The sequence below is a fragment of the Pseudodesulfovibrio hydrargyri genome (assembly GCF_001874525.1).
In the GTDB taxonomy this organism is placed as follows: domain Bacteria; phylum Desulfobacterota; class Desulfovibrionia; order Desulfovibrionales; family Desulfovibrionaceae; genus Pseudodesulfovibrio; species Pseudodesulfovibrio hydrargyri.
Genome location: NZ_LKAQ01000004.1, coordinates 1,088,448 through 1,202,538, shown reverse-complemented (window position 1 = coordinate 1,202,538; position 114,091 = coordinate 1,088,448). Strand labels below are relative to the sequence as shown.

106 protein-coding genes and 1 tRNA gene (2 of these 107 only partly in view) are annotated in these 114,091 nt (G+C 65.2%); 73 read left to right on the top strand and 34 right to left on the bottom strand.

Features of this window, described 5'->3' with window-relative positions; genetic code table 11:
* The 5 genes from BerOc1_RS10015 to folD all read left to right on the top strand — a co-directional run.
* Positions 1–1,275, top strand: the 3' portion of a protein-coding gene (locus BerOc1_RS10015; protein ID WP_071545564.1) for a methyl-accepting chemotaxis protein. The gene continues 933 nt to the left of window position 1, outside the view; only the last 1,275 of its 2,208 coding nucleotides appear in the window; its start codon lies off the left edge, out of view; the stop codon is at positions 1,273–1,275.
* Between the two features lie 100 nt (positions 1,276–1,375).
* On the top strand, positions 1,376–2,146 hold the full coding sequence (locus BerOc1_RS10010) for a type III pantothenate kinase (protein ID WP_071545563.1): 771 nt from the start codon (positions 1,376–1,378) through the stop codon (positions 2,144–2,146).
* A gap of 39 nt (positions 2,147–2,185) precedes the next feature.
* Positions 2,186–2,779, top strand: coding sequence for a hypothetical protein (locus tag BerOc1_RS10005; protein WP_071545562.1), 594 nt, complete (start codon positions 2,186–2,188; stop codon positions 2,777–2,779).
* 117 nt (positions 2,780–2,896) lie between these two features.
* Complete coding sequence (eno, locus tag BerOc1_RS10000; protein WP_071545561.1) at positions 2,897–4,183, top strand: phosphopyruvate hydratase; 1,287 nt, start codon at positions 2,897–2,899, stop codon at positions 4,181–4,183.
* 179 nt (positions 4,184–4,362) lie between these two features.
* Complete coding sequence (folD, locus tag BerOc1_RS09995; protein WP_071545560.1) at positions 4,363–5,220, top strand: bifunctional methylenetetrahydrofolate dehydrogenase/methenyltetrahydrofolate cyclohydrolase FolD; 858 nt, start codon at positions 4,363–4,365, stop codon at positions 5,218–5,220.
* A gap of 135 nt (positions 5,221–5,355) precedes the next feature.
* Here folD and BerOc1_RS09990 read toward each other — a convergent pair whose 3' ends face one another.
* Positions 5,356–6,633, bottom strand: coding sequence for an APC family permease (locus BerOc1_RS09990; protein ID WP_084641351.1), 1,278 nt, complete (start codon positions 6,631–6,633; stop codon positions 5,356–5,358).
* 117 nt (positions 6,634–6,750) lie between these two features.
* Here BerOc1_RS09990 and BerOc1_RS09985 point away from each other — a divergent pair, with 117 nt between their 5' ends.
* Entirely contained in the window at positions 6,751–7,644 is an 894-nt protein-coding gene (locus tag BerOc1_RS09985; RefSeq protein ID WP_071545559.1) for a LysR family transcriptional regulator, read from the top strand.
* Between the two features lie 86 nt (positions 7,645–7,730).
* Here BerOc1_RS09985 and BerOc1_RS09980 read toward each other — a convergent pair whose 3' ends face one another.
* The 10 genes from BerOc1_RS09980 to gmd all read right to left on the bottom strand — a co-directional run bounded on the left by BerOc1_RS09980 (position 7,731) and on the right by gmd (position 19,099).
* Positions 7,731–8,576: a hypothetical protein gene (locus BerOc1_RS09980; protein WP_071545558.1), complete on the bottom strand. Its 846-nt coding sequence runs from the start codon at positions 8,574–8,576 to the stop codon at positions 7,731–7,733.
* A gap of 273 nt (positions 8,577–8,849) precedes the next feature.
* The gene (locus BerOc1_RS09975; protein WP_071545557.1) at positions 8,850–10,184 is read right to left on the bottom strand and encodes an HD domain-containing protein; all 1,335 of its coding nucleotides are present in this window, start codon (positions 10,182–10,184) and stop codon (positions 8,850–8,852) included.
* Between the two features lie 135 nt (positions 10,185–10,319).
* A complete protein-coding gene (locus BerOc1_RS09970; protein WP_071545556.1) occupies positions 10,320–11,603 on the bottom strand; it encodes a dihydroorotase in 1,284 nt (427 codons plus the stop codon).
* Positions 11,604–11,851: 248 nt separating this feature from the next.
* Positions 11,852–12,781, bottom strand: a complete 930-nt coding sequence (locus BerOc1_RS09965; RefSeq protein WP_071547073.1) for an aspartate carbamoyltransferase catalytic subunit — start codon at positions 12,779–12,781, stop codon at positions 11,852–11,854.
* A 22-nt stretch (positions 12,782–12,803) separates the two neighbouring features.
* The gene (locus BerOc1_RS09960) at positions 12,804–13,934 is read right to left on the bottom strand and encodes an amidohydrolase family protein (RefSeq protein ID WP_071545555.1); all 1,131 of its coding nucleotides are present in this window, start codon (positions 13,932–13,934) and stop codon (positions 12,804–12,806) included.
* Between the two features lie 213 nt (positions 13,935–14,147).
* Positions 14,148–15,164, bottom strand: a complete 1,017-nt coding sequence (locus tag BerOc1_RS09955) for an elongator complex protein 3 (RefSeq protein WP_071545554.1) — start codon at positions 15,162–15,164, stop codon at positions 14,148–14,150.
* A gap of 61 nt (positions 15,165–15,225) precedes the next feature.
* The gene (locus BerOc1_RS09950; protein WP_071545553.1) at positions 15,226–16,170 is read right to left on the bottom strand and encodes a class I SAM-dependent methyltransferase; all 945 of its coding nucleotides are present in this window, start codon (positions 16,168–16,170) and stop codon (positions 15,226–15,228) included.
* Positions 16,158–16,994 (bottom strand): glycosyltransferase family 2 protein, encoded by an 837-nt coding sequence (locus BerOc1_RS09945; RefSeq protein WP_071545552.1) that lies wholly within the window; start codon positions 16,992–16,994, stop codon positions 16,158–16,160. The genes BerOc1_RS09950 and BerOc1_RS09945 overlap by 13 nt, the downstream gene beginning before the upstream one ends.
* A gap of 75 nt (positions 16,995–17,069) precedes the next feature.
* A complete protein-coding gene (locus BerOc1_RS09940; RefSeq protein ID WP_071545551.1) occupies positions 17,070–18,005 on the bottom strand; it encodes an NAD-dependent epimerase/dehydratase family protein in 936 nt (311 codons plus the stop codon).
* Positions 18,005–19,099: a GDP-mannose 4,6-dehydratase gene (gene gmd / locus BerOc1_RS09935; protein ID WP_071545550.1), complete on the bottom strand. Its 1,095-nt coding sequence runs from the start codon at positions 19,097–19,099 to the stop codon at positions 18,005–18,007. The genes BerOc1_RS09940 and gmd overlap by 1 nt, the downstream gene beginning before the upstream one ends.
* 306 nt (positions 19,100–19,405) lie before the next feature.
* On the opposite strand from gmd, the gene BerOc1_RS09930 reads away from it, so the two are divergent.
* Positions 19,406–21,064 carry an NAD+ synthase gene (locus tag BerOc1_RS09930; RefSeq protein WP_071545549.1) on the top strand — a complete coding sequence of 553 codons (1,659 nt, stop codon included), beginning with the start codon at positions 19,406–19,408 and terminating at the stop codon, positions 21,062–21,064.
* Here BerOc1_RS09930 and BerOc1_RS09925 read toward each other — a convergent pair.
* The gene (locus BerOc1_RS09925; RefSeq protein WP_071545548.1) at positions 21,061–22,830 is read right to left on the bottom strand and encodes a 6-hydroxymethylpterin diphosphokinase MptE-like protein; all 1,770 of its coding nucleotides are present in this window, start codon (positions 22,828–22,830) and stop codon (positions 21,061–21,063) included. The genes BerOc1_RS09930 and BerOc1_RS09925 overlap by 4 nt on opposite strands.
* 172 nt (positions 22,831–23,002) lie before the next feature.
* Here BerOc1_RS09925 and BerOc1_RS09920 point away from each other — a divergent pair, with 172 nt between their 5' ends.
* From BerOc1_RS09920 to BerOc1_RS09890, 7 genes are all read left to right on the top strand, one after another.
* Entirely contained in the window at positions 23,003–23,488 is a 486-nt protein-coding gene (locus BerOc1_RS09920) for a hypothetical protein (RefSeq protein WP_071545547.1), read from the top strand.
* Positions 23,489–23,510: 22 nt separating this feature from the next.
* Positions 23,511–24,659 (top strand): NAD(P)/FAD-dependent oxidoreductase, encoded by a 1,149-nt coding sequence (locus tag BerOc1_RS09915; RefSeq protein ID WP_071545546.1) that lies wholly within the window; start codon positions 23,511–23,513, stop codon positions 24,657–24,659.
* Positions 24,660–24,759: 100 nt separating this feature from the next.
* On the top strand, positions 24,760–26,160 hold the full coding sequence (locus BerOc1_RS09910) for a sigma-54-dependent transcriptional regulator (protein ID WP_071545545.1): 1,401 nt from the start codon (positions 24,760–24,762) through the stop codon (positions 26,158–26,160).
* Positions 26,161–26,463: 303 nt separating this feature from the next.
* Positions 26,464–26,910, top strand: a complete 447-nt coding sequence (locus BerOc1_RS09905) for a hypothetical protein (protein WP_071545544.1) — start codon at positions 26,464–26,466, stop codon at positions 26,908–26,910.
* A 3-nt stretch (positions 26,911–26,913) separates the two neighbouring features.
* Positions 26,914–27,447: a MarR family winged helix-turn-helix transcriptional regulator gene (locus BerOc1_RS09900; protein WP_071545543.1), complete on the top strand. Its 534-nt coding sequence runs from the start codon at positions 26,914–26,916 to the stop codon at positions 27,445–27,447.
* Between the two features lie 123 nt (positions 27,448–27,570).
* Positions 27,571–28,287: a class I SAM-dependent methyltransferase gene (locus BerOc1_RS09895; RefSeq protein ID WP_071545542.1), complete on the top strand. Its 717-nt coding sequence runs from the start codon at positions 27,571–27,573 to the stop codon at positions 28,285–28,287.
* A gap of 5 nt (positions 28,288–28,292) precedes the next feature.
* Positions 28,293–29,528: a glycosyltransferase family 2 protein gene (locus BerOc1_RS09890; RefSeq protein ID WP_071545541.1), complete on the top strand. Its 1,236-nt coding sequence runs from the start codon at positions 28,293–28,295 to the stop codon at positions 29,526–29,528.
* Positions 29,529–29,947: 419 nt separating this feature from the next.
* Here the strand turns inward: BerOc1_RS09890 and BerOc1_RS09885 are convergent, their stop codons facing one another.
* Positions 29,948–32,854 (bottom strand): insulinase family protein, encoded by a 2,907-nt coding sequence (locus tag BerOc1_RS09885; RefSeq protein WP_071545540.1) that lies wholly within the window; start codon positions 32,852–32,854, stop codon positions 29,948–29,950.
* A 217-nt stretch (positions 32,855–33,071) separates the two neighbouring features.
* On the opposite strand from BerOc1_RS09885, the gene BerOc1_RS09880 reads away from it, so the two are divergent.
* The 31 genes from BerOc1_RS09880 to BerOc1_RS09730 all read left to right on the top strand — a co-directional run bounded on the left by BerOc1_RS09880 (position 33,072) and on the right by BerOc1_RS09730 (position 65,926).
* Entirely contained in the window at positions 33,072–33,704 is a 633-nt protein-coding gene (locus tag BerOc1_RS09880; RefSeq protein WP_071545539.1) for a peroxiredoxin, read from the top strand.
* A 634-nt stretch (positions 33,705–34,338) separates the two neighbouring features.
* Complete coding sequence (locus BerOc1_RS09875) at positions 34,339–35,052, top strand: cytidylyltransferase domain-containing protein (protein WP_071545538.1); 714 nt, start codon at positions 34,339–34,341, stop codon at positions 35,050–35,052.
* A complete protein-coding gene (locus BerOc1_RS19105) occupies positions 35,049–35,792 on the top strand; it encodes a hypothetical protein (protein ID WP_071545537.1) in 744 nt (247 codons plus the stop codon). The genes BerOc1_RS09875 and BerOc1_RS19105 overlap by 4 nt, the downstream gene beginning before the upstream one ends.
* Positions 35,789–36,484 (top strand): cytidylyltransferase domain-containing protein, encoded by a 696-nt coding sequence (locus tag BerOc1_RS09865; RefSeq protein WP_071545536.1) that lies wholly within the window; start codon positions 35,789–35,791, stop codon positions 36,482–36,484. Before BerOc1_RS19105 ends, BerOc1_RS09865 begins: the two co-directional genes overlap by 4 nt.
* Positions 36,481–37,473, top strand: coding sequence for a Gfo/Idh/MocA family protein (locus BerOc1_RS09860; RefSeq protein WP_071545535.1), 993 nt, complete (start codon positions 36,481–36,483; stop codon positions 37,471–37,473). Before BerOc1_RS09865 ends, BerOc1_RS09860 begins: the two co-directional genes overlap by 4 nt.
* Before the next feature lie 11 nt (positions 37,474–37,484).
* The gene (locus BerOc1_RS09855) at positions 37,485–38,633 is read left to right on the top strand and encodes a DegT/DnrJ/EryC1/StrS family aminotransferase (RefSeq protein WP_207503304.1); all 1,149 of its coding nucleotides are present in this window, start codon (positions 37,485–37,487) and stop codon (positions 38,631–38,633) included.
* A 1-nt stretch (position 38,634) separates the two neighbouring features.
* Positions 38,635–39,666: an NAD-dependent epimerase/dehydratase family protein gene (locus BerOc1_RS09850; protein WP_071545534.1), complete on the top strand. Its 1,032-nt coding sequence runs from the start codon at positions 38,635–38,637 to the stop codon at positions 39,664–39,666.
* 70 nt (positions 39,667–39,736) lie between these two features.
* The gene (locus BerOc1_RS09845; RefSeq protein WP_071545533.1) at positions 39,737–40,489 is read left to right on the top strand and encodes a GNAT family N-acetyltransferase; all 753 of its coding nucleotides are present in this window, start codon (positions 39,737–39,739) and stop codon (positions 40,487–40,489) included.
* Between the two features lie 2 nt (positions 40,490–40,491).
* Positions 40,492–41,505 (top strand): N-acetylneuraminate synthase family protein, encoded by a 1,014-nt coding sequence (locus BerOc1_RS09840; protein WP_084641343.1) that lies wholly within the window; start codon positions 40,492–40,494, stop codon positions 41,503–41,505.
* Positions 41,506–41,519: 14 nt separating this feature from the next.
* The gene (locus tag BerOc1_RS09835) at positions 41,520–42,212 is read left to right on the top strand and encodes a class I SAM-dependent methyltransferase (protein WP_071545532.1); all 693 of its coding nucleotides are present in this window, start codon (positions 41,520–41,522) and stop codon (positions 42,210–42,212) included.
* A 15-nt stretch (positions 42,213–42,227) separates the two neighbouring features.
* Positions 42,228–43,313, top strand: coding sequence for a radical SAM/SPASM domain-containing protein (locus tag BerOc1_RS09830; RefSeq protein WP_084641341.1), 1,086 nt, complete (start codon positions 42,228–42,230; stop codon positions 43,311–43,313).
* A gap of 38 nt (positions 43,314–43,351) precedes the next feature.
* Entirely contained in the window at positions 43,352–44,929 is a 1,578-nt protein-coding gene (locus BerOc1_RS09825) for a capsular polysaccharide export protein, LipB/KpsS family (RefSeq protein WP_071545530.1), read from the top strand.
* 3 nt (positions 44,930–44,932) lie between these two features.
* Entirely contained in the window at positions 44,933–46,777 is a 1,845-nt protein-coding gene (locus BerOc1_RS09820; protein WP_071545529.1) for a hydroxymethylglutaryl-CoA lyase-like TIM-barrel protein, read from the top strand.
* A complete protein-coding gene (locus BerOc1_RS09815) occupies positions 46,774–48,999 on the top strand; it encodes an AMP-binding protein (protein ID WP_071545528.1) in 2,226 nt (741 codons plus the stop codon). Before BerOc1_RS09820 ends, BerOc1_RS09815 begins: the two co-directional genes overlap by 4 nt.
* Positions 49,000–49,008: 9 nt before the next feature.
* Positions 49,009–49,278, top strand: a complete 270-nt coding sequence (locus tag BerOc1_RS09810) for an acyl carrier protein (RefSeq protein WP_071545527.1) — start codon at positions 49,009–49,011, stop codon at positions 49,276–49,278.
* On the top strand, positions 49,265–50,047 hold the full coding sequence (locus BerOc1_RS09805) for an AAC(3) family N-acetyltransferase (RefSeq protein WP_084641338.1): 783 nt from the start codon (positions 49,265–49,267) through the stop codon (positions 50,045–50,047). The genes BerOc1_RS09810 and BerOc1_RS09805 overlap by 14 nt, the downstream gene beginning before the upstream one ends.
* Positions 50,047–51,360 carry a DUF4910 domain-containing protein gene (locus BerOc1_RS09800; protein ID WP_071545525.1) on the top strand — a complete coding sequence of 438 codons (1,314 nt, stop codon included), beginning with the start codon at positions 50,047–50,049 and terminating at the stop codon, positions 51,358–51,360. The genes BerOc1_RS09805 and BerOc1_RS09800 overlap by 1 nt, the downstream gene beginning before the upstream one ends.
* Positions 51,360–53,240, top strand: coding sequence for an asparagine synthase (glutamine-hydrolyzing) (gene asnB / locus BerOc1_RS09795; RefSeq protein ID WP_071545524.1), 1,881 nt, complete (start codon positions 51,360–51,362; stop codon positions 53,238–53,240). Before BerOc1_RS09800 ends, asnB begins: the two co-directional genes overlap by 1 nt.
* 3 nt (positions 53,241–53,243) lie before the next feature.
* Entirely contained in the window at positions 53,244–53,864 is a 621-nt protein-coding gene (hisH, locus tag BerOc1_RS09790; protein WP_071545523.1) for an imidazole glycerol phosphate synthase subunit HisH, read from the top strand.
* Positions 53,864–54,607 (top strand): imidazole glycerol phosphate synthase subunit HisF, encoded by a 744-nt coding sequence (hisF, locus tag BerOc1_RS09785; protein ID WP_071545522.1) that lies wholly within the window; start codon positions 53,864–53,866, stop codon positions 54,605–54,607. The genes hisH and hisF overlap by 1 nt, the downstream gene beginning before the upstream one ends.
* Before the next feature lie 14 nt (positions 54,608–54,621).
* Positions 54,622–55,806, top strand: coding sequence for an N-acetyl sugar amidotransferase (locus BerOc1_RS09780; protein ID WP_071545521.1), 1,185 nt, complete (start codon positions 54,622–54,624; stop codon positions 55,804–55,806).
* A complete protein-coding gene (locus tag BerOc1_RS09775; RefSeq protein WP_071545520.1) occupies positions 55,799–56,641 on the top strand; it encodes a methyltransferase domain-containing protein in 843 nt (280 codons plus the stop codon). The genes BerOc1_RS09780 and BerOc1_RS09775 overlap by 8 nt, the downstream gene beginning before the upstream one ends.
* A gap of 24 nt (positions 56,642–56,665) precedes the next feature.
* The gene (locus tag BerOc1_RS09770) at positions 56,666–57,790 is read left to right on the top strand and encodes a sulfotransferase domain-containing protein (protein ID WP_071545519.1); all 1,125 of its coding nucleotides are present in this window, start codon (positions 56,666–56,668) and stop codon (positions 57,788–57,790) included.
* A gap of 44 nt (positions 57,791–57,834) precedes the next feature.
* Complete coding sequence (locus BerOc1_RS09765) at positions 57,835–58,500, top strand: acyltransferase (protein ID WP_165610807.1); 666 nt, start codon at positions 57,835–57,837, stop codon at positions 58,498–58,500.
* A 19-nt stretch (positions 58,501–58,519) separates the two neighbouring features.
* Positions 58,520–59,380 (top strand): radical SAM/SPASM domain-containing protein, encoded by an 861-nt coding sequence (locus BerOc1_RS09760; protein ID WP_071545517.1) that lies wholly within the window; start codon positions 58,520–58,522, stop codon positions 59,378–59,380.
* Entirely contained in the window at positions 59,380–60,285 is a 906-nt protein-coding gene (locus BerOc1_RS09755) for a class I SAM-dependent methyltransferase (protein WP_071545516.1), read from the top strand. Before BerOc1_RS09760 ends, BerOc1_RS09755 begins: the two co-directional genes overlap by 1 nt.
* 16 nt (positions 60,286–60,301) lie before the next feature.
* A complete protein-coding gene (locus BerOc1_RS09750) occupies positions 60,302–61,084 on the top strand; it encodes a TylF/MycF/NovP-related O-methyltransferase (RefSeq protein WP_165610806.1) in 783 nt (260 codons plus the stop codon).
* 8 nt (positions 61,085–61,092) lie between these two features.
* A complete protein-coding gene (locus tag BerOc1_RS09745; protein ID WP_071545514.1) occupies positions 61,093–61,917 on the top strand; it encodes a glycosyltransferase family 9 protein in 825 nt (274 codons plus the stop codon).
* Between the two features lie 7 nt (positions 61,918–61,924).
* On the top strand, positions 61,925–62,959 hold the full coding sequence (locus BerOc1_RS09740) for a glycosyltransferase family 4 protein (protein WP_071545513.1): 1,035 nt from the start codon (positions 61,925–61,927) through the stop codon (positions 62,957–62,959).
* 3 nt (positions 62,960–62,962) lie between these two features.
* Positions 62,963–64,192 carry a glycosyltransferase gene (locus BerOc1_RS09735; RefSeq protein WP_071545512.1) on the top strand — a complete coding sequence of 410 codons (1,230 nt, stop codon included), beginning with the start codon at positions 62,963–62,965 and terminating at the stop codon, positions 64,190–64,192.
* Positions 64,193–64,210: 18 nt separating this feature from the next.
* A complete protein-coding gene (locus BerOc1_RS09730; RefSeq protein WP_071545511.1) occupies positions 64,211–65,926 on the top strand; it encodes a class I SAM-dependent methyltransferase in 1,716 nt (571 codons plus the stop codon).
* Between the two features lie 26 nt (positions 65,927–65,952).
* Here the strand turns inward: BerOc1_RS09730 and BerOc1_RS09725 are convergent, their stop codons facing one another.
* On the bottom strand, positions 65,953–66,837 hold the full coding sequence (locus BerOc1_RS09725) for a universal stress protein (protein WP_071545510.1): 885 nt from the start codon (positions 66,835–66,837) through the stop codon (positions 65,953–65,955).
* 116 nt (positions 66,838–66,953) lie between these two features.
* Here BerOc1_RS09725 and BerOc1_RS09720 point away from each other — a divergent pair, with 116 nt between their 5' ends.
* The 3 genes from BerOc1_RS09720 to BerOc1_RS09710 all read left to right on the top strand — a co-directional run bounded on the left by BerOc1_RS09720 (position 66,954) and on the right by BerOc1_RS09710 (position 70,816).
* Positions 66,954–67,541, top strand: coding sequence for a DUF4390 domain-containing protein (locus tag BerOc1_RS09720; RefSeq protein WP_071545509.1), 588 nt, complete (start codon positions 66,954–66,956; stop codon positions 67,539–67,541).
* Positions 67,542–67,555: 14 nt separating this feature from the next.
* Positions 67,556–69,748, top strand: a complete 2,193-nt coding sequence (locus tag BerOc1_RS09715; RefSeq protein WP_071545508.1) for a sensor histidine kinase — start codon at positions 67,556–67,558, stop codon at positions 69,746–69,748.
* 165 nt (positions 69,749–69,913) lie between these two features.
* A complete protein-coding gene (locus BerOc1_RS09710) occupies positions 69,914–70,816 on the top strand; it encodes a TIGR01777 family oxidoreductase (RefSeq protein WP_071545507.1) in 903 nt (300 codons plus the stop codon).
* Between the two features lie 420 nt (positions 70,817–71,236).
* Here the strand turns inward: BerOc1_RS09710 and BerOc1_RS09705 are convergent, their stop codons facing one another.
* The 3 genes from BerOc1_RS09705 to BerOc1_RS09695 all read right to left on the bottom strand — a co-directional run bounded on the left by BerOc1_RS09705 (position 71,237) and on the right by BerOc1_RS09695 (position 73,222).
* Complete coding sequence (locus BerOc1_RS09705; protein ID WP_071545506.1) at positions 71,237–71,902, bottom strand: HAD family hydrolase; 666 nt, start codon at positions 71,900–71,902, stop codon at positions 71,237–71,239.
* Positions 71,903–72,078: 176 nt separating this feature from the next.
* Positions 72,079–72,924: a deoxyribonuclease IV gene (locus BerOc1_RS09700; protein WP_071545505.1), complete on the bottom strand. Its 846-nt coding sequence runs from the start codon at positions 72,922–72,924 to the stop codon at positions 72,079–72,081.
* 16 nt (positions 72,925–72,940) lie between these two features.
* Entirely contained in the window at positions 72,941–73,222 is a 282-nt protein-coding gene (locus tag BerOc1_RS09695; RefSeq protein ID WP_071545504.1) for a hypothetical protein, read from the bottom strand.
* Positions 73,223–73,444: 222 nt separating this feature from the next.
* On the opposite strand from BerOc1_RS09695, the gene BerOc1_RS09690 reads away from it, so the two are divergent.
* Positions 73,445–74,251 carry a transporter substrate-binding domain-containing protein gene (locus tag BerOc1_RS09690; RefSeq protein ID WP_084641326.1) on the top strand — a complete coding sequence of 269 codons (807 nt, stop codon included), beginning with the start codon at positions 73,445–73,447 and terminating at the stop codon, positions 74,249–74,251.
* A 2-nt stretch (positions 74,252–74,253) separates the two neighbouring features.
* Here BerOc1_RS09690 and rlmN read toward each other — a convergent pair whose 3' ends face one another.
* Positions 74,254–75,294, bottom strand: a complete 1,041-nt coding sequence (rlmN, locus tag BerOc1_RS09685) for a dual-specificity RNA methyltransferase RlmN (RefSeq protein ID WP_071545503.1) — start codon at positions 75,292–75,294, stop codon at positions 74,254–74,256.
* 152 nt (positions 75,295–75,446) lie between these two features.
* Between rlmN and BerOc1_RS09680 the strand changes: the two genes are divergently transcribed.
* From BerOc1_RS09680 to BerOc1_RS09650, 7 genes are all read left to right on the top strand, one after another.
* Entirely contained in the window at positions 75,447–75,848 is a 402-nt protein-coding gene (locus tag BerOc1_RS09680) for a PA2779 family protein (protein WP_071545502.1), read from the top strand.
* A 10-nt stretch (positions 75,849–75,858) separates the two neighbouring features.
* Entirely contained in the window at positions 75,859–76,797 is a 939-nt protein-coding gene (locus BerOc1_RS09675; protein WP_071545501.1) for a PA2778 family cysteine peptidase, read from the top strand.
* Between the two features lie 212 nt (positions 76,798–77,009).
* On the top strand, positions 77,010–78,095 hold the full coding sequence (gene yedE, locus BerOc1_RS09670; RefSeq protein WP_071545500.1) for a YedE family putative selenium transporter: 1,086 nt from the start codon (positions 77,010–77,012) through the stop codon (positions 78,093–78,095).
* 9 nt (positions 78,096–78,104) lie between these two features.
* Positions 78,105–78,323 (top strand): sulfurtransferase TusA family protein, encoded by a 219-nt coding sequence (locus BerOc1_RS09665; RefSeq protein WP_071545499.1) that lies wholly within the window; start codon positions 78,105–78,107, stop codon positions 78,321–78,323.
* Positions 78,324–78,325: 2 nt separating this feature from the next.
* Positions 78,326–78,877, top strand: coding sequence for a putative Se/S carrier protein (locus BerOc1_RS09660; RefSeq protein WP_071545498.1), 552 nt, complete (start codon positions 78,326–78,328; stop codon positions 78,875–78,877).
* The gene (locus tag BerOc1_RS09655; protein ID WP_071545497.1) at positions 78,865–79,728 is read left to right on the top strand and encodes an NAD(P)H-hydrate dehydratase; all 864 of its coding nucleotides are present in this window, start codon (positions 78,865–78,867) and stop codon (positions 79,726–79,728) included. Before BerOc1_RS09660 ends, BerOc1_RS09655 begins: the two co-directional genes overlap by 13 nt.
* A complete protein-coding gene (locus BerOc1_RS09650; RefSeq protein ID WP_071545496.1) occupies positions 79,725–79,940 on the top strand; it encodes a hypothetical protein in 216 nt (71 codons plus the stop codon). The genes BerOc1_RS09655 and BerOc1_RS09650 overlap by 4 nt, the downstream gene beginning before the upstream one ends.
* Positions 79,941–79,964: 24 nt before the next feature.
* On the opposite strand, the gene BerOc1_RS09645 is transcribed toward BerOc1_RS09650, so the two are convergent.
* Positions 79,965–81,038, bottom strand: coding sequence for a hypothetical protein (locus tag BerOc1_RS09645; RefSeq protein WP_071545495.1), 1,074 nt, complete (start codon positions 81,036–81,038; stop codon positions 79,965–79,967).
* Positions 81,038–82,525: an MBOAT family O-acyltransferase gene (locus tag BerOc1_RS09640; protein WP_071545494.1), complete on the bottom strand. Its 1,488-nt coding sequence runs from the start codon at positions 82,523–82,525 to the stop codon at positions 81,038–81,040. The genes BerOc1_RS09645 and BerOc1_RS09640 overlap by 1 nt, the downstream gene beginning before the upstream one ends.
* On the opposite strand from BerOc1_RS09640, the gene BerOc1_RS18870 reads away from it, so the two are divergent.
* Entirely contained in the window at positions 82,515–83,318 is an 804-nt protein-coding gene (locus tag BerOc1_RS18870) for a hypothetical protein (RefSeq protein ID WP_129586521.1), read from the top strand. The two genes, BerOc1_RS09640 and BerOc1_RS18870, sit on opposite strands and share 11 nt — an antisense overlap.
* Before the next feature lie 930 nt (positions 83,319–84,248).
* On the opposite strand, the gene BerOc1_RS09630 is transcribed toward BerOc1_RS18870, so the two are convergent.
* The 5 genes from BerOc1_RS09630 to BerOc1_RS09610 form a co-directional block, all read right to left on the bottom strand.
* On the bottom strand, positions 84,249–85,091 hold the full coding sequence (locus BerOc1_RS09630; protein ID WP_071545492.1) for a hypothetical protein: 843 nt from the start codon (positions 85,089–85,091) through the stop codon (positions 84,249–84,251).
* On the bottom strand, positions 85,088–85,318 hold the full coding sequence (locus BerOc1_RS09625; RefSeq protein ID WP_071545491.1) for a Bbp19 family protein: 231 nt from the start codon (positions 85,316–85,318) through the stop codon (positions 85,088–85,090). The genes BerOc1_RS09630 and BerOc1_RS09625 overlap by 4 nt, the downstream gene beginning before the upstream one ends.
* Positions 85,311–87,065 carry a portal protein gene (locus BerOc1_RS09620; protein ID WP_071545490.1) on the bottom strand — a complete coding sequence of 585 codons (1,755 nt, stop codon included), beginning with the start codon at positions 87,063–87,065 and terminating at the stop codon, positions 85,311–85,313. Before BerOc1_RS09620 ends, BerOc1_RS09625 begins: the two co-directional genes overlap by 8 nt.
* A gap of 1 nt (position 87,066) precedes the next feature.
* Positions 87,067–87,336 carry a hypothetical protein gene (locus BerOc1_RS09615; RefSeq protein WP_071545489.1) on the bottom strand — a complete coding sequence of 90 codons (270 nt, stop codon included), beginning with the start codon at positions 87,334–87,336 and terminating at the stop codon, positions 87,067–87,069.
* A 511-nt stretch (positions 87,337–87,847) separates the two neighbouring features.
* Complete coding sequence (locus BerOc1_RS09610) at positions 87,848–89,329, bottom strand: sensor domain-containing diguanylate cyclase (RefSeq protein WP_071545488.1); 1,482 nt, start codon at positions 89,327–89,329, stop codon at positions 87,848–87,850.
* Between the two features lie 264 nt (positions 89,330–89,593).
* Between BerOc1_RS09610 and BerOc1_RS09605 the strand changes: the two genes are divergently transcribed.
* The 4 genes from BerOc1_RS09605 (at position 89,594) to BerOc1_RS09590 (ending at position 93,601) form a co-directional block, all read left to right on the top strand.
* Complete coding sequence (locus BerOc1_RS09605) at positions 89,594–91,216, top strand: glycosyltransferase family 4 protein (RefSeq protein WP_071545487.1); 1,623 nt, start codon at positions 89,594–89,596, stop codon at positions 91,214–91,216.
* A 34-nt stretch (positions 91,217–91,250) separates the two neighbouring features.
* On the top strand, positions 91,251–91,682 hold the full coding sequence (locus BerOc1_RS09600) for a 4Fe-4S binding protein (protein ID WP_071545486.1): 432 nt from the start codon (positions 91,251–91,253) through the stop codon (positions 91,680–91,682).
* The gene (locus BerOc1_RS09595; protein ID WP_071545485.1) at positions 91,675–93,468 is read left to right on the top strand and encodes an aldehyde ferredoxin oxidoreductase N-terminal domain-containing protein; all 1,794 of its coding nucleotides are present in this window, start codon (positions 91,675–91,677) and stop codon (positions 93,466–93,468) included. Before BerOc1_RS09600 ends, BerOc1_RS09595 begins: the two co-directional genes overlap by 8 nt.
* Positions 93,469–93,525: 57 nt before the next feature.
* Positions 93,526–93,601, top strand: a tRNA-Phe gene (locus BerOc1_RS09590).
* 73 nt (positions 93,602–93,674) lie between these two features.
* Here BerOc1_RS09590 and BerOc1_RS09585 read toward each other — a convergent pair.
* The gene (locus BerOc1_RS09585; protein WP_071545484.1) at positions 93,675–94,049 is read right to left on the bottom strand and encodes a winged helix-turn-helix transcriptional regulator; all 375 of its coding nucleotides are present in this window, start codon (positions 94,047–94,049) and stop codon (positions 93,675–93,677) included.
* A gap of 137 nt (positions 94,050–94,186) precedes the next feature.
* Between BerOc1_RS09585 and BerOc1_RS09580 the strand changes: the two genes are divergently transcribed.
* The gene (locus BerOc1_RS09580; RefSeq protein WP_071545483.1) at positions 94,187–94,798 is read left to right on the top strand and encodes an NAD(P)-dependent oxidoreductase; all 612 of its coding nucleotides are present in this window, start codon (positions 94,187–94,189) and stop codon (positions 94,796–94,798) included.
* Positions 94,799–94,962: 164 nt separating this feature from the next.
* Here BerOc1_RS09580 and BerOc1_RS09575 read toward each other — a convergent pair whose 3' ends face one another.
* The 7 genes from BerOc1_RS09575 to BerOc1_RS09550 form a co-directional block, all read right to left on the bottom strand.
* Complete coding sequence (locus tag BerOc1_RS09575; protein WP_084641320.1) at positions 94,963–95,466, bottom strand: AbrB family transcriptional regulator; 504 nt, start codon at positions 95,464–95,466, stop codon at positions 94,963–94,965.
* 66 nt (positions 95,467–95,532) lie between these two features.
* Positions 95,533–95,781 carry a hypothetical protein gene (locus tag BerOc1_RS18865; RefSeq protein ID WP_129586520.1) on the bottom strand — a complete coding sequence of 83 codons (249 nt, stop codon included), beginning with the start codon at positions 95,779–95,781 and terminating at the stop codon, positions 95,533–95,535.
* On the bottom strand, positions 95,778–97,079 hold the full coding sequence (locus tag BerOc1_RS09570) for an inorganic phosphate transporter (RefSeq protein WP_071545481.1): 1,302 nt from the start codon (positions 97,077–97,079) through the stop codon (positions 95,778–95,780). The genes BerOc1_RS18865 and BerOc1_RS09570 overlap by 4 nt, the downstream gene beginning before the upstream one ends.
* A 12-nt stretch (positions 97,080–97,091) precedes the next feature.
* Positions 97,092–97,742: a DUF47 domain-containing protein gene (locus tag BerOc1_RS09565; protein ID WP_071545480.1), complete on the bottom strand. Its 651-nt coding sequence runs from the start codon at positions 97,740–97,742 to the stop codon at positions 97,092–97,094.
* Between the two features lie 161 nt (positions 97,743–97,903).
* Positions 97,904–99,481, bottom strand: a complete 1,578-nt coding sequence (locus BerOc1_RS09560; RefSeq protein ID WP_071545479.1) for an SLC13 family permease — start codon at positions 99,479–99,481, stop codon at positions 97,904–97,906.
* A gap of 88 nt (positions 99,482–99,569) precedes the next feature.
* Positions 99,570–100,205, bottom strand: a complete 636-nt coding sequence (locus BerOc1_RS09555) for a hypothetical protein (RefSeq protein WP_071545478.1) — start codon at positions 100,203–100,205, stop codon at positions 99,570–99,572.
* A gap of 20 nt (positions 100,206–100,225) precedes the next feature.
* Positions 100,226–100,690 (bottom strand): CYTH domain-containing protein, encoded by a 465-nt coding sequence (locus BerOc1_RS09550; protein ID WP_071545477.1) that lies wholly within the window; start codon positions 100,688–100,690, stop codon positions 100,226–100,228.
* A gap of 119 nt (positions 100,691–100,809) precedes the next feature.
* On the opposite strand from BerOc1_RS09550, the gene BerOc1_RS09545 reads away from it, so the two are divergent.
* From BerOc1_RS09545 to BerOc1_RS09500, 10 genes are all read left to right on the top strand, one after another.
* Entirely contained in the window at positions 100,810–101,739 is a 930-nt protein-coding gene (locus BerOc1_RS09545; protein WP_084641318.1) for a LysR substrate-binding domain-containing protein, read from the top strand.
* 286 nt (positions 101,740–102,025) lie between these two features.
* Positions 102,026–103,018: a BMP family lipoprotein gene (locus BerOc1_RS09540; RefSeq protein ID WP_129586519.1), complete on the top strand. Its 993-nt coding sequence runs from the start codon at positions 102,026–102,028 to the stop codon at positions 103,016–103,018.
* Positions 103,019–103,188: 170 nt separating this feature from the next.
* A complete protein-coding gene (locus tag BerOc1_RS09535) occupies positions 103,189–104,178 on the top strand; it encodes a BMP family lipoprotein (RefSeq protein ID WP_071545475.1) in 990 nt (329 codons plus the stop codon).
* A 1-nt stretch (position 104,179) separates the two neighbouring features.
* Positions 104,180–105,748, top strand: a complete 1,569-nt coding sequence (locus tag BerOc1_RS09530) for an ABC transporter ATP-binding protein (protein ID WP_071545474.1) — start codon at positions 104,180–104,182, stop codon at positions 105,746–105,748.
* The gene (locus tag BerOc1_RS09525; protein WP_071545473.1) at positions 105,749–106,846 is read left to right on the top strand and encodes an ABC transporter permease; all 1,098 of its coding nucleotides are present in this window, start codon (positions 105,749–105,751) and stop codon (positions 106,844–106,846) included.
* Complete coding sequence (locus BerOc1_RS09520; RefSeq protein ID WP_071545472.1) at positions 106,843–107,817, top strand: ABC transporter permease; 975 nt, start codon at positions 106,843–106,845, stop codon at positions 107,815–107,817. Before BerOc1_RS09525 ends, BerOc1_RS09520 begins: the two co-directional genes overlap by 4 nt.
* On the top strand, positions 107,818–108,222 hold the full coding sequence (locus tag BerOc1_RS09515; protein ID WP_071545471.1) for a cytidine deaminase: 405 nt from the start codon (positions 107,818–107,820) through the stop codon (positions 108,220–108,222).
* 2 nt (positions 108,223–108,224) lie between these two features.
* Positions 108,225–109,010: a deoxyribose-phosphate aldolase gene (deoC, locus tag BerOc1_RS09510; RefSeq protein ID WP_071545470.1), complete on the top strand. Its 786-nt coding sequence runs from the start codon at positions 108,225–108,227 to the stop codon at positions 109,008–109,010.
* A gap of 154 nt (positions 109,011–109,164) precedes the next feature.
* Positions 109,165–110,511 carry a thymidine phosphorylase gene (gene deoA, locus BerOc1_RS09505; RefSeq protein WP_071545469.1) on the top strand — a complete coding sequence of 449 codons (1,347 nt, stop codon included), beginning with the start codon at positions 109,165–109,167 and terminating at the stop codon, positions 110,509–110,511.
* A complete protein-coding gene (locus BerOc1_RS09500) occupies positions 110,511–111,731 on the top strand; it encodes a phosphopentomutase (protein ID WP_071545468.1) in 1,221 nt (406 codons plus the stop codon). Before deoA ends, BerOc1_RS09500 begins: the two co-directional genes overlap by 1 nt.
* 168 nt (positions 111,732–111,899) lie before the next feature.
* Here the strand turns inward: BerOc1_RS09500 and BerOc1_RS09495 are convergent, their stop codons facing one another.
* The gene (locus tag BerOc1_RS09495; protein ID WP_071545467.1) at positions 111,900–112,526 is read right to left on the bottom strand and encodes a chloramphenicol acetyltransferase; all 627 of its coding nucleotides are present in this window, start codon (positions 112,524–112,526) and stop codon (positions 111,900–111,902) included.
* Between the two features lie 303 nt (positions 112,527–112,829).
* Here BerOc1_RS09495 and BerOc1_RS09490 point away from each other — a divergent pair, with 303 nt between their 5' ends.
* Positions 112,830–114,091, top strand: partial view of a hypothetical protein gene (locus BerOc1_RS09490; protein WP_071545466.1) — the 5' portion only. 565 nt of this gene lie beyond the right edge of the window; 1,262 of the gene's 1,827 nt are visible here — the first part of the coding sequence; its start codon is at positions 112,830–112,832; its stop codon lies beyond the right edge, outside the window.

Sequence of the window (114,091 nt, the reverse complement as noted above, 5' to 3'; positions counted from 1 at the left end):
GCCGATGGCGCGCGCCCGGCCATCCTGAGCGCCGTGTATTTCAAGCCCTGGGACTGGGTCATCCTCGGCACGGGCTATCTCGACGAGTTCATGGAGGGCCAGCGGGCCACCGAGAGCGCGCTCGAGTCCACCAACTGGTGGACCGTGGGCATCGGCGCGGTCATGCTCCTGCTGGGCGTGCTCGTCTTCATCCTGTTCGCCCGCAAGATGAGCGGGACCATCGGGGCCACGGTCACGGTCATGGCCGACATCAACCGGGGCGAACTGGACGTGCCCCGGCTGGCCGCGCGCACCGGGCGCATGCGCGACGAGATGGACGACCTGGGCTCGGCGGTCAACGCCATGGGCGACAAGCTGCGCAAGGTGGTCGCCGACGTCCAGGCCGCGGCGCAAAACGTGACCATGGGCAGCGGCGAGCTGACCGACACCTCCCAGGCCCTGGCCGAGGGGGCGTCCAACCAGGCCAGCGCCGTGGAGGAGGTCTCCGCCTCCATGGAGGAGATGACCGCCAGCATCGAGCAGAACACGGACAACGCCCGCGAGACCGAGAAGATCGCCCGCCAGGCCGCGAGCGACGCCGGGGAAGGCGGCCAGTCCGTGAACCGGACCGTGGAGGCCATGCGCCAGATCGCGGACAAGATCGCCATCATCGAGGAGATCGCCCGCCAGACCAACCTGCTGGCGCTCAACGCGGCCATCGAGGCGGCCCGCGCGGGCGAGCACGGCAAGGGATTCGCCGTGGTCGCAGCCGAGGTGCGCAAGCTGGCCGAACGCAGCGGCGTGGCCGCGGCCGAGATCAGCGAGCTGTCCGCCAGCTCCGTGGCCATCGCGGAACAGGCCGGGACCATGCTCGACAAGATGGTCCCGGACATCACCCGCACGGCCGAGCTCATCCAGGAGATCTCCGCGAGCTCGGACGAGCAGAACACGGGCGCGACCCAGATCAAGGACGCGGTCCTGGAGCTGGACAAGGTGGTCCAGCAGAACGCGGCCGAGTCCGAGCACGTGGCCGCCGCCTCCGAAACCCTGTCCGGGTACGCCGTGCAGTTGCAGCAGATCATCGGCTACTTCCGGCTGGGCGGCCCGGCCGCAGCGCAGCCCAGGGCCAGGGTCTCGGTCAAGCCGGCCCGGTCCGGGGCCAAGTCCCTGCCCGCCCGGCCCGGCCCGGCACCGGCGTCCAGGCCGTCGCCCAAGGCCGTGCCCCGGGGCGAGCCCGCCGACACGGGCGGCCTGGACCTCGATATGGACGGGGACACCGAATTCGAAAAGTTCTGACGGCCCCGCACAGGCCGAAGGCCCGCGCCGCCTCCCTCCAGGGCGCGGGCCTTGTTTTTTGCCTGAAAAAGGATAGAAACACCTCGAAAGGAGACATGCTATGGGCAAGACGCTGCTGTTCGACGCGGGCAACACCAACACCAAGCTCTGCCTGGCCGACGACCAGGGACTGAACGAGTGCTACACCCTCCCCACCCGCCCGGCCAACACCGACGACGACTGGGGCCTCAAGATCGAATCCATCCTCCTGCGCGAGGGCGTGGAGCCGACCGACATCGAGGCGTGCGTCATCTCCTCGGTGGTCCCGCCCCTGGACCCGCTGATACAGAGCATGGCCGCCCGCTTCCTGGAGTGCGAATGCCTGTTCGCGGGCCGCGACCTGACACTCGACATCGACAACGAATACGTCCACCCCGAACAGGTGGGCGCGGACGTGCTGGTGGGCTGCTACTCCGCGCGCATGACCTACGACGAGAAGAACCTCATCGTCGTGGACTTCGGCACGGCCACCACCTGCGCCTGCATCCAGGGCAACGCCTTCAAGGGCGGCCTGATCTGCCCCGGCCTGCTCTCCTCGGCCTCGGCCCTGGCATCGGGCACGGCCAAGCTCCCCAAGGTCGATCTCACGGTCGCCAGCCCGACCCTGCACTGGGGCCAGAGCACGGCCGAGTGCCTCAACCAGGGCTTCGTCTTCGGGTTCGCGTCCATGATCGACGGCCTGGTCGAAAAGCTCTCCGCCCAACTCAAGAACCCCTTCGTGGTCGCCACCGGCGGCCTGGCCCCGACCATCGCCCAGCTCTCCGAGCGCATCAACGAACTGCGCCCCGACCTGGTCATGGAAGGCCTGTGGATGGCTTACTACAACAGGTAGAAAAACAGACGCTACGGCATTTCCAATCCCGGAGACCCCATGCTCAAACGACTGCTCCCTCTGCTCGCCCTGCTCCTTCTCGTCCTGCCCGGTTGCGCCGGAAAGAAAACCGCCACCGCCGAACTGCCGCCCGAAGACTACACCCTGACCCAGCCCGCCAACTGGCGGTTCATCCCGGTCGGCAAGCTCCCAACGCAACTGCACGAAATGGAAAAGACTGGCATGACCCTGCTCGGCGGCTACACGGCCTCTCCGGATGGGGAGCCCCGGTTTCCCATGATCGTCATCACCCGATGGGACCTGATGAAATTCCCCCTTTCCGGAATGCTCGTTATGTCGGATAACTTCGAGCGGTTTCTCGGCTTGCGCCGCGCCAAGAGCAACCCCCTTCTCGTCAACAGTAAATTTTTCGACGAGATGAATCAGCGGCTATTCGTGGACACCACCTTTCTCGACGAGGACGGAGACGCCACCCGTGTCTTCCTCAACATGCTGTTCACCGAAAAGGGGATGTTGATCGCCTACGGCTACACCGCCGACAGCGATATCCAGTCGCAAGCGGAGATGCGCGGGATCATGGACAGCATCACTCTCTCCCCCGAACTGCGATACCAGCCGATCGTCACGAAATAATAACTGCCCATTCCCGCGCATTCGTAGTAAGGAATTGAGCATCGGGCGAAAATCCTCTAGAATTCGCCCGCTTTCGCTGTTTGCAACGTGTACAACCCTGAGTTCAAGGAGTTCGATATGAGCATCATCACCGGCGTCTGGGCGCGAGAGATTCTCGACTCGCGCGGCAATCCCACCGTGGAGTGCGAAGTGGTTCTGGAATCCGGCGACATCGGCCGGGCGGCCGTGCCCTCGGGCGCATCCACCGGTTCGCGCGAGGCGCTCGAGCTGCGCGACAAGGAAGAGCGCTACGGCGGCAAAGGCGTGCTCCAGGCCGTGGAGAACGTGCGCGGCGAGATCGCCGGCGCGGTCATCGGCATGGACGCCGTGCGCCAGCTGACCCTGGACAACGCGCTCATCGACCTCGACGGCACCGAGAACAAGGACCGGCTGGGCGCCAACGCCATCCTCGGCGTGTCCATGGCCGCGGCCCGCGCCGCCGCCAGCTTCATGGGCATGCCGCTGTACCAGTACCTGGGCGGAACCAACGCAAAGCTCCTGCCCGTGCCGCTGATGAACATCATCAACGGCGGCGAGCACGCGCCCAACAACCTGGACATCCAGGAATTCATGATCATGCCCGTGGGCGCGGAGACCTTTGCCGAGGCCCTGCGCATGGGCGCGGAGATCTTCCACAACCTGAAATCCATCCTGGCCAAGGACAAGCACGTCACCTCCGTGGGCGACGAAGGCGGCTTCGCCCCGAACCTGGCCTCCCACGCCGAAGCGTTCGAATACATCATCCGCGCCTGCGAGGCCGCGGGCTACGAGCCCGGCCGCGACGTGGGGTTGGCCATCGACGCGGCGGCCAGCGAATTCTACAAGGACGGCAAGTACGTGCTGGCGGGCGAGGACAAGATCCTGACCGCCTCCGAACTCATCGACTTCTACGACGACCTGGTCTCCCGCTTCCCGCTGATCTCCATCGAGGACGGCCTGGCCGAGGGCGACTGGGACGGCTTCTCCCTGCTGACCGACAAGCTGGGCGACCGCATCCAGCTGGTGGGCGACGACATCTTCGTCACCAATCCGGACATCCTGGCCGAGGGCATCGACCGGGGCATCTGCAACTCCATCCTGATCAAGCTCAACCAGATCGGCACGGTCACCGAGACGCTCGACACCATCGAGCTGGCCAAGACCGCCGGGTACACCAACGTGGTCTCCCACCGCTCGGGCGAGACCGGCGATACCTTCATCGCGGACCTGGCCGTGGCCGTGAACGCGGGCCAGATCAAGACCGGCTCCCTGTGCCGCTCCGACCGGCTCGAAAAATACAACCAGCTCCTGCGCATCGAGGAGGAGCTCGACGAGGACGGCGTCTACTACGGCCCCATCCTGGCGGGCAGCTTCTTCGACGAATAGAAGATCACAAGGGGGAGGGCCGCACGGTCCTCCCCTTTCTCCTTACGCCGCCCAAGCACGGCCCGCTGCGGGAAAGCCCCGAACACGCCCATCATCGGCTTGCCTTCCGTTCCCTTTTTCTCTACGTAGCGACCAGCACTTGTACGGCACCCCAATATTTCAAACGCGGAGAGAGAGACATGATCCTGCTTGACGGAAAGGAAACGGCCGCGACCATTCGCGCCGAAATTCGGGAAGAGGTGGACAAGCTCACGGCCAAGTACGGCCGCAAGCCCGGACTGGCCGTGGTGCTGGTGGGCGGCGACCCGGCCAGCCAGGTCTATGTGCGCAACAAGGAGCGCGCCTGCGAGGACTGCGGCATCCGCTCCATCCCCCACCGCCTGGAGACCGCCAGCCAGCTCGAGCTGGAAGGCCTCATCCACGAACTCAACAACGACGTGAACGTGGACGGCATCCTGGTCCAGCTGCCCCTGCCCGAAGGGCTGAACTCCCAGAAGATCCTCGACATGATCGACCCGAACAAGGACGTGGACGGCTTCCACCCGGTCAACGTGGGCAAGATGTCGCTGGGCCTGCCCGGCTTCAAGCCGTGCACCCCGGCGGGCGTCATCAACCTGCTCAAGCGCTACGGCCTGGACCCCGCCTGCAAGCGGGCCGTGGTCATCGGCCGGTCCAACATCGTGGGCAAACCGCTGGCCATGATGCTCTCCCAGAGCGGCCCCTGCGCCAACGCCACCGTGACCCTGTGCCACTCGCGCACCGCCGACCTCAAGGCCGAATGCCTTGAGGCGGACTACATTTTCGCGGCCATCGGCAAGCCGAACTTCGTGACCGCCGACATGGTCAAGGAAGGCGCGGTCGTGGTCGACGTGGGCATCAACCGGACCGACGAGGGACTGGCCGGAGACTGCGATTTCGAAGGGCTCAAGGACAAGGTCCACGCCATCACCCCGGTCCCGGGCGGCGTCGGCCCCATGACCATCGCCCAGCTCATGGTCAACACCCTCGAGGCCTTCAAGCTCCACGTCGGCGCGTAGGCGCGCGGCTCGCCGAAGCCGGATTTCCCTAAAAATGAAAAGGGCCGGAATTTTCCGGCCCTTTTTTATTGGGCAAAAACCGTTTGGGCCCCGACGGGAAGCATCGGAGGCTGAACGTCCCTCGCGGCGGCAGGCCTACGGCCGCTCCACAACGGCGCTCTCCCCTGCGGAACGCCGCTGGCGGGCCGTGCGCACGGCAAGGGCAAGGGCCATGAGCGAGATGACGGCCAAGACCGGCCAGTGGGAGCTGAGCAGGACCGCGAACAGGCACAGGGCCAGGACCAGGGCCACGGCGCGCGGCAGGGGCTGGACCAGGAGCCTGGCGGCGGCCAGGGCCCCGAGCAGGGCGTTGACCAGGAAAAAGCCGTCGGCGATGGCCAGGATGCCCGCCATGTCGAGCACGCCGAGGGAGACCAGGGCGAGCTGGCCCAGGTGGACCAGGGTGTAGACGGCCAGGACCGCCACCGGCACGCCGCGCCCGTTGCGCCGGTCGAGCAAGGCGGGCAGGCCGCCCTGCCGGGCCAGGTGGGCCACCAGACGGATGACCGCGCCCACGAACATGAGATAGGTGGTCACGCACAGGGCCGCCACCAGGGCGGACATGATCCACGGGGCGGCCGGGCCGAACAGCGGGTGGAGCAGTCCGGCCACGCCGTGCCCCGCCCCCTGCGGAAAGGAGCCGAGCTGAAGCCCGGCGGCCACGGCCAGGCTGACCAGGCCGACGACCAGCCCGGCCAGGACGGCGGCCCGAACCATGGTCCGGCTCGGATCGCGCACCTCGGCCCCGTAATTGCCGACCACCTCCCAGCCGACCACGGCGAAGAAGAGCAGAAGCAGGGTATAGCCCAGGGTCGGCACGGACAGCGGCGGCAAGGCGGACAGTGCGTCCACGCCCTCGGGCGAACGGTGGAAGGCCAGGGTGACGGCGGCCCCGGCCAGAAGCAGGCAGGTGGCCGTCACGGCCAGGACCGTGGTCACGCGGCTCATGGTCCTGAGCCCTCCGGCCAGGAGCAGGGCGCTGGCCACCTGGACCACGGCTGCCGCCGCGCCGTGCGCGGCCGGGGTATCCGGCAGCATCCCCGGAGGCAGGTAGTTGGCCACGGTCAGCATGACCGCGGCCGGACCGAACAGGGCCGCTCCAGCCAGGGCGTAGGCCCCCAGGTCCCTGGCCCACGGCCCGAAGGCCCGGGCCACGGCGTCGGCCGCGCCGCCCTCGCCCGGGAAAAGGGTCCCCACCCTGGCGAAAATGTAGGCGAAGGCCACGCCGAAGAGCATGGTCGCGCCCCAGGCGGGCAAGGCCCACGGCCCGGCCACCTCGATGGCCAGGGGCGGCAGGATGATGATGCCCGAGCCGAGCACCGCCCCGGTCATCAGGCAACACAAAGGCACCGTTCCGATTTTCCGTTGGCTCATAAAGCCTCTCCTCCTTGATTCGCCACTGCTATCATGCGAAAGAATGAAAAAGCCAATTCGAATTTTTCGTGTATCCATTCGGAAAACCGAAACGCTGAAAGATAGGAGGAAGATACCGTGGACATCCGCAAATTGCAGTGCTTCGTGGCCGTGGCCTTTGCCGGGAACCTGACCAGGGCGGCCGAGACGGTCTTTCTCAGCCAGTCGGCCATGAGCGGACAGATCAAGCAGCTCGAGGACTCGCTGGGCTATCCCCTGTTCGAGCGCCAGGCCCGGGGCATGCTCATGACCCCCGAGGGCGAGGCGCTGCTGCCCTATGCCCGGGCGGCCATCCAGGCCATGGAGGACTTCCGCGCCCGGGGCGAGGGACTCAAGCGGACCGCGTCCTCGCGCCTGGTGGTCGGGCTGAACTCGGACCCGGCCTTCCTGCGCATGGCCGAGCTGGCCCGGGCCATGCGCGCCGGATCGCCCGGCGTGCAGCTGTCGTTCGTGGTCTCGCAGAGCCGCTACACGGCGGCCGCCCTGCGTTCCGGCGAGATGCACGTGGGCTTCCGCTTCGGCATGTGGAACGAGGAAGGGGTGCACGACGAATACGTGGCCTCGGTGCCGCTGGCCATCGCCGTGCCCACGCCCCTGGCCGAGGGGCTGGCCCCCGGCGACTGGCGCGCCCTGGCCGCCCTGCCGTGGATCTACACCTTCCGGGGCTGCCCTTTCCACGTGGCCCTGCGCGAGCGCATGTCGGCCTTCGGGGTGGAGCCCAACCCGGTGGAGCAGACCGTGGACGAGGCGATCATGCGCGAACTGGTGGCCGAAGGCATGGGCGTGGCCGTGCTCCGCGAGGACGACGGCCGACGGTTGGAAGCGGCCGGTCTGGCGGTGCTCTGGCCTGAGCGGATGCAGGTTCCGCTCTGCCTGTCCTTCCTCGAGGCGCAGGGAGCCCGCTCGCCGCTGCGCGAGTTCCGCGACGCGGTGCGCACGGTCTGGGGCGCGGAACAGCGGATGGTGGCCTGACCCGTTTGCCACCGCGCCCCGGATTCCGCGCACGAAAAAGCCGACTCACGGTGAGTCGGCTCGCAAAAAGTCCGGCAGGGTGGAGCCTAGACTGTTACGCTGGTCAGTTGGGGCGAGGTGTCGCCCGGCACCTTCCGGTAGGCCGCCACGGCCTGATCCATGGACGCCTTGGCCGGGTTGAACTGATCCTCCAGCCGGGAGGTCAGGTCCTGAAGCTGGGCGGTGTTGTCCAGTTCGCCCTTGAGTTGCTCCAGGAGCTGGTTGAGCTGGTCCAGGGCATCGGAGGAATCCGTGTCCTGGGCGACCTGAGAGAAGATGCGCGCGCCGGCGACCTGGGTTGCCGAAGGGGTGCCCGTGGCCTCGGCCACGTGGAAAATTTCGTTCTGCCCGTTGTCGAAGAAGTCGTTCAGGGCGGTGTTGATGCCCGCGTTGAACTGGGCTATGGCCGTGTCGCCCGCGTTGGTGCCGAAGTTGCGGTCGATGAACTTGAGGGTGTTGAGCAGCCCGTTGCCCAGGGTGTCCTCGTTGACGCCGGACGAGGTGGCCTTGATGAGCATGCCCGAGGCGGCAGCGGCGGTTTCGTCGCCGAACCGCTCGCGCACCCAGTCCAGGGTCGAGGCCAGCTGGCTACGCAGATCCTCGCTGTCCTTGACCTCGCCGTTCTCGTCCTTGACCTCGCCCATGCGGCGGACGATCTCGTTGGCCAGGGTCTCGCCCAAGGTGCCGGGGGCATCGCCGGACCGCTTGGCCGCCTGGCCCGGCGCGTTGACCAGGGCCATGGCCGCCGGGGTCAGCCCGTCCTTGGCCGGGTTGATCTCCGCCATCTTCCCGAGGCGCATGCCCGGGGAGTTGTCCAGCAGCGAGGCCGCGGCCCCCAGGTCTTCGCCCTGGTCCTTCCGCGTCTTGAGCTGGTGCATGAACCCGTAGTTCATATGTGCGCCGGAGATTTGCATACACCTCTTATCGGCCCTCTCTCCCCTTTCTTTACCCCCCTTAACAAAAATCTTCCCTCCACCTCATATCCCCTGCCGAAGGCACACAAAAAGTTTAGAAAGGGAGAGGGGATGGGGGCCCGGGGGAAGGGGAGAGGGGAACCCTTTTCTCAAAGGGTTCCCCTCTCCCCTTCCCCCGGCCGCCGGAGGCATAACAAAAGCCCCGGTACGGCGGGGCCGGACCGGGGCTTTTCAGTGCGCTGTCGCCTTTGTCTAGTACAGGCGGTGTTCCTCTACGTAATCGAGTACGAAGTCCTCGGCCTCTTCGATGGTGGAGACGTCGTCGCGGACCTGGGCCTCGAGCAGCTGGTCGCGGATCTTGCCGATGGCCGGGCCGGGCTTGAGCTTGGCCAGTTCCATGATCCGGTTGCCGTCGAGCAGCGGTTCCAGCTCGAGGTCCGGGATATCGGCGCGTTCGGCCATCTTGAGGTTGTGGTTGAACTCGCGCCAGGAGCCGTTGCGCGCCTTGATGTCGGCGCGGACCATCTCCATGATGCGCGGGTACTCGTCCAGGGAGCGCAGCCTGCGGATGCCCTTGTCGGTAAGCATGAAGTGCGGACGCATGTGGTTCTGGACCAGATCGCAGATCAGGTCGATGTCCTGCTCCTCGAAATGGAGCCGTTTCAAGACCTTGCGGGTGACCTTGGCACCTACGCGGTGGTGCTGCAGAAAATTCCAGCGGCCGCCGTAGTATTCGGCGGTGTAGAGCTTGCCGATGTCGTGGAACAGGCAGGCCACGGTGCCGAACCAGTCGTAGGGCAACTCCTCGGGGTAGGTCTTCATGACGTCCAGGGTGTGCGCCAGGACGGTCTCCTCGCTGCCCTCGTCGGGGTTCTTGATCTGGGAGACGCGGGACAGGGCCGCGATCTCGGGGATGAGCCCGTGCAGGAGCATGGAGTCGAAGAGCAGGCCGAAGAACTTGTGCATGGCCTCGGCCTCGACCTTGCGCCACTCGTCCAGGAAGTCGGACATGGGCACGTAGTCGAGCACGCGGCGGGAGCAGCGCACGATGGCGGCCCAGGAGTTGGCCTCGATCTCCTTGTCGAAGTTGGCGGCGAAGCGCATGGCGCGGTAGGCCAGGGAGTAGTCCTTTTTCAGGGCCTGGTCCGGGATGCCCTTGAAGCGGATCTGGCCCTCGGCGAAGTCGGCAAAGTCGGCGTAGGTCTCCTTGGCCTTGGGAATGAACGGGCAGACCGCGGACAGCGGGATGTCGCCGCGCTGTTCCAGCCGCTTCAGCAGGCGCGGGGTCATGGTCGAGATCGTCTCGTCGGTGTAGGCGGCCTCTTCGGTGGAGGCGGGGTAGAAGAAGTAGGTCACCCCGCCTTCGAGCAGGGTGCCGACGATGCTCTGGTCGCCGGACGCCTCCATGCTGGGGAAATATTTCTTCAACTCATCGAACGGGGCCTCGGTGCAGATGTCCAGTTCCTGCTCGCTGCCCGTCTCGTCCAGGGTCAGCGCCTGGAGCCGGACGTTGATGATATAGGCGTCAAACCCGTTGCGCATTATGGTTTTGCAAAAGCCGACAGCGTCTTTGAAAGGCTGGCTCATATCTCTCCTCTCTCGGCCGCCCGCGCCGCTTTCGGGCGAACGGCCTCACATTGATTCGTTGCAAGGTGGCGCCCTGCGGGCTGGTTTCGCCCCGGCGCGTTCCCCGGGCTCGTGGTCGGCCGACGGGAATCCCTGCTATACAATCTTTTTCCCCGCAATGAAATGGGTTTTTACCCGCCCTTTCAGCACGGAACCGAGCAGAGGCGTGTTTTTCCCCTTGGAATGCAGGGTGGAGGCAGAAACGGTCCATTCCTCGTCCTCGTCGAACAGGAAAAAGTCCGCCGGATCGCCGGGCGCGAAGGTGTTCACCGGCAGGTTGAAGACCGCGCACGGGGCCGTGGTCCAGGCGCGCAGGAAGGTCTCGCGGGTCAGCACGCCGTCCCTGACCAGCCCCCAGGTCACGGACAGGGCCGTGTCCAGACCGGAGATGCCGCACGGGGCCACGTCGAACTCGGTCTCCTTCTCGTGGCCCGCGTGGGGCGCGTGGTCCGTGGCCAGGCAGTCGATGGTCCCGTCGCTCAACGCCTCGATCATGGCCAGCCGGTCGTCCTCGGGGCGCAGGGGCGGGTTGACCTTGGCCGCCGTGTCGTACTCGGTGCCTTCGGCTTCGAGCACGGCCTCGGTCATGGTCAGATAGTGCGGCGTGGTCTCGGCCGTGACCTTGACCCCGCGCGCCTTGGCAAAGCGGATCAGGTCGGCGGACTTGCGGCAGGATATGTGCGCCAGGTGTATGGGCAGGTCCAGGTACTCGGCCAGCAGGATATCGCGGGCCACCTGCAGCGCCTCGGCCACGTCCGGCTGGCCGGGCAGCCCGAGGCGGCTCGAGACCTCGCCCTCGTTCACGCCCACGCCCACGCCCAGGTACGGATCCTCGCAATGATCGATGACCACGCGGTCCCAGTCGGACGCGTACTCCACGGCCAGGCGGAAAATCTTGGTCGACTCCACGGGCACGCCGTCGTTGGAAAAGGCCGCGCAGCCCGCCTGGGCCAGTTCGGCCATGGGTGCCAGTTCCTCTCCCTTGAGCCCCTTGGTCAGCGCGCCGATGGGGAACAATCGCGGGCCCTTGGGCCAGTGCTTGCGGGCCTTGTCGAGCATCAGTTCGGTCACCGAACCGTTGTCGTTCACCGGCTTGGTGTTGGCCATGCACATGATGTTGGAGAACCCGCCCCAGGCCGCCGCCCGCAGACCGGACTCCACGTCCTCCTTGTACTCGAACCCCGGCTCGCGCAGATGCACGTGCACGTCGGTCAGCGACGGCAGCAGCGTCAGCCCGTAGGCCTCCTCCACCTTGGCGTCGCCCGCGTCCAGCGACTCGGCCGAGGGCTTGACCTCGACGATCTTGCCCTTGGAGACGAAAACGTCCACGTCCTTGCCATTGAGGTTGGCGCGCCTGACTATCAAATCGATCTTGGCCATATTGAGCCTCCTGTGTGTGCCTCCGGCGGCCCTGCCGGGGGCCCCTCCGGGGGCTTAAGAACCTTTTGAAAAAGGTTCTTAAGAATCTCCAAAACTTTTTATTGCCGCTTCGCGGGGTGCGTTATCCGCGAACATCCTGTTTTCCAATGAACCCTTTCGCCGAAGGCGACACAGGGTTTCCAAAGGGGGCCCGCCCCTTTGGCCGCCGGAGGCGAAGTCACCCGACCCCGCCGCCGCAGGCGGCATCCCTACTCTTCGCCTTTCCTGGTCATGTACAGGAACAGCAAAGCCATGCGCACGACCACGCCGCTGGCGACCTGGTCGAGGACCAGGGAGCCCGCCGAGTCGGCCAGTTCCGAGCTGATTTCCACACCCCGGTTCATGGGGCCGGGGTGCATGATGCGCACGTCCGGGTTGGCCAGTTCCAGGTGCCGCGCGCCCAGGCCGAAGGTCCGGGAGTATTCGCGCAGGTCGGGCAGCAGTCCGTCCTTCTGGCGCTCCAGCTGCAGCCGCAGGCACATGACCGCGTCCACGCCTTTGACCGCCTCGTTCAGGTCGGAGTAGACCTTGACCGGCCAGGTCTTCAGCGCCGGGGGCAGCAGGGTGCGCGGCCCGCACAACCGGACCTTGGCACCGAGCCGGGTCAGCAGGATGACGTTGGACCGGGCCACGCGGCTGTGGGCGATGTCGCCGAGAATGAGGATGGTCTTGCCCGCCACGTCGCCCCACTCCTGGTGCAGGGTGAAGGAGTCGAGCAGGGCCTGGGTGGGGTGCGCGTGCCGGCCGTCGCCCGCGTTGATGACCGAGCAGTCCAGCCGGTCGGCCATGAACCGGGCCGCGCCCGAGCACCAGTGCCGGATGACGATGGCGTCCGGGGCCATGGCCTGGAGCGTCAGGGCGGTGTCCTTGAGGGACTCGCCCTTGGTCAGGCTGCTTGAGCTCTTGGCCAGGGAAAAGGTGTCGGCGGACAGCCGCTTTCCGGCCACGTCAAAGCTCGTCTTGGTGCGCGTGCTCGGCTCGGCGAAAAAGAGCACCACGCTGCGGCCCTTGAGGGTGGGCACTTTTTTGACCGGCCTCTCCTGCAGTTCCTGGAACCGTCCCGCCGTCTCGAAGATCGCCATGACCTCCGGTTTGGAGAGCTGGGACACGTCCAGAAGGTCCTTGTGTAACCATTTCATGTCGTTTCTTGCCTCCGGCATCCTAGAATAACGCTTGCAGTGTCTCCGGGACCTGGGCGAAGGCCGCGGCCTTGCCCGGCTCCAGCGTGCCGAGGGTGTTGCCCGCGCCCAGGATGCGCGCCGGGTTGCGGGTCACCATGGCGAGCACGTCGTCAAGGGACAGCCCGCCGTTGAAATTTTCCTTGAGATAGCGGGCCTCGTTCCACAGGTCGAGATCGGTGTTCGAGGCCAGGGAATCGGTGCCCAGGCAGAGCGGCGTGCCCGAGGCGAACCACTTTTCCCACGGGGCGCGGCCCACGCCGATGAACTCGTTGGAACGCGGGCACAGACAGACCGTGGCTCCGGACTTGCGCACCGTGTCGATGTCCTCGTCCGTGACCTTGACGCAGTGCACGGCCAGGGTGGTCTCGTCCAGCAGGCCGAGTGCGGAGGCCTGCTCCACCGGGCGCTTGCCCGGGGGCTCGAAGTCGAGCAGCCGGCCGCGCGCCTGGAGCAGGTCCAGGAAGGCGCTGGGCCGACCCGCCATGATGGCCGTCTCGTCGTCGTGCTCGGCCAGATGCAGGGAAAAGGGCAGGCCCTTTTCGCGCGACTCGGCCTTGGCCGCCCGGAGCACGTCGCGGTGGGTGGTGTAGAGCGAATGCCCGGCCACGGAGATGAAGCCCGCCCCGAACTCGCCGGACGGGATGAAGGTCCGTTTGGGCACGGTCTCGCCGATGGCCTCGCAGAAGACCGCGAAAAAAAGGCCGGATGCTTCGAGCATTCCGGCCATCTCCTTGGCGAAACGGGTGGCGATGTCCCCGACCATGACGGTGCCGGTTCGCTTGAGTTCCTGCACGGCCTTGTCGAGCAGGTCCGGTTCGAGGTCGAAGATGGGCTGTCTGAGCAGGTCTTCCACCCAGGTGACGAAGCCCTGCCCTGCGGGGCACTTGCCGCGCAGGTGGGCCAGTTCGAGATGGGAATGGGCGTTGACCAGGCCGGGACACAGAAAAACGTCCCCGAGATCGAGGACGTCGCCGGTATGGGTCTTGCGCAGGGAGCCGAAGGTGCCGACTTCCCTGATGATCCCCTGTTCGACGAGGATGGCGGCGTCTTCGATGACGGGCGCGCCGGGTATCATGGTCGCGGCTCTGGCCGCGCGAACGAGTTCAACCATTTCGGTTAATTCGTCTCCCCTGCTTTCGGTTCGATGTTTACGGTGAAGTGCCCGCGCACGGGCTGAGAATATTTCGTAGTATGTTTTGCGAACGGGGTAAAGGAAAACCGGCAGACATCTCACCGTTGCCCCGCCTCTTCAAGGGGCGCTGAAACCGGATTTCGCCCCGGAATGCCCGCAGCGGCCCGGCCGCCGTCTTGATGCCGGACGGCATTATTCCAGGAAAAACAGTTCCGACTCCGCGAACCGGATCGAATCCCCGGCCACTCCCAGTTCGAAATAGGCCGGGGCCAGTTCGCGGGCGTGGCCGAAGAACTCGCCCGAGTAGCGGCGCGGCACTTCGAGCAGAGACGGGCGGCGGCCCAGCTCCCGGACCTTGTCCTTGACGACTTCGAACAGGGCCAGGGCGCGCGCCGACTGGCCCAGTGCCGGATGGCGCGGCCCGGCCAGGACGTTCTCGTCCAGGGTCGGCTCCGGGGCCAGCCCCAGGCGGATGACCCGGACCCCCTCGGCCCAGAGCACGGGCAACGCCTCGGCCAGTTCGCGCACGGCGCGGTCCGTGGTCCACGGGACGTAGCCGCCCCGCTCCCACAGATCGGCCAGGGGCGTGCCCCGGACCACCAGGCAGGGGTAAAGCCGCGCCGTCTCGGGCCTGAGGTCGGCGGCCGCGCGAACATCGGCCCGGAACAGGCCGGGCCGATCGCCGGGCAGGCCGGGCAGAAGCTGGATGCCGAGCGCCAGTCCGGACTCGTTGACTATGCGGCAGGCCGCCCGCGCCACCTTCCCCGAATACCCCCGCCCCGAGGCGCGCAACGCCTCGTCGTCAAAGGACTGGATGCCCAGCTCGACCATGTCCAGGCCGAGGGAGGCGAGGCGTGAAAGGCCGTCCGGCGCCACGCAATCCGGCCGGGTGGAGCAACGCACGCGGGAGATCAGGCCGAGTTCACGAAACCGGGCGGCCAGGGCAAGAAAAGTCTCGGGCCATGGAGCAGGCAGGGCCGTGAAGGTACCCCCGTAAAAGGCCAGTTCATAGGGACCGTGGCCCCGCTCAAGGGCGCTGTGAAGATCGGCTTTCAGTCCGTCGAGGATGGCGGCCAGATCCGCGTGGTCCCGCCCGGTCTGCTTGTCCTGGGCGCAGAACAGGCAACGGTAGGGACATCCGGCAAAGGGCAGGAAGACCGGCCAGACGCGGACGGAGGCGGGAACGGGTTCGGGGTGGGCGAAACGCATAAGCGGAGGATACGGGCTTTCGCCGTGTTTTGCACCCCTTGCCGCGAGGCCGGGCCGAAGACTACTCTTCGGTCACGGCCGGGAACCCGTAGCGGCCCACATGGGCCCAGCTCACGAACTCGTAATAACGATAGAAATCTCTGAGCCGTTGCATGCCCACGGATTCAAGCGCTTCGGCCATGGCCTTTTCGTGGATGGAGGCGATGACCACCGTGCCCGAAAATTCCCGGACCTCGGCAAAGGGGATGAGCGGACAACCGAAGGCGCTGCCCGGCTCCTTGGCCTCGGAGTGGGTGAAGGCGATGGATACGTCCCTTCCCCAGACCTCGCGGATGCAGTCCATGACCTGCTTGCCCGCCGAGCCGGAGCCGTAGACCAGAAATTCCCCAGTCGTGCCGGACCGATCGTTCAGCGATGTCCAGGCGTCGACATAGTCGCGGGCCGGGCGCTTCTGCCTCCACCAGGGCAGGAGCACGCCCTTGCGCTCCTTGCGGAAGGCCATCAGGATGCCGGCCCGGCCGACAAAGGAGTACAGGGGTTCCCGCATCAGGCTGTCCACGGCGTGTTCCACGGCCAGGACACTGGCCTGCCCGTATTCCTCTTCCGTACCGAAATAGTCGTGGAAGACCATCAGCCCCCCGACGTTGAGGTGGCGGTGCCAGGCCATGACATCCAGGGCTATGCCCGATTGCGCCCCGTCCGGGCTGATCCGGGGGAACCCGTGGTCGCCGTCCACGAACAGGAAATCGAGCTTGCCGCCCGTCCACTGTTCGCCCGTGACCACGCTGGAGCCCTTGAGCACGTGGCAGTTATCCGCCGCCAACTGATCCAGAGCCTTGTGGTAATACTTGTCCTCCGGAAAGATATCCATGGAGTGGAAGTTCCCGCCGTGCTCCTCGACGTGCTCAAGCAGGATCGGGGTGGAACCCTCGCCGTGAAAGTAGCCTATCTCGGCGATGTCCCCGCGAATCCCGTATTCGTCCAGCAGTTGTTTCAGATAGTGCATCTCTCCTCCGGCAGCGGTTTAGGGGCCTTTGCAAAGGCTCTGGCCTTTTCGACCAGTTTCCGGGATTCCGCGAGCAGCTTGTCTATCCCGGCTGACGAATGGACGTCCTGTGCCCGTTGGTCGTGGCTGCGCACGGAGTACAAGGTCTTGGGGATGTGTTTGAAGCGCGCGCCGTTCATGGCAAAGCGCAGGAAGCATTCGTGGTCGTTGGCCGTGTATTCGTTGTCGTAGTAGCCGAACCGTTCATGCAGTGAGCGACGGTAGAGCTTGGACACGCCGCACAGGTACCAGTCGCAGAAGCTCGCCTCGAAGCTGTAGTCCGGCAGCCGGAACTCACGCAGGATGCGCATGGCGTCGTCCACCACGAACATGTCGGAAAAAACGAAGTCCGCCTCGTCGCGATTGAGCGGCGCGGCCAGTTCGGAGAGCATCTGCGGATGGCAGATGTCGTCCGAGGCGACATAGGTGCAGTACTCGCCCGAGGCCATCTCGAACCCCTTGTTGTAGGACGGGGTGTGCCCCAGCCGGACCGGGCTCTCGTGGATGACCAGGGAGCGGCCCCCGGTGCGGTACCGGGGGTATTCGGCGCGGGATACGGAACCGTCCGGCTCCAGCCGCGCGGCGTGGGACACTTTGTCCTCCGCCACGCTCCGGCGAAACGCCGCAAGGACCTCGGCGGTGTCGTCCGGGGAGGGATCGGCCACCACAATGATCTCGATGTTAGGGTAGTCCTGGAACCAGATGGAATCCAGGCACGCGCCCAGATACTGCGCCTGGTTGTAGGTGGGGACCACCACCGATATGAGTTTTGCCGCTTGCTTCATAGTATTGATTTGCGCTTTGTTCATTCGCCGACCATTCGATTGGCTGCCCGGGAAAACGCTCCTGGGCCCGGCCCGTTACTCGCCTGCCTCCCGCTCGCGGAAAGAGGCGTAGGCCTCGGCCAGCCCCTCCTCCAGGGGCCACTTCGGGCTCCAGCCCATGGCCCGGAGGCGGCGGCTGTCCAGAAACTTGCGCGGCGTCCCGTCCATCTCCGGCCGCTCGAACCGGATGGCCCCCTTGAAACCGACCACGCGCCCGATGAGCTCGGCCAGTTCCCGGATGGTCAACTCGCTGCCCGAGCCGATGTTGACGATCGCCTCGCCCGAATATTCCTCCATGAGAAATACCAGGGCGTCGGCCAGGTCGTCCACGTGCAGGAACTCCCGCAGAGGGGTCCCGGAACCCCAGACCGCCACCTCGGCGTCCCCCGAGGTCTTGGCCTCGTGGAATCGGCGGATCAGGCCCGGGATGACGTGGGAGTTCTCGGGGTGATAGTTGTCCCCCGGCCCGTAGAGGTTGGTGGGCATGACGCTGATGGCGTCGAACCCGTACTGGCGGCGCAGGGCCTGGCAATGCTTGATGCCCGCGATCTTGGCCACCGCGTAGCACTCGTTGGTCTTCTCCAGCGGGCCGGTCAGCAGGGCGTCCTCGGGGATGGGTTGCGGGGCCTCGCGCGGGTAGATGCACGACGACCCGAGAAACAGGAGCTTGCGCGTCCCGCTGTGGTAGGCCGAATCGATCACGTTGGTCTGGATGAGCAGGTTGTCGCGGATGAAATCCGCCGGGTAGGCGCTGTTGGCGTGGATGCCGCCGACCTTGGCCGCGGCCAGGAACACGTATTCGGGCCGCTCCTCCTCGAAAAACCGAGCCACGTCGGCCTGGCGGGTCAGGTCCAGCTCCCCATGGGTACGCAGGATCAGGCTTGCATACCCCGCGTCCCGAAGCCGCCTGACAATGGCCGAACCCACCAGTCCCCGGTGGCCGGCCACGAAAATCCGGGCATCCCTGCGCATCATTCCCCCCGGCACATGGACGGCGCGCCGTAGCCGTTTTCCCGGCAGAGCACCTCGGCCCCGGCCTTTTCCAGATCGGCGGCGACCATCTCCGCGATCATTTCCATAAAGGATATCTTTGGCGTCCAGCCCAGCCGCTCCCTGGCCTTGGCCACCTCGCCGGTCAGGCTGTCCACTTCGGTCGGGCGGTAGTACCTGGGGTCGATTCGGATTAATTCGGCACCTGTTTTGATGTCAAACCCGACCTCTTCGACACCTTCGCCCTTCCATGCGATATTGTAGTCCAGGCTGGCTCCGGCAATCTCCACCAGTTCGCGGACAGAGTAGCTCGTCCCGGTGGCGATGACGTAGTCGTCCGGACGCTCCTGCTGGAGCATGAGCCACATCATTTCGGTGAAGTCGGCCGCGTGCCCCCAGTCGCGCCGGGAGTCGAGATTGCCCAGCCAGATTGAGGACTCCAGCCCGGCCGCGATGCGGGCCAGGCCGCGCGTGACCTTGCGGGTGACGAAGGTTTCGCCCCGGCGGGGCGATTCATGATTGAACAGGATGCCGTTGCAGGCGTACATGCCGTACGCCTCCCGGTAGTTGACCGTGATCCAGTAGGCGTAGAGCTTGGCGGCCGCATAGGGCGAGCGCGGGCTGAACGGGGTCATCTCGCTCTGCACCGCCGTCCCGGAATTGCCGAACAGCTCCGAGGTCGAGGCCTGGTAGAAGCGTGTCTTGTCCACCAGCCCGAGGATGCGGATGGCTTCGAGCAGCCGCAGCGGGCCGAGCGCCGTGGTGTCGGCCGTGTATTCCGGGGTCTCGAAGGACACGGCCACGTGGCTCTGGGCTGCCAGGTTGTAAATCTCGTCCGGCTGGACCTCCTGCACGACCCGGATGAGGTTCGTGGCGTCGGTCATGTCACCGTAATGAAGGATGAACCGCTGGTCCTTCTCATGGGGGTCCTGGTACAGGTGCTCCACCCGTTCGGTGTTGAACAACGAGGCCCGGCGCTTCAGGCCGTGCACCTCATACCCCTTGTCGAGCAGCAGCTCCGCAAGATAGGAGCCGTCCTGCCCGGTTACCCCGGTAATCAACGCTGTCTTTTTCATTCTCTACCTGTCGCAGCCATGAGTTTCGGGACGGTGCCCGGACAATTTTCTCATTTCAATCATAAACCGACTGTATGATTGTTCGGCATAAAAGCCAAATACCTTAAGGTTTTTTGCCTCATTTTATTCACCGACCAAACGATACTCAACCCGAAGGCCAGGCAAGACGGTCTTTTCGACGCCATTTCCATGACGCCGGAACAGGGCGATGCAAGGATCGGGCCTGCCCCAAGTCCGGCCATCCCGAACAGGGAAAGAAATCGGGTGTGTATTGCCCCCGGCGCGGGTTTGGCGTATCACGGCCCGATGAAAATAGGCGTCCTGCAACTCAATCCCATTGTCGGCGATCTGGACGGCAACGCGGCCAGGATACTGGACGCTGCCCGCCGCGCGCACTCCCTTGGCGCGGAACTCTGCGTGACCTCGGAGATGGCCCTGACCGGCTATCCGCCGCGCGACCTGCTGCTCTACGAAAGCTTCGTGGAACGGGTCCGGGAGCGGGCCGAGGAACTGGCCGGGGCGCTCAGGGACGGTCCGCCCCTGCTCCTGGGCGCGGTGGAACGGAACCCGTCCGGCCTGGGCAAGCCGGTCTTCAACTGCGCCCTGTTCTGCGAGGGGGGCCGGATAACCCGGTCCGTGCGCAAGACCCTGCTGCCCACCTACGACGTGTTCGACGAGGCGCGCTACTTCGAGCCCGCTCCGGCCGGGGACCCGGAGGCCAACATCATTCGCACGCACGGCCTGACCCTGGCCGTGACCGTCTGCGAGGACGCCTGGAACGACAAGGACTACTGGGACGCCCGGACCTATGCCCGCGACCCGCTCGAGGAGGCCGCGGCCCAAAGCCCCGACATCATCGTCAACCTCTCGGCCTCGCCGCTGTTTCTGGGCAAGCAGCAGCTGCGCGAGGACATGCTCGGGGCCGTGGCCCGCAAGTACGGGGTGCCCATGGTCTACGTCAATCAGGCCGGGGCCGACGACGACCTGGTCTTTGACGGCCGGTCCTGCGCCTTCGCGCGGGACGGCGGCCTCATGGCCCGGGCCCAGGGGTTCGAGGAGGACGTCATCGTGGTGGACACGGACAACCCCTCGGCCAACACCGTGGCCGACGACGATTTTTGCCGCGAGGCCGAGACTTGGCGCGCCCTGGTCACCGGCACCCGCGACTACGTGCGCAAGAGCGGCTTTTCCAAGGCCCTGGTCGGCCTGTCCGGGGGCATCGACTCGGCCGTGACCGCCGCGGTGGCCGCCGAGGCACTGGGCGCGGACAACGTGACCTGCGTGCTCATGCCCTCGCCCTATTCGAGCAGGGGGTCCATCGACGATTCCCTGGAACTGGCGAAGAATCTCGGGATCAGGACCGTGACCCTGCCCATTGAGCCGATCATGGCCCAGTTCGAGAAGACCCTGGCCGAGCCCTTTGCCGGGTATGAACCGGACACCACCGAGGAGAACATCCAGTCGCGCATCCGGGGCAACCTGCTCATGGCCATGTCCAACAAGTTCGGGGCCCTGCTCCTGACCACGGGGAACAAGTCCGAGCTGGCCGTGGGCTACTGCACCATATATGGCGACATGTCCGGCGGGTATGCGGTCATCTCGGACGTGGACAAGACCGGGGTGTTCAACGTGGCCAAATGGTACAACGCGAACGTCGCCCCGAACATCCCGGAGGCGATCATCACCAAGCCGCCGTCCGCGGAACTGCGGCCCGACCAGAAGGACCAGGACTCCCTGCCGGACTACGCGGTGCTCGACGCCATCCTGGCCAGGCACATCGAGCACCACCAGTCGCGCGCCGAGATCATCGCGGCGGGCTTTGACGAGGCCACGGTGAACCGGGTCCTCAACCTGGTGCGGGGGGCGGAGTTCAAACGCCGCCAGGCCGCGCCCGGCATCAAGCTCACGCCGCGCTCCTTCGGCACGGGCTGGCGCATGCCCCTGGCCTGCCGCCGCGACCTCTAGAGGAGTGTCAGGGCCTTTGCGAGCAGGTCGAGAAACTCGCCGCTCATGGCCAGGACATCGCGGAAATAAAGGCGCAGCCCCTTGCGCCGGGACGACTCGTCCCCCTCGAAGACCTGCCTGTAAAACAGCCGGTTGTGCAGGCCCCCACGCCGTTCCGCCAGATAGGTGACGTTGTTCTTGTCCAGCTGGTCCAGGATGGCCATGCCCTTGGCCGCCATGGCCGGGGTGTCGTCGGCCAGCACGGTCCGGGCGGCCTCGGCCACGCTGGTCCACAGTCGGATCTCACGGCGCAGCCAGCGGCCCGCCTCCCTGACGTCCACGCGCGGCGGCTCGGGCCGGAACAGGTCCTTCATGTGCTCCACCCTGCCCGACAGAACGGGCTCTTCGTCGAACTCGACCCCCTCCCCGTACAGGATGCTCGCCCGCGAGGTGTTCACGCAGGGCACCCCGGACACGCGAATTTCCTCGGACAGCCACAGGGCCGCGTCCAGGAAGTTGAGCGTGGTGAAGAGCGGCTCCCCGAAGGGCGTGGTCACCGGGCAGAGCTGGGGATGTTCGTTGACCAGCTCCCGCTCTGCCGTGCCGGGCGCGTCCTTGACCGTGCCCCGCGCGTAGCTCAACCCCCACGGGTTGGCCGAGGCCAGTTGCGCCCCGACCAGCACGCAGCGCTCGCACCCCAGGTGGCGGGCCAGGGAAAAGGCCGTGGAGATGACCGAGCCGTGGAGCCGGAGGGAGTCCCGCTCCCCGAATATCTGCGGCAAAAACGAGCCGAACAGGTACTTCTGCCGGAAACGGTCCCCGCCCAGGTCGGACAGGCAGTGAGCCACCAGGATGGTCTCGGGCATCTTCGGGATGTGCCGGAAGACCACCCCGGAGTCGATGGAGGTGTCATTGATGACCACGAAATGCGGCTGGATGGACGCGTCGGCCAGGGGCTTGACCGCGTTGTTCACGCAGATGACCACCCCCCGCTCCCGGTTGCGCCTGATCCAGTCGAGCCTTTCGGGCAGGTCCGGCCCGGCGGCCACCAGGATGGCCTCGGCCCCGCGCAGCCGGTTGCGCAATCCGGCGATGGGCGGCGCGGTCAGGTATTCGCGCACGTTCTCGAAGGCGTGCACCTGCTGGTCGTAGAGCAGCCCCCGGTGAATGTCCCGCAGGGGCCGGGAGCGGCTCAGTCCCTGGCCGGACAGCCCGTAGATGGCGTGGCGGTAGTGCAGGATTTCCAGGTATTCCACCACCCGATCAGCCCATCCGCCGTACAGTCGGCGCACGCGGTCGGTAATGAAGAAGGCCGGAGTGCCCAGCCGGAACATGTCGCCGGGCAGCATGTCCTGCAGGGGCGGGTCGAAGGAGCGGGGATCGCCGGTGAAGCAGAACAGGTTGGGCCGGTTCAGCCCGGCCAGCTTGAACGCTTCCAGGAAGCGGATAAGCGTCCGCTCGTCCGGCTCGAACAGGATCACCACCGTGGTCCTGGAGGCCAGAGCGGCGCGCAGCTGCGGGGTATCGGCCGTGCCGAGCAGGACCACCAGCCGGGTGGCGGAAAGCGCCTCCTCCATGGAGGTGTCCGGCGCGAACAGGGAATAGGCGGCGGCCGACGGATCCTCAAAGGGGTGGAGGAAGGCCGGATTCTCGAACCGGCACAGTTGAGGGTGCTCGGAAAAACGGTGCGGGCCGGGATCGGCGCCGCCGTCTCCCTCGGGCTCCACCTGCACGCCCCGGCAGAGGACGCCCAACTCCACCAGGGCGGCTATCTTGCTGTTCTCCATAGGTCCCCTCGAACTCCCCGGTTCACGGTTTCACACTGTGCAACTTGGCCCCGCCCCGCCGCTTTTGTCAAGGTAACCGGGCCTCTCCGCGCATCGGGTGCAGGCAAGGCTTTTTTCTTCCCGGGTTTCATAGTATAGGAGCCACGCGGCGCACGGCTTTCAGGGAGGACGCATGAACGATTCGAAACGGCGGAAGAAAAAGGCGGAGTGGACCAGGAACATGCTCCTGCTCCTGGCGGCGGCCGCCGTCATCGCCATCTTCTTCAACCTCGATCTGATGCGCAAGGGCGAGTCGGTGTTCTCCAATACCGCCGCCAAGAAACTCAAATTCTCCGGGGGGCTGGGCCGCCGGGACTACAGCGGACGGGAGATCGAGCGCATGCTCGGGTACATCCGGGCGCGCAACGAACTCTTCCAGGAGGTCAGGGTCCAGACCTCGCCCCAGGACCAGTACAAGGCGGTCACGTCCGATTCGGACGTCATCTTCGAACTCTACGTGGTCATGACCGACGGGTTCACCATCTCCACACCGGCCCGGCGCGTACCCCGGCGCGATTTGGTGACCGTCCTCCTGAACAAGCTGGACAAGGACCTGCGCGCCTACCAGAAGCTGAAAGAGGAGGGACGCAACCCCTCGTCCATGATCAACATCATGTGATCCACCGGGGCATGCAGACGCTATGACCGAGATTTTCGACACCATTATCTGCGGCGGGTCGCTGGCGGGCAGCGCCGCGGCCGTGACCCTGGCCCGACAGGGACGGTCCGTGCTCGTCCTGGACAAGGCCGAATTCCCGCGCACCAAGCTCTGCGGCGGCCTGCTCACCTGGAAGACCGTGCGCCTCCTGGACCACCTCTTCGGCGAGACCCCGCAAACCCTTGGCGAGCAGGGCATCGTCAAGTACGTGTCCGACCGCTACGCCATCCGCTCCCTCACCTCCACCCTGGCCGAAGGGACCGTATCCTACCCCTTCCACCTGACCGACCGGGCCGAGCTGGACAACCGGCTGCTCCACCACGCGCGCCAGGCCGGGGCCCATGTCCGGGAAGGCGAGGAAGCGATCCGCTGCAACCCGGAGTCCGGAGAGGTTTTCCTCAAGGACGGCCGGGTCGTCCGGGGCAAATACGTCATCGGTGCGGACGGGGCCCACTCCACGGTGCGCGCGTCCTTCCCCGAGGTGAACCTGCGGGCCATGCGCCGCTTCACGGCCGCGACCATCGAGGTCAAGATCCCGGCCGCCGCCCTGCCCGAGCCGGTGGACCGGCCCATCCTGTACATCGGCTTCCTGGATGCGGGCTACGGCTGGGTCTTCCCCAACGGCGACAAGCTCCTCGTCGGCATCTGCGGCCTGCGCCGCAAGGACACCCATTTCGCCAAGCTGTTCCGGACCTATCTCAACGTGCTCCGCGTGGACCCGGCCGCGCTCACCCACCAGCGCGGCCATCCCCTGCCCTACGGCAGCTTTCTGCACGACCCGGTGCACGCCAACGCCCTGCTCGCCGGGGACGCGGGCGGCTACGTGGAACCGCTTTTCGGCGAGGGCATCTTCTACGCCCTGTGCACCGGCATGTACGCGGGCCGGGCCGTGGCCCACGCGCTGGGAAACGACACCGCCCCGGGCCCCGAATACCTCCGCAACCTGCACCGCACCATCCTGCCCGAGCTCAATGGTTCCAACACCCTGCGCTGGGTCCTGTTCCGGGCCATGAAGCTGTTCGGCTGCGGGGCCATCAGCCGGTTCGTCAACCTCGGGGCGGGCCCGCTGGGCGACATGGTCCACGGCAAGCGCTCCTACCACTGGCTGAAAAGGAAGGACTGGGGATTCTGATCGCCCCGGCCGCGACCGGCCCCGGCTTGAATCATCGCGCCGGGTCATCTATAAGGAGGGACGGCGCGACCGCGCCGCACGACCTTGCAAGGGAGCATCCATGGCCGCAAACATCCTGATCATCGACGACGAGGAGACCATCCGCCTCTCCCTGCGCGGCATCCTCGAGGACGAGGGCTTTTCCGTGGTCGAGGCCGAGTCCGGCGAGCAGGGCCTCGAACTGCTCGGCACCGACATCCCGGACATGGTCTTCCTGGACATCTGGCTGCCCGGCATGGACGGCCTCGAGGCGCTCGGGATCATCTCCCGCGACTACGAGGGGCTGCCGGTGATCATGATCTCGGGCCACGGGACCATCGAAACAGCGGTCAAGGCGCTGAAGAAAGGGGCCTTCGATTTCATCGAGAAGCCCTTGTCTCTGGAAAAGGTCGTGGTCTCGGCCCGCAACGGCCTGGAGTTCTCCCGCCTGCGCCAGGAGAACCAGGCGCTCAAGACGCGCATCTCCTCGGAGCAGCCCATCACGCTGACCGGCGAGTCCAAACCCATCGCGGACCTGAAGGAGGTCATCGGCCGGGTCGCGCCCACCGAATCCTGGGTGCTCATCACCGGCGAGAACGGCACGGGCAAGGAGATCGTGGCCCGATCCATCCACAACCAGTCCGGCCGCGCCGACCGCCCCCTGGTGGCCGTCAACTGCGCGGCCATCCCCGAGGAACTCATCGAATCCGAGTTGTTCGGCCACGAAAAGGGGGCCTTCACCGGCGCGGAAAAGGCCCAGGAAGGCAAGTTCGAACTGGCCGACGGGTCCACCCTGTTCCTGGACGAGATCGGTGACATGTCCCTCAAGACCCAGGCCAAGATTCTGCGCATCCTCCAGGAACAGGCCTTCGAGCACGTGGGCGGGCGCAAGACCATCAAGGTGGACGTGCGCGTCATCGCGGCCACCAACAAGGACCTGGCCAGGGAGATCGAGGCGGGCAACTTCCGCGAGGACCTCTACTACCGCCTCAAGGTCTTCCCCCTGGAACTGCCGCCCCTGCGCGACCGGGCCGGGGACATCCCGCTGCTCATCGCCGACTTCATGGACACCCTGGTCCGCCAGCACGGGTTCAAGCCCATCGCCTTCGCGCCCGAAGCCCTGGACGTGCTCACGCAGTACCGCTGGCCCGGCAATGTGCGCGAGCTCAAGAATTTCGTGGAGCGCATGTTCATCATGTTCGCCGGCGACACCGTCACCGCCGACCGGCTGCCGCCCGAGTTCAAGCCCGCGCCGCGCGCCCCGGAACCGGAAGCCCCCACCGCCCAGGCCAGCCCCATGGACGACCTCATCAGCCAGGGCCCGGCCGACCTCAAACAGGCCCGCGCCGACTTCGAGGCCCGATTCCTCGAAGCCAAACTGCGCGAGTTCGACGGCAATATCTCCCAACTCGCCAAGGCCATCGGCCTGGAACGCAGCTCGCTGTATCGCAAACTCAAGGCCTACAACATCCAGACGGACTAAAGTCACGGGGGAAGGGGAGAGAGGGAACCCTTTGGGAAAGGGTTCCCTCTCTCCCCTTCCCCCGACCCCCCCATCCCCTCTCGCCCTCCAAACTTTTTTGTGCCGCTTCGCGGGGTTGTGGAAACAACTTAAGAAACTGCTTTTCTTGCGGTTCTGCATTCGATGCAAAATGCGGAATAAAGAAACCAAATAGGAAGGTACCTTTTTATCTTGACAGGCGGGATCGGGGGACTATATTCGTGGATAAAAGGAAGGTACCTACCCAATTGGGTGCCATAACCATGAACCGAAAGGAGTAAGATCATGTTCGGATGGAACAACGACGCATACGGCGGCCGAGGATTCGGTCGAGGCAATGACGGGCAGGGCCGGAGACGGCGCGGCAACGGCCAGGGAATGGGTTTCGGCATGGGCCGTGGACGGTCGAACAAGGGATTCGGGCGCGGGCAGGGGCGCGGACAAAACCGGGCCGGTGGCGGCTTCGGCGGGTACGGCCAGGGCTTTGGCTGCGGTCAGAGTTTTGGCAACGGTTTCGGGCCGAGTTACGGCCAGGGCCGGATGGGGCGCGGGCCGTGCGGCATGGGGTTGAACCGGTTCCGGCCGGGCCGGGGCGGCGCGTTCCGGACGGCCATGGACACCGCTGACGGTTTCGGGCCGAACGCCGGGTTCTGCCCGCTGTGCGAGCAACACTGCCCCCTGGATGCGCCCGCCTGCCCCAAGGGCGAACGGTACGCCGCGAGGGTGCGCTAAGCCATGACGCCCGACAATCCCGCAAGCGACGCCGAGCTGGCCGGGCTCTTCCGCCTGGCCTCCCGGCTCATGGCCCGCGCCTCCCACCGCCGCGATTTTTCGCACCACGCCCAGCACCTCGTCCTGTCCATCCTGCTCGAAAACGGGCCCATGCCCCAGGGTGAGCTGCTGGAAATCCTCGACGTGCGCTCCTCCTCCCTGAGCGAGCTGCTGGGCAAGCTCGAGGACCGGGAACTCATCCTCCGCGAACGCAACCCCGAGGACCGGCGCGGCTTCATTATCTCTCCCACAGACCGGGCCCGCGCCCTGGTCCCGGACAACGGCGACGACACGGACAGCCTGTTCGCTTGCCTGGACCAGGCAGAGCGCGACCAGCTGCGTTCCATCCTCGGCAAGCTCGTCGCCTCCCTGCGCGAGGACCCCGCCACCGGCGGTCCCGGACGCGGCTGCGGCAGGGGCGGACACGGCCAAGGCTTCGGCAAGGGCCGTGGCGGGCGCGGCCAGGGCATGGGCCGGGGACGGCGCGGCGGACGCTAACCCCCCCCCCGCAACCGGCGCGTTTCGGACGGATTCGTCCAACTTTTCCGGCCCCCCTATTTACAGGGAGGGGTATGATGGTCATACTTTCCGGAGAGGACGAAACCGATCAAGGACGCCGACATGAGCTGGGACCCGGATAGATACGAAGCATGGTTCGACACCCCCGAGGGGCGCTACGCCCTGGACCGGGAGGTCATGCTGCTCCAGGACGTCCTGGCCGGGTGGCCCCGGCGCAAGCGCAAAATCCTGGAGATCGGCTGCGGAACCGGCCTGTTCCTCGAAACCCTCTACCAGATGGGGCTCGACGTCACCGGCCTGGACCGCTCGCCCGAGATGATCGCGGCCGCGCGCCAGCGGTTCGGCAACCGGGCCGAGCTGCACGTGGGCCACGGCGAACACATGCCCTATTCGGACAACGAGTTCGACTACACCCTGCTCTGGTCCGTGCTCGAATTCTCCGGCGAGCCCGAGGCCATGCTGGCCGAGGCCGCGCGCGTGGCCGAAAAGGGGCTGCTCATCGGCTTCCTGAACAAGAATTCCCTCTATTACTACATGAACGTGCGCGGCACCGAGACCTCCCTGTCCCGGGCGCACTGGTTCACCTGGTGCGAGATGCAGGACCTGGTCCACCGGGCCACGGGCTTTCGGCCCACCCTGGCCCGCTCGGTCCTGGCCGGCCCCATGAAGACCTGGAAATCCACCACGCTGTCCAACCTGGCCAACGGCCACATCCTGCCCCCGGCCCTGGGCGCGTTCGTGGCCGTGCGCGTGGATTTCGTCAACATGAAGCCGCTCACCCCGCTCTTCGCCTGGAAGGGCGAACCCGAAATGGGCTAGGCGACATGGCCCGATCCCGCTTCCGACTGTCCGTCGTCATCCCGGTCTGGAACGGCTGGGACCTGACCGAAGCGTGCCTGCGCTCCCTGGCCGAACACACCCCGGGTGACGATTTCCAGGTCGTCCTGGCCGACAACGGCTCCACGGACCAAACCCCCACCGCCGCCCCGGCCCTGGGCCAGACCCTGTTCGGCGACAGCTTCCTCCACCACCGTCTGCCCGGGAACCTCGGCTTCGCCAAGGCCTGCAACGCGGGCGCGAAAGCCGCTTCCGCCGCGTACCTCTTCTTCCTGAACAACGACACCCGGGTCACGGAAAATTGGCTGCCGCCGCTCATGGACGGGCTGCGAGCCGACCGCCGACTGGCCGGGGTCGGCCCCCTGCTCCTGTTCCCGGAAGACGACTCCGTGCGCGCCGGGCGGGTCCAGCACCTGGGCATCGCCGTGGCCGACAACATGGAGTTCCGCCACCTCTACGAATATTTCCCGCCGAGCCACCCGGCCGTACTCCGCAGGCGCACCTTCAGCGTCATCACCGCCGCCGCCCTGCTCATGCCCACCCCCCTGTTCCACGCCCACAACGGCTTTCACGAGGGGTTCGTCAACGGCATGGAGGACGTGGACCTGTGCTGCCGCATCGCCCAAAAAGGCGGCCGCTTCTCGGTCGTGCCGCAGAGCATCATCCACCACCACACCCACGGCACCGAGGGCCGCTTCGACCATGAGTCCGCCAACCTGCGCCTGCTCCGCGCCCGCTGCCGTGACGCCCGCGAAGACTTCTGTGGCCTGCTGCGCGAAGACGGCTTCGAACCCGGCCTGACCCCGTGGCTCGACCTCGCCGCGCAACTGCCCGAACCGCGCCTGGCCGAGCTGAACGCCGGGCTCGACGCCACGCGGGACGCCGACCGCCTGAGCGCCCTGCTCCTCCAGGAGCCCCTCTGGGACCAGGGGCACGCCCGGCTCACCGCCCTGCTCGAACAACAGGGCCAACCCCGCGAGGCCATGGCCGTGGCCTACCTCCGCTCCCTGCTCTGCCCCGGCCTGGACGCCTTCCGCGAGTGCACCCGTCTGCTGCGCCTGTGCGACATCCACCGCATGGCCGACCGCTACGCCGCCCGGCTCAACGCCCTGGAACACACCCTGGCCGACCGCGACGGACTGCGCAAAAAAGCCAACTCCCTGCTCCACACCACCCGCGACGACGCCGTCCGGCGGCAGATCGAGACGTTTCTGGCCGAATAGGTTGGAGGAATCGGGGCGCTGCCCCGAACCCCGCTGGGGCGCTGCCCCAGACCCCGCCAGAGAGCCCTTTAAAAAGGGTTCTCTGGACTCTCCCAAACTTTTTGTGTCGCCTGCGGCGAAGGTGGGGACGCGGGGAGGCGGATTGTTGCGCGTGGGGTGTGGAGGGAGCTTGGCTGGGTGGTGTCCCGAAGTATTCGCGCCGGTAGCCAACGCCGCCCCCTCCTGCGGGGGAACTTGAAAACTCTGCGTTGCGGCGTTTTCTAATGGGAGGAAAAAACAATTCCCCCGCGCTCGCACCCCGCGAAGCGGCTACAAAAAGTTTGGGAAAAGGAGAGGATGGGGGGTCCGGGGGAAGGGGAGGAAACAGCCCTTTTCAAAGGTTTTTTCCTCCCCTTCCCCCGGCCGCCGGAGGCATTCTTTTACAGAACCTGTTTGATATCCAGGTCCAGGCCGCTGTTTTCCATGGCGAGGGAGTCGCCGAGGACGCAGATGTCGCCGTTTTGGGCGACGGTGCGCACGGCTTGGGCGAGTTCTCGGAAGTCGTTTTCCGAGGCGTTCAGGGCCTGTTCGCGCACGGTTTGCAGGTAGGCGTCGTCCTGGCTGGTCAGGTGGCGGGCCAGGGCGGTGAAGCCCTTGGCGTCGGGCAGCTGGTAGGCGTCGATCTCGCCGATGGCGCCGATGATGGACTTTTCCAATTCGTCCGCGTCGATGGTCACGGTGTCGAGGTATTCGGCCAGGCCATCGAAAGCCTTGACCGTGTCGGCCACGTTGGGGTCGCGGTAGGAGACGAAGGCCAGGGCTCCGGCCAGACGGTCCAGGATGCAGAACGCGCCATAGGCCCCCCCCTGCACGCGGACCTTTTCCCAGAGATAGCCGGTGCGGATGAGCTTGTTGACCACCTGGGCCGCGCCGGTGAGCCGGATGCCGTGTTCGGCCACGCCGCACCCCTTGCCCACGTAGTTGACCTGGGCCGGGATGGCCAGGCCCTCGCGGGCGGGCAGGACCGGGACTGTACGTTCGGCCGGGTCCGGGCCTTCGGCGGGCAGGGCCTCGACCACGGCCAACATGGCGGGCTCGGCCAGGGCGAAGAGGTCCTGATCCATGGTGGCGTTGAGGATCAGGGTGGACTGGTTGAGCAGGAGCGTGCGGAATTGTTCCAGGTCCTTGGCGACCTTGCGGAAGTCGTCCTCGACGCGCTTTTCCAGGTCGCGCAGGAAGAACAGGTTGGTCAGGCCGGTCATGGCCTCGTCCATGGCGTGGGCCGCGTGGGTCCGGGCGCGCAGCCGGGTGGCCACGATCATGTGGCCCGAGGGCACCAGACGCTGTTCGGCGCGGGCGCGGGCCTCGGACACGATGCGGCTTATACGTTCCTTGTTGTCCAGTTTGGCCGAGGTCAGGACCTCGGTGACGATTCCGCAGGTGTCGGCGATGCGCTCGCCCGTGGCCTTGGTGCGCAGGAACAGGCGGGCGGCGGCCTCCTTGGAGTCGCGCACGGGCGAGGCGAACGGCTGGGCCCAGATGCCGCCCGAAATCCGGGCGATGCGCTGGGACAGGTCCACGTAGTCGCGCTCGGTGGTGCCGGACTCGGTCAGGGCGCGGCCGAAGACGCCCGCATAGGGCAGCAGCTCGTCCGGGATGACGGACAGGTCGAAGCCGAAGTCCAGGTAGGCGATGCCGTTGGTGGCCAGGTCGTGGAAAAGCAGCTCGCGGCCGCCGAGGGTGCGCACCTCGGTGGGAATGGGCCGGTTCTCGGCGGGCAGGTCGGCAACCGATAGGCGCGGAATGGTCTTCAGCGCCTCGGGCGCATCGGGCTCGGCCTGGAGGCGTTTGAGCTCGGCCGCGTCGTCGATGACCGCCTGGACGGCGTCCGGGGTCATGGCCTGCTTGGCCGCCTTGAGCCGGTCGGACTCGGCCTTGGCCTGGGTCCGGGCCAGTTTGTGGTCGGGCTCCAGGAGCACGGTGGTCCGGTGCGGGTTGTGCAGGAAAAGCCGGGCCAGCAGTTCCTCGAATATCTTGTCGCCGTTGGCCAGCCAGGCCTTGACGTTGGCCAGCGGCTTTTCGAAGGGCAGCAGGGCCAGTGGATCGCCCTCGTTCTCGTCGTCGTAGAGCCAGGTGGACAGGGCCTGGAACATGAGCGACAGGCCACGCGGGTAGGAGCCGGTGTTGTTCTCGCGCAGGGAGAACTCCACGGAATTGACGGCCGCCTCGATGTCGCGGGCGTCTATGCCGTTTTCGACCAGATCCTTAATGGTGTTGAAGATGATCGACTCCACCTTGATGGCGTTGGACGGATGCATGCCTTTGAGGCCCACGGAGAAGAACATCTGGCGGATGTCGGCTTCCAGACCCACGCCGGCCAGGTCGTCGCCCAGGCCGGAGTCGGTCAGCGCCTTTTTCAGCGGCGAACTGGGCAGGCCGATGAGGATGTGCTCGAGGATGTGCAGGGCCAGGTTCAGGTTGGCGTCGGCGGTCTCGGCCAGCAGCCAGTTGACCGTGAACATGCCCTTGGCCAGCCGGTCCGAGGCCGGGTAGCCCTTGCGCACGGTCCTGGCCTCGGTGAAGCGCGGCTGGAGCGGCACCCGGGTCGGGGTCACGTCGATGGCCTCATACTGCGAGAAGACCGCGTCCAGGATCTCCAGGCGCTTTTCCGGGTCGTCGTCGCCGTAGAAGAAGGCGTACCCGTTGGACGGATGGTAATGGTCGCGGTGGAAGGCCATGAACTTGTCAAACGTCAGTTCCGGGATGACCGCCGGGTCGCCGCCCGAGTCCAGGCCGTAGGTGGTTTCCGGGAACAGGGACTGCTGGGAGTGCTCGTAGAGCAGGGAGTCGGGCGAGGAATACGCGCCCTTCATCTCGTTGAAGACCACGCCCTTGTAGGTCATGTCGCGGTCCGTGGATTCCAGTTCGTAGTGCCAGCCCTCCTGTTTGAGCGTGTTCTCGGTCAGGCGCGGGTGGAAGACCGCGTCCAGGTACACGTCCACGAGGTTGTAGAAGTCCTGCACGTTGGCCGAGGCCACGGGGTAGCAGGTCTTGTCCGGAAAGGTCAGGGCGTTGAGGAAGGTCTGGAGCGACCCCTTGAGCAGTTCCACGAACGGCTCGCGCACCGGATACTTGTCCGAGCCGCAGAGCACCGAGTGCTCCAGGATGTGGGCCACGCCCGTGGAGTCCTCGGGCGGAGTGCGGAACGAGATGCCGAAGACCTTGTTCTCGTCCTCGTTGATCATGGACAGGACGCGCGCCCCGGTCTTGTCGTGGCGGTAGACCACGGCCGTGCTGGCCAGTTCCGCGATTTCCATTTCCCGTATCTTGGTGAAGCCGAAAGTCATAAGCGCTCTCTTTTCTTTTGTATTCGATCATGCGCCGGATGCCCGAAGCCGGAGCCGCCCGGCGGAAAGCCTCGGTATACACTACCATGACCCGCCGGGCAAAGTGGAGAAAAATGCAAAAAACCCTTGACGGAGAACCTGCCTGCCCTTAGTGTCTTGAAAACGGTAATCATTCCTATAAAAATTTCAACCTCTGAAAAAAGAAAGGAAATTTAATATGAGCAACGACTTCGAGTCCAACGACACCATGCCTGATTTCGCCAAAGTGGGCCAGCCCGTGCCCGAATTCACGATGGAGGCCTTCGACCCCGCCGAGGGCGGTTTCACCGAGGTGGACCTGGGCGCGCTGCGCAAGGAAGGCAAATGGGCCATCCTGTTTTTCTATCCCGCGGACTTCACCTTTGTCTGCCCCACCGAGCTGGCCGACCTGGCCACCCGCCACGAGGACCTGAAAAAACTCGGGGCCGAGGTCATCTCCGTGTCCACGGACACCAAATTCTCCCACATGGCCTGGCGATCCGACGAACGCATGCTGGAAAACGTCAAGTTCAAGATGGCCTCCGACCCCACCGGCGAAGTATCCCGGTTCTTCGACGTGTGGGACTTCGAGACCGGCCTGGCCCTGCGCGGCACCTTCGTCATCAACCCCGAGGGCGTGCTGGTCTCGTCCGAGATCAATTTCTATAACGTGGGCCGCAATGCGGATGAGCTGGTCCGCAAGGTGGAGGCCAACACCTACCTCATCGACCACCCCGCCGAGGTCTGCCCGGCCAAATGGACTCCGGGCGAAAAGACCCTGACCCCCAACGACGGGATGGTCGGCAAGGTCTACGAAGCGCTCAACGACTAGACGGCAGCGATCTCACACTCTCGCTGACCTGTTGCATGAAACGCCCCCCACCGGACGGTCCGGCGGGGGGCTGTTTTTTGGGGAAAGGGACAAAGGGCGGCCCGGCGCTCAAAGGCCCGTCGAACGGCTTGCCCGCCGAACGGTTCGACGGCCCGCCCCTCCTCTTCGCGCAGTTCGATTCGATTGAAGCGGACCAGGTCTCCGGGCATACCCGCGCAACGCGAAATCTTTTTTCCCTTCCGTGCCTCAACTTTTTTTCAAAACATCCGATCAGTGAGTTAATGATTGTTTTTTAAAGGCCAGCGTCGCCGCGTCGGAGGATTGACCCTTTTGCGGCCCTGCAACTCGCCATGGGATCACTCTGCAACAACCTGTTAAGATTTGATTTATTTTTGTTTTCTTCGGCGGAAACGTGCCTGGAAATCCCGGCCCGCATTTTGCAAAACAATTGTACTTCGGGTTCTGAACGGGAATTGTTTTCCCCTTGAACATTTACAAAAAGAATGATTGGAATCTTGAGGATACGATAACCAAGCGGAACGTCCGCGTCCGGAACCGATGGATGCATCGGCGGTCAAATCGTTAATACAGTGTACAATTGATCGGCGCGGACTCTGGAGACAAGGATCGGCGAATGGAAGAGAACGGCAAGAACGTCATCATAATACCTGCCCGGAAGAACTCCTCCAGGATCAAGGACAAGAACGTCGCCCTGGTGGGGGGGCATCCGTTGATCTCCTATACGATCCGGCTGGCCAAGGCCTTACGCGGCATCGACAAGGTATACGTCGACACCGACTGCAACGAGTATGCGGCGTTGGCGCGCGACTATGGCGCGGAGTCTCCCTTCCTGCGCGATCCGAAATATGCCGGGAATGCGTCGTCCCTGGGCCAGTCCCTGGAACAATTCATTGCCCGCCTCCACCGAGAGGAGGGCGTGCTGGCAGTCCGCCACGTGTGCCTGCTCCCCACCAGCCCTTTCAGAAATCTTCACGACGTACAGAAAATGGTCGACGGCCTACAGAGCTTCTACGCCGTCACGAGCGTGACGATCCCCGACGTGCACGTGATGCAGAGCCATCTCATGAACGGCGACGGCCTGGTGCCGTTGAAGGATTTCGTGAAAATGGCAGGCGAGCAGTATCATTGGATGAAGTGCCTGGGCAATTTCATTGGCACCAATCACAATGATTACGCGCCGGCGGAGATGAACCTCTACAACAACTTCGCCTACAAAGTGGTAACCAACCCCATTGAGCTCATCGACATCGACGTCCACGAGGATCTCCATTTGGCGAACAGGGTCGTTGCCGCCGGTCTCTACGATTTCGGATTGGGGGCGCTATGAACGTGATCGTCCATTTTCAGAAAAACGGCATCAGGGATGAGGTGTTTCTCGCCAATCACAACCTGTTCAGCGAACTGGTCGACCATCTGTTCGGCACGCTCGAGACATTCGGCGACGTTGCCGTCCTGTGCCAGGACCCTGCACTGGCAACCGAGATACATTCCTTGACCGGACGCGAGAGCCGGATTCTCGATTCGTCGATGAAGTTGCTCGACGGCGAGAAGCTGCGAGACTGGTCCAAGACCGTTGTCGAAACAGTCCTTCCCGGAGCCGAGCCCGAACCGGCCCTTATCGTTTCGCCTTTTGCCGGTATGGTGACCGGAGCCCGGATCGCGTCGTTCCTGGACAGCGCCGGGAAGCGGCAGGCCTTTTCCCTGAGCGAAATCGGTTCCAACGCGAATCCTTTCTGGCTCAACCTCATTTCTCCCCTGAGTCGGAACGGGGATGTATACCAGGACACGAACACCACCACCCTGCCCCGTTTTTTCAATCCGAAAGCGCCATTTGTCGATGTGCCGGAGCTGGAGAAGCGGTGCGGCAAGGCGAATGTGCTGGGGAGCCAGTGGTTGCCTCCCATGTACCGCGAGGACAGGGCGTTGGTCATGTTCCGCGGCGGCGCATGCTGGGAGTGCATCATGGCCGCGCCCGGCGAGGAGGAAACGCCTCTGCTGTATGCCCTGCCGCTGTTCGACATGTCTCTCGCCCAGCCCCTGTCGTTGCCTGCGGGGGCTGCGTCATGACCACAATAGGCGCTTTCATCCAGGCGAGAATGAGCTCGTCCCGCCTCCCCGGAAAGGTCCTGAAGGAGATCAGCGGGAAGCCGTTGCTGGAATATGTCTTTGAAAGGATGGAGAAGGTGCAGGGGCTGGATTTCTTTGTGGTGGCCACGTCTTCGGACGATTCGGACCGCCCTGTTAGGGATTTCTGCCGCTCCCGCGCCGTGCCCTGTTACGGGGGCCCGCTCGACGACGTGGCCCTGCGCTTTGTCGAGGCCGCCCGCGAATACCCCTGCGACGCCATGTTGCGCTACTGCGCGGACAGCCCGCTGGTGGATGTGGCGGTCATGGCCCGGGCCCTCGCCCTGTTCCGCGCAACGGACGCGGACGTGGTCACCAACGTCCATCCGCGCACCTACCCGGCCGGCCATTGCGTGGAGGTCGTCCGGTCCGACGTCTTCGCCCGGGCGTACCCACTCATGAAAGGCCCGGAACTCGAACACAACACGATGTATTTCTACAATAATGACGACAAGTTTAAGATAACGAACTTCGAGTGCGAGGAACCGTGCGCCGGTGAATGCAACTGCGTCGACACCGCAGCGGACCACGCATTCCTGGAGCGGCTTGTTTCGGCCATGTCCAGGCCCCATTGGACATACGGCTGGAAGGAACTCTCCCTGTTGGCGGAACAGATTCGGGGTGGTTCGCGATGAAGGTCGGCGTCATCGGGCTCGGCATCGGCGGACAGCATGTCCGCGACTATCTGGACCACCCGGCGGTCGATTCGGTCGTGGTCAACGACCTGGACCCGCGGCGGTCCGAGGTCCTGGCGGCCGAACTGGACCGCGTCGAAATCGCCCGCCAGACCGATGACCTGTTTGCGGACGAAGCCGTAAAGATCGTGTCCGTATGCTCCTATGACGACGCGCACCACGAACAGATCGTGGCCGGTCTGAGGCGCGGCAAGCACATCTATGCGGAAAAGCCGCTATGCCAGACCCCGGCACAGGCCCGGGAGATAGCCGGGCTGCTCCGGGAGGGAACGGCCAGACTGTCCTCGAACATGGTCCTGCGCACCTGCCCCCTGTTCGTCGGCGTAAAGGAAGCCCTCGGGCGAGGCGAGTTCGGCGACGTTTTTTCCATGGACGCGGACTACCTCTGGGGACGCACCGAAAAGCTCACCCGGGGCTGGCGCAACAGGATGGAAAACTACTCCATCATACAGGGGGCTGCGGTGCATATGATCGACCTGGTCATGTGGCTGATCGAAACCCGCCCCGTGAGCGTCTCGGCCCATGCCAACGGCCTTGTGACCGGCAAGCAAGGCGGGCGGTTCCCTGATTTCGCCAGCCTGTCGCTGATATTCGCAAACGGCATGATCGCCCGGATCGGGGCCTACGGCGGTTGCGTCCATCCCCATTTCCACCGGTTGCGGGTGTTCGGGGAGAAAAAGACTTTCACGCACGATCCAACCGGCAGCTACTGGCTCGATTCCTGCGAGCCCGGGACAGCCGGGATCGAGGCCGAGGGCGCGTATCCCGGCCGCGAGTTCCGCCCGCGCGCGCTCCACTCCTTTGTCGATGAAGTGCTCTACGCCCGCCCCGCCCTGGTACGACAGGGCGAGGTCTTTGACGTCATGGCCGTATGCTTTGCCGCGGAGCAGTCCGTGCGGGAAGGCGGACCGGTGGCCGTAACATATTGAAAGGAAACTGTATGATGAAGCGATCCATCCCATTTGGCCGCCCCATGCTGGGCGAGGAAGAGAAACAGGCCGTGGCCGAGGTCCTGGACGGGCTCATGCTGGTGCACGGCCCCAAGGCCAAGGAGTTCGAATCCGACTTCGCGGACTGGTGCGGGGCTCCCGGCGCGCTGTCCGTATCTTCGTGCACAGCCGGACTGCACCTCTTCTGGTTCGACAACGGCATCGGCCCCGGCGACGAGGTCATCGTTCCGGCCCAGACCCATACCGCGACCGCGCACGCGGTGGAGTACTGCGGGGCCAAACCCGTCTTCGTCGACGCCGACCCCCTGACCGGGAACATCGATCCCGACGCGGTGGAAGCGGCTGTCACGCCGAACACTAGGGGGATTTCCCTGGTCCACTTCCTCGGCATCCCGGCCGACATGAAGCGGATCATGGAAACGGCCCGCAAACACGACCTCGTGGTCCTCGAAGACTGCGCCCTGGCCATCGGCACCTATTACGACGGCGTGCATGCCGGGCTTCTCGGCGACGCGGGCGCGTTCTCGTTCTATCCCGTCAAACATATGACGACCGCCGAAGGGGGCATGATCATCAGCCGGAACGCCGACCTACTGACCCGACTGGAGCGGAAAAAGGCCTTTGGCGTGGACCGCTTCGTGGGCGAGCGCAAGATCCCCGGCGTGTACGACGTGACCATGCTCGGGTTCAATTATCGAATGAATGAAATGCAGGCCGCCATCGGCATTGAGCAGATCCGTAAACTCAACGGCTTCCTGGAAACGAGAAAGAACAATTTCAGTACGTTGGCAAAGGCCCTGGACGATATCGACGAAGTCACGGTCATCGGCCGCGAGACCCCGGAGAACAGCGTCAGCAGCTGCTACTGCCTGTCCGTGGTCCTGGACGAGCCGCTGCGCGACAAACGGACCGCGCTCATCGAGAACATGAAGGAACAGGGGGTCGGCACCAGCGTATACTACCCCGCCCCGGTCCCCTGCCTCACCTATTACAAAGATAAGTACGGCATGGATTTTGCTGATTTTCCAGTTGCACAGGCCATCAGCAGCGGTTTGGCGCTGCCGGTGGGCCCGCATTTGGACCAAGACGACATGGCATATATCGTCGAGGCCCTCAAACAAGGATTGAGTGAGGTATAGCATGATTGAAATCAAGGGAAGGCGGATCGCCCTAATCGGCGGCGCCGGGTTCATAGGACATCATCTTGCGTTGCGTTTGAAGGAGCTGGGGGCCGATGTCACGATCTTCGACAGCTTGCAGGTCAACAACCTCCTGAAGTTCGCCGCATCCACGGACGAAAACGCGCCGTTCTACCTCTCCATGCTCGTCAACCGTCTCAACCTGCTGAAGGCCGCAGGCATTCCCCTGATCGTCCAGGATGCGCGCCAGTACAACGAGTTGAGCATGAAGCTGAGCAATTTCGCTCCGCAAACGGTCGTTCACCTGGCCGCCGTGGCCCACGCCAACGTGTCGAACAAGGATCCTTATTCGACCTTCGACCACAGCCTGCGGACGCTGGAAAACTCCCTAGACTGGGCCCGTTCCCAGGCGGAGCATTTCATCTACCTGTCTTCGAGCATGATCTACGGCCATTTCCCCGGCGGCTACGTGACCGAGGAAACCCCGTGCGAACCGCTGGGCATCTACGCGGCGCTCAAATTCAGCGCGGAAAAGATGATCCTCTCCTACAACCAGGCCTTTGACCTGCCCTACACGATCATCCGTCCCTCCGCCCTGTACGGCGAACGGTGCGTGTCCCGCAGGGTCGGCCAGATCTTCATCGAAAAGGCCATGTCCCAGCAGGACATTTCCATCCACGGCGACGGATCCGACCGTCTCGACTTCACCTACATCAAGGACTTCGTGCAGGGCGTCATCCGGGCCATCCAGAATGAAGCAGCCAAGGGCGAGACCTTCAACCTGACCTATGGCGAAGGCCGTTCCCTGATGGATCTGGCGAACATCGTCAGCCAGCATTTCCCGGCCTGCAACGTCCAATACCTTCCCAAGGACAAGCTCACTCCAGACCGGGGCACCCTGTCGGTGGACAAGGCCCGCGAGCTCATCGGCTACGCTCCAGAATACCCCCTCGAGAAGGGATTCGTGGAGTATATCGGATGGTACAAGGAGAATTGGGACAAACTGTCCCAGGGCTGCAGCGTCCTGGGCTAGGGAAGACGCGGCCGTAAGATGTCCGGCCTTGGCCGGACCCGGGCCGGATGGACACGAAAGGAATGATCGAGTGAGATTCGAAGGCGTCGCACAACTGGCCAGGGATGAGTGGCTGTCCGCAGTGACAGGGATTCCGAGCTGGAAGCTGTCCGTGGAAAGCGTCGGCTCCCGGGTCACGAACCTGCCAGAGCTGGGCGACACCCCCTGGTTCGCCTACGCCAAGGTCGACACGGACTGCATCGAGCAGGCCAACTACCTGTCCTCACTAGGGTTTTATGTGGCGACCACCGAATTGACCTTTAGCGCCGACCTGAATGAAGGCTGGCCCCTTTCCGGCTGTGTGCGGAAGGCCCGCCCCGAGGATGAAGACGCCGTGGCGGAAATAGCGGCCCACGCCTTCGTGCACGACCGCTTCCACAAGGACCCAGTCCTTCAGGCGCAGGCGGGCCGCATCAAGAAGGGTTGGGCCGCGAACTACTTCCGGGGGACACGGGGCGATTCGATGATCGTCCATGTCGAGGACGGCAGGGTTCGCGGTTTCGTGCAGCTCCTGTTGCACGGCGAGGACCTGGTCATCGACCTGATCGCCGTCGAAGGCGCGGCCTGCCGCAAGGGAATAGGCTCCAGCCTGATTTCGAGCCTTGCCAAGCTGTTTCCCGAGGCCCGACGCGTGCTGGTCGGGACGCAGGTGACGAACATCCCGTCCCTGTCCCTGTACGGCAGGTTCGGGTTCAGGATGATCCGCTCCAACTACGTGCTCCACGCCACGGCCGACGCCATTGCGGGATCCAGGGGCGGCCAACCAACCGGAAAAGCGGAGTGACGATGAAGATCAACGGTCACGATATAGCCGACAAAACGTTCATTATCGCCGAAGTCGGGAACAATCATGAAGGCGACTATTCATTGGCCGAGCGAATGGTCGGTCTTGCTGCCGAGGCCGGAGTGGACTCGGTCAAGTTCCAGACCATCCGGGCCGACCGCCTAGTGGACGGGGCCGACCCGGCGCGGCTGAAGACCCTGCGCTCCTTCGAGCTGTCCTACGACCAGTTCGAGAAGCTGGCCAGGGTCTGCGAACGCGAAGGGGTCCAGTTCCTGTCCACGCCGTTCGACCTGGAGAGCGCCCGACACATCGCCCCCCTGGTCGGAGCCTTCAAGATCGCGTCCGGCGACGTGGGGTTCACCCCCCTGCTGGAAACGGTCGCCGGGTTCGGCAAGCCGGTCATCATGTCACGGGGCATCTCCGATGCGGGCGAGGTCCGCGGGGCCGTGGAATGCATCCAGGGGGTCTGGAAGGATGCGGGAATCCTGGATCCGGGCCTGGCCCTGCTCCACTGCGTTGCCGAGTACCCCACCGCGCCCGAGCGGGCCAACCTGCTGGCCATCCGGGGGCTGGCCGCCGAGTTCGGCCTGCCGATCGGCTATTCGGACCATACCCTGGGCATCGAGGCGGCGGCGCTTTCCGTGGCGCTTGGCGCCCGCATTGTCGAAAAGCACTTCACCCTGGACCACAACCATTCCGCGTTCAGGGACCACCAGCTTTCAGCCGACCCCGACGAGATGCGCGAACTCGTCCGCCGGGTCCGCGAGGCGGAAAAACTCCTGGGCCATGGTTCCCTCGAACCGGAAGGCGAACGTTTCAACAATGCCGAGGCGTTTTCGCGCAGCCTCTGCGTCGCCGAAGATACCCCGGAAGGCACGATCCTGACCGAGGCGCACGTCGCGTTCCTGCGGCCCGGCAACGGGCTGAGCCCGTCCAGGATCAACGAAGTCCTGGGCAAGGTTGTCCGCCGTTCTATGAAGAAGGGCGAACAGATCGCCATTGAACAGTTAAACTGATCCCGGAGAAAGAAATGGAAGAACGGAAATATGCGGCCACGGATGCGGGTTTCCATGAAGGCATCGAGAAGATGCTCGCTCTGGAGACCGACCCCAAGGAATACATCCACCACTTCTCCTGCTTCACGGGACACGTGAACCTGTCGCGCTATCTCTTCTTCTACGAGTGCTACAAGAAGACCGTGGACCTGTGCGGGCACATCGCCGACATCGGGACCTGGAAGGGGGCGTCGTTCTTTTTCTTCGCCAAGCTGGTCAGGTTGTTCGAGGAGCAGTGCCAGACCCAGGTGCACGGGTTCGACTGGTTCCAGGGCATGGCCCCGGACAGCGAACGGGACAATCCCGTCCACGAGGGGACGTATAAGGCCGATTATGAAAAGGTCCTGGAGCTGGTACGAATCCAGGGGCTCGAGGGACTGGCCTTTGTCCACAAGCTCGATCTGGTGACCGAACTGGGAGCCTTTTTCGCGGACAAGCGCCAGATGCGTTTCAAGATGGTCTTCCTGGACTGCGGGTCCGCCGCGGTTCTGGAGAGCTCCATGGAGCACTTCTGGCCCCGGCTCGTGAACGGCGGCGTGTTGATGCTCGACCACTACAACAACGCGTGCTCCCCTTCGGAGTCGGAAGTGATCGAGCGGTACATCGGCGATCGGCCCATGATGCAGATGCCGTTCGCGCGCCAGCCTTCGGCCTATGTGATCAAGTAGAGACCGGGAGCTCTCATGAGTGCATTCGTTGATTTTTTCCGCGCTCGGCTGATGCGCCTGACCGGACGGACCGAGAAGTTGGCCTACGTCTATCTCGAAACGCACGGCGCGTGCACGAACAATTGCTACATGTGCCCGGCTAGGGCCGGCAGCAAGCCCCGTTACGTCATGAGCGACGACCTGCTCGAATCGATTCTCACGGAACTGGGGGAGCACGGATTCGACGGTGAACTGCATCTGTACGGGCAGAACGAGCCGCTGCTGGACAACCGACTCTTCGACCGAATCGACCTGGCCTCGAAACTGGTGCCCAAGGCCCGGCTCATACTCATTTCGAACTTCTCCCGCATGACGGACGAGCAGAAGGCCAGGCTGCTCGCAGCACCGCTCAACCGGCTGACCGTGAGCCTGTACGCCGCGGACCGCGAGACCTACAAGGACGTTTGCGGAAGCGACCATTTCGAGGCCGTCATGCGCAACGCGGCCCGTTTTTCCTTGGCCTGGGCCGAGACCATGCCCTACGGACTGTCCATGGACATCCTGCAGACCAACGAGCTCGGGGACGCGGAAAAGGCGATCCACCTGCTCGACCGTTTTCCCATTTCCTGGTGGAAACTGCCTCCGGTCTACAGCCTTCGCGACGTGATTAAACCGGGCAGGCCGAAAGCATGGAATTTCGGGCAATGCCTTTTCAGCACGCTCAAGATCACAGGCCGAGGCGACATGTCCCCCTGCGGGATAGATCCCGATTCCGAACTCCATTTGGGCAATGCCCGCGACGGCGTCTACAAGGGGGTGAACTCCCGAAAGGCAAGGCGGTTGCGCCGTTCACTCTTCTTTTCTTCGGGAAAAGGGCACCCCTCTTTCTGCCGGACTTGTGATTATTCGCGCGACAACAAGTTGTTGTATTTTATCTTACCGGAAGGGGTGCGCGCATCGGTTGTGGGGAAACTGAACCATTCCGACGGCGGACGGCACCATGAAGTCTTTCGCCGCAACAGCAGCGACGAAATACGGCAACGCGCCCGGGCCCTTCGCGGGGACGCGGAAAAGCATGGCGACCCGCTGTTCCGGGGAAACATGGAGTGGCTTCTTCAATAGAGCCAAGTCTGCCCAGGCATTGGGCGGGAGTGACAAGCATGCATGGTCATTGCGACAAGTTCGATAAGACGCTGAAGAATTTTGCGGGGCTGTCCTACGATCCCCTAGTCGGGGACGGCGACCCTTACATGCTGTTCTGGTCCCCGCTGGGCGGGGCGCTGGAACTGATCAGTTGGGACTTGAGCCTCGCCCTGCTCCTCAACCGACGGGGCATGCAATGCCGGTTCTGCCTGTGCGACGGCATCATGTCCGGGTGCACCCTGCGCTCATTCGACGACGGCAAGCGTATCGAGGACTGGCCCAGGGTCTGCGAGAACTGCTTCGGTTACGGCAAGGCGCTGCTGGAGCAGGTCGGGATGCCCTACGTGGCCATGAGCAGCCGTCTGGATGGACATTCCGCCGCCGAACTCCGGGAACAGGCGACGACCTTCGCTGCGGGCGGGGACGTGCCCGGATTGGCCGGAGCCAAGCCCGATTTCAATGCCCACACTTCCACGGTCCGGTATTTCAAGGGCAAGGAGGTCCACGCCGGGCCTGCGATGTATGAAAAGGTCCTGCGGGAATACTATTACAGCGCCCTGGTCAGCGGCCTCGTCGCGGGTAAGCTCATCGAGGGCGGGAACATTCGCAAGGTGCTGACCTCCAACGTGCAGCACGCCGAATTCGGCCCGGCCTTCGACCTGTTCCTTGAAAACGGGATTCCGGTCGACGCGTGGGTGAGCGGCTTCAAGGAGCGCCACGTCTATTACACCCATGCGGCAACATGTCGCGGGGTCAACATCCTCGACCTGGACGACGAGGAATGGGGCCGGGTCCAAGGTGGAGCCCTGGGAGCCTCCGAAGAGCGGAAGCTCGACGCGTACCTCAACGAGATCAGCCGGGAACGCGGGGTCAAGCTGTTCGCGGATTCTGCGGCCGACGATTTCGCCAGGCTCGGCATCTCCGGCGACAAGCCCGTCTGGATACTGTTCACCCACGTCCACTGGGACATGATCTTCGAAGAGGGGGTCGATTATTTCGAGAACGTCCAAGATTGGATCATGGAGACCGTGGGCTACATGATCGATATCCCGGGCGTGGACTGGATCGTTCGCTGCCACCCCGGGGAGCTGTTGGACGGCACCATCCTGCAGACGCACAAGCTGATCGAGGAACGCTTCCCGGACCTGCCCGAGCATGTCCACATCGTGCACGGGGCCGGGTTCAACAGCTACGAGCTCCTGGCCGGGGCCGACGGCTGCGTAACCATCCGGAGCACCGCGGGCATGGAGGCGCTGCTCATGGGCAAGCCGGCCATCCTGGGCGGGCCTTCCTACTACGGGAGAAAGGGTTTCACCCTGGATGCAGATTCCAGGGAGCATTACAAGGAATTGCTCAAGGGCGCAGCCTCGGTAAAGCCGCTGAGCCCGGAGCAGACTCGGCTCGTGCGCCTGTTCGCCTACCATCATTTCATCGAGCGGCAGGTCCCGTACAACGTCTACGACTGCTCGACCATGGAATTGAACGTCGGGTCCGGCGAGGGGCTGGAGCCCGGCTTCGACATCGGGGCGGACATCATCTGCGAGGGCGTCCTGCATGGGACGCCCTACGGCATCTCCCAAGGAAGCCTGGAGTGAACCATGGAACACGCTGACAACAATTCGGTCCACCTGCTCGAATGCACCCTGCGCGACGGGTCCTATGCGGTCGACTTCCAGTTCACCCGGTCCGATACGGCCCTGCTGACCGGCGTTCTGGCCGGTCTCGGGTTCAAATACATCGAGATCGGCCACGGCCTGGGGCTCGGAGCGGCGCGGGGCGGCAAGGGCCTCATGCCCGACACCGACGCCGACCTGATCGCCGCGGCGGCGCCCGCTTCGGGCGACTCCCTGATCGGCATGTTCTGCATTCCGGGCCTGGCCACCCTGGACGACCTCCGGTTGGCGGCGGACAGCGGCCTGGATTTCGTGCGCGTGGGGGAGAACGCCCCGGACAGCGAAAACGCCCATCAATTTCTGGAGCAGGCCCGCAAGCTCGGCCTCAAGGTGGCCATGAACTTCATGAAATCCTATGCCGTCTCGCCCGAGGAGTTCGGGGTCCGGGCCCGGGCCGCCAGGGAGCACGGCGCGGAGATCATCTACCTGGTGGATTCCGTCGGGGGCATGCGCTCAAAGGACGTGGCCGAATACATCGACAGCGCCATGGCCCAGGCCCCCGGCGAGATGGGCTTTCACGGGCACGACAACCTCCGGCTGGCAGTGTCCAACTGCCTGACCGCGTTCGAACAAGGAGCCCGCTACCTCGACACGACCCTCTACGGTCTGGGCCGGGGCGCGGGCAACGCCCCCACCGAGGCGCTGGCCGCCCTGTTCGACCTGGAGGGCGTGGACACCGGCGTGGATGTGGTCGAGGTCCTCGAGGCCGCCGAGAATCACATGTGGCCTTTGATGTCCCGTTTCAACGTGCCGGACATCATGGGCACGGCCATGGGATACGGCCAGTTCCACTCGTCGTTTTTCCCCAAGGTCCGTGAGGCCGCCGTCCGGCACGACGCCGATCCCAAGCGGCTGGTCATCGCCATGGGCCGCATCGACCCGGTCCACCTCGACCCGGACGTGCTGGAACGGGAAGCCGCCGCCCTGGCCGGGACCGCCTGCGGCGACAGGAACCAGAAGCTCGTCAGCTTCGGGGACGACACGTTCGCGGGCCACCGCATCAACACGTCGGCCAAGGCGGTCCGCGATCTGGCCGAGGCGCTGCACACCACCTGCGCCAAGCGTCGCAACGCGATCCCCGTGCTGGAGATTCGCCCCGCCGCCGACCCGAATTCAAAGATACTGGCTTCGGAGTTCGTCAAGGAAGGGCCGAACTACGTCCTCGGGCGCGTGGTCATCGATTCCGTGGAGGCCGGGGCCGAGGTCATCGAGGCCTGCCGGGACAAGGTCTCCATGTTCCTTTTCGACATCTCGCCGCGCCAGGGGCTGGGCCCCATGATGCGCGAGCTGTCCGAACGATCCGGCCACCCCGTCTACCCGGTGGACGCCCTGGCGGCCCGGGACGCCTTCCTGGTCTCGGCCATAGAGTCGGCTGGCGGCGATTCCGTGCTGCTCTGGGGCGGCGACGGTTCCCTGGCCTGGAAGCTGGACGGGCACGGTATTTTCCAACAAATGGCCTGGCGCGGCGCGAACATTGAGCTTCCCGCCGGGGTCGCGGTCATCCGCGAGGCGAGCGAACTGGCCCTGCTCGCCATGCGGCCGTCGGTCGTCGTCTGCCGCGAGGCGCCGGGCGCGGAACAGGCGGCCTCCATGGCGCGCGTCCTGGCGACGGACGGCGCGTTGATGGACGCCTGCCCCGCGCCGAGCGAGGCGCTCCGGGACGCCGCCGGGGACGCCTACGTACGGCTGGATTGCCGGGGGGCGTATGACGGGCTGGTCTCGTCGGTCCTCGGCGCGGCGGGCCAAATGTCCGATTGGAGGAAAGCATGAACGCGGTTGAGCGATTGGCGACCCAGGCATCACGGCATGCAACGAGCGTTTTCCTGGTGGACGCGGTCAGCGGCCGGGAATTCACTTACGGGGACGTCGCCTCCGTAGCCGGAGCGGCCGGCCATTTTCTTGCGGGCCTCGGCCTGCGCCCGGGAGACCGGGTGGCCCTGGCCCTGCCCAACGGCGTTGCCATTGCCTGCCTGTATTTCACCTGCTGGCTCAACGGCTACACCGCCCTGCCGGTGAATCCGTTGCTCCCGGCGGAGACCATGGAGGACATCCTTTGCAAAGGCGGGGCCAAGGTCCTGGTCACGTCAAAGGAATCCGAAAGCGGACGCAAGGCCGGTGTGCCGCAAGGCTGCCACAGGCTCTGCCTCGGGGACGAGATCCCGGAGGGGTTCGAGAGCTGGGCCCCCCTGGCGCTTGAGGCTGCGCCCCTGGACGACGCGCTTCCCGATCCTTCGCTCCTCATGACCCTGTCCTTCACCTCGGGCACCACGGCCGAGCCCAAAGGGGTGGCTCACCGCTTCGAGGGCATGGTCGCCAATGCCGAGGCGTTCCGCGACATGAATGCTCTGGGGTCGGCCAACCGGTTCTTCAACGTCCTGCCCATGACCTACATGGCCGGGTTCTACAACCTGCTCCTGCTGCCCTGGCTGTGCGGCGGCAGCGTGGTCGTCTCCGACACCCTGGGCCCGCGCGAGGCCCTGACCTTCTGGCCGACCGCCCGCAGGCACAACGTGAACACGCTGTGGCTGGTGCCGACCATTCTGTCCATCCTGGTCAAGATGAACCGCAGCGACGACCCCTCGGCCTGGCCTGCCGAACATGTCCGCCGCTGCTTCGTGGGCACGGCCCCCCTGCCCGCCCCCCTGCGCCGGGAGTTCGAGGAGCTGTTCGGCCTGAAGGTGCTGGAAAACTACGGCCTGTCCGAGACCCTGTTCCTCACGGCCAATACGACCGGGGAAAACCGTCCCGGGACCGTGGGCAGGCCCGTGCCCGGCATGGGCATACGGCTGGTCGGCGAGGACGGGAACGACGTCGCCCCCGGCTGCGACGGCGACCTGGTGGTCGACTCCCCCATGCTCATGGCCGGATATCTGGAGGGAGAGGATATCGTCCCGCCCGAAGTTCCGTTCCCCACCGGCGACGTGGGCCGCATGGACGCCGACGGCTACATCTCCATCACCGGACGGAAGAAGAACGTCATCATCCGGGGCGGCGAGAACGTCAGCCCCCTGCGCATCGAGGAAGTCGTCCTGTCGTGCCGCGGGGTGGACGAGTGCGCCGTGGTCGGCATCCCGCACCCCGAATACGGCGAGGCCATCGGGGCCGTGGTGGTGGTCTCCAGGCCGTATGCCGAGGTCATCCGGGAATTGTCCGAAGTCTGCCGGAAAAAGCTGGGGCCGCACGAGCCCAACGTGTATTTCGAGATCGACGCCCTGCCCAGGACGTCCAACGGCAAGGTGGACAAGAAGAGCATCCGCGCCCTGCTGGCCGAGCGGACCGATTTCAACGGCCGCCGGGAGGCTCCCCGTCCGGCCGCCCCGCAAGCGCAGCGCCGGGTCATCGACCTGAGCCAGGACCTGTCCGTGAACATGAAGGTCTTTCCGTCCGGGAACCACCCCGGGTTCGAGTTGGAAAAACACGTCACCATACCCGAGGCGGGGCGCCAGGTTTCCAGGGTGGTCATGGGCACGCACACCGGGACGCACGTGGACGCGCCGGTCCATTTCATCGAGGGTGGCGGCGACATCACGCAGACGCCCCTGTCCGTCTTCGTGGGGCCCGCCAGGATGATTGATTTTACCGACCTGGAGCCCGCCACTGAGATCTCCCTGGACATGCTCAAGGCCCGGGTGGGCGGGCGCCCCCCGGAACGGCTCATCCTCCGCTTCGGCTGGAACATCTCCATGGGCATGGACACCTTTTTCAAACGGCACCCCTACATCAGCACCGAGGCGGCCCGGTGGATCGCCCAAAACGGGGTCCGGCTCCTGGGCATGGATTCGCCCCAGCCCGACGACCCCCGGTCCGTGGCCAAGGGCGGGCCGGACAGCCCGGTGCACAAGATACTGCTCGGTTCCGGCGTCACCCTGCTCGAGTACCTGTGCAATCTCGATGCGGTGCAGAGCGAGGAATTCGAGATCATCGCCCTGCCCCTGAAACTGAAGGATGCGGACGGTTCCCCGGTGCGCTGCGTCGCGATCGATCACTTTTGAGGAGAAGACATGGAGAACCTTCAGGATTACATAGCGAAATGGCTGGGCGACATGGGCGGGCCCAAGGGGCTTCCCGAGCGTCCGGCCTTGGATGACGATTATTTCCAGGCCGGATACATTGACTCCATGGGGATCATGGACCTGGTCCTGGAACTGGAGGGCGAGTTCGGCTTCACGTTCAGGGAATCGGATTTCCAGTTGCGGGAATTCTCCACCGTGATCGGTCTGGCGGCCATCGTCGATCGCCGGATGAAGGAGAGTGCGCATGCATCACTATGATCGCGGCCAGATGGGCGAGGCCCTGACCGCCGTGGGCGTGCGGGCCGGTGACATTATCTTCTCGCACGCCAACGTCGGCTACTTCGGCTATCCAAAGGAAGGCCGGGAACCGGAAACCGTGTGCGAGACGATCCACGGTGCGTTCTTCGACGTGCTCGGCCCCGACGGAACGCTGGTCATGCCCGGCTTCAGCTACTCGGCGTGCAAGGGAGAGCCGTTCGATCCCGCCAGCACGCCGGGCGTGGGCGGCCTGCTGGCGGACTGGTTCATGGCCAGGCCGACCGCCGTGCGCTCCCATGACCCCATCTTTTCGGTGATCGCGGAAGGGGCGCGGGCCAAAGACATGACCGACGACGCCCCGGCCGCGTGCTTCGGCAAGGGCAGCTTCTGGGAGCGGCTCGTGGCGGCGGGCGGCAAGGTGGTCAACCTGAACCTCAACGTCGGGTACAACGCCCTGTTGCACCACGTGGAGTGGCTGGCGAACGCCTCCTGGCGCATGGAAAAGCCCTTTGCGGGCACAGTCGTCTCGGACGGCGCCGAACACCCGGTCACGGCCCGGTATTTCTGCCAGCGCCCGGACGCCCCGTACGCGGACTACGACCGGTTCGCGGCCATGGCCGAAGCGGCCGGGCTGGTCCGCAAGGCCCGTGTGGGCCGGGGCCAGATCGCGGCCATCGAGGCGGACGAATGCGTCCGTTTCTTCCTCGAGTCCCATGCACGGGACGAAAATTTCCTGAAAAACGACGATTGTCGTGCGGAGGGGTGCTGATGCCCAAGCCGACCCAGGCCAACGCCGCGTCCATGAGGGCGCTCCTTGAACGGCTGTTCCCGCTCCACCGGGCCCTGGTGGGTCCCGGCGCGCAACAGACCCTCGAGGCCATCCGCGAGACCCTGCCCATTGAGGTCAGCGAGTACCCAAGCGGCGGCAAGGCCTTTGACTGGACCATCCCCAAGGGATTTTCCGTGAACGAGGCCTGGGTGGAGGGCCCGGACGGACGCCGGGTCATCGACTACGCCGACTGCCTCTACCATGTGTGGAACTACTCGCAGCCCTTTTCCGGCACGCTCTCCCTGGACGAGCTCAAGGCCAAGGTCCGCACCGAACCGGCCCTGCCTGACGCCGTGCCCTGGCGGTTCTCCTATTACCGGGAGGACTGGGGGCTGTGCGCGAGCCAGAACCTGATGGACTCCCTGGAAGAGGGGGACTACCGGGTCCACATCGACACCGAGCTGTCGCCGGACGCCCTGCGCATCGGTGAATATTTCCTGCCCGGCGAGTCGGACCGGGAGATCCTGATCACCTGCTACATCTGCCATCCCCTCGGGGCCAACGACAACCTCTCCGGCACCGTGCTCGGCGTGGAGCTGTTCAAGCTGCTGCGGCAGCTGCCCCGGCGCAGGTACTCGTACAGGCTGGCCATCTGGCCCGAAGGCATCGGCTCCATCGCCTACCTGGCCAACAACCCGGAACGGATCAAGCGCACCCTGGGCGGCTACGTCCTGACCTGCTGCGGCGATCCCGGCACCCTGCACTACAAGCACAGCATCGAGGAGGGGTCCCTGTTCGACCGGGCGGCCCTGCACGCCCTGGAACATTGCGGGCAACCGTACGAGATCATGCCGTTCGCCTTCCACAGGGGCAGCGACGAGGCCTATCTCAGCGGACCGGGCTTCAAGCTGCCCATGGGCTCCATCATGCACACGCCGTATGGCCAGTTCCCTGAATACCACACCTCGGCGGACGACCTGGATTTCGTCACCGACGAGGCCCTGCTCGGCACGCTTCAGGTCTACTGGAACGCGCTCATGGCCATCGAGGCCAACCGCGTCTACGCGCCCACCTACCAGACCCTGCCCTTCCTGAGCGGGCACGGGGTGTACCCCTACGATCTTGGGGCCGGGGACGGGAGTCTCATGGTCATGGCGGCCGACGCGTATTACCACCTCATGGGCTTCGCCGACGGGCAGGTCGATCTCCTGTCCATCGCCGAGAGGACCGAGACGCCCATGGAACTGTTCGCCCGGCCCGTGGAAGCTTTCCTGCGCGTGGGCCTGTTGCGGGAAACGGAGGAAGACGGCTGATGTGCGGCATTGCCGGATATTACGGCGCAGCCCCCCTGCCGGACGAGAACCTCGCCCGGTGCCGGGAGCTGATGCACCACCGCGGCCCCGACGGCCACGGCGCGTACAGCCACGTCCATCCGTCCGGCCGCTGCGTCCATCTGCTGCACTCCCGACTCGCCATCCTGGACCTGTCACCCAAGGGCGCACAGCCCATGCGCCACGGCGATTCGATCCTCTGCTACAACGGCGAGCTGTACAACTACCTGGAGCTGAAAAGCGGCCTGGAAGACCGGGGCAAGAGGCTGGACACGACCAGCGACACCGAGGTCCTTCTCCGGCTGCTGGCCGAGGCTCCGGACCCGGCCCGGGCCCTGAACCGCTGCGAGGGCATGTGGGCCCTGGCCCTGTACGACGAAAAAGAGGGCAGCCTTCTGCTGTCCCGCGACCGTTTCGGGGAAAAGCCGCTGCTGGTCTGGGACACCCCCGAAGGCGTGTATTTCGGATCCGAGATGAAATTTCTGGCCGCCCTGCGCGGTACGTGGCCCGCCCCCGACAGGGAGCAGTGCCTCAGGTTCCTGGCCCACGGCTACAAGGCCCTGTACAAGGTGGAAAACACGTGGTTTCGGGGCGTCAGGGACCTGCCCGCCGCGACCTTCCGCATATTGGACGGAACCGGGAGCCGCGAACGGCGCTACTGGCGGCTGGCCACGGAAACGGACGTCTCCCTCGACTTCGAAGAGGCGGTCCGCCGCGCCCGCGAGTCGCTCATCCGGTCGGTGGAGCTGCGCCTGCGGGCCGACGTCCCGCTGGCATTCTGCCTCAGCGGCGGAGTGGATTCCAACGCCCTGGCCTCCCTGGCCGCGATCAAGCTGGGGTACGACGTGCACGGCTTCACGGTGATGGACGATGACGGGCGCTATGACGAGAGCGAACAGGTGCTTGCCTCGGTGGCCTCCCTGGGCATCCGGCACACCCCGGTCCGGGTCCGGCGCGACGGGTTCCTGGACAACCTCAGGGAACTCGTCCGCGCCCATGACGGCCCGGTGGCGACCATCTCCTACTATGCCCACTGGCTGCTCATGCAGGCCGTGGCCGAAAACGGGTACAAAATCTCCATCTCCGGCACGGCGGCGGACGAGCTGTTCACCGGGTACTACGACCACCACCTGCTCTACCTCGCCTCGGTGGCGGGCGACGCAAAGCTGCACGCCCGCTCCCTGGCCGCCTGGCAAAAGACCATGCTCCCCATGGTGCGCAATCCCCTGCTGCGCGACCCGGACGCCTACGTTCGCGACCCCGGGCGCAGGGGGCATATCTTCGACGGCGCGGACAAGAACAAGGCCCGGCTGCGCGTGCCGTTCACCGAGCCGTTCACCGAACTGCGCTACTCCGATTCCCTGCTTCGCAACCGCATGTGCAACGAGCTGTTCCAGGAAGTGATCCCGGTCATCCTGCGGGAGGACGACCTCAACGCCATGTACTGGTCCGTCGAGAACCGCTCCCCGTTCCTGGACAGAAACCTCGTGGAGACGTGCGCCGCCATACCGGACGCGCTGCTCATGCGAAACGGCTACGCCAAGGCCGTGTTGCGCGAGGCGGTCAGGGGCATCGCCCCGGACAATATAGTGAACGAACACAGGAAAGTGGGCTTCAACGCGGCCATCACCTCGTTCCTGGACTTCTCCGACAGCGAGGTCCGGGACGCGGTGCTGGCGGACTCCCCGGTCTTCGACATGGTCCGCAGGGAATCGGTCGAGGAGATTCTCGGCCGCGACACGGTGGCCAACGACGACGCCAAGTTCCTGTTCGCCGTGCTGAACGTGAAGTTTTTCCTGGAACAATTCCAAGGCGGTCGAAGCGCGTTTTCCATTGAAGACAACCCCCAACGGGCGAATTGAGACATGATAGCAGTCATTGATTACGGTTTGGGAAACGTGCGCAGCGTGCTGAGCGCGGTGGCCCGACTGGGGTACGAGGCCGTCCTGAGCCGGGACCCCGAAGAGCTGGCCCGCGCGGACAAGTTCATCCTTCCTGGTGTCGGCGCTTTCGGCGACGCCATGGCCCGACTGCACCGGCTGGGGCTGGTGGAAATCCTGAACGAATTGGTGCTCGGGCGGGGGAAGCAGGTGCTCGGCATCTGCCTGGGCATGCAGCTGCTCTGCGAGAGCAGCACCGAGTTCGGCGACCACGAGGGTCTGGGCTGGCTTCCGGCCGAAGTGCACCGCCTCAAGGGCGGCAACGGACTGCGCCTTCCCCATGTGGGCTGGGACGACCTCCGTCAGGAACATGACACCCCTTTGTTCGCCGATATCCCCGAAGACGCCCTGTTTTACTACGTCCACACCTTCCACGCCATGAGCAGGGACCCGAAAATCGTTGTCGGGACGTGTGATTACGGCATGCCTTTTGCTGCCTGTATGTCCATGAACAACGTCCACGGAACCCAGTTCCACCCGGAAAAAAGCCAGTTGCACGGCCTGACCCTGCTGAAGAACTTCCTGGCGCTCGAAGGAGATCAGTGATGCTCCGCAAGCGGCTCGTGACGGTCCTAACGTTCAACGAAGGGGTGCTTTTCAGGACCAGAAACTTCATCCCGGACTATCGCTACACGCTGAACTTCGTGGACGCCTGGAGCGTCGACGAGATCATCGTCCTGGACATCACCCGGGAGCCCGGCGAGTACCGGGGCTATTTCGAGGAGGCGGTCTCCTGGTTCGCCAGCCAGTGCTTCGTGCCCCTGACCGTGGGCGGCGGCGTCCGCGGGCTGGACGATTTCGAAAGGCTTCTCGGCCTGGGCGCGGACAAGATCGCCGTGAACAGCGGCGCGGTGGAGCGGCCGGAACTGATCTCCGAGGCCTCGCGGCAGTACGGCTCCCAATGCGTCGTCCTCAGCATGGACGCCGCCCGCACGGAAGGCGGCGGGTATGCCGTGCGTTCCCACTTCGGGGCGCGGGACACGGGCATGCCCCCCGACGCCTGGGCGCGCAAGGGACAGGAGCTGGGCGCGGGCGAAATCCTGGTCCAGTCCATCGAGCGCGACGGCATGCTCGAGGGCTATGACAACGAGTTGAACAATCTCGTCTCCGGAGCGGTCGACATCCCGGTGCTCGGGTGCAGCGGTGCCGGGAATTGGGAACATTTCGAGGACGGCTTCAAGGAAGGCGGGTTGTCCGCCGTCTGCACCACCAACATCTATCATTTTACGGAATCGAGTATCGCCAGCGCCAAGCTGTATCTGAAGCAGAACGGCGTACTCATGCGCTGAGAAGGAATCTGTTCATGGACGCACCATTCAACAATAGAGCGACGTCGGGCAGGCACATCAAGGTCTGCGCCAAGTGCCTGATGCCCAACTCCCGTCCCCGTATCCAGTTCGACGAACAGGGCGTGTGCAACGCCTGCCGCCACGGCGAGAGCAAGCCCGTCGTGGACTGGGAGGCCAGGAGGGCGGAATTCCTCGAGCTGCTCGACCTGCACCGCTCCAAAGACGGCTCCTGGGACTGCGTGGTCCCCTGGAGCGGCGGCAAGGACAGCTCCTACGTGGCCCACAGGCTGAAATACGAGTTCGGCATGACCCCCCTGCTGGTCACCTTCTCCCCGATGATGCCGACCGAGATCGGCAACGCCAACCGGGAGGCGCTGCTCAACCAGGGATTCGACTCCCTCTTTTTCCGGCCCGACCAGAAGATCATGCGCCACATGGCCCGGCGCTTCTTCGTCGAGCGCGGCAACCCCAAGATCTGCTGGGACGCGGGCGTCAACGCCCTGCCCGTCCGGGTGGCTGCGGAAAAGAACATCTCCCTGGTCTTCTACGCCGAACATGGGGAGAGCGAGTACGGCGGCAAGGTGCTGAGCGAGGAGCACCAGAAGAAACGTGACTTCACCGAGGTCATCGAACACCAGATCGGCGACGACCCGAACAACTGGATCGACGGCACAGTCTCACGGGCCGACCTCAACCCGTACCTGTACCCGCCCCTGGACATGGTCAAGAAGCGGGGCGTGACCGCCTATTATTTCGGCTATTTTTTCCGCTGGAGCATGCTCGAGAACTACGAGTACATCCGGGACAAGTACACCTTCCAGACCGCCCCGGGCGGCCGTACCGAAGGGACGTTCACCAATTTCGACAGCGTGGACGACAAGATCGACGGACTTTACTACTACATGCAGTTCGTCAAGTTCGGCTTCGGCCGGGCCGTGCGCGACGCCTGCCGCATGATCCAGAACAACCAGATGACCAGGGAAGAGGCCATCGCAAACGCCCTCCCGTTCGACGGCGAATTTCCCGCGCGGTACCACGCGGACGTCCTCGAATACCTGATGATGGACGAAGAGGAGTTCCGTTCCGTGGTGGACCGGCACCGGAATCCCGAGATTTGGAAAAACGAGAACGGGTCGTGGGCGCTGACCTTCGACCCCGCCGGCCCGGATAAAAACTACGCGGAGAAGACCCATGAGTAAGATATTCCCCTGCGACCTGTGCGGCAGCGACGACGCCGTCGAGGTCCCGTACGCCCGATTCTACACCGATGACCAGCCCATCCACATCTGCAAGGGGTGCGGCTTCGTCTATGTGCGCGAGCGCCGTTCCGCCAAGGAGATCGCCCGGACCTGGAGCGACGAGCTCTTCGGCGAGATCTACACCGCGGCCTGGCCGTCGGTGAAGGCCCGGCACAAGTACGTGGCCGAGTTCGTGAACAACAACATCGGCCTGTCCGGCAAGAGCCTGGTGGAAGTCGGCGGCGGCGAGGGACATTTCCTGGACCTGAGCCGCGAGTATGACGCCCAACCCTTCGGCATCGAGCCCTCAAAGCGCAACTGCAAGGCCATGCAGTCCCGCGACATCCCCTGCTTCGAGGGGACCATCGAGGACTATGCGGAACAGGGCGGCAAGCAGCGCTTCCAGGTGGCGGCCAGCCTGTGGACCGTGGAGAACTGCATGTCCTGCATCGACATGTTCAACGCCATCCACGACTGCCTGGAGGAGGACGGCCGCGTGGTCGTGGCCACCGGCAGCCGGATTCTGACCCCCTTCAAGAAGCCGCTCAGCTACTATCTGTCCACCAACCCGGCCGACAGCCATAGCTTCCGTTTCTCACCGAACACCCTGACCGGCCTGCTGGCCGAGACCGGATTCGAGGTGGAGCACATGAACCGCCACATCGACACGGACTATCTCGTGGTCATCGGCAAAAAGGTCAAGAAGGGCACGAAGATCGAGTGGCAGGGCGACGACTACCGCAAGGTCCATGACTATTTCGAACGCTGGCACAGGGAAACGCTGCACTACCTGTAGGCCCATTGTTCCAAGGGAGAGGCGATGCTTACCAGATGCGGAATCAACGACTACGACCCCAGTTGGCTGCGCGGCCTTATTTCCACGTTGCGCAACACGCATGAACTGATGGCGACGATAAGCCGGGACATGCATTCCGGCCATCCTGTCCGCGTGGCCGTCTACGGTGCCGGGGTCCCCGGCTGGCTGGCCGTATCCCTCATGGCGGAATATCCGGAACTGTTTCCCGTCCTGTACCTGGACAGGGACGCGGCCAGATTCCGCGAAGTGGATTACAACCTGAATGTCCTGAAAAAACCGGCTCTTCCCGTGAAGACCCTGGGGGAATATGTTCCGGGAGAAGCCGACGTCCTCTTGTGCGCGACCAGTCCCGGATCCTATGCGGACATCATCAAGGACCTAGACTCGCACTCCATCGGGTTACCCAGATATTTCATGCATTTCAACAGCGGTCTCGACTGCATCCACGAACGGGGCGTCCCCTTCCTGCTGACCACGCCGGGACGATGCGGCACGATGTGGATGAGAAGGATGTGCCGTTTCCTGGCCCCCACGGTCGGCTACAACGAGGTGCATTGCATCAACGAGGACCTGACCTGGAACTACGAGTCCATCCTGGGAATGCGGATCGGGCAATATGCCGTCGGGCATCACGAGTTCACCCCGGAGCTGCGGGCCGTCATCGAAGCCGGGGAACTCAACTCCGTCTACCTGTTCCGCGACCCGAGAGACATCGAAGTTTCCTACAGCTTTTTCTCGAAGCGCTTTGGGGATACGCAACGATATGAATTCGATGAAGATACCTACTCATGGACCATCCAACACATGCGCTCCTGGCTTGGGAATTCCGCCAACAAGCCGGTCCGCTTCGAGGATCTCAAGGCCGACCCCGGGGGCGTTATGCGGCAGTTCTGCGGACTCGTGGGCTGGGAGGTCGACGGAGGGACGTTCAACAAAGTCGTGGATGCGACCACTTTCAAGCGCCTGAGCGGGCGCGACGCAGGGCAGGCCGTGAACAATGCCCATTACCGCAAGGGGGCGTCCGGGGATTGGAAGCTGTATTACGACGAGAGCATAAAGGACAGGGTCAAGGAACTCAGCGGAGACCTGCTCGTTGAACTGGGGTATGAACGGGATATGGATTGGTAGCGAACCGGGAGCCATGGGGCCCCGGAATGCCGGAGGCGTTGTGTATGCAGGATGATATTTTGAAACAGGCCTATCCTGAAGTCGGCTTCGGCTCCCTGGTCCAGGTCCTGGGCATGGACCGGGTGACCATCGGCGCGGGATCGCTCGTCAGCGACGGCGCGTGGATCAATGTCTGCTCCCCGGCTACCGGGGGCTCGGTGACCATCGGCAAATGCGTGCAGGTGGGCCGCTATTCCATGCTCAATTCCGGCGGCGTCCTGGAGCTGGGCGACTACTGCCTGCTCGGGCCGCACGTGGTCATCTCCAACGCGGACCACGTGACCGACGACGTCAACTTGCCCTATGTGGCCCAGGGGGCGCGGCTGGGCGGCGAGACGCTGATCGGGGACAACTGCTGGCTGGCGGCTAACGTCTGCGTCGTCGGCAGCGCGACCGTCGGCCGGGGCAGTATCGTGGGCGCGGGCAGCGTGGTCACCCGCGACGTGGAGCCGTTTTGCATGGTGGCGGGCAACCCCGGCCGCGTGGTCCGGATGTACAACCCCGAATCGGGTGCCTGGGAAGGCGCGGCGAGCAAAGAGGAAAAAGAGCGGATCCGGCGGGCCAGGGAACGGAAACCACTTCCCGGACCGGAGGAGTACCGCCGGTTGCTGGACAACGGAGGCGTTCGCGGACTGGACGCCGTGTTTGCCGGAAACGGCGTGTGCCTGTGATTATTTCAAGGAGCCAGCGGTGAAACTGAAAGAAGTCGAAATCGAAACGCATACGGTGTGCAACGCGCGCTGCCGGTACTGCGCCTACCCCGGAATGGCCAAGCGGGTCGGCAGCAAGCTCATGTCCATTGAGCTGTTCGACCGCATTCTTAAAGAGCTGGATTTCGCCCGGCCGGACATCGAGCGCATCCATCTGCACCATGTGAACGAGCCCTTGGTGCGCAAGGACATCGCCGATCTCGTGGCCCGGGCCAGGAAGGCCTACCCGGACAAGGAGGTGGGATTCTCCACCAACGCCATCCTGATGACGCCCGAGCGGGCCGAGGCCGTGCTCAAGGCCGGACTCAACCTGCTCTACACGACCATCCCCAGCAGCGACCCGGAGGCATACAGCCACATCATGGGCGTGAAGGCGGACGTGAACAGAGTCATCGCGAACATCGCCGCGTTCATCGAGATGGCGGGCCCGGATGTGCGCATCGTGGTCCGCAGCCCGCTGTCCTTCGACCAGGGGCTGATCGACGCCCTGGGACATTTCGACGGGATAACCATGGAGCACGTGCCCCTCTCCTCCCGGCTCGGCGCCGTGGAGCAGGACATGCTGGACGCGTCTGGCGGCATCACCTGCAGCGGAGCGCCCGCCCCCTGCTCCAAGACCTGGATGCTGCATTCCCTGGTCATCCTGCACGAGGGCGACGTGCCCATCTGCTGCAACGACCAGGAACACACGTGCATCGTCGGCGACATCCGCGGCCAGTCCATCGAGGCGCTGTGGAACTCGGAACGGTTCGACGAGGTCCGGGGATGGATGATGGGCAAGAACCGCCCCGACGGCATCCCGTGCAATATCTGCGAATACGGTTGCAGGGAGGGCGAGTGATGGCCGCGACCGATCTCCGCACCCGCGTACGCCGGTTCTACCACCACGCCAGGACCAACTGGCCATGGACCCTGTACCAGCGCATCGGCATCAACAACCTGGTCACGAACATGGCCCTGTGGCCGGAAGACGGTGAAACCGGGGAGCCGTGCCGCCTGGAGCGCAAGGACTACCAGGCCCTGCTGGCCCTGGACGTCATGGAGCGTTTCCGCAAGTTCCCCTTCGTCTTCGACAAGGTCCTGGAGTACGCGGCCAGCATGAAGATGCTGCGCCTGACGCCCGACTCCGTTCTGCTGGACGCGGCGGGCGGATTCGGCGAGTACACCGCAGCCGCCAAGGAGCTGTGCGGTCTGGAGACCGTCTACTGCCTCGACGCCGTGGACCTGCCCGACCGGGGCGACGGGGTGCGCCGCCTGGTGGGCGGGGTATCGAACATCCCCCTGCCGGACGAGTCGGTCGACGCCATCAGCTGCCACCACTCCTTCGAGCATTTCCAGGGCGACGGGGACAAGGATTTTTTGGCCGAGGTGGGCCGCGTGCTCAAGCCGGGCGGCCGGGCGGTCATCATCCCGTTCTTCCTGTGCAACCGGTACGCGGAAATCCGCAACGTCCTCGGGAGAAAGCCGTTTGATCCCAAGGCCAAGACCGTTTACGACCCGTTCGGCACCTTCCCCGGATGGGGTCCCTACGAGCGGTTCGCCAGGGTCTATGACGCGCGCGCCTTTGCCGAGCGGCTGATGCCCGCCATGGACGCCAGGATCACCGTGTCGGTCCATCCGGTCCTGTTCGAGGGCAGGCCGTGCCCGGAGATGCCGGCCAACGCGCACCAGCCCAAACTCAACGGGAACCTGAAGGCCATGATGCTGGTCAAGTCCCGATCCGATGAACGCCCTGTCGGGCAATGAGCGCCCGGAGAAAGCAATGACGCAAGCAAGCATGAGCCCTGAACAGGAGACCGAGATGGTCGAACGCCTCCGCAGCCGGGGGTACGTGGTGGAAAAAATCATCGGCCCCGGAGATATCCCGGACAGCGACAGCTACCGTCCGTACGTCAACCCCTGGACCACCTATCTGCCCTGGGTCGGCCAGGAGGCCGTGTTCTCCGTGCACCGGGAACTGCGAGACAAAGGGGCCAGCTCCCTTGTCGGGTCGGACAGGATGTGGACCCTGCGCACCCTGCTCGAGCAGACGGCCTCCCTGGACGGCGAGGTCTGGGAACTCGGCGTGTACAAGGGGGGCACCGCCCTGTTCATGAAGAACGAACTGCTGCGCCTCCACGCCTCCGACCCGGTGCCGTGCCTGCGGCTGTTCGACACGTTTTCCGGCATGCCGGACGTGGACGAGGGCGTGGACTGGCACAAGGCCGGCGATTTCGACGACACGTCCCTCAACGCCGTGCGCTCCGTGGTCGGGGAAAACGATTTCATCCACTACCACCCCGGCTTCATCCCCGAGACGCTCAAGGGGCTGGAGTCCTCGGCCATCGCCCTGGCCCACGTGGACGTGGACATCCACCAGAGCGTCCTGGATTCGTGCGCGTTCGTCTACCCCCGGCTCGTGCCGGGCGGGTTCATGGTCTTCGACGACTACGGGATCCACACCTGTCCGGGCGCGCGCAAGGCCGTGGACACTTTTTTCGCCGACAAACCCGAATCCCCCCTGGTGCTGACCACCGGCCAGGCGGTCGTGTTCAAGGCCCCATAGGAAACGCCATGGCGAAAGACTTGGTCATAAAACGCACGCACGGACTGGGCAATGTCCTGCTCCTACTGCCTGTGCTCGAGCATCTGCGCGACCGGGGTCAAAGCGTGCGCCTGCTGACCCGTCCCGAATGGACAGAGGCCCTGTCCGCACTGGTGGACGGGATCGGCATCGCCCCGCACGACGGCCGGGCCGCAAACGACTGCGTGGACCTCGACGCCATGACCCTGTCCATCCGGCCCGAGGAACACCGGACCCTGGAACTGGCCCGGCTGCTCGGCGTGGCCGACGACATCGGCCCCGGCCGGTACACTGTGCCCGACGCCTGGGCAAAGCCGTACCGCCACCTTGAAGGCTGCGTGGTCTTCGCCCCGGAGGCGGGCCACCCGGCAAGGGAATGGCCGCCGGAGTACGTCGACGAGTTGGCCCAACGGCTGCTGGGCAGACCGCTGGTCCTGACGGGTTCCCTTTCCAAGCCACGGGTGGCGTGCGACGAGGACCTGCGGGGCAAGCAGGGCCTGCCGCAGATGCTCGGCCTGTTGTCCGTGGCCTCCGCCGTCGTCTCCCTGGACTCCGGGACCCTGCACATGGCCACGAGCCTGGGCGTCCCGGCGGTGGCCGTGTTCGGCGGGGTCGACCCTCGCTTCCGCGTCCGCGCCGGCCAGCGCACCATCGTGCTCCAGGCCGACATGGCGTGCGCCCCGTGCGACAAGAAGGAGACCTGCGACGGCGCCTACCCCTGTCTCAAGTCCCTGACCCCGGACCACGCGCTGGCCGCCCTGGACGACCTCCGTCTCCCGGGCGGACAGGGCCGGGAAATACGCCGAATCAAATGAGGTTGCCATGGCCAAACGCATGCTGATCGTCCCGGAGAGGTGGGAACATCATATCGCCCAGTCCAGCATAGACCATATGCTGGAGTTCCTTGACGGCTACGCCCTGTACGATGCCGCCAAAGGCGGTTTCCAAGCCCTGCCGGACGGATTCTTCCAATCCATCGGAGCCGTCCCCAACCTGCGCACCGCCTATGCCGAGCGGTCCTTTCGCCGTGAACTGTCGCTGATCGCCGATCTGGCTGGACACTCCGGGACAATGGTCCATTTCCTCAACGGCGAATCCGCGACCTACTTGACGCCCCGGCACAAGAACGGCAACACCATCCTGGCGACCTACCACCAGCCCCGGTCCGTGATGGAGGACATCATCCCGGACAAGTCGCACTTTCCGCGGCACGATGGCGTGATCGTCATCGCACCCAACCAGGTCGAATATTTCGAGGAGATCACCGGCAAGGGCAAGGTGCACCTGGTGCCGTTGGGCGTGGAGGAGACCTTTTTCCCGTTCGGCGCACCGCAAGGCCGTGTGCCGAGAGTCCTGTTCGTCGGCAACTGGCTGCGCGATTTCCCCACCCTGGTCCGGGCCGCCGTGCTAATCAAGGCCGAGGCCCCGGAGGTGGAGGTGGCCTGCGTCACCCCCCCGAAGAACCATGCCCTGTTCGACGGGCTGGACGTCACCCTGCTGACCGGCATCCCCACCGAGGACCTGCTCGAACTGTACCGGACCTCGGCCGCGTTCCTGTTCCCGGTGGCCGACTGCACGGGCAACACGGCCCTGCTCGAGGCCATGTGCAGCGGCCTGCCCGTGGTGGCCAACCGCAAGGTCCTGGAGACCGGGTACGTAAACGAGGAGTGCGCCCTTGTGACGCCGGACGGCGATCCCGAGGCCATGGCCCGGCACTGCCTGGAGCTGGTCCGCGACGACTCCCTGCGCCGCCTCAAGAGCGAGGCCGTCAGGCAGTGGGTGTCCGACCGCTTCAACTGGCGGCGGGTCTCCTCCATCCAGAAGGACGTCTATGCCCGGTACGGTTGGGAGGGCTAGGCCGTGAGGGTCCTGCTCATCTCGGACACCGAAGCCAAGGGGGGCGCGGCGATTGCCGCGGCCCGCATGGCCCGCGCCCTGGCCGAAGCGGGCGTGGAGCTGGGCATGGCCGTCAACGACCCGGTTGAAGGCCCCGCCGCCGGACCGTGGGAGCGGTTCGTGCTGCGCTCCGCCCGGACCGCCGACTGGAGCGAGACGCCGGTCCCCGCCCTGGAGGACGAGGTCAACGGGGCCCTGCGCGGGATTCTCGACGAATTTCAGCCCGACGCGGTGTCCGTGCACAACATCCACGGCGGCGGGAAGGTCGGGTGGAACGTGAACATGGTCGGACTATGCGCCAAGCGGGTGCCGACCGTGTGGACCCTGCACGACGCCTGGAGCTTCACCGGCCGGTGCGCCTTTCCGGGAAACTGCCCGGAGTACGCCGACACGTGCGGGAAGCGGTGCCCGTCGCCGGACGGCTACCCCTTTCTGGACCGATCACGGATTTCCCGGGAGTTTTCCCGGAAACAACGCGTCCTGCATACCGCTGAACAGCTCGCGGCCGTAACGCCCTCCCGCTGGATGGCCGAATTGGCCCGCAAGGGCATATGGCAGGGACGCGAAGTGAGGGTGATCCCCAACTGCCTGGACGCAACCGTATACCGGCCGCGCGAGGACGCCGCCAAGCGGTTGGGCATCGACCCGGCAAGGCGGACGGTCCTCTTGTGCGCAGCCGATTTCGCCGATTCCCGCAAAGGGTTCGACCTGGCGCTTGAGGCGCTGGCGACGGGGAAATGCGGGCCGCTGCAGGCACTCGTCATGGGCCGGGGCGGCGATTTGCCCGAGTGGCCGGGCGTATCGGTGGTCCCCCTCGGGTTCGTGGACGGCCCGGAGCGCAAGTCCCTGGTCTACAGCGCGGCCCACGTCATGCTCCACCCCGCGCGGGAGGACAACCTGCCCAACGCGGTGCTCGAGTCCATGGCCTGCGGCACGCCCGTGGCCGGGTTTGCCGTGGGCGGCATGCCGGACCTAGTGACGACCGGGGAAAACGGCGTCCTGTCCGAGGACGTGTCCGGGCCGGGGTTGGCCGAGGCCATGGGCCGCTGCCTGCGGAATTCACGGTCCATGGGGGTTGCGGCCCGGCAACATGTGTTGGAGAATTTTACCGGCCAACAATTGAGCGAACGGTGGATGGAGCTGGTGGGCGGAATGCGCCCGTGCGCCCGGACGCACGCCGCTACGTCGGCGTAAAGGAAACTGGAGTTGCAAATGAACCGAATCACACTGCTGGACATCGACTACAACGCGACCTTCGAGAAAGGCTTCGATCCCCAACTGGTGGATTCGTCCCAGTTGGCGAAAGTCCTGCGGGACGCCGTGAGCACGCACGGCGACAAGGGCGGAATATACGGCGCATCGACCTCGGGGCAGGTGATTTATGAGGCCCTGGACCGAAAAGGGATCGACCGGTTCTTCGACCTCGCGGCCAACAAGAAGGAATTTTGCGGCCTGCCGGTCTTTCATCCGGCGCAGGCCCAGTGGCCGCCGTTCGTCATCATCGCGGTCAGCCCCTCCAACTACCTGTCGGTCCTCAAGACCATCTCTGGGGCCCTGCCGCCCGAGACCGAGTTGATCTTCCCCTGGCGGACGGAGTTCTTCAATCCCGCGATCTGGATGGAACAGTTCGCGGGCAGTGAAAACGGCGCGGCCACGGGGAGCACGGCCATGGAAGCGCGCGGCGGCGACCTGCGCGGGGCCGTGTCCTTTAAGGGCGAACGGGTGCTGCGGACCATCGGCGAACAGGATTTCGACTTCTACCACACCCTGTTGCGCGACGAGCGGGAGATGGCCTTCCTGCAGGAAAACGGCTTGGTCGAGACCTGGATTTCCGAACTGTCCACGCCCGAGCGGCTCCTGGTGGAACACAAGCCCCTGCTGCCGCACTCCCATCTCAACTGGACCATGACCCAGTTCAAGGACGCGGCCCTATTCTTCCTCGACCTGTGGGCAAAGCTCGTGGACCGGGGATACTCCCTGCAGGACTGCCACTGCGGCAACGTCATGTTCGACAACGGGCGGGCCGTGTTCGTGGACCTCTGTTCCATCGGCCCCCGAGAGGCCACCACGGTCTCGGTGCCGTTCATGGACCAGTTCCTCGACTCCTGGATCGCTCCGCTGAGCCTGGTCAAGACCTCGCAGCACCAGATATTCCGGGATAGCCTCGGCAAGAGGCTGCCCCTGGGGCAGGTCCTGCCCATGTGCGGCCAGTCCATCGCGGACGAGGTCAAAAGTCTCGCGGACGTGGGCAGGCGCTGCTTTGCCGCCAAGGACCTCCCGGCCTTCATCCGGGCCATGCGCGGTTGGGTGGAGGACGTGGAGATCGTCTATTCCGACTACGGCTGGGACAACGAGGGCTACCAGTCCGCCGCATTGGAGGACCTGGACAGAAAGACGGCCAAGGAGAAAATTGTCGACGGGCTGCTCGAACGGTTCCGCCCGGCGGACCTGCTGGACCTCGGCTGCAACAAGGGTCGCTACTCTCTGTTCGCCCTCAAGCGCGGCATGAGCGTGGTCGCCCTGGACACCGCCGAAAGCCTGGTGGACAAGCTGTACCTCTACGCCCGCGACAACGGACAGAACGTGTCCTCGTTCTACTGGGACCTGTCGCGGCTCAAAGGGTTCTTCGAGCCGGACAAAAAATTCGGGATGGTCGCCTACCTCGCCCTGATCCACCACCTGTATTTCACGGCCGGGATGCGCATGGATGAGATTGTCGCCCAGGCCGACGCCCTGTGCCGGAACGTGCTCCTCTTCGAATACGTCAGGCCCGTTAAGGACGAGCCTTTCGTGTACAACAACTTCGACGCGAAACGGCACGGCGGATATACGCCCAAGGCCATCAGGGAAAAGCTTCAGGCCCTGTTCGAAACGGTCGAGGAGGTCGAGGTCAGCGAATCCCGGATCCTGTTCGTGGCCTCCCGATAGGGAGACGGCGCCCCGGCGGGGCTACCCTACTTGCTGATCCACAGCGCGGTTTCCTGGAGCTGGCGCAGGAGGTTGACGGACACGGTGCTGGGGAAGAGGTTTTCCATGCGGGTCTGGGAGCCCGTGCCGCGCCGGCCCACGGCCACGGCGGCGTAGTGTCCGGCGCGGGCCTCCTTGAGGATGGCCTTGACCGGGTTGCGGCCGGTGACCATCTTGATGTCCATGCGTTCCTCCGGAATGCCGTGTTCGCCGAGGATGGCCAGGGCCTCTTCGAAGATGCGGGAGGACCGGACGTCGGCGTAGCCTGTCTGGGCCACGTGGAAGAGGGTGAAGGACTGACGCGGTTCCTGGGCGAGCATGTACCCGGCGTGATCGGCCATGCGCAGGGCCGGTTCCGAACCGTCGAGGCAGAGCAGGACGTTCTGGTGCGGGACCTGGGGCGGGCGCTTGCAGACCCAGATGGGAAAGTCGATGTCCTGCCACAGCAGTTCGTGGCACACGGAGTTTTCGAATATCTCCTCGAACCAGGAGAACCCCCTGCGGCCGAGGATGAGCGCGTCGTACAAACCTTCGCGGGCCTCGGCGATGAGTTCCCGGGCCGTGCCCAGGCGGGAGTGGACGACCTTGGTGCGGAGATTTTCGCCGTCACATCCGGCGATGTCCATGATCCAGCGGCGGGCGTCTTCCAGGGCCTTTTTGCCCCTGTCCTTGTTGTGGGCCACGATCTGGTCGGCCGCCTCGTCCGAGAGCGGCAGCCCGGCCTCCTGCCGGTCCCACAGGGCCGAGCGCGGGGCGGCGTAGAACAGGGTCAGCCTGAGGTCGCAAAACGAGTCGAAGGTGTCCTTGAGGAACCGCAGGTTGTAGGAGGCGGCGCGGTCGTCGCCGATGGCGAGAAGCAGTTCTTTCTGCACGGGGGAACTCCTGTTGACGGATACAATCCTGAAACCAGCCATACCGCGTGGAGCCGGGAAAAGACAAGGCCCGGCACTTGTCCTTTAAATCGGGGGCTGATACATCCTCAAGGACAATGCGCACCCCTGACCGCAAGCGGGCCGGATCGTTCCCGGCCGCCCATTTTCCGGCCGCGTTCCTGGCCGTCCTGATCCTGGCGGGAACGGCCATGGCCCAGAGCCTGAGCCTGACGGCCCCGACCCTGGCCAACGAGAACGGCCGGCTCACGGCTCGCTTCGGCATCGTGGTCGAGGACAGGCCGATCCTCAAGGGCGAGTTGGAGGACGGGGCCGTGCTGGTGCTCAAGTGCGAGGTCAGCCTGCTGGAGCCGCGCGACTACTGGCTGGACCGGGAGATCACCGAGGTCCATTTCCGCAGCAGGCTGAGTTTCGACCCGCTGACCCGCGAGTTCGTCATGACCCTGCCCGACCGGCAGACGCCGCTGCGGGGCAAGGACCTGGGCGCGGTCCTGGACGAGGGCTGGGGGACCATCGGCGCCACCCTGGGGTCCTGGTCCCTGCTCGACCGGGGCAGGAAATACTCCCTGCGCCTGCACACCTCCATGAACGAGGAGGACGCGCCCGAGGGGATGATGCGCTTCTTCTATTTCTGGTCCTGGGACGCCGGGGCCGACAACGCCTTCCAACTGGATTTCACCTTTTAGGGGGGGCCCCACGCGTGACGCCCGATCCGATCCGCATCAGCCCCACCAGCAGCCGGGACCAACGAAGGCACCGGCGCGAATACATCATCGCGCTCGTCTTCATCGTCCTCATCGCCGGGCTGACCTGGGCCGAGCTCAAGTACCTGAGCGGCGACTACTACCTGATCCTCAACCTGCTCATCCTGAACGTGGTCTTTTTGCTGGCCATGCTCTTCTACGTGGCCCGCAACGCGGTGCGCCTGGTCCTGGAACGCCGCCGCCGGGTGCTCGGGTCCAAGCTGCGAACCCGGCTGGTCCTGGCCTTCATCTCCCTTTCGCTCATCCCCACGGTGCTCATCTACCTGGTCTCGGTGAAGTTCGTGCAGACCTCGGTGGACTACTGGTTCAAGGGCCAGGTGGAGGAGTCCATGGAACAGGCCCTGGAACTCGGCCGGGCCTTCTACGGTTCCGCCCAGGACCGGCTGGAGCGGCGCGGCGCGGTCATGATCAAGGACATCGTGGACTCCAAGTTCGCCTGGGGCGGCAAGGCCATGGACAAGTACCTGAACCGCAAGTTCGACGAGTACGACCTGAGCCTGGTGGGCGTCATCACCCCGGAGGGCAACGAGCAGAACACCCACGCCTCGGCCCAGTGGAGCCAGGCCTGGCCCGAGATCAAGGAAAAGATCGACTGGCAGTCCCTGCGCGCCGACCCGCGCTCGTGGACCACGATCATCCCCAAGCCCGGCTCGGACCTGGTCCTGGGCGTGACCCCGGTGGACGAGGGCCGGACCGGCTATCTGGTGGTCGGCGAGACCGTGGGCCAGGGGCTGCTGCACCGGCTCGACCAGATCGTGCGCGGCCTGGACGAGTACAAGAAGCTCAAGACCCGCAAGTACCCGTGGAAAATGAATCTCTACCTGACCCTCGGGGTCATGGCCCTGCTCATCATCCTGGGGGCCATCTGGTTCGGGTTCCGGCTGGCCAAGGAGCTGTCCGCCCCGGTCCAGGCCCTGGCCGCGGGCACCGAGCGCATCGGGCGCGGCGACCTGTCCGTGCGCCTGGAGGACCGCTCCGACGACGAACTCGGCTTCCTGGTCCAGTCCTTCAACCGCATGGCCGAGGACCTGGAGCAGAGCCAGAACTCGGTGCAGCAGGCCAACGAGCGGCTGGCCCAGCAGAACCAGGAGCTGGAGCGGCGAGGCCAGTACATCGAGGCCGTGCTCAACAACATCACCTCGGGCGTCATTTCCATGGACGCCGAAGGGCGCATCGGCACGGTCAACACCGCTGCCGAGAGCATCCTCGGCATTCCCGGCGAATTCCTCATCGGCAAGATGCCCCACCGCTTCCTGTCCGGCGACTTCGCGGCCATGGTCGAGGAGGCCCTGGCCCAGCTGTCCACCAAGCCCGGCGGGGTCTGGCAGCGCCAGCTCGACCTGCCCGTGCGCGGCAAGCTGATCAAGGTCCTGGTCAACGTGGTTTCGCTCAAGAACGTGGGCGGCCGGGACGCGGGCCACGTGGCCGTGTTCGAGGATATCACCGAACTGGAGAAGATCCAGCGGCTGGCCGCCTGGCGCGAGGTGGCCCGGCGCATCGCCCACGAGATCAAGAACCCGCTCACGCCCATCAAGCTGTCGGCACAGCGGCTGCAGCGCAAGTACGGCGAGAGCATCGGCGAGAAGACCTTCAACGAATGCACCGGCCTGATCGTCAACCAGGTGGAGCGGCTCCAGAACATGGTCACCGAGTTCTCGGCCTACGCCAAGCTGCCCGAGGTCCAGCCCCGGCCGGACAGGCTCGTCCCGCTGCTCGAAGAGGTCACGGCCATGTTCGCCAACACCCACCGGGCGATCAAGTGGGACCTGTCCCTGCCGTCGGACATCGGCGAGTTCCCCTTTGACCGCGAAGGCATCCGCAAGGTGCTCATCAACCTGTTCACCAACGCGGCCGAGGCCCTCAAGGGCATGCGCGGCGGCGAGGTCCGGATCAGCGCCGCCCGCGACGCGGACGCGGGCACGGTGACCATCTCCGTGGCCGACAACGGCCCGGGCCTGCCCAAGGACTCGTCGCGCATGTTCGAGCCCTACTACACCGAGAAGAAAGGCGGCACCGGCCTGGGCCTGACCATCGTCCGGTCCATCATCGCCGACCACGGCGGCATGGTCCGCGCCGCCTCCAACCACCCCAAGGGCACGGTCTTCATCGTCGAACTGCACGACGCCTAGCCGCCGCTGCCCCGGCGATGCCCGGGCCCGGTTCGCGACCCGATCTTCCCCAACACGTACAACACCTTAAAGTGTTTTAGTGTCTGGCAATGAATATCCACTCGTGGTATTCTCCCTCCCGGATACGACGCTTCGGCAATGCAATGCAGACAAGGTGAACGATACGTGCGCGCAATAATCGCCGGTGGAACCGGCTTTATCGGCAGGGAACTGGTCCGGGAACTGAGGGAACACGGCTGGGAGATTCTCATCCTGTCGCGCAACCCGGGCAAGGTCGCCGCCGTGTTCGAAAACGGGGGCGTCATCGGCATGCCCTGGGACAACGGCTGGGCCGACCTGCTCGGCCCGGATACCGCCGTGGTCAACCTGGCCGGGGAGAACATCGCCGGGGGACGCTGGACCCGCAACCGCAAACAACGCATCCTCCAGAGCCGGGTCCGGGCCGGGGAACGCATCCTCCGGGCCGTGGAGCGGACGGGCGCGGCCCCGGGCGTGCTCATCCAGGCCTCGGCCGTGGGCTACTACGGCCCGCGCGGGACCTCCCCGGTCAACGAGTACGCCGAGTCCGGGTCCGGCTTCCTGGCCGACGTCTGCCGCCAGTGGGAAGCCTCCACCTCCATCCTCGAAAAACTGGGCACCCGGCGTTGCATCCTTCGCACCGGCATGGTCCTGGGCAACGGCGGCGCGCTCCCGCGCATGCTCCCGCCCTTCAAATACTACCTCGGCGGCCCCCCGGGCACCGGCCTCCAGGGCGTCTCCTGGATACACCTCAAGGACGAGGTCCGGGCCATCCGCTTCCTCATGGAAAACCCCGAGGCCAGCGGGCCCTACAACCTCTGCGCCCCGAATCCGGTCAACTTCGCCAAGTTCGCCCACATCCTCGGCACCATCCTGAACCGCCCCTACAAGACCCCGGTCCCACCCTTCGCCCTGCGCCTGCTCTTCGGCCAGATGGCCGAAGAGGTCCTCCTGTCCGGACAGCTCGCCCTGCCCGAACGCCTCACCCAGGCGGGCTTCGAGTTCACCTTCCCGGACCTGGCCGACGCCCTGCGCGACGTGTTGCGGTAGGGGAAATGCCTCCGGCGGCTGGGGCGCTGCCCCAGACCCCGCCAGGAAACCCTTTTCAAAGGGTTTCCTGGACCCTCCCAAACTTTTTATGTCGCCTGCGGCGAAGGTGTGAAGCGGGGTGGCGGATTGTTGCGCGGGCGGAGCCCGCCAAAGCGGTCTTGCGGCGTTTTCTTTCTTCTGAAAAGAGACAATGCTCATTACGACAGGCCATTTCCCAAAAACAAAACCCGCGATTTCGGGCAGGGGAAACGGCGGAAGGCGTCCTCGTCGCAGCCTTCCGCCATCACATGGACCTGAGCGAAGCGAACACGGGATTCTTAAGGCCCTCGGCCTTAAGCGGGTGCAGGACAGCGCTCTGCCCGTCGGAGACGCCGCCCGGCGAGGGCCCGCCGGAGGCATTCCCCACACCGAACAAAGCGCTCAGATCAGCCCGCGCCGCTTGAGTTCGCTCATAAGCGCGGCCACGTCCGTGCTCACGAAGTCCGGGTCGAGGCTCGCGAAGCCCTGAGCCTCGATGCGGCCGGTGGTCACGCCCGCGGACAGGGTTCCGGCGCGTTTGCCGGTCTCCACGTCCATGGGGTGGTCGCCGACCATGAGCGCCCGTTCGGGCGGCACATTGATGCATTGAAGCGCCCGGAGCAGATGGGCGGGGTCAGGCTTGAGACGGTCCGAGCTCTCCCGGGGCAGGAAGACCCGCAGATGGTCCTCGATATCCGGGAAGACCTTCTTGATGGCCGCCGAGATGTTCCGGGAGATCACGCCCGTGGCCACGCCGCGCGCCCCGAGGTCGTCGAGCACCGGCCGGGTGAACTCGTACAGGCAGCCGTCGCGGGCCGCGTCCAGCTCCATGGCCGCGATGACCAGCCGCCCGCGCGACAGGAACTCCAGCCCCTCGGCCCGGTCGCGCTCCATGACCTGCCGGGAGAGCTTTTCCAGCCATTCCAGGGCGGGCGTGCCGTCCGGCACCGGGCGTTCGTCCATGAACACCTCGCCGAGCGCCGCGATCTTGGTCTTCATGAAGTCGAAGTCCAGGGGCACGTCGGCCAACGTACCGTCAAAGTCGAAGATGATGGCGTCGAGTTTCAAGGGGAGCCTCCGGCGGCCGGGGGAAGGGGAAAGGGAAACCCTTTGAAAAGGGTTGTCCCTCTCCCCTTCCCCCGGACCCCCATCCCCTCTCCTTTCCTAAATTTTTTAGGTGCGCTTCGCGCAAGGAGAGATGGGCGGGTGTGTGGTTCGGGTTCGGGTGGTCGGGGTATGAAAGACTATTTCGCCAGTTCGCGCAAGAGCGTCAGGCTGCGCACGTCGTCCTGGAGGTCCTCCTTCTTGGGGGTCTCCAGGGTCTTGGGGATGTCCACGAAGCGCGGGTCGCGCATGAGGTTGCGGAAACCCTCCACGCCGATCTCGCCCTGGCCGACGAGTTCGTGCCGGTCTTTGCGCGAACCGAATTCGTTCTTGGTGTCGTTCAGGTGGAAGAACTTCAGACGGGGAAGGCCGATGACCCGGTCGAAGGTCTCGAAGGTGGCCGCGTAGGTCTCCGGAGTGCGGATGTCGTAACCGGCGGCGAAGGTGTGGCAGGTGTCGTAGCACACGCCGAGCCGGTCCGGGTGGGCCGAGGCCTCGATGATGGCCGCCAGCTCCTCGAAGGTGGACCCGAGGTTGGTGCCCTGCCCGGCGGTGGTCTCGAGCAGGATCATACCCTGCCTGGTGCCGGACCGCTCGATGGCCCGGTCCAGGTTGGCGGCGTAACGCTCAATGCCCGCCTCGACGCCGGCGCCCAGGTGGGAGCCGGGGTGGGTGACCAGATACGGAATGGACAGGGTCTCGATGCGCCTGAGTTCCTCGGCAAAGGCCAGGACCGAGCGCTTGATCAGGTCTTCCTTGTTCGATGCGAGATTGATCAGATAGGAATCGTGGGCCGCCACCGGGTAGTCGCCCCACCGCGCCCGGGCCGCCGCGAACAGTTCCGCGTCGTACTCGGTCAGTTCCGGGACCTTCCACTGCCGCTGGTTGCGGGTGAATATCTGCAGGGCCGTGCCGTCCACCCGCATGATCCGCTCGAAGGCCATGTGCAGGCCCCCGGCGATGGACATGTGCGAGCCCAAATACATGGGACGATCCGCCCGGCTAGTCGATCCAGCCGCCCAGGGCGTCCACGATCTTCTGGGCCTGGGCCTGGGAGGAGATGTTGAACTTGGACTTGGGGCGGTAGGTGCCGTCCACCTTCTGGTAGCGGCGGATGGTGTACTTGTCCGGGCCGTACTCGCCCTTGGCGCGATTGAGTTCCTGGTAGCGGAACACGATGGTGGTCCAGGCGCCCTTGGAAAGAACGACCTTGTCCAGCTCCTTGACGATGAGCTGGTTGTCTTCGGAATAGTTGATGGTGATTTCGTCCACGGTGGCTGCCATACTGCACTCCTGATATATGATGTCCGCAGTGTCGCTGCGGCTGGCGCTACCCATACATATGTAGTGGGGGTATGGCAACCCCGGTATTTCGGGCCTCCCCGGCGGCCGAACCGCGAGGCCGGCCCATCCGACCGGGTGAAACCGGTCATTGTCACCAAGACGAATACAAGGTATCCAGCTGCCCAGGCCCGAGGGAGCCGAGCCGAGGATACGACGACGAGAATGCCCAAACACCCCGCAAGACGACCCCCAAAACGGAACGCGGCCCCGTGCCGCCTGAAGAACCTGGCCGCGACGCTGCTCCTTGCCTGCGCCCTGGTGCTGCCCTGCGCCGGACCGGCACCGGCCGAGCCCGTGGAGCTGGCCGTGGGCGTGGAGCGCATCGACTACCCGCCCTACGGCTCCTTCCGACACGGCGACTACGAGGGCTATGCCCGCGACCTGCTCGATTCATTCGCCATCGAATACGGCTACACCATGGTCTATGTGCCCCTGCCCGTGAAGCGGCTGTACCAGGAGTTCCTGGAGACCCGCACCCTGGACCTGAAATTCCCGGACTCCCCGGACTGGCACCCGGGCAGGCGCAAGGGGTTGCACATCATCTATTCCGATCCGGTCTGCTCGTACACGGACGGCATCCTGGTCAAGCCCGAAAACCTGGGCAAGGGCATGGGGGCCATCAAGACCCTGGGCATCCTGGCCGGGTTCAAGCCGTGGCTGCTCACCCCGCCCATCGACCCCAAGTCGGTCAAGGTATCGGAAAACGCCTCCATCTCGGGGCTGCTGGGCAAGGGGCTCATGGGCCGGGTGGACGGCGTCTACGCCAACGTGGAGGCGGCCCGCCACCTGCTCTCGGCCATGGACCGCACGGACCAGCTGGTCCTCGACCCCTGCCTGCCGCACACGACCGGTTCCTACCGGCTGTCGACCATCAAGCGCCCCCTGGTCATGCGGGAGTTCGACCGCTTTTTGAAGAACCGCTCCGCATTGGTGGACTCCCTCAAGCGCAAGCACGGTCTGGACCGCTAGGGCTACTCCAGTTCGAGGCTTTCGGCCTTGAGCTGGCCGCAGGCCGCCTTGATGTCCGCGCCCATTGAGCGGCGGATGAAGGCGGTCAGGCCGTGGTCCCACAGACGCTTTTCAAAGGCCTCGACCCGTTCGCGGTCGGGCGCGCCGTAGGGCATGCCCTCGGTGGCATTGTAGGCGATGAGGTTGATCTTGCCCTTCTTGCGGTCGATGAGCCGGGCCAGCTGGTCCGCGTGCTCCATGGAGTCGTTGACGTCCTTGAGCAGCAGGTACTCGAAGGTGATCCGCTCGCGCGGGCGCATGGGATAAGCGGCCAGGGCGGCCATGAGGTCGTCCAGGTGGACCTTCGCGGCCTTGGGCATGATCCTGGCGCGCAGGTCCTGGGTGGGCGCGTGCAGGGAGATGGCCGGCAGGGCGATCTCCAGGTCGCCCAGAATCTTGAGCTTGTCCGGGAAGCCCACGGTGGAAACCATGGACCGCCGCCAGGACAGGGACAGGCCGCGCTCGCACGGCAGGTCGGTCAGAACCTTGATCAGGGTGTCCAGGTTGAGCAGCGGCTCGCCCATGCCCATGAACACGAGGTTCTTGAGCTCGTTCATGGACCGGTCGGCCAAATACTGCCGTGCCACCAGTATCTGCCCCATGATCTCGCCGTAGGTCAGGTTGCGCTCGAAGCCGAGCTTGCCGGTGTTGCAGAAGGTGCAGGCCATGGCGCAGCCCACCTGGGTGGACAGGCACTGGGAGTAGCGGTCCTGCATGGGGATGAGCACGGTCTCGATGAGCTTGCCGTCGGCCAGCCGAAGCAGGAACTTGATGGTCCCGTCCCGGCTCTCGGCCACGCGGGCGATTTCCGGCCAGACGATGTCCGCCATGGCGGCCAGCTTCTCGCGCAGGGGCTTGGACAGGTTGGTCATGGCCTCCACGTCGCGCACGCGCTTCTGCCACAGCCACTGCCAGATCTGCTCGGCCCGGTAGCGGGGTTCCTTCAGGTCCTCGGCCACAAAGGCCTCGAGGTCATTCTTGTTCAGCTCGATAAGATTGTGCATGGGCGTTCCTTGCAGGACAGGGGCGGGCGGTGTCAAGGCCCATCGAGGACCGGACTTCATGTGCAAAAAGCGGCCAGGGGTTTGCCGTACGGTCCGCAGTGCGTTATAACCCGTCCGTCCGAGAAAAACGACAATCCGGAGGAACTCTTAAAATGTGCAATAAATTCAGCAGAATCGTCTGCCTGGTCGTGGTCTTTTCCCTGCTCGTCCTGAACGTCGCTTCCGCCCGTGCCGGGCTCGTCTCCACCGAGTCGGCCCTGGCGGCCAGCCGCAGCGCGGACAACCGCGCCATGGTCCTGGCCCAGCTGCAGCGCGAAGACGTGCGCCAGGTCCTGCAGAGCAAGGGGTTGTCCGTGGCCGAAGTCGAGCAGCGCGTCAACGCTTTGTCCGACGCCGAGGTCAACCAGATCGCGGAGCGCATGAACGACATGCCCGCGGGCGGCGGCGCCTTCGGCGTGGTCATCGGGGCCGTGCTCCTGGTCTTCATCATCCTGCTCATCACGGACATGGCCGGAGCCACGGACGTCTTCCCGTTCGTGAAAAAGGCCCGGTAGCCGAAACTCAATGCACCGCATCACACGGGGCGGCGGCCGCCTGGCCGCCGCCTGTCTCGCCCTGCTCCTCCTGGCCCTGGGATCGGGCTGCAGCCTGTACGGCGGCGTCATGCCGCCCTCGCCCACGGGCGCGGAACTGACCCGCGTGCACGACGTGCCCTTCTACCCCCAGGAGGAGTACCAGTGCGGCCCGGCCGCCCTGGCCATGACCATGACCTGGAGCGGGGTCCCGGTTGCGCCCGAGGACCTGACCGCCGAGGTCTACACCCCGGCGAGCAAGGGCAGCATCCAGCCCGACATGATCACCGCCGCCCGCCGCCACGGGCGCATGGCCTACGTCATCCACGGTGCGGACCGGCTGTCCGCCGAGATAGGCGCGGGCAATCCGGTCATCGTCCTGCAGAACCTCGCCCTGTCCTGGTACCCGGTCTGGCACTACGCCGTGGTCACCGGACTGGACAACGGCACCGGCGAGGTCCTGCTCAACTCGGGCACGATCCGGTCCAAGCGCAGCCCGTGGCGGGTTTTCGAGAACACCTGGGGCCCGGACTTCTGGGGGCTTCTGGTCCTGCCGCCCTCGCGCCTGCCCGCCACGGCCCGGGAAAAGGAGTGGCTGGACGGGGCCGTTGGGCTGGAGCGGGCCAAGCAATGGGCCGGGGCCGAACAGGCCTACGCCACCGCCACGGGCCGCTGGCCCCAGAGCCACGACGCCTGGATCGGCCTGGGCAACGCCCGCTACTCCCTGGGCAACGCGCAGGGCGCGGCCGAAGCCTTCCGCAAGGCCGCCGAGGTCAAACCGGACAGCGGCATCGCCTTCAACAACCTGGCCTTTGTCCTGAACGAACTGGGGTGCCGCGACGAGGCCCTTGCGGCCGCACGCAAGGCCGTGTCCCTGGGCGGCCCGCAGGTCGAGGCCTTCCGCCAGACCCTGTCCGATATCGAAAAGTAGCCGCCCGCCTCCCCTTCCGCCTTCCTCCTGTATCGCATCCCTGTCCGCCATGGTTTGCGCGGCTTTGTATTCACAAAATCTATGAGTGCAAAAGCGAGAGTATATAGAAAGAATTGGTTCAGGCGGTTGTATTCCTCTATGTTTCGTATCGGAATTGGGGGAAGGTCTGCTCTTTATTGGGGGAAAGTCCGCTTTTTACTCAAGGAGGAGGTATGACCAACTTTTTCGCCTCTCGGAAAGGGATCATTTCCGTCGGGCTCGTCATCGGCTGCCTGGCCGCGTTGCTGCAATATCTGGGCAACCCCGGGAACATGGGCATCTGCGTGGCCTGTTTCGAACGGGACATCGCCGGTGCCGTGGGACTGCACCGGGCGGGCGTGGTCCAGTACATGCGCCCCGAGATAATCGGCTTCGTGCTCGGCGCGCTGGGCGCGGCCTTCATGGGCCGCGACTTCCGGCCCAGGGCCGGTTCCGCGCCCATCGTCCGCTTCGTGCTCGGCGTGTTCGCCATGATCGGGGCCCTGGTCTTCCTGGGCTGCCCCTGGCGGGCCATCCTGCGCCTGGCAGGCGGCGACCTGAACGCCCTGTTCGGCATCGCCGGGCTCATCGTCGGCATCGGCATCGGCACCCTGTTCTTCCGCCAGGGGTACAACCTGGGCCGGGCTCAGAAGACCTACCCGTCCGTGGGAGTGGTCATGCCCCTGATCATGGCCGGATTCCTGGCGCTCATGTTCATCTACCCGCAGGTGGCCGACGAGGCCAAGTCCGGGGTGCTCTTCTACAGCCTCAAGGGCCCCGGGGCCATGCACGCGCCCCTGTTCGTCTCGCTGGCCGTGGGCCTGCTGGTCGGCACCCTGGCCCAGCGCAGCCGGTTCTGCACCATGGGGGCCTTCCGCGACCTGATCCTGTTCAAGCAGGTCCACCTGCTCTCGGGCGTGATCGCCCTGCTGGTGGCCGCCTTCGCGGTCAACCTGATCCTGGGCCAGTTCCACATGGGCTTCGCCAACCAGCCCGTGGCCCACACCCAGGGCCTGTGGAACTTCATGGGCATGGTCCTGGCCGGACTGTGCTTCGCCCTGGCCGGCGGCTGCCCGGGCCGCCAGCTGTTCATGGCGGGCGAGGGAGACGGCGACGCGGCCGTGTTCGTGCTCGGCATGATCGTGGGAGCGGGTTTCTCCCACAACTTCGGGTTGGCCAGTTCGCCCAAGGGCGTGGGCCCGCACGGTATCGCGGCGGTCTTCATCGGCCTGGCGGTCTGCCTGTTCATCGGTTTTACCATGCGCAAGAAAACGGCATAGGGGGACGGCATGAGTGAATTAGTCGACGCGCGGGGCCTGTCCTGCCCCCAACCGGTACTGGATACCCTGGCCAAGATCGCGGCCATGGGCACGGGCGAACTCGAGGTCCTGGTGGACACCGAAGCGTCCAAGGAAAACGTGGCCCGCGCCGCCCAGGGCAAGGGCTGGAAGGTGGATTCCATCTCCGAGGAAGGCGGCGAATACCGCCTGAAACTGCTCGGGGGCTAGGCTTGGCCCTGGCCAACCTGTTCAAAAGAAAGGCTTCCGGTCCGCCCGCTTCCGGGCGCGCGGACCGGGGGCTGCTCGTGTTCGAGCATACCAGCGAGGTCATTCGGGCCGAGAGGCTGCTCAAGGAGTCGGGCCGGGAGATCCGGGTCATGGGCCCGCCCCCGGAGATCCAGCGGGGCTGCGACCTGGTGGTGGAGTTCCCGCTCATGGAAAAGCTCGACATCCTGCGCATCCTTGACGAGGCCGGGACCGCGCCGCTGGAGAGCGTGCCCGTGACCGGCCCCCTGCTCTCGCCTGTGGACCTCTTCCAGGTCAAGGATTTCGGCGACCACCTCATGGTCCGCGCGGCCAACATGAAGCTGACCGTGGACAAGAAGACCCGGACCATCGTCAACGTGTCCGGCGGCGGCTGCCCGGACGTGCCGTACATCGCGGCCCGGCTCATCGGCCGCACCCTGGACGAGGCACCGGCCCCCCGGGAGATAGGCCACACCTTGTGCGGCTACGCCCTGGAGCTGGCCCATGCCGAGATGGTGCGGTTATGCTCATCGTAGTCGGGACCATACCTGACCCGGCCGTGCCCGTGCTGGACGCCCTGGCGGAGGTGGCGGGCGACGGACTCACGGTGGGCGGCCGCGCCCTGGCCCCGGACCGGGGCACCCCGGCCCTGCTGGCCGCGGCGGCCGTCACCTGCGACTTTCTCGGGGCCAACCCGCCCCACGCCCTGCTGGCGGGCGACGAGGGACTGGGCAACGGCAGCCGCGAGTTGTACCGCCGCCTGGTCGAGGTCCTGCCCGCGCGGCGCTGCGCGGTCCTGGCCTTCCACTATCTCCAGCCCGACGTGGACTGGCACAACCGCGTGCTCATGGCGGCCCAGTCCATGGCCGGGCCGCCCGCCCTGGTGGCGGACGCCGGGTTCATGTACGCGGCCAAGATGAGCGGCTACGCCGGGGAATACGCCCTGTTCACGCCCGACGCCGGGGAGCTGGCCTTCCTGGCCGACGAGGCCGCGCCGCACCCCTTCTATACACGGGGCTTCATTCTCCAGGACGAGGACCGGGTGCCGGAACTGATCAACCGCGCCTACGACCACGACAACGCGGCCCGCTGCCTGCTGGTCAAGGGGCGCGTGGACCGCGTCGCGGACCGCACCGGGGTCCTGGCCGAGGTGACCAAACCGTCCGTGGAGGCCATGGAGGCCATGGGCGGCACGGGCGACACGGTCACGGGCATGGCCTGCGCCCTGATGGCGGCCGGGCTGTCCGCGCCCAAGGCCGCGCACGTGGCCGCCCAGGCCAACCGGTACGCGGGCGAGGCCGCCCGCCCCACCCCGGCCTCGCAGATCGGCGAGCTGATCCCGCACATCCCGCAGGCGCTCTCCCGGGCCATGGGGGAAATCCTGTGACTCGCCACATCACCCCGGACATGACCCTGCTGGACATCGTCCACAAACACCGCGCCGCCGAAGCGGTCTTCCGCGCCCGCGACGAACAGGCGGGCGAGTGCCTGCTGTGCAAGGCCCTGTTCGAGACCGTGGCCGACGTCGCCGCCCGCTACGGGCTGGACCTCGACGCGCTCATGGCCGACCTCGAGGCCGCAATTTCGGAAGAAGAATAGATCGCTCGGGAGAAGAAGGCAGCCCTACTCGGGCAGTTCCCGGCCGGACGCCAGAAACCGCTCGGCCGCGCCGATATCCAGGACCTCCCGCAGTTCCGGACGCAAATGGGCCAGTTCGAGCAGAACCTTGGCGTCGCCGCGTGCGGAAGGATGCAGAGAGTCCAGGAACTCGGCCGGGGGCAGGCCGAGCCGGGCCGGATCCTGCAGGTCCACGGCCCCGTGCCGCGCGGCGTAATCCAGGGTCTTGCCCACGTAGGCGTATCCCGCGTTGTTCTCCAGTTCCACCTCGAACGCCGGGGAGATGGGCGGGAACACCACGACCACCTTGTGCCCCAGGCCTTCCAGCTTGGCCACCTCGGCAAAAAGGGCATCCAGGGCACCGGTCTGGAGTCGATCGCTGTAGCGGAACTCGGTTTTCCCGATGCGCGTCCCTACGTTGGCGACCATGGCCTCGTGGGTCTGCCTCGCCCCCCCGGGCTCGTGGTGGGAACCGTCGGCTTCGAACCCCGCGTCCTCGTTCTCGGAGCGCAGCCCGATCCGGCCGGACCGCCCGTCCAAACGAGGGGAGCCTTGCAGGACCCGGCCAATACCGATCTTGCCCTCTGCCACGTACCAGGACGGCAGAAAAAACATGTCCAGACTGCGCTCGGTGCCGGTGGACAGGGTGTACCGGTACCCGCCGGTGAGCTCTTTCAAGGGCTCCCGGAACCACCAGAAATCGAGCATGACCAGGATCGTCTTGGGCGGCTGTTTCTCCATGTACTCGAAAAAGTTGAGCGCGGTCCGCACGCTGGACATTATCCGCCCGCAGTTGACCATGGGCTTGCTGAAAAACGGCTGCCGGAATTGCAGGGCGCGGGACGAACCGGCCACCACCACCTCGTGCGGCCTCGCTTCCATGAGCGCGTATTTGTAGGCGGCGTGATCGTTGTTGAAAAGCGGGCCGTAGAGGGTGCCCGGGCGCTCCTGCTGGGCGTGGGCGATATCCGTGTACGGAAGCGTCTCCCCGGCCAGATAGACCAGCGAAAAGTTGAAAGCCGCGAATCCGCCGTAGATCAGGACCACCAGCGCGAAGGTTATGGAGAATCGCTTGGGCATCAGAAATCGAAGTACAGGTACCGGACCTGCCCGTTGACGAACATAAAAACCGTGCCCGTGACCAGGGCCAGGGCCGAGAGCGTCCCTGCGGCGTAGGCGAAGGCGCGGCCTTCGCGCAGGGCGGCGGGCACCAGCCGGGCAAAGGGATACTCGTTGCGCCTGCCGAGCAGGATGGCCGGGTCGAAGCGGCGCATGACCTGCAGGGTATTGGGCATGAGCCAGACCACGAGCAGGAGCAGGCCGAGGTAGAGCTCGACGTGCTGGTCGGGCAGGTTGTGCAGCCGGGAGCCGGACACGCCGACCATGGCCTGCATGATGACCCATGCCGAGTGGAAGGATTCGGCCCGGAAAACCACCCAGGCAAAGACCGCGAAGACGAAAGTGACCAGGATGGAACAGGCCGCGACCAGCCGGGTGTCCGGCAGCCTGACCCGCGAGGAGAAGACGCGTTGCACGACCATGGCCACGCCGTGCATCACGCCCCAGACCACGAAGGTCCAGCCCGCGCCGTGCCACAGCCCGCACAGGAAGAAGACGATGAACAGGTTGACCAGGGTGCGGGAGGCCCCTTTGCGGTTGCCGCCCAGCGGGATGTACAGGTAGGTGCGCAGGAAGTAACCGAGCGAGATGTGCCAGCGCTGCCAGAACTCGGCTATGTTCCTGGACCGGTAGGGCGAATAGAAGTTGGCCGGGATGCGGATGCCGAGCAGACAGCCCAGGCCGATGGCCATGTCCGAGTAGCCGGAAAAGTCGAAATAGAGCTGCATGGAATAGCAGAGCGCCGCCCGCCACGCCTGGCCCGGGTCCGGGATGCCGCCGCCCGCCACCTGGGTGAAGATCGGGTCGGAGAAGTGGGCGATGTTGTCCGCCAGCCCGGTTTTTTTGAGCAGCCCCACGGAAAAGAAAAACAGGAAGAGCATGACCCGCTCCGGGGTGAAGCGGATGCCGCCCGGCATGCGCAGCTGCGGGATGGTGTCGTGATGAAAAAGGATCGGCCCGGCCACAAGGTGGGGGAAATAGGTGATGGTCGCCCCGTATTCGGGCCAGGTGTAGCCCTGGATACGCCGGGTGTGGATATCGGTCAGAAAGGCGATGGCCGTGAATGTGTAGAACGACAGGCCGATGGGGATTTCCCCGGCCTGTCCTGTGTAGTCGAAGCCGAACAGGAGGCTCAGATTCTCCAGCAGGAAATGGGTGTACTTGTAGAAGCCGAGCACGGACAGGGCCGTGGCCACCCCGAGGACGAGCAACGCCTTGCGTACGCCCTCTGACCGGGCGCGGCCCATCAGAAAGGCGAACAGCCCGTTGGTCGCCAGGCTGAACAGGAGCACGGGCAGGTACTCGATACGCCAGTAGCCGTAGAAGAAGAGCGACAGGCCGATGATGGAGACAACCTGGGCCGTGGGCGAAACGCGCCGGGCGAAATAGAAGATCAGACAGGCCGCGGGCAGGAACAGGAAAAGGAATTCCGGTGAGTTGAAAAGCATAGGTGCGGCGCTGGTTGAATTGACGGGACACGGCTCCGGCCAGTCCGCCTTTTCTACGGCAACGGGGCAAAATGTCAAGAATACTTCAGTTCAGTTCAGGAAACGCAAGGGTTACATCGGAATCCTCAAGTTTCCTCAACGCGCCTACACAGACGGGCATGGCCCGCCCTCTACCTTCCCTCCCCGCAGCGGTGCGCTCCGGCCCATCCTTGCCCTCTTTAATCGTATGCCACATATTGGCCCAGCGAAGGAAACCGCAACGGTTTTGGAATACCGATTCAACGGCCGGACCAAGCTGGCCAAAAGGCATACTTACCCAATCAAGCGGGGAAACCTGGATAAGGCGCTTGCAGATTCCGGGGTCTCTGAATTGGAAGCCGTTACGTTCTCATCCAACTACGACGATCCGGATTTGGCCGTATTGCGGATTTTCTTGTTGGGGGAATCCCGCGACTGGTATTGGAAAAAACAGGAACCCGTGCTTTCCATATACTCCGCCCCGTCATCTCTCTCAATAGAGATAAAACAAGCTTTGGAAAAGGAACAAATTCCGGCCCGTGTCTCAAAGTGGCTGAAGTGGCTGAAGTGGCTGAAGTGGCTGGAAAGGGCTTCAAATGTAGTAAGAAATGTAAATCAGGAAATCCTCGTTTGTTATGATAAAGAAGCTGAACGTTTTTTGTTCAAAAACAAAGGACATGAAACAGTGAATGATGTTATTAAGGGCATCTTCAATAATTCGCGATCCATCAATTTAATGGCTCCTTTTATTGCATCTTTCCTACGGAGGAGCTGATTTCTTTCTTTTGGAGACGTTGCTTTTTTTGCTTGATCGCTTAATGCGTTCAACTCCTTGTTTGCTTCCCGCTTGAAGTCTTCCCGCTTTCCTCCGAATTTATCCATCAATTCTTGGGCCTTTGGATCATTAGAGGTCAACTTCCCCTTCCCATGCTGCCCCTTGGACTGCACCATTCCGCCGAGGGCTCCGGCGGTGGCGGCCGCGTCGTTGGTCTCTTCGGACTTGCCGCTCGGGGAGCCCGGCGTCCGGCCCGCTCCGGGACCGGCCGGGTCTGCCGCGGGGGTGGGGCCGGACCGGGGCTGCGCCTTGGCCTCGGCCTCGCGCCGGGCCTCGTATTCCCAGAATCCGTCGGCCCCCTGGTTCAGGGTGCTCCTGCCCTTGGGCTTGGCCCTGGCCGGAGCCGGGGACGGACCAGCGGCCCTACCGGAGTCCGCGCCCGCGCCCTCGGGACCGGCGGGCTTGTCCCGCTTGCCGTAGTCGTGGTTCAGGGAAACCCGCTTGCCCTCGTCGCGGGGGTTCCAGTCCACGGGCTTGTCCACGGTCCACCAGTCCAGGGAGCGCTTGTTGCCGTGGTATTTCCTGTTCAGGTTGCCTTCCCTGCGCACCGGCTCCATGACGCCGTCGGCGTATTCGATCCACTTGCGCGGGGCTGGCCGGTGAACCTGTCCGTGTCTATGCGGATGAACGTATCGGTATCCACTAATTCATTCGTATTCTCATCCGTTGCATACGGGCCGGAGGCTTTCGCCCCCGGCCCTCCAGGGGGTATGACCAAGAGGGACCGGCGGCCCCTCGCACCATCTTGCAGACTGTTGAAAAGGGACTGTCTGCGTCGTTGTTTCGGATAATCCGCCTCCTCACGTATGAAAGAATACGCTGCGGGGCGGATTATCCTCGCGCCTGGCATCCAACCCCTTTTGAACAGTCTTAAATGCGGCTGCCCGGCACGTAGTCGCCGGGATAGAGCAACTCGAAGCCCTGATTGACCTTCTTGACGAACGAATCCTCGCGCTTGGTCGGGTCCTTGTAGCGCGGGTCCTGCATCATCTCGCGCAGCCGCTCAATGGTCAGGTCCTCGCCCCAGCCCCGGGCCGAGCCGCGCAGGCCGCTCTCCAGGACCAGGGGCGCAATCTTGGCAAAGGCGCCGATGACCGCGGCCCGGTTGCCCGCGCCCGTGTCGTCCAGGGCGGCCAGTAGCTCCTCGCCGCCCACGGCCTCGGCCGCGCGCAAGGCCGAATCCAGCAGGGACGGGGTGTCGCCCCGGTGCACGGAGCGCAGGGACTCCAGTTCGGACTCGCGCAGCTTGCCCGCCTCGGCCTGCATGGCGTGGTGGGTGTCCAGGACCAGGGGCAGAAACCACTGGTACAGCCCGGCCACCTGTCTGGGGGTCAGCCCCAGCTCGAAGGCCTTTTCGCGCAGGCCGCCGATCAGGTCCTCGCGCAGGGCGAATCCCTCGGGCAGCTCCATGTCCGGCAGCTCGTAGCCGTCCGCTTTCTCGGGCCTGCCCAGGGCGGCGTAGAAGGCGGCCAGATCCTCGGGCGAATCCTGGTCGCCGGGCACGCGGACAAACCCCTCCGGGGTCTTGCCGAGCATGCGCTGGGCATGGACCAACGCCTTCACGGCCTCGTCCTTGGTGGCGTACTTGGCCAGCGCCGGGTGGTCGCGCAGGGGGATCTCGGTCTCGGTGCCGTCCTCGCCCACATGGCGGACGATCCATTCCTCGGGCAGGGTCATCCGCCAATTCTTCCGTTTCTCATTCTTGTCGGTCATCGGTTGTTCTCCTTTTCAATGAAGTTTTCGGGTTCAAGCATCTGCTTCACGTGCAGGACCAGGGACCTGCGGCCCTCGTTGAATTCGGTCCGGCCCCGGTCCGTGGAATAGGTCGGCCGCATGAAGCAGCCACGCCGCTCCAGGTCGGCCATGACCGTGCGCCCGTCGGCGGTCTCGAAGAGCCGCCTGTAGGCCCGGTGCAGTTCGAGCGGGCTGGTCTCAGGCATGGGAAGCCTCCTCGTATGCGGCGGGATCGGATTGTGCGGGATCGGCCTGGGCGGGAGCGGGAGGCGCGGACTCGGCCCCGGCCCTGGCCCCGAGCATGCCGGTCAGCATCCCCCACAGTTCGGTCAGGGCGCTGGGCCGGTCCGTGTAGGCCTCGGACAGGGTCTTGGCGATGGCCGCCACGTTGGCCACGGTGGACGCGGTCTGCTGGGTGCTCGCGGCCCGCTGCTTCAGCTCCCTGCCCTGGGCCACGCGCTCCTCGGACTTGAGGTAGTCGGACGGGGTGTTGAACAGCTCGGTCACGTGCCGGGCCACCCGGTCGGTGTCGAAGTTGTCCATGATCCCGAAGGCGTCCTGCGCGCCCACCAGGGGCGAGAGGTATTCCATGACCTGGGCCAGCCCCTGGGCCTCGTACTGCTTCTGGGCGCGGGACACGGGCGAGGTGTAGCGCACCTCCAGGTCGCCGGGGGCGAGCCCCTCGGGGAACGGCGGCAGCGCCCCGCCGCGCAGCATGATGCGGAAGACCCGCCGAACCAGCGGGCCGAGGAACTCGGTCTGCAACCGGCCCAGCACCGGGCCGAGCACGCGCATCTTCTCGGCCTGGCGGATGACCGCCTCGGTGGCCGTGACGGCCGGGCCCTCCGGGGCCAACTGGTCGCCCAGGAATATCCGCCGGATGGACTCCCGGCGGCCGTTCATCATCTCCTCGGCCGCGCGCAGGTCCACGTTCACGGGCAGCGGTTCGATGCGGTCCGGGGACCCGGCCCGGTAATAGGACAGCCCGCCCGGCCCGGACCGGACCGGCCCGAGAAAGCCGTCGTCCGGGACCATCAGCGGCGGGTCGGACATCTTCTCGGCGGCCATGAGCGCGGTCCGGGCCATGGCGTTGAGCACGCGCACGTCGGACAGCGCGGTCTGCCCCGGCCCCCGGCCGTAGGTCTCGCCCGCGGCCTTGGCCCAGCGCGGGACCATGTACGGCATCTCCAGGTACCCGCTCTCCTCCAGCACGTGGCTGTTCTTGACCTCCAGGTACACGCTGGCGAACGGGAAGTGGGCCGAGCCGAAGCCCGCCGGGTCGCGGTCCATGCGCGGAAAGACCGCGTGCAGGACCTCCACCGGCTCCTCGGGCCGGTCCTCGCCCTTGCGTTGCGTCTCGTCCGAGCAGCCCGCGCCCCATTCCTGGATGGCCTGGCGCGCCGTGAGCTCGTACTTGCGGTACACGGTGTCCACCCGGCCGCGCGCGGACTCGGCCACGAACACCTCGCCCAGCGGCCTGGACGAGAACCGGACCACGGTGGTCGGGTCCGCCTCCACATACATGACCGCCGTGCCGAGCAGGGCCGCGTCCAGATACAACTCGTGCACGTGCGCCTGGAACCCGGTGTCCTCGCTGTTGAACACCGCCACCATGCGCTCGCGCGCCTCCTGCAGAAAGGCGCGGACCTCGTCCCCGTCGCCCACGGCCCGGTCCTTCACCGAAATGTCGAACCAGGGCAGCGAAGGGTTGGTCAACAACCCGCCCAGGGACGAGGCCAGCAACTCCAGCGCGTGCAGCGGCGTGGAATCGAAGATGCGCTCGTCGCCCGCCCGGCCGCGCCCCGGGGCGCTCCCCCCGAGCCCGGCGAAGCTGTTCTTGCGGGGCAACATGTATTCCGTCAGCTCCTGCCACGAGCCTACCCACGGGCGGCGGGCCTCCTCCAACCCGGAGAAGCGCGCAAGCAGGGAACGGGCCAGTTCGGTTCTGTCCATGCTACTCCCCCAACTTGGTCTTCAACGCCTTGCCGGACACCTCCGGGGCGTCCTTCAGCGCTGTCGCGCCTTGGGAAAGCAGGCTCTCCGACTTGCGTTTGCCCTCCAACTGGCGTGCCTCCAGAACCTTGTCGCGGTCCCGGCGGCGCTCGTCGGCCTCCTTGCGGGCCTGCTCGCGCTCGCGGGCCTCCCGCTCCTCCTTCATGGAGTCGTCAGGCCCCTTGTCGGCGCCCAACAGGCCGGTCAGTCCTCCGAAAACGCTTCCGATCAAACTTCCAGATCCTCCCATGAGTGAATCCTCCTGTTAAAGTGTTTGGCAGGAGCATACCCCCGCTTTTCCCGACCACCCCGAAATGTCGGCGAATGTATGGGAAAAACGTTTGAGAGGTATAAAAAATCAACTTGACAGGGGGCGGATACCGACGGCTGGAAGAACGCTACGGTGGAGAGGGAAAGGCATAGCGCAATGGGCACTGCCGCTTTTCAGAAGTGGGAAAACGCCGCAAGACCGCCTGGGCGAGCTATGCCCAACCCCGCCTGCGGCGTTGGCTACCGTCCCGAAGGATTCGCGCCCCACTCCCCGCGCGCCCGGCACGCCTTTCCGCGCACGCACGCCCCTGCCGAAGGCACACAAAAAGTTTGGGAGATTCCAAAGAACCTTTTCCAAAAGGTTCTTTGGCCGTCGGAGACGCCCGCCCGCCGAGGGCCCGCCGGAGGCACAGAAAGAAAAGAGCCCCGCCCGGAGTGACTCCGGACGGGGCTCTTGTGTTCGCGGTGACGCGCTATTGCATGGCGTTGTGCGCGGGGGTGGATTTTTGTCCGGAGACCACGACCATGTTCCGGCCGTTGTTCTTGGCCTGGTAGAGGGCCTTGTCGGCCTTGAGCACAAGATCGTCGTCCGTGGAGGCCAGGGAGCCGCCTTCCACGGAGGCGACGCCGATGGAGGCGGTCACGGAGAAGTTTCGGCCGTTGAAGTCGAAGGCGCAGTTTTCCACGGCGGTGCGCACGCGTTCGGCGAGTTTCCAGGCGGCCTCTTCGCTGGTGTGGGGCAGGAGCACGACGAATTCTTCGCCGCCGTACCGGGCGGCCAGGTCGGTGGTGCGGAACACGGTGGACAGGATTTCGCCGACCTTGCGCAGGACGAGGTCGCCGGCCTTGTGTCCGTAGGTGTCGTTGACGGACTTGAAGTGGTCGAGGTCGACCATGAGCAGAGAGAGGTCGTGATGATAACGCGATCTACGCTTGATCTCGTAGACCAGGCGCTCGTCGAAGGAGCGGCGGTTGTAGAGTCTGGTCAGGCCGTCGCGGTCGGCGCGCAGCTTGACCTCCTTGAAGGCCAGGGCGTTGCGCAGGGCCAGCCCGACGTGATTGACGGCGGAGCGCAGGGTTTCGACCTGGTCCTTGCCCAGCCGGTAGCCGGGTTCGCAGAGCAGGGTCAGGCAGCCGAAGGTCTGGTGTCCGGCGGTAAGCGGCATGGTCACGAGCTTGCCCTGGTCCGGGGCCAGGGAGTATTCGGGCCTGCGCGCGGGGTCGGTGTAGGAAATCTGAAAGCCGTTGACCGCGCCCGAGCCCAGGGAGCAGGCCGAGGCCATGAGCCGTTCGATCCATTCGGACTCCGAAGCCGGGATCATCTTGCCGTTGAGGAATACCTCCACGTCGGCGGCGTTGTCCGAGCCGGTGTTCCAGAAGGCGGCGTGGAGCACCTTGACGGGCAGGATGAGGCCCAGGGAGTTCTTGGCGTTGGCCAGGATGGTGCCTGCATCGAGGCTTTCGGTGGCCGAGGCGAGCAGCTTGTTCAGGAACATGAGCTGGTCGGTCTTGCGGGCCAGCAGTTCGCGTTCGAGCATGATCTCCTCGGTCATCCGGTAGATGTCCGAGTAGAGGCTCTTCACTTCCTTGGCCCGGAACATGACGTCCTGGATCTTGGGCCGGGTCAGGGGCAGGTCCACGGCGGTCAGGAACCCTTCGGCGAGGACCTGTTCCATTTCGACTTCCGCTTCGCCGTCCTGGATGAGGATGCGGTGGGTCTCGTCCTGGTCGCGGTATTCCTGCTTGCGGGATTCGGGGAAGGCGGACCAGACCGACCAGGGTATCCAGGCGGCCGAGGGTTTTTCCTCCTGTTCCAGCTCACGGCTCACGGGCAGCGCGTCCTCGGGAAAATTGCGGACGTGGAAGCCGGGTCCGACGCCGTCGATGATCTGGCGCATCTCGGATTCGGCAAGACCGAGTCCCCACATGAGTTCGGGCCGTCTTCCTCGTTTCATGGACTGTCTAGGCATTCTGCATCGTGCTCCTTTACGACGTCAAAACTTTGGCGGAGAGCCCCGCCCTGCGAGGGATTGAGCAAAATCGGGGCCACGCGGAACGGCAAACGGAAAAGGAGCGGTGAGCGGATCGACAGGGAGTTGATATGGCTGGGGAAAATTGTAGCGAAGGGAGCGGCCGGGCCGGGCCGGACGGCATAATCTGCCCCCTTGGGGGAGCGCCCGGCCATTGACAAACCGGCCGGGAACGGTCTTTACCTAGTCATGACCGGCACAAAACGCATCTGGGGGACGCTGGACCCGTTTTTCGAGGGCGGTCCCGTCATGGGCCGCACCGTGGCCAATGTCGGCTTCCTGGACGCCCTGCTCCAGGCCGACCCGTTTGACGAATACCATTTCTTTCTGCCCGGCAAGCGGACCCTTGGCCCGCTGCGGGGGCATCTGGAACAAACCGCGCCCGGCATGCTCGAGGACGGGCGCGTCCGGCTCATGCTCCGGGAGGCGCTGCCCGGGCGATTGGCGGACACGGCCTACCACTGCTTCCATCTGTCGGACTGCATCGCCAGCCAGCCGTTTCTTTCACGCATGCGCAACCGCCTGAGCGAGCGCATCTTTCCGGTCACCGGGCCGATCCATTCCCTGAGCTACGCGGCCTATCCCAAGGCGTTTCTGCAGCACCTGTGGCCGGGCGCCACCCGGCGCGACGCCATCGTCTGCACCTCGACGGCCGGCAGGATCGCGGTGGAGGGATTCTTCGGGCAGTTGCGCGCGGGGTTCGGATTGAGCGAGGCGACCCACCCCGGGCCGAGGCTCGAACGCATCCCCCTGGCCGTGGACGCGGACGCCTACGTTCCGGGCCAGGCCGAGAAGGACGGCCCGACGCGCATCCTGGTCTTCGGACGCATCTCCCACCACTCGAAGATGGACCTGGTTCCGCTGGTCCGCGCCCTGCACCGGCTGATCCTGGACGGGCTCGACCCGAAGTCCGTGGAGCTGGTTCTGGCGGGCTGGGCCGAGCGGGAGACGCACGTCCTGGACACCCTGACCCACCTGGCTGACAACGCGGGCGTGCCCCTGAGCGTGGTCCTGCGGCCGGACGAAGCGCGCAAGCGGGAGCTGTTCCGGCAGGCGGACGTGTTCGTGTCCATCGCGGACAACCCCCAGGAAACCTTCGGCATCACCCTGGTCGAGGCCGGGGCCTTCGGCCTGCCCGTGGTGGCCTCGGACTACGACGGGTACCGGGACATCGTGACCCACGAAGAAACCGGCCTGCTGGTGCCGACCATGGGGCTCGCCGAGACCCCGGACGTGGACCTGGACGCGCCGCTCAATTTCGACAACCAGTACCACCTCGCCCTGGCCCAGACCACGGCCGTGGACATTCCGGCCCTGGCCGGGGCGCTCGGGCGGCTGGTCCGCGACCCGGGGCTGCGCGCGGCCATGGGCGCGGCCGGACGGGACCGGGTGCGCCGCCTGTTCCACTGGCCCGAGGTCATCGGGCAATACACGGCCCTGTGGGACGCGCTGTGGGAAGAGCCGGTCGAGGCCGGGCCGCTGCGCGACCTGCCCCATCCCCTGGCCCCGGAGTACGGGCGCATCTTCGGCCACTATCCCGCGCGGACCCTGGACGACGGCGTGAAACTGTCCATCGGCCGCACCGGGGAGGCATTTTACCGAAACCGTGATTTTCCCAACGTGTACGCGGGGCTGAAGGACGCCATCGACCTTGAGGCCGTCCGGCGGCTGGCCTTTTTCGCCCGCAACCCGGTTGACAGCGCCAGCCTGATACGCAAGGTATCGGACGTGGCGCCCCACCTGAATGTCACCCGGATCAAAAATCATATCCTGTGGGCGCTCAAGCAGGATATCCTGCAAATCACGGAATGATTCCAACCCGGCGTTCCCGACCCGGAGGCATTTGATGAAAGCTCTCAGAGCGGCCCGCATGGAACGATGCATCGGCTGCCATTCCTGTTCGCTGGCCTGTGCGAGACAGGTCCACAAGGTCCTTTCCTGGAACAAGGCGGGCATCCGCATCTCGTCGTCCGGCGGCCTGTCCACGGGTTTCGAGGCGCGCGTCTGCCTGGCCTGCCACCCGGCCCCCTGCGCCCAGGCCTGTCCCACGGGCTCGCTCGCCCAGCGCCGGGACGGCGGCGTGATCCAGAAGCGCAACCTGTGCATCCGCTGCGGCAAGTGCGCCGAGGCGTGCCCGGTGGACGCCATCTTCCTGGACCACCTGGTCAATCCCTACGTGTGCATCCACTGCGGCCAGTGCGTGCCCTACTGCCCCCACGACTGTCTGGAGCTGGTGGACCTGCCGTCCCGGGAAGAGGAGGAAGGCAGCGATGATTAGAGATTTCTTCCGCGTCATGGTGGTCGACCTGACCACGGGCAAGACCCGGCTCAAGGAGATCCCCGGCCGGGCCGAATACCTGGGCGGCTCCGGCCTGGCCGCGCACCTGTTCCGGGAGTTCGGGCACATCGACCGCGACTGGGACGACCCCGAGCAGCCCCTGATCTTCGCCATCGGCCCGCTGACCGGCTACTTCCCGCTGATGAGCAAGACCTGCTGCGCCTTCCGCTCGCCCTACCACAACCAGTACACCGAGAGCTACGCGGGCGGGAAATCCGCCCTGTCCCTGCGCTTCGCCGACCTGGACGCGCTTGTCGTGACCGGCAAGGCCAAGCGGCTGACCGCCGTCTGCGTGGGCTCGCGCCTGGTGGACGTCCGCGACGTGGAGTACATGCGCGGTTTCGACGCCATCCAGACCGGGCGCGTGCTGCGCAAGATATTCCCGGGCTCGGGCCGCCGCTCGATCATGCGCATCGGCCCGGCGGGCGAGAACCTGTCGGCCTACGCCTGCATCAACGTGGACACCTTCCGCCATTTCGGGCGCATGGGCGGCGGCGCTGTCATGGGGGCCAAGAACCTCAAGGCCATCTGCGTGCTCGGCGACCGGGGGTTCGACCTGCCCGAGGGCAAGGCGTACCCCAAGCTGTACAAGCACATCTTCGAGCAGCTGACCACCACCGAGATGATGGCCAAATACCACGGCCTGGGCACGGCGGTGAACATCAACCCGCTCAACGCGCTCAAGTCCCTGCCGTGGAAGAACCTGCAGCAGACTTCCAGTCCCGAGGCCGAGAAGATTTCGGGCGAGACCTTTGCCGACGACACCCTGCTCCGGAACGCGGCCTGTGCGGGCTGCCCGGTGGGCTGCATCCACGTGGGCTTCGTGCGCGAGCAGTTTCAGACAAACAACCAGTATCTCTACCGCCAGGTGGGCTACGACTACGAGCCCATATTCTCCTGCGGCGGCATGCTCGAGGTGACCGAGGCCCCCGAGGTCCTGCGCATCCTCGACGTCATCGAGAAGGAGGGGCTGGACTGCATGTCCGCGGGCGTGGCCCTGGCCTGGGCCACCGAGGCGCTCGAAAAAGGCGCCATCTCCGAAAATGAAACGCTGGAGCCGCTCAAGTGGGGCGATTCCGAGACCTACATGCGCGCCGTGGAGCATCTCGGCCGCCAGGACAACGACTTCTACCGATTGCTGGCCCAGGGGACCATGAAGTGCGCCAAGCGGTACGGCGGCGAGGACTACGCCTGCGTGCTCGGCCAGGAGATGGCCGGCTACGCCACGGGCGAGGTCTTTTTCGTGGCCGAGGGGCTCGGCTTCCGCCACTCGCACCTGGACTCCGGCGGCTACGCCTACGACCAGAAGCACGACGAAAAGGACGTGGACAAGGCGTTGAACTTCCTGCTCCAGGACGGCCGGGAGCGGATCGTGCTCAACTGCATGGTCGGCTGCCTGTTCTCGCGCGGGGTGTACAAGGACGATCTTTTGGCCGAGGCGCTCGAATCCGTGGGCTACGGCGAGCTGAACGGGTCCATGGAGGACATCGGCAGGCGGGTCCAGCGCATGCGCTGGCGGCTGCGCCTGGAAATGGGCTACCGCCCGGACGAGGTCGTCATCCCCAAGCGGTACACCGAGATCACCACCTGGAAGGGCCCGGTGGACGTGGACTACATGGACGCCCTGCGCCGGGCCTACGCGGCCAAGATCATGGAAATGGGCGCCCCCCCGGAGGACGAGGGCACTCAAGCGCCCCTGTCCACGGCCAAAAAGACGCCCTCTTGAAAAAAAGGGGTTGCCAACCGCCCGCCATTTCGGTAAACCCCAACTTCTCGACCGGTTGCTCGGGTAGCTCAGTCGGTAGAGCAGGGGACTGAAAATCCCCGTGTCGGCAGTTCAATTCTGTCCCCGAGCACCATCTGGAAAACAAGCCCTTGCGAAGAACTCTTCGCAAGGGCTTTTTCTTTTTTCGGCTGGGGGAAAGCGGTCCGTTATCGATTCGAATTGGTGAGTCGGTACTGCTGCCTGGCAAGGACGATGTCCCGGTGATTCGCATTGGCCCAGCGGATGAGTTCGGCCATGGGCTTGAGGAAGGATTTCCCGATGTCGGTCAGTTCGTACTCCACCCGCAACGGGACTTCCGCATAGAGCGTACGCCTTATGAAGCCGTCCTTTTCCAGCCGCTTGAGCGTCTTGGACAGCATCTGTTTGGAGATGTCTTCAACGTTCCGGACAAGCCCGTTGAACCGCAGGGTGCCCTCGGACAACGAATGAAGGACAAGCAAACTCCATTTATCGCCGATGCGGTCGAGCACATCCCGTATCGGGCACGGCTGTTCAAAGGATATCAGCTGGTCGTCTTTCATGATCCAATTCCTGAAGGGTTGGGCAGGTCAGCCGGCACTGACCTGGTCATTGTATTTTGACTTCTTGTCATAAATTTTGGGCTCGGCTATGGTCTAGAAAAAATACTACGTCTCATTAATATACCTAGGAGGCCATTATGGCAACTATCGTACTGATCGGCGCATCCGGTAATGTCGGAACCAGAATTCTGAAGGAATTGACATCCCGCAATCATACCGTGACGGGAATAGCCCGCCACCCTGAAAAGATCGCCCGGCTTGACGGCGTCACTCCGCTAACAGGCGACGTTCACGACGGGAAGAGCCTCGCTCCCCTCTTGAAAGGGCATGACGCCGTGATCAGCGCGGTACGCTTCGTCGACAGCGATCCCGCGGTCCTTGTCCAGGCCGTCAGGGATGCCGGCGTAAAGCGTTATCTCGTCGTCGGCGGGGCCGGAAGCCTTGAGGTCGCTCCGGGGAAAAAACTGATAGATCAGCCCGACTTTCCGGAGGAGTACAAGCCCGAGGCGTCAAAGGGCGCGGACTTCCTGGACTACCTGAAATCCGTCACCGATCTCGATTGGACCTTCCTCTCCCCTTCGGCCCTGTTTGTCCCCGGCGAGCGGACGGGCAAATTCAGGCTGGGGAAGGACCAGCTTTTGAGCACCGAAGCGGGCTCGAGCATCTCGTTCGAGGATTTCGCCATCGCCCTGGTGGATGAGCTGGAAAAGCCCGCGCATGTTCGGGAGCGCTTTACCGTCGGCTATTGATCTGATGCCCCCGTGTCGGCAGTTCAGTTCTGTCCCGAACACCACTCCAGATGCCAAAGGCCCTGCGATTCCTCGCGGGGCCTTTTCCGTTGCGGATTCCAGGGTTGGGCGAGGGTTGCGGCATGGCCGCAACCCGTTGTCTTCGTGTCGCATACTCGCGGCGGCTAGAGAAACAGACGGCTGATGCGCATGATCGCCGGGGCGAGGAGGATGACCAGGATGACCCGGGTGATGTGGAAGGTCAGGACCAGGAAGATGTCCACGTTCAGGCCGCCGGCCATGCCGGTCATGGCGGTCATTGCCCCGGGGCTGGTGCTGATGAAGGCCGTGCCCGGGTCGATGCCCCAGAACTTGGTGAAGACCACGGCCATGACGCTGCCCAGGAGGATCAGCAGCAGCGCCGAGAGCAGGATGGGCACCGCGTAGTGCCTGAGCTGCTGGAGCATGTCCAGGGAGAAGCGCGAGCCGACCGTGGCCCCGACCACGATCTGGATGAAGAGCGACCACTGCCTGGGCAGGGCCAGGGGGGCCGCCAGGCACAGTTTCAGGACGATGACGCCGAGCATGGCGCCGATGATGACGCTGCCGGGCACGTTCAGGCGGCTGGCGAGCAGCCCGCCGGCGAGCGCGGCCCCCATGATCAGAACGAGATGCACGAGTTGTTGCATTGTGTCACACCCAAAGGCGGCTGTCCGCCGGTTGTTGCTGTCGAGGATGCCCTGCCCGGGCGCCGGTCAAACCTCGGCCTTGACGCGGGCCGGTGACGACCAGTAGTCCGGCGGCTCCGCGTTGGCAACCGTCTTTTGCGGTCCGAAACCGCTCGTCCCGACTTTCGTTGCGCGCGGCAACGCCCCGGATGCGGCCGGGCGGGCGACGGCGGACCGGGACGGCCCCCCTGTCCCGGCCAGGGACGGCATGGTCAGGGAAGCGGCCAGGACCAAGGCCAGGAACACGGCACCGGCCAGGTGCGGATGGCGATTCACGGCATCGCCCCCCGCGCCGCGCCTTCGGCGTCCGCCGCTCCCTGAAGCGCCGTGGCCGCCGACGCATCACACAGCCTGGCGGTCTCCATGATCCGCCGCAGGTCGGCCTCTGAGTACTCCCGGACCCGGTCCAGCCGGTCCTTGAAGTCCCGGGCATTGGCAAAGGTCCGCCCGAGCAGGCCGTCCAGCCCGGCGGTATCCACCTCGGGAGCCAGCCGGGCCGCCTCGGCCCCGGTCAGCCGGTAGCGCTCCGGACGGTAGGTCTGCTGCATGAACACGTTCTGCAGGAAGAACAGGGAGACGAAGCAGATGCCCGCCGCCAGGACCGGGGTCACCGCCCAGCTGCTGCAGATGGCCCCCACCGTGCGCCAGCGGATGGCGCGGCCGCCTTTGAGCAGTCCGATGCCGACCACCGCACCCACGATGGCCTGGGAACTGGACACGGGCACCAGCGGAATGGCGGGCAGCCCCAGGGAGACGAAGGCGTCGCTCAGCCCCTGGGAGGAGAAGATGGTCAGGACCAGGGAGTGGGAGACGACCACGATGAAGGCGGCCACGGGCGAGAGCTTCATGATCCCGCCGCCGCCCACGGTCATGATGACCTTCTTGGAATAGGTGAACACGCCCACGGCGATGGCCAGGCCGCCGAGGAAGAAGAGCTGCTGCGCCGCGCTCAGGGTGACCAGGCCGAAAAGGTTGATGGGCGAAAAATCGGAGATGGGCACGAACACGCCCATGACCGTGGAGATGTTGTTGGCCCCCAGGGCGTAGGAGCCGAAGATCCCGGCCAGGAGCAGCCCCAGGCGGGTCAGGTGGTCCTGTGTGAGCATGTGCGGCTTGGTCAAGCGCAACAGCCTGCGGCACAGAACGTACAGGAGCATGGAGAAGAGCGCCGCCAGGACGGGGCAGAAGACCCAGGTGGACAGGATGCGCGTCAGGGCCCCGTAGTCGATGAGCGACCCGGAAAAAAGGTTCCAACCCACAATGGAGCCGACGATGGTCTGGGAGGTGGAGGCCGGGTAGCTCGCCTTGGTCATGACGAACATGGTCACGGCCGAGGCCAGGGCGACCATGAAGGCCCCGGCCAGGGCGTTGATGGAGCCCAGCCTGCCCAGGGTCTCCGAGGCTCCGCCGCCGCTGACCACCGAACCGAGGATGACGAACGCGCTGCACCAGACGGCCGCGGTACGGAAACGGATCATCCGGGTGCCCACGGCCGTGCCGAAGACGTTGGACATGTTGTTCGCGCCCAGGGACCAGCCCAGGAATATGCCGCTCGAAAAAAAGATGGATGTCATGCCCGACGCCCCCTACAGCGAGCGCTTGATGACGTAGATGGCCAGCTTGTCGGCCACGTCCTCGGCCTTGTCCGCGATCTTGTCCAAGCCGCCCGTATAGTCGCGCAACTGCATCTTGTGGCTCAGGCGCAGGGAGTCGTCGCGGAAGATGTCCCGCTGCAGGCGGGAGACGATCTTGTCGCATTCGGTCTCCCAGAACGAGACCTTGTGCATGTGGTTGGTGATCGTGGACAGGTCCTTGAAAAAGGCCCGCGCCGAAAGGACGATGGCCTCGGCGGTCTTGACCACGTTGTCGCTCAACTCGAGGATGCCCGCGTGAAAGGGTTCGGGGATCTCCGGGGACTCGATCTCGATGCGCCACAGCGCGCCCTTGAACCCGCCCAGCAGGTAATCCATGCTCTCGAGCAGTTCGAGCACGTCGCCGCGCGACTCGGGGATGAGAGTCTTGGAGTACAGGGCCGTCTCGATGGTCCGGCGCAGCTCGTCGCCCCGGTGTTCCTTGAGGGTGATGTCGGCCAGCTTGGCCTCGAATCCCTCGGCGTCGCCCGCCAGGTAGGCCTCGGTGCCCGACTTGAAGATCAGCCCCGCCTCGCTGATCTGGTTCAGAAATTCGTCGATCTGTCTTTCTATTTTAATGCTGGAACGGAGGATGTTTATGCTCATGATGCTGATCCCGGAAGTTGGAAGGTTCTGGCGGCGGCCGATCACGCCCGGCCGGGCCCCGGCCGGGAAAAGGGTTCACGGCTCCGGGGGCGGAGCCGCTGGCTGACAAGGAGGTCCGGCGCGGGGGGCGGGGTGTCTTCCCCCGCGCCGGAAGGGGGGCACTACCAGAGCTTGCTGTCGAATCCCATCAGGGGCATGACGTATTGCGCCCAGGGGATCAGACAAAGCAGCACGACGGTCTGCATGACGATGCCGTACTTGAAGGATTCGAAGCTGGAGTAGTGGTTGGCGAGGTAACAGATGGTCGCCGGTTTGCTGTTGAAGTAGAGGACGTAGACCTGGTTGATCAGGAAGGCCATGGGCAGGGCGAAGCCGAGCACGTCCCAGCCGAAGTTCTGGGCGATGCCGATGATGATCGGGAAGAAGATCATGGTCCGCGCGGTCTTGCTCTGGCTGAGGATGGACGAGTAGTTGAACAGCACGGCGATGATCAAGAAGATCATGAGCTTGTTGGGATCGCCGTTGAGGCCCATGGCGTTGAACAGGTTGTTGATGCCGATGCCGACGATGTTGGTGGCCTTGATGCCGCCGCCCAGGACGTAGGCGCCGAAGCTGAACATGAGCAGGTGCCAGGGGATGTCGGTGCTGTTCCAGTCGATGACGCCGATCTTGGGCAGGCCGGAGAAGGACGGCAGCAGGCAGATGCCCGCGCCGGTCAGGGCCACGGCCGTGGCGCTCAGCCCGTGCAGCTTGTCCGTGGCCCAGAAGCCCAGGACCAGGAGGAAGATGACCGCGGCCTTGATCTCGTTCACGCTGACCGGCCCCATGCGGTCCAGTTCGCCCTTGAGCCGGTCCAGGCCGCCTTCGATGGTCGGGCGGTTCTCGCCGCCCCGCACCGGGAAGACGAACTTCACGCCCAGGTACCAGCCCAGGCCGAGGACGATCAGGGCCAGGGGAGCCAGGGCCACGAACCAGTCCATGTAGAATATCTGCGCGCCCGCGCCCGCCAGCATGCTGGCGGCCACCAGGTTGGCGGCGGAACCGGTCATGTAGGCGCTGCATGAGACGTTGATGCCGAGCAGGTTCTGCAGGACCAGGTTGCGCGCGAAGTTGTTGCGCGAGTCCCCGCCCGTGGCCCCGTAGATGGCGCTGATGACCATGAAGATGGGCATGAGCAGGGCCGCCTTGGCGGCGGTGGCGTTGATGAACGCGCCGAGCACGAGGTTGAGGATCAGGAAGGTCCAGAAGACCGGCGTGGCGTGGTGCCCCGCCCGGAGGATGAACTTCAGGGCCAGCCGTTTGGCCAGGCCCGTGGCCACAAGCATGCTGGCCAGGATGAAGCTGGCCACGTTGAGGATCATGACCGGATGGCCGAAGAACGCGTAGGCGGCCTTTTCCTTGAGGATGCCGCTGAAGACCACGGCGATGATCAGGAAAATGGAGGTCAGGTAGTTGGGGATGGCTTCCGATATCCAGAGGATGATGGACGCGACGAAGATGCCGAGCATGGTGTAGCAGTTGGCCGCCGGGACCTTGGTCTGGGCGGCGAAGGATTCGATCTCGAAAAACTGGAAATGGAACAGGCAGAAAGACAGCACGGCCAGCGGGACGCCGACCTTCTTGACCATCTCCATGATCGGCCCCGCGGGAAGCGTGGGCAGCTTCTCCAGCGTGTAGTTGCGCATGTCCAGGGGATCAAAAGAGACACTGTCTTGAACCGTGAGTTTGGGGGCAGTCATGTCATTCTCCTTCCATCATCGGCGCCCGGGGCCCTCACCGGCCCCGGGCGGTATCTTTCGCACTGCGCCGGGGGCGCCGTCTCGCTGTCTAGACCATTCCGATGACGCTCTTTGCGGCTTTGAGGTAGTTTCTGTTCTCGAAGGAACCGATTTCCAGCGCTTCGATGGCCTTGGTCATGCCGGCATAGTCCTCGCTTTCGCAGCAGGCGGTCTCGAGGACCGCCCCGTTGAACTCGATAACGCCGTATTCGCAGATGATCTTGTCCACGGAAAAGCCGAAGCGCTTCTTGAACACGGTCACCGCGGCCAGGCCGGGATGCGCATTCACCACGGCGATGAAGTCGTCGAGGGTGTACTCGTCCTTGTCGAGCTCCACCTGCGCCTTCATGTTCTCGAGGATGGTCGCGACCTCCGCCCTGCCGACGGGGAACTGGAACTTGCCGCGCGGCTGGAAAATCTCGTAGCCGTTCTCGGTCTCACCCACTTTCGTCTTGATGTCGAGCAGCCCGTCGCGGACCTTGACGTTGGCTTCGTTGGTGTGGGCGGACAGGAAGTAGGTCTCGCGGCTCTCGCGGACCTTGAACAGCTTGGCCTGCGCCTTCCACATGGATTTCTTCACAATATCGAGGATGCCCTGGCCGAATACGCGGAACTCGGCCCTGGGTACGATCTTGGAGGCCTCTTCGGCCGAGGTGGCCGTGTTGGCGCCGTATACGTCTGTCATGGTGTTCTCCGGATGGTGCGTTACCAGGTGGTGTAGGGGTTGGCGACAAGGTTGGAGTTGAAGTAGCGGGGATCCCCGGTCACTTCCTCCCCGACCCAGGAAGGCTTCTCAAAGGCCTGGTCCTCGCTCTTCAGTTCGATCTCGGCGACCACGAGGCCCCGGTTCACGCCGAAGAACTCGTCGACCTCCCAGACGAACCCGCCGAACTCGATCTTGTAGCGGGCCTTTTCGATGATCGGCTTCTCGGCCAGGTTATCGAGCATCTCGGTGCACTCGCCGTGCGGGATCTCGTATTCGTACTCCACGCGGGTGGCGCCGGTGGTGATGCCCTTGATGGTCAGGAATCCCTTGTCGTCGATGGTCCGGACGCGGACCGTGCGTTCCTTGGCGCTGTTCAGGTAGCCCTGGCGATAGTGGGTGCCCTTGGCCAGCGCGCGCCAGTCGTCGCCGACCAGCAGGAACTTGCGTTCGATTTCTTTAGCCATTGATTTCTCCAATAAAAGTTTTCGAGCAGGGTTCTGTTCTGCAACGATGGACTTTTTTTACGACTCAATTTACGATTAAAACAAATAATATCTAAGCATAATTGATATGACTTGAAGTTATGAATGAAACCTCACTGAAAGTGTTCATGGCCGTCTGCGAGACCGGCAGCTTCACCAAGGCGGCCAGTGAGCTGTTCATCACCCAGCCCGCGGTCAGCCGTCACGTGCAGGCCCTGGAGCATCTCTACGGGGTGGACCTGTTCGACCGCCGGGGACGGAGCATCGAGCTGACGCCCAACGGCGAGATTCTGCGGGCCAAGGCGCGGGAGCTGTTCGCCCTGCACGCCGAGGTGGAATCGCTGTTCAACGACATCGTCGAACTCAGGCGCGGCAAGATCACCATCGCCGCCTCGGCGACCATCGCCACCTACCTGCTGCCCCCGGCCATCGCGTCCTTCCGCGAACAGTTCCCGGGCGTGACCATCGAGCAGCTCTCGGGCAACACCCACGAGGTCAAGCAGATGGTCGTCAACGGCGATGCGGAAATCGGCTTCGGCGGCGGCGCGGGTGTGGAGACCCGGCAGCTTATCCGGGCCCTGGTGCACAGGGAACGGCTGGTCATCGTGACCCGCACCGACAGCGACATCTGCAAGAAAGAGGAGGTCACCCCAGAGGACATGCTCGGCTACCAGTTCGTCTGGCGCGAAAAAGGCACCCAGATCCGGCTGTTCGTGCGCGAACTGTTCAAGAACACGCCCATGCAGGAACCGGGCGTGGTGGTCAGCCGGGTGGCCACGGCCAAACGCTTCGCCCAGGTGGAGGGCTACCTGACCGCCCTGCCCTACTCGGCCGTCAAGCGGGAAGTGGAGGACGGCAGGCTCGCCACCCTGAACGTCAAGGGGTTCGACTTCACCATGGACTTCAACGCGTTCGTCAGTGCCTCCCGCCGCTTGAGCACGGCGGGCCAGGCCTTCCTGCAACACCTCCTCAACCGCGCCGACTTCAACGACTCCCGCTCCCTCAAAAAACTCCTCAATCTCGGCGAATAGCCCGGCCGTCCCTTCCCCCATCCCCTCTCACCCTCCGAAACTTTTTTGGACCGCTTCGCGGATGATGCCGATTTATGAACGCGCCCTTTTTATCCACTGCCCCAACACGCCGCGAAACCGTCTTATCGAGTTCAGCCTGGCCCACGTTCCGGTTGGCGTTCAGCGGGTGATGGAGTATAGCGTGGTATGCCCCCGCGCCGTGTGGTGCGGGCGGGGCGAACCGGTCCGGTTGGATTTGTTGTGGCGGTGACAGGGGAGTTTCCGCGAAACCGTTTGGGAGGCATACATGTTCCGCAAGCTGATGATACCCGCCGTGGTTGCCTTGGTTCTGGCGCTTTTCACAGGCAACGCGCTGGCCCTGGACCCGGCCGTGATCTACGACCTGGGCGGCAAATTCGACAAGTCCTTCAACCAGGCCGCGCACATGGGGGCCGAGAAGTTTTCGCAGGAGACCGGCATCAGGTACCGGGACTTCGAGCCGACCAACGAATCCCAGTACGAGCAGGCGTTGCGGCGGTTCGCGACCAAGGGCAGCGACCTGATCGTGGTGGTCGGGTTCTCGTTCGCCTCGGCATTGGAGAAGATCGCCCCGGAGTTCCCGGACACCAAATTCGTGATCATCGACATGGTCGTGACCCAGCCCAACGTGCAGTCCGTGGTCTTCAAGGAGCATGAGGGGTCCTTTTTGGTGGGCATGATCGCAGCCATGAAGACGCGGACCGGCAAGATAGGCTTCGTGGGCGGCATGGACGTGCCGCTGATCCGCAAGTTCGCCCTCGGGTACAAGGAGGGCGCGCAATACGTGAACAAGGACATCCGGATTTTCGAGAACATGACCGGGACCACCCCGGCGGCCTGGGGCGACCCGATCAAGGCGGGCGAGCTGGCCCGCTCCCAGTTCGACCGGGGCGCGGACGTGGTCTTCACCGCGGCGGGCGGGTCCGGCATGGGCGTGCTCCAGGCCGCGGCCGACGCCAAGAAGTTCTCCATCGGCGTGGACTCCAACCAGAACTATATCCATCCCGGTAGCGTGCTGACCTCCATGGTCAAGCGCGTGGACCTGGCCGTGTACCAGGCCATGCAGGACATGCGCAACGGCGACTGGCAGCCCGGCCTGAAGGTCCTGGGCCTGGCCGAGGGCGGAGTGGGCTACGCTCTGGACAAATACAATGAAGCCCTGATCACCCCGGAGATGAAGGCCAGGGTGGACCAGGCCAAGGTCGACATCATCTCGGGCAAGATCATGGTCACCAACTACTTCGACATCATGGACCGCTAGCCGGTCGTGGCGGACGGTTTTCCGGCGGCGGGCCCGGTGGTGCCGCCGGGGCTCCCGCCGCGCGTCCGCTTGGCTCGGCGCGGCGTATGGGGTAGCATAATTCACCGCGCCCCGGCCCTTTTTCGACAATCCGGCGGAATCCGGCAGGTTCCGCCCCAGGTGGAGAACCCATGCCCCGCTCGCTCATACCCGCCCTTATGATCCTGGCCCTGGCCCTGTGTTCCGGCACCGCGTCGGCCTTCAAGCCCGCCCTGCTCTATGACCAGGTGGGCAAGTCCGACAGGTCGTTCAACGAGGCCGCCTTCAGAGGCGCGGAACGATTCAAGAAGGAATCCGGCCTCTCGTACCAGGAGTTCACGCCGACCAACGAGTCCCAGTACGCCCAGGCCATGCAGCGCTTCGCGGCGCGCGGGTATGACCCGATCATCGTGGTCGGCTTCTCCTACGCCTCGGTCCTGGAGCAGATCGCCCCGCGCTTCCCGGACACCCGGTTCGTCATCGTGGACATGGCCGTGGACCAACCCAACGTGCAGTCCGTGGTCTTCAGGGAGCACGAGGGGTCGTTTCTGGTGGGCATGATCGCGGCCATGAAGACCAAGACCGGCAAGATCGGATTCGTGGGCGGCATGGACATCCCGCTGATCCGCAAGTTCGCCCTGGGCTATAAGGAGGGCGCGCAATACGTGAACAAGGACATCCGAATTTTCGAGAACATGACCGGGAACACCCCGGCGGCCTGGGGCGACCCGATCAAGGCGGGCGAGCTGGCCCGCTCCCAGTTCGACCGGGGCGCGGACGTGATCTACCAGGCGGCGGGCAGCTCCGGTCTGGGTGTGCTCCAGGCGGCCGCCGACCTGCACAGGTTCTCCATCGGCACGGACGCGAACCAGAACTACATGCATCCCGGCAGCGTGCTGACCTCCATGGTCAAGCGCGTGGACCTGGCCGTGTTCGAGGCCCTGCGCGACGCCGGGAACGGCACCTGGAAGCCGGGTACCCGCCTGCTCGGGCTGGCCGAGGGCGGGGTGGACTACTCGCTCGATCAATACAACGAGTCCCTGATCACCCCCGAGATGCGGGCGCGCGTGGATCGGGCCAAGGCGGATATCATCGCGGGCCGGATCAAAGTGACCAACTATTTCGAGATAATGGACCAGTAGCATGGGCTCCTCTCCCGACCATGCGGCCCCCCCGGCGGTCGAACTCCTCGAGCTGAACAAGTCCTTCGGGCCGGTACGGGCCAACCGGGACGTGTCCATGGCCGTGGCCAAGGGCACCATCCACGGCATCGTGGGCGAGAACGGGGCGGGCAAGTCCACGCTCATGGGCATGCTCTACGGCTTTTACCAGGCGGACAGCGGACGCATCCGCATCAACGGCCGGGACGTGAGGATCACCAGCCCGGCCCAGGCCATCGGCCAGGGCATCGGCATGGTTCATCAGCACTTCATGCTGGTGGAACCGTTCACGGTGCTCGAAAACGTCATCCTCGGGGCCGAGGAAGGCGGACTGATAAAAACCTCCCTGCGCCACGCCCGGCGGGAACTTGAGCGGCTCGGCCGTGAGTACGGCCTGGAGGTGGACCCGGACGCGGTGGTCGGCGACCTGCCTGTGGGGCTGCAACAGCGCGTGGAGATTCTCAAGGCCCTGTATCGCGGGGCCGAAATCCTGATCCTGGACGAGCCCACGGGCGTGCTCACGCCCCAGGAGGCGAGCCGCCTGTTCGCCATGCTCGACACCCTGCGCGGCCAGGGGCGCACGGTCATCCTGATCACCCACAAGCTGCGCGAGATCATGGCCGCCACCGACACCGTGTCCATCATGCGGCGCGGAGCCATGGTCGCCCACCGCAGGACCTCGGAGACGAGCAAGGAGGAGCTGGCCGAGCTCATGGTCGGCCGCAAGGTCCTGCTCCGGGTGGACAAGACCGAGGCCACGCCCGGCGCCCCCCTCCTGGAACTGGACAAGGTCAATTACCGCAACGCGGCGGGCGTGCACCGGCTCAAGGACGTCTCCCTGACCCTCAGGCGGGGCGAAATCCTCGGCGTGGCCGGGGTCTCGGGCAACGGCCAGTCCGCGCTGCTGGAGGTCCTGGCCGGGGTGGCCGCGCCGTCCTCCGGGACCATCCGGTTCAAGGGCGAGGTCATCGCCGGGCAGGGAAAACGCACCGATCCGCAGGGCATGCACCGGCTGGGCGTGGGGCATGTGGCCGAAGACCGCCACCGCACGGCCATGATCATGGATTTCACCGCGGCCGAGAACATGATCCTCGGCTACCACAGCGGACGCGACGTGAACGGCAGGATACTCATGGACCAGGCCAAGGTCCGCGACCTGTGCCGCGAGTACATGGACCGGTTCGACGTGCGCCCGTCCAACCCGGACCTCCCGGCCACGGGCTTTTCCGGGGGCAACCAGCAGAAGCTCGTCCTGGCCCGGGAGATGGAACGCGACCCGGACCTGTTGCTGGTGGGCCAGCCCACTCGCGGGGTGGACATCGGGGCCATCGAGTTCATCCACAACCGCCTCATCGAGTTGCGCGACCGGGGCAAGGGCGTGCTCCTGGTCTCGGTGGAGCTGGATGAGATATTGTCGCTGGCCGACCGCATCGTGGTCATGTTCGACGGGCGCATCGTGGGCGAGATGGCCGCGAAAGGCGCAAACGAATGCGCCCTGGGCCTGCTCATGGCGGGCTGCGCCGGGACGCCGGACAGTGGGGAGGCGGCGTAGATGGCGCAGTCCAAGCTCCCCGGCTGGGTCAATGCGGGGCTGATCCCGGCGCTGAACCTGCTGACCGCCTTCCTGGTCTCGGGCCTGGTCATCCTGGCCATGGGCCAGGACCCGGTCAAGGCGTTCGGCCACCTGGTCTACGGGGCCTTCGGCTACGGCGAGGCCATCGGCTACACCCTGTACTACGCCACCAATTTCATCTTCACCGGCCTGGCCGTGGCCGTGGCCTTCCACTGCTACCTGTTCAACATCGGCGGCGAGGGCCAGGCATACCTCGGCGGCCTGGGCATCGGGTTGGTCTGCCTGTACCTGGGCGACCTGCCGTTCTGGGCCGTCCTGCCCCTGACCGTGCTCGGCGGGGCCCTGTTCGGCGCGGCCTGGGCGGCCATTCCGGCCTACCTCCAGGCCAAACGCGGCTCGCACATCGTCATCACCACGATCATGTTCAACTTCATCGGCTCGTCGGTCATGACCTTCCTGCTGGTGAACTGGCTCAAGCGGCCCGGCTCCCAGCTGCCCGAGACATCGCCCTTCCCGGAGTCCGCGTGGATGCCCAAGCTGCACGAGCTGGCCGGATCGCTCGGCATCGAGATGGCCCATTCGCCCGCCAACCTGGCCCTGGTCATCGCCCTGCTCTGCTGCGTGGGCGTCTGGCTGTTCATCTGGCACACCCGCTGGGGCTACGAGATCCGGGCCGTGGGCCGCAACCCGGATGCGGCCGTGTACAGCGGCATCTCCCCGGCCAGGGCGATCATGGTCTCCATGCTCCTGTCCGGGGCGCTGGCCGGGCTCATGGGCGTGAACGAGCTCATGGGCGAACAGCACCGGGTGGTCATCAACTTCACCAACGGATGCGGGTTCGTGGGCATCGCCATAGCGCTCATGGGCCGCAACCACCCGGCGGGCATCGTGCTCGCCTCCCTGCTCATGGGCGCGCTGTTTCAGGGCGGGGCCGAGCTGGCCTTCGAGATGCCGGCCATCACCCGGGACATGATCTGGACCATCCAGGGGCTGGTCATCCTGTTCACCGGCGCCCTGGAACATCTGTACCGGCACCGGCTGGAGCGCATCTTCCCGCGCAAGGAGGCCCCGGCATGACCGACCTGTGGATGCAGCTGCTGCTCACGGCCGACGCCACCCTGCGCATCAGCACGCCGCTGATCCTGGCCGCCCTGGCCGGATTGTGTTCGGAACGGGCGGCGGTCATCGACATCGGCCTGGAGGGCAAGATGCTCGGCGGGGCGTTCACGGCGGCCACTGTCAGCTATCTGACCGGCTCGGCCTGGCTCGGGCTCGTCTGCGCCATCCTCGCCTGCCTTCTGCTCGCCCTGCTGCACGGGTTCGCCTGTATCACCCACCGGGGCAACCAAGTGGTCTCGGGCATGGCCATCAACATAGTGGTCGCCGGGCTGGCCCCGACGCTGGGGCACGCCATCTTCCACATCAACGGAGACACCCCGCCCCTGCCGCAAGGGGCGCGATTCATGGCCCTGACCCTGCCCGGCGCCGAGGCGTTGCGCGGGGTGCCGGTGCTGGGCCCGATCTACGCCGAGTTGGTCAGCGGCCACACCCTGCTGACCTACGCGACCTTCGCCCTGATTCCCTGCGTCTCCTTCATGCTTTACAAGACCCGGTTCGGGCTACGGCTGCGGGCCGTGGGCGAGAACCCGGAGGCCGTGGACACGGCGGGCATCTCGGTGGCCTGGCTGCGCTACCGGGCGGTGCTCATCGCGGGCGCGCTGTGCGGCGTGGCCGGGGCTTCCCTGTCCACCGCGCTGGGCGCGAGCTTCATCCGCGACATGACCGCGGGCAAGGGGTACCTGGCCCTGGCGGCCATGATCTTCGGCAAGTGGCGGCCCGGCCCGACCGTGACCGCCTGCCTGCTCTTCGCCTTCACCGACGCGCTCCAGGCCCGGCTGCAGGGTGTGTCCCTGCCCCTGGTGGGCGAGATACCCGTCCAGTTCATCATCATGCTGCCCTACGTCATGACCGTGATCCTGCTGGCCGGGTTCGTGGGCAAGGTGACGGCCCCCAAGGCGGACGGCATACCCTACGTCAAGGAGCGATAGATGCCCGACATTCCTGAACTCATCCGTTTGGCCGTCGCGGCCCGCGACCGGGCCTACGCCCCGTACTCCAACCACCCTGTGGGCGCGGCCCTGGTCACGGACGCGGGCGGGGTGTACACCGGCTGCAACGTGGAGAACGCGGCCTATCCGCTGGGCAGTTGCGCCGAGCAGTCGGCCATCTCCGCCATGGTCCTGGGCGGAGGCGGAACCATCCGCGAACTGGTGGTGGTCGGCCCCGGCGACACGCCATGCACCCCGTGCGGCGGCTGCCGCCAGCGCATCCGCGAATTCGCCGGACCGGGCACCAAGGTTCATATCTGCAACGAACGCGGGGTCCTGCTGACCATGACCCTGGACGAACTGCTGCCCGAGTCCTTCGGGCCGAAAAACCTTAACCAACGGTGATTATGAAAGATTTGAAGACATTGACGGAAGAGGCCGCACAGGTCCGAGCCGACGAGGCGTACGCCCTGCGCGCCCTGACCTCCATGGACCTGACCTCGCTGGGCGAGAACGACACCGACGAGACGATCCGCGACCTGTGCTCGCGCGCGGTCACACCCAAGGGACATGTGGCGGCGGTCTGCGTATACGACAAATTCGTGCCCCTGGCCCTGAACGAACTCCGGGGAACCGGGGTGCGCGTGGCCACGGTCTGCAACTTCCCGCACGGGTTGCCCGACGCGGCCAAGGCCGTGGCCGAGGCCAAGGCGCAGGTGGCGGTCGGGGCCCAGGAGGTGGACGTGGTCCTGCCCTACAAGCGGTACAAGGCGGGGCACCGCGACCAGGCCATCACCCTGCTGCAACAGGTGCGGGAGGTCTGCGGCGAAACGGTCCTGCTCAAGGTCATCCTGGAAACGAGCCAGTTGCAGTCGCTCAAGATCATCGGCGAGGCCAGCCGGGACGCCATCGAAGCGGGCGCGGACTTCATCAAGACGTCCACGGGCAAGGTGCCGGGCGGGGCCACCCTGGACGCGGCGGCGGTCATGCTCGAGGCGATCCGCGAGATGACCCCCAAGGTCAAGCGCCCCCTCGGCTTCAAGCCGTCCGGCGGCCTCAGGAGCGTGGCCGACGCGGCGGGCTACCTCTATCTCGCGGACCAGATCATGGGCCAGGGCTGGGCCACCCCGCAGACCCTGCGCTTCGGCGCGTCCGGCCTGCTCAACGACGTAAAAAACCACCTCGGCCTCTAACCGAGCAAACGACAACCCCACCGAGTTCCCACCCCGCGAAGCGGCACCAAAAAGTTTGGGAAAAGGAGGGGATGGGGGTCCGGGGGAAGGGGAGGAAAGAACCCTTTCCAAAGGGTTTTTCCTCCCCTTCCCCCGGCCGCCGGAGGCACCACACATGACGTTCATACCGCAGGAGATCATTCGCAGGAAGCGGGACGGGCTGGAATTGTCCGAGTCCGACATCCGGGCCATGGTCCGGGGCGTCACGGACGGCTCGGCGAGCGAGGGCCAGGTGGCGGCGTTCGCCATGGCCGTCTTTTTCCGGGGCATGACCCTGGCCGAGCGCATCCGGCTGACCGAGGCCATGCGCGACTCGGGGAGGGTGCTGGACTGGCCTTCGCTTGGCATTGCGCGCGGCGTGGCGGACAAACACTCGACCGGCGGCGTGGGCGACAAGGTCAGCCTGATCCTGGGACCCCTGGCGGCTGCGTGCGGAGCGTTCGTGCCGATGATCTCCGGGCGCGGCCTGGGGCACACGGGCGGCACGCTGGACAAATTCGACGCCATTCCGGGGTATGACACCGCGCCGGATCTGGAGACCTTCGCCAAAGTGGTCCGGGAAGCGGGCTGCGCCATCATCGGGCAGACGGCGGACCTGGCCCCGGCCGACCGGCGGCTGTACGCGGTGCGCGACGTGACCGCCACGGTGGAGTCCCTGGACCTGATCACGGCCTCGATCCTGTCCAAGAAGCTGGCCGCCGGATTGCAGGGGCTGATCATGGACGTGAAATTCGGCAGCGGCGCGTTCATGGAGGATTTCGATGACGCGCGGGCGTTGGCCGAGTCCATCGTGACCGTGGCCACGGGAGCGGGCGTGCCGACCACGGCCCTGCTCACGGACATGAACGAGGTCCTGGGCGACACCGTGGGCAACGCGGTGGAGGTCTGCGAGGCCGTGCGTTTCCTGACCGGCGTAAGCCGCGAGCCGAGATTGGCCGAGGTCACCCTGGCCTGCACCGGCGAACTGCTGATGTTGGCGGGCGTGGCCGAAGACATGGCCGACGCCTCGCGCAAAATGGAGACGGCCCTGGCCAGCGGCGCGGCGGCCGAACGGTTCGAACGCATGGTCGCCGGGCTGGGCGGGCCTACGGATTTTCTGGAACGGTCGGGCGAATACCTCGACATCGCGCCCGTGAAGCGGCCCGTGCATCCGGACAGGCCGGGCTTCATCACGGCCATGGACAGCCGGGGAGTGGGCATGGCCCTGGTGGCCATGGGCGGCGGGCGCACCCGCGCGGACCAGGCCATCGACCACGGTGTTGGCATGACCGGATTCGCCCGCATCGGCGACGCGGTCGGCCCCAACAACCCCCTGTGCACGGTCCGCGCCCGCGACGAGGTCCAGGCCGACATGGCCGCCGAACGCATCCGCGCGGCCGTGACCATCGGCGACGCCCCTCCGGTACCCCGCCCGGTGGTCCGCGAACGAATCACCGTCCGGAACGCCGAGGAGAACGTCTGATGCCGCGCGCCTTCATCCTGGTCCTCGACTCGCTCGGCATCGGCTGGGCCCCGGACGCCGACCAATACGGCGACGCCGGGGCCGACACCCTGGGCCACATCGCCGAAGCCTGCGCGCGTGGCGAAGCGGATCGCGACGGGTTGCGCACAGGCCCTCTCGCCCTGCCCTGCATGGCCTCCCTCGGCCTGGGGCTGGCCGCCCAGCTGGCCACCGGAACCGTGCCGCCGAACCTCAAGTCGCCGGTCCTGCGCGGCCGGTTCGCGGCGGCCCGCGAGGTCAGCCGGGGCAAGGACACGCCCAGCGGCCACTGGGAACTGGCCGGAGTGCCCGTCTCCTTCGACTGGGGCCTGTTCCCGCCCGACTACCCGAGCTTTCCCAGGGAGTTGACCGAGGCCATCATCGGACAGGGCGATCTGCCCGGTATCCTCGGCAACCGCGCCGCCTCGGGCACCGAAATCCTCAAGGAGCTGGGCGAGGAACACATGCGCTCCCACAAGCCCATCTGCTACACCTCGGCCGATTCGGTCTTCCAAATCGCGGCCCACGAACGAACCTTCGGCCTGGACCGGCTGCTGCGGCTCTGCGAACTCGTACGCGAACTGCTGAGCGGCTACAACATCGGCCGGGTCATCGCCCGCCCGTTCGTCGGCGAGCCGGGCAACTTCACCCGCACCGCCAACCGCCGCGACTACGCCCTGGAACCGCCCGCGCCCACCCTCCTGGACAAGCTCAAGGACGCCAGGCGCGAGGTCGTCTCGGTCGGCAAGATCAGCGACATCTTCGCCCATCGCGGCATCACCAAGGCGGTCAAGGGGCCGGACTCGGCCACCCTCTTCGACCTCGTCGAGACCGAAGCCGCCCACGCCCCGAACGGATCCCTGATCTTCGCCAATTTCGTGGAGTTCGATTCCGAATGGGGACACCGCCGCGATGTGGCCGGATACGCCGCCGCCCTGGAATACATCGACGCCCGCATCGCCGCCTTCATCCCCAAGCTCAAGCCCGGCGACCTGGCCGTGATCACCGCCGACCACGGCTGCGATCCCACCTGGAAAGGCACGGACCACACCCGCGAATGCGTGCCCGTGCTCCTCTTCGGCCCCCCGGTCCTGCCCGGCTCCGCAGGCCTGCGCGACACCTTCGCCGACGTCGGCCAGACCGTGGCCGCGCACCTGGGCATCGAGCCGCTTGAGAGCGGGGAGGTCATTTCATTGGATTAGGGGAGGCCTTCGGCGGCTCCTTCGGAGAGACCAGGGCGCTGCCCACACGCCCCTGCCGAAGGCACACAAAAAGTTTGGGAGGTTCCAAAGAACCTTTTTCAAAAGGTTTTTTGGCCGTCGGAGACGCCCGCCCGGCGAGGGCCCGCCGGAGGCCTGCCACCGCCGCGCCTACTCGAACCCGTCCAGGGTCTCCTGCATGTACTGGTAGAACCGTCCGGCGTGCAGGCCGTCGGCCAGGGCGTGGTGGACCTGGAGGTTGACGGGCATGGTCCAGCGGCCGTTCTGTTCGGTGAATTTACCCCAGGCGACGCGGGGGAAGGAGTCGTCGGGTCCCTGGACCGGGTGGTGCATGGAGGTGAAGTGCAGCCAGGGCAGGCAGGTGGTGAAGACGAGGTCCAGGCGGTGGGCGGCATCGTCCTTGAGTTCGGTCTGTTGCTTGCCCGTTTCGATGGCCCGGGCGCAGGCGTGGTCGAAGTCGGGCCAGCGGTCGGCGTAGTCGAAATAGCAGAAGGCGAAGCGGTCACCGTCGATGGGCACGGTGGGCGCGGGGTGGACGGTGTCGAACTCGACCACGTCCGGGCCGTCGAGCCGCTGGCGGAACTCGGGGATGCGGTTGGCGGCGCGCATGACCGCGTAGAGCACGGCGCTGAACGGGGCGATGCCGCGCGGCTTGGCCTTGGTGATGAGCGCGGTCACGTCCACGTCGGCGGTCAGGGAGAAATGGGGCGAGGGCAGGGTCCGGAAATAGTCGTACAGGCTCTTTCGGGGCCAGTCGTGCAGGTCGAGTGTCTTCATGCTTTCCGGTCTACGGGACCGATCCGGGCCTGTAAAGCCCTGCCGCGAGCTTGGCCGGATGCGCGAAACACATGCGGCCGAATCTTCACCACGCGACCAACCGATTCTCCCCGACCGGGTGCCCGCTCGGATAGGCATGTCCGGCTCTAACCCAGGACACAAAACTGACCCTGGGTTTTTGCACAAACTAACCATTAGGAATTATGCACAATACGTACGTTGACAAAAAACAGTGCCCATTCTACTCATGGTAGGGAATACTTGCGGCGGCATCGAGTGGAGTCAATTCCGAGGAGCACGGTCATGGTCGAACAGATCAAAGTGGAACTTCCCGAACCCGGCGAAACGGCAACGTATCGACTGGCGGCGGGTGTTCCGGTGCGGTTCGCTTTCGACCTGTCCCAAGCGGATTTCGCGGCCTCGGGGGATGATCTGGTCATCACCCCGAACGGCGGCGGGACCGTGATCCTTGCCGGATACCTGACCCTGGCCGGGGAGGACGCCCTGCCGGTCTTCGAGATGCTCGACGGCCAGCTGGTGCCGGGCGGCGTCTATCTGTTCGCCTTTGACCGGGAATTCGAGACCGCGGCCGACGACGCGCCCGGCGGGTCCGGGGCCGGAACCTACGCCGACGACCCCGGGCTGTTGGGCGACGGCCTGGACGCCCTGGACGGCCAAAGCTCCCTGTTCGCGGCCACGGCCACGCCCCAGGCCGAAACCCTGTCCTCCGCGCCCGTGGAAAGCGAAGCCCTTCCGGCCCAGGACGGCGTGACCATCTACCCCGAGACCACCCCCGTGCAGATCGTGCTCAACCCGGGCTTCGAGGCCTCGGGCTACGACGGCGACCGCTGGTCCTACCTCGACGACGTGAACCACTGGCAGAATACAGGCGGGTCCGGCGAGCCGGATTCTCCCCCGTCACGCGGCCTGGCGTTCCGTTCTCTCATGGTCGCAAGCCCGGACGGGAGCGGCTCCATGAAGACCTGGGGCACGGACCAGAACCCGCAAGAGGGTGAGCGGCTCATGGAGCTCGACGCCCGGGCCGGTTCCGAGGACACCCTGTCCCAGGCCATAGCCACCCGGGCGGGCGAGGACGTAACCATCGTCTTCAACTTCGCTCCGCGCGTGGGGAACACGCCCGACGGCGCGGGCATGGAGACCAACGATTTCCAGGTCTCCCTGGGCGATCAGCTCGTGGCGACGATCACCTGGGACGCGGCCTACGGGGACGGGGCCTGGCTGGTCACCCTGGGCGAGGGCGTGACCACCACCGGCGGCGTGACCGGCAGCTTCCACTTCACCAATTGGGGCCACGGCGAAGGCAACGATGCCTCGGTCGCGGACTGGACCGAGCTCGGCTTCACCCTGACCGCCAACCAGGACCACGCGGCCCTGACCTTTTCCGAGCTCTCGGACCACAACGACGGATACGGCACCCTGATCGATTCCGTGACCGCCTACCGCGATTTCGACACCCTGACCGTGGGCGGGGAGTCGGACGATTTTCACCGCGCCGAGTTCCTGGCCGGGACCGACGGCGACGACGCCATCTTCGGCTCGGCCCA

Excerpts from the sequence above, each read along its gene's own strand:
- BerOc1_RS10010 (WP_071545563.1), top strand. The coding sequence starts at position 1,376 with ATGGGCAAGACGCTGCTGTTCGACGCGGGCAACACCAACACCAAGCTC.
- BerOc1_RS10005 (WP_071545562.1), top strand. The coding sequence starts at position 2,186 with ATGCTCAAACGACTGCTCCCTCTGCTCGCCCTGCTCCTTCTCGTCCTG.
- eno (WP_071545561.1), top strand. The coding sequence starts at position 2,897 with ATGAGCATCATCACCGGCGTCTGGGCGCGAGAGATTCTCGACTCGCGC.
- folD (WP_071545560.1), top strand. The coding sequence starts at position 4,363 with ATGATCCTGCTTGACGGAAAGGAAACGGCCGCGACCATTCGCGCCGAA.
- BerOc1_RS09990 (WP_084641351.1), bottom strand. The coding sequence starts at position 6,633 with ATGAGCCAACGGAAAATCGGAACGGTGCCTTTGTGTTGCCTGATGACC.
- BerOc1_RS09980 (WP_071545558.1), bottom strand. The coding sequence starts at position 8,576 with ATGAACTACGGGTTCATGCACCAGCTCAAGACGCGGAAGGACCAGGGC.
- BerOc1_RS09975 (WP_071545557.1), bottom strand. The coding sequence starts at position 10,184 with ATGAGCCAGCCTTTCAAAGACGCTGTCGGCTTTTGCAAAACCATAATG.
- BerOc1_RS09970 (WP_071545556.1), bottom strand. The coding sequence starts at position 11,603 with ATGGCCAAGATCGATTTGATAGTCAGGCGCGCCAACCTCAATGGCAAG.
- BerOc1_RS09965 (WP_071547073.1), bottom strand. The coding sequence starts at position 12,781 with ATGAAATGGTTACACAAGGACCTTCTGGACGTGTCCCAGCTCTCCAAA.
- BerOc1_RS09960 (WP_071545555.1), bottom strand. The coding sequence starts at position 13,934 with ATGGTTGAACTCGTTCGCGCGGCCAGAGCCGCGACCATGATACCCGGC.
- BerOc1_RS09955 (WP_071545554.1), bottom strand. The coding sequence starts at position 15,164 with ATGCGTTTCGCCCACCCCGAACCCGTTCCCGCCTCCGTCCGCGTCTGG.
- BerOc1_RS09950 (WP_071545553.1), bottom strand. The coding sequence starts at position 16,170 with ATGCACTATCTGAAACAACTGCTGGACGAATACGGGATTCGCGGGGAC.
- BerOc1_RS09945 (WP_071545552.1), bottom strand. The coding sequence starts at position 16,994 with ATGAAGCAAGCGGCAAAACTCATATCGGTGGTGGTCCCCACCTACAAC.
- BerOc1_RS09940 (WP_071545551.1), bottom strand. The coding sequence starts at position 18,005 with ATGCGCAGGGATGCCCGGATTTTCGTGGCCGGCCACCGGGGACTGGTG.
- gmd (WP_071545550.1), bottom strand. The coding sequence starts at position 19,099 with ATGAAAAAGACAGCGTTGATTACCGGGGTAACCGGGCAGGACGGCTCC.
- BerOc1_RS09930 (WP_071545549.1), top strand. The coding sequence starts at position 19,406 with ATGAAAATAGGCGTCCTGCAACTCAATCCCATTGTCGGCGATCTGGAC.
- BerOc1_RS09925 (WP_071545548.1), bottom strand. The coding sequence starts at position 22,830 with ATGGAGAACAGCAAGATAGCCGCCCTGGTGGAGTTGGGCGTCCTCTGC.
- BerOc1_RS09920 (WP_071545547.1), top strand. The coding sequence starts at position 23,003 with ATGAACGATTCGAAACGGCGGAAGAAAAAGGCGGAGTGGACCAGGAAC.
- BerOc1_RS09915 (WP_071545546.1), top strand. The coding sequence starts at position 23,511 with ATGACCGAGATTTTCGACACCATTATCTGCGGCGGGTCGCTGGCGGGC.
- BerOc1_RS09910 (WP_071545545.1), top strand. The coding sequence starts at position 24,760 with ATGGCCGCAAACATCCTGATCATCGACGACGAGGAGACCATCCGCCTC.
- BerOc1_RS09905 (WP_071545544.1), top strand. The coding sequence starts at position 26,464 with ATGTTCGGATGGAACAACGACGCATACGGCGGCCGAGGATTCGGTCGA.
- BerOc1_RS09900 (WP_071545543.1), top strand. The coding sequence starts at position 26,914 with ATGACGCCCGACAATCCCGCAAGCGACGCCGAGCTGGCCGGGCTCTTC.
- BerOc1_RS09895 (WP_071545542.1), top strand. The coding sequence starts at position 27,571 with ATGAGCTGGGACCCGGATAGATACGAAGCATGGTTCGACACCCCCGAG.
- BerOc1_RS09890 (WP_071545541.1), top strand. The coding sequence starts at position 28,293 with ATGGCCCGATCCCGCTTCCGACTGTCCGTCGTCATCCCGGTCTGGAAC.
- BerOc1_RS09885 (WP_071545540.1), bottom strand. The coding sequence starts at position 32,854 with ATGACTTTCGGCTTCACCAAGATACGGGAAATGGAAATCGCGGAACTG.
- BerOc1_RS09880 (WP_071545539.1), top strand. The coding sequence starts at position 33,072 with ATGAGCAACGACTTCGAGTCCAACGACACCATGCCTGATTTCGCCAAA.
- BerOc1_RS09875 (WP_071545538.1), top strand. The coding sequence starts at position 34,339 with ATGGAAGAGAACGGCAAGAACGTCATCATAATACCTGCCCGGAAGAAC.
- BerOc1_RS19105 (WP_071545537.1), top strand. The coding sequence starts at position 35,049 with ATGAACGTGATCGTCCATTTTCAGAAAAACGGCATCAGGGATGAGGTG.
- BerOc1_RS09865 (WP_071545536.1), top strand. The coding sequence starts at position 35,789 with ATGACCACAATAGGCGCTTTCATCCAGGCGAGAATGAGCTCGTCCCGC.
- BerOc1_RS09860 (WP_071545535.1), top strand. The coding sequence starts at position 36,481 with ATGAAGGTCGGCGTCATCGGGCTCGGCATCGGCGGACAGCATGTCCGC.
- BerOc1_RS09855 (WP_207503304.1), top strand. The coding sequence starts at position 37,485 with ATGATGAAGCGATCCATCCCATTTGGCCGCCCCATGCTGGGCGAGGAA.
- BerOc1_RS09850 (WP_071545534.1), top strand. The coding sequence starts at position 38,635 with ATGATTGAAATCAAGGGAAGGCGGATCGCCCTAATCGGCGGCGCCGGG.
- BerOc1_RS09840 (WP_084641343.1), top strand. The coding sequence starts at position 40,492 with ATGAAGATCAACGGTCACGATATAGCCGACAAAACGTTCATTATCGCC.
- BerOc1_RS09835 (WP_071545532.1), top strand. The coding sequence starts at position 41,520 with ATGGAAGAACGGAAATATGCGGCCACGGATGCGGGTTTCCATGAAGGC.
- BerOc1_RS09830 (WP_084641341.1), top strand. The coding sequence starts at position 42,228 with ATGAGTGCATTCGTTGATTTTTTCCGCGCTCGGCTGATGCGCCTGACC.
- BerOc1_RS09825 (WP_071545530.1), top strand. The coding sequence starts at position 43,352 with ATGCATGGTCATTGCGACAAGTTCGATAAGACGCTGAAGAATTTTGCG.
- BerOc1_RS09820 (WP_071545529.1), top strand. The coding sequence starts at position 44,933 with ATGGAACACGCTGACAACAATTCGGTCCACCTGCTCGAATGCACCCTG.
- BerOc1_RS09815 (WP_071545528.1), top strand. The coding sequence starts at position 46,774 with ATGAACGCGGTTGAGCGATTGGCGACCCAGGCATCACGGCATGCAACG.
- BerOc1_RS09810 (WP_071545527.1), top strand. The coding sequence starts at position 49,009 with ATGGAGAACCTTCAGGATTACATAGCGAAATGGCTGGGCGACATGGGC.
- BerOc1_RS09805 (WP_084641338.1), top strand. The coding sequence starts at position 49,265 with ATGCATCACTATGATCGCGGCCAGATGGGCGAGGCCCTGACCGCCGTG.
- BerOc1_RS09800 (WP_071545525.1), top strand. The coding sequence starts at position 50,047 with ATGCCCAAGCCGACCCAGGCCAACGCCGCGTCCATGAGGGCGCTCCTT.
- asnB (WP_071545524.1), top strand. The coding sequence starts at position 51,360 with ATGTGCGGCATTGCCGGATATTACGGCGCAGCCCCCCTGCCGGACGAG.
- hisH (WP_071545523.1), top strand. The coding sequence starts at position 53,244 with ATGATAGCAGTCATTGATTACGGTTTGGGAAACGTGCGCAGCGTGCTG.
- hisF (WP_071545522.1), top strand. The coding sequence starts at position 53,864 with ATGCTCCGCAAGCGGCTCGTGACGGTCCTAACGTTCAACGAAGGGGTG.
- BerOc1_RS09780 (WP_071545521.1), top strand. The coding sequence starts at position 54,622 with ATGGACGCACCATTCAACAATAGAGCGACGTCGGGCAGGCACATCAAG.
- BerOc1_RS09775 (WP_071545520.1), top strand. The coding sequence starts at position 55,799 with ATGAGTAAGATATTCCCCTGCGACCTGTGCGGCAGCGACGACGCCGTC.
- BerOc1_RS09770 (WP_071545519.1), top strand. The coding sequence starts at position 56,666 with ATGCTTACCAGATGCGGAATCAACGACTACGACCCCAGTTGGCTGCGC.
- BerOc1_RS09765 (WP_165610807.1), top strand. The coding sequence starts at position 57,835 with ATGCAGGATGATATTTTGAAACAGGCCTATCCTGAAGTCGGCTTCGGC.
- BerOc1_RS09755 (WP_071545516.1), top strand. The coding sequence starts at position 59,380 with ATGGCCGCGACCGATCTCCGCACCCGCGTACGCCGGTTCTACCACCAC.
- BerOc1_RS09750 (WP_165610806.1), top strand. The coding sequence starts at position 60,302 with ATGACGCAAGCAAGCATGAGCCCTGAACAGGAGACCGAGATGGTCGAA.
- BerOc1_RS09745 (WP_071545514.1), top strand. The coding sequence starts at position 61,093 with ATGGCGAAAGACTTGGTCATAAAACGCACGCACGGACTGGGCAATGTC.
- BerOc1_RS09740 (WP_071545513.1), top strand. The coding sequence starts at position 61,925 with ATGGCCAAACGCATGCTGATCGTCCCGGAGAGGTGGGAACATCATATC.
- BerOc1_RS09730 (WP_071545511.1), top strand. The coding sequence starts at position 64,211 with ATGAACCGAATCACACTGCTGGACATCGACTACAACGCGACCTTCGAG.
- BerOc1_RS09720 (WP_071545509.1), top strand. The coding sequence starts at position 66,954 with ATGCGCACCCCTGACCGCAAGCGGGCCGGATCGTTCCCGGCCGCCCAT.
- BerOc1_RS09700 (WP_071545505.1), bottom strand. The coding sequence starts at position 72,924 with ATGTATTTGGGCTCGCACATGTCCATCGCCGGGGGCCTGCACATGGCC.
- BerOc1_RS09695 (WP_071545504.1), bottom strand. The coding sequence starts at position 73,222 with ATGGCAGCCACCGTGGACGAAATCACCATCAACTATTCCGAAGACAAC.
- BerOc1_RS09690 (WP_084641326.1), top strand. The coding sequence starts at position 73,445 with ATGCCCAAACACCCCGCAAGACGACCCCCAAAACGGAACGCGGCCCCG.
- rlmN (WP_071545503.1), bottom strand. The coding sequence starts at position 75,294 with ATGCACAATCTTATCGAGCTGAACAAGAATGACCTCGAGGCCTTTGTG.
- BerOc1_RS09680 (WP_071545502.1), top strand. The coding sequence starts at position 75,447 with ATGTGCAATAAATTCAGCAGAATCGTCTGCCTGGTCGTGGTCTTTTCC.
- BerOc1_RS09675 (WP_071545501.1), top strand. The coding sequence starts at position 75,859 with ATGCACCGCATCACACGGGGCGGCGGCCGCCTGGCCGCCGCCTGTCTC.
- yedE (WP_071545500.1), top strand. The coding sequence starts at position 77,010 with ATGACCAACTTTTTCGCCTCTCGGAAAGGGATCATTTCCGTCGGGCTC.
- BerOc1_RS09665 (WP_071545499.1), top strand. The coding sequence starts at position 78,105 with ATGAGTGAATTAGTCGACGCGCGGGGCCTGTCCTGCCCCCAACCGGTA.
- BerOc1_RS09655 (WP_071545497.1), top strand. The coding sequence starts at position 78,865 with ATGCTCATCGTAGTCGGGACCATACCTGACCCGGCCGTGCCCGTGCTG.
- BerOc1_RS09645 (WP_071545495.1), bottom strand. The coding sequence starts at position 81,038 with ATGCCCAAGCGATTCTCCATAACCTTCGCGCTGGTGGTCCTGATCTAC.
- BerOc1_RS09640 (WP_071545494.1), bottom strand. The coding sequence starts at position 82,525 with ATGCTTTTCAACTCACCGGAATTCCTTTTCCTGTTCCTGCCCGCGGCC.
- BerOc1_RS09630 (WP_071545492.1), bottom strand. The coding sequence starts at position 85,091 with ATGACCGACAAGAATGAGAAACGGAAGAATTGGCGGATGACCCTGCCC.
- BerOc1_RS09625 (WP_071545491.1), bottom strand. The coding sequence starts at position 85,318 with ATGCCTGAGACCAGCCCGCTCGAACTGCACCGGGCCTACAGGCGGCTC.
- BerOc1_RS09620 (WP_071545490.1), bottom strand. The coding sequence starts at position 87,065 with ATGGACAGAACCGAACTGGCCCGTTCCCTGCTTGCGCGCTTCTCCGGG.
- BerOc1_RS09610 (WP_071545488.1), bottom strand. The coding sequence starts at position 89,329 with ATGAAACGAGGAAGACGGCCCGAACTCATGTGGGGACTCGGTCTTGCC.
- BerOc1_RS09605 (WP_071545487.1), top strand. The coding sequence starts at position 89,594 with ATGACCGGCACAAAACGCATCTGGGGGACGCTGGACCCGTTTTTCGAG.
- BerOc1_RS09600 (WP_071545486.1), top strand. The coding sequence starts at position 91,251 with ATGAAAGCTCTCAGAGCGGCCCGCATGGAACGATGCATCGGCTGCCAT.
- BerOc1_RS09595 (WP_071545485.1), top strand. The coding sequence starts at position 91,675 with ATGATTAGAGATTTCTTCCGCGTCATGGTGGTCGACCTGACCACGGGC.
- BerOc1_RS09585 (WP_071545484.1), bottom strand. The coding sequence starts at position 94,049 with ATGAAAGACGACCAGCTGATATCCTTTGAACAGCCGTGCCCGATACGG.
- BerOc1_RS09580 (WP_071545483.1), top strand. The coding sequence starts at position 94,187 with ATGGCAACTATCGTACTGATCGGCGCATCCGGTAATGTCGGAACCAGA.
- BerOc1_RS09575 (WP_084641320.1), bottom strand. The coding sequence starts at position 95,466 with ATGCAACAACTCGTGCATCTCGTTCTGATCATGGGGGCCGCGCTCGCC.
- BerOc1_RS09570 (WP_071545481.1), bottom strand. The coding sequence starts at position 97,079 with ATGACATCCATCTTTTTTTCGAGCGGCATATTCCTGGGCTGGTCCCTG.
- BerOc1_RS09565 (WP_071545480.1), bottom strand. The coding sequence starts at position 97,742 with ATGAGCATAAACATCCTCCGTTCCAGCATTAAAATAGAAAGACAGATC.
- BerOc1_RS09560 (WP_071545479.1), bottom strand. The coding sequence starts at position 99,481 with ATGACTGCCCCCAAACTCACGGTTCAAGACAGTGTCTCTTTTGATCCC.
- BerOc1_RS09555 (WP_071545478.1), bottom strand. The coding sequence starts at position 100,205 with ATGACAGACGTATACGGCGCCAACACGGCCACCTCGGCCGAAGAGGCC.
- BerOc1_RS09550 (WP_071545477.1), bottom strand. The coding sequence starts at position 100,690 with ATGGCTAAAGAAATCGAACGCAAGTTCCTGCTGGTCGGCGACGACTGG.
- BerOc1_RS09545 (WP_084641318.1), top strand. The coding sequence starts at position 100,810 with ATGAATGAAACCTCACTGAAAGTGTTCATGGCCGTCTGCGAGACCGGC.
- BerOc1_RS09540 (WP_129586519.1), top strand. The coding sequence starts at position 102,026 with ATGTTCCGCAAGCTGATGATACCCGCCGTGGTTGCCTTGGTTCTGGCG.
- BerOc1_RS09535 (WP_071545475.1), top strand. The coding sequence starts at position 103,189 with ATGCCCCGCTCGCTCATACCCGCCCTTATGATCCTGGCCCTGGCCCTG.
- BerOc1_RS09530 (WP_071545474.1), top strand. The coding sequence starts at position 104,180 with ATGGGCTCCTCTCCCGACCATGCGGCCCCCCCGGCGGTCGAACTCCTC.
- BerOc1_RS09525 (WP_071545473.1), top strand. The coding sequence starts at position 105,749 with ATGGCGCAGTCCAAGCTCCCCGGCTGGGTCAATGCGGGGCTGATCCCG.
- BerOc1_RS09520 (WP_071545472.1), top strand. The coding sequence starts at position 106,843 with ATGACCGACCTGTGGATGCAGCTGCTGCTCACGGCCGACGCCACCCTG.
- BerOc1_RS09515 (WP_071545471.1), top strand. The coding sequence starts at position 107,818 with ATGCCCGACATTCCTGAACTCATCCGTTTGGCCGTCGCGGCCCGCGAC.
- deoC (WP_071545470.1), top strand. The coding sequence starts at position 108,225 with ATGAAAGATTTGAAGACATTGACGGAAGAGGCCGCACAGGTCCGAGCC.
- deoA (WP_071545469.1), top strand. The coding sequence starts at position 109,165 with ATGACGTTCATACCGCAGGAGATCATTCGCAGGAAGCGGGACGGGCTG.
- BerOc1_RS09500 (WP_071545468.1), top strand. The coding sequence starts at position 110,511 with ATGCCGCGCGCCTTCATCCTGGTCCTCGACTCGCTCGGCATCGGCTGG.
- BerOc1_RS09495 (WP_071545467.1), bottom strand. The coding sequence starts at position 112,526 with ATGAAGACACTCGACCTGCACGACTGGCCCCGAAAGAGCCTGTACGAC.